We start from the raw sequence: 100058 nt of genomic DNA, 5'->3' as shown, positions 1-100058 counted from the left end.
TGCAGGTGACCCAAGCCACCGATGGGGTGCGGATCGAACGCGGACGCGTCTATATCATCCCACCGGGACACGGGCTCTCGGTCGAGAACCGCGTGTTGCATCTGACCGATTTCGAGCAGCCCCGCGGGTTGCGCCGTCCGATCGACGATTTCTTTGAAAGCCTCGCACGCGATCAGGGGCGCTATGCGGCCTGTGTCATCCTGTCCGGCACGGGGGCCGATGGCAGCGCCGGTTTGCGCGCCATCAAGGAATTCGGCGGGCTGTGCGTTGCGCAGGACCCCGAAACCGCGCGCTATGATGGCATGCCGATGTCGGCCAAGGCGACGGGGCTTGTCGATTTCATCCGCGCGCCGGGCCGGATCATCGAGACCATAAGCCAGTTCTATTCCCACAGTTCGCTGCAACTGGACGATGTCCAGCTGGGCCAGTCCATCGAAGCGATGGTGCCCGATATCTGTGCTGTCGTCCGCAAAACATCGGGGCATGATTTCGCGCTCTACAAGATCTCGACACTGACCCGCCGGATCGAGCGCCGCATCCGTGTTCTGGGGCTGAGCGATGCGCTTGACTACCTGCGCCGCCTGCGGGTGGACGCGAACGAATGCGACAAGCTGTTCCGCGAGCTGCTGATCAACGTCACCCGCTTCTTCCGCGACCCCGAGCAGTTCGAAGCCCTGCGCCAGCGGGTGATCGAGCCTCTGGTTCAGGAAAGCACACGCGACGAGATCCGCGTCTGGATCCCCGGCTGTTCCAGCGGCGAAGAGGCCTATTCGATGGCCATGCTGTTCCATGATGCGCAGCAGCGTGTCGGCCATCATCAGCAATTACAGATCTTTGCCACCGATATCGACGAACAGATGCTGCGTATCGCGCGTCAGGGCACCTATCCGCAGGCCGCGCTGGCCGACATCCCCGAACCGTTCCGCGACCTTTATACCGTCGGGCGTGACGGGAAATTCCAGATTGTCTCGCATCTGCGCGACCGTGTGCGGTTTTCCCTGCATAGCGTTGTGCGCGATCCGCCATTCTCGAATATCGACCTGCTCTCCTGCCGCAATCTGCTGATCTATTTCGGCGACAAGTTGCAGGCAGAGGTGATGCCGATCTTCCATTTCGCGCTGCGTCCGGGGGGCACATTGTTTCTGGGTCCGTCAGAAACGGTGGGCCAGTATGACAAGCATTTCATCCCCACGGCGGCCTCCGCGCGGATTTTCACCCGCGACGACAGCCGTTCGTCCTATCCGCTGCTGATCAAGGGACAGGCCGATCAACAGCAGACCAGCCGGATCCACCTGGGCGAGAAGGATGACAGCCCCAATATGCCGCGCACCAGCACCACAGAGGCCGAAGCGCGGCTGCTGAACGCCTATGCCAACCCTGCAATGGTGGTGGACCGTTCGGGCAAGATCCTGAAGACCAGCGGCAAGCTGAGCAAATATCTCGATATCGATCTGCTTGATACCCATGTGCGCCATGCGCAGTCGGTGGCCCGCCCCGGCCTGAAGGAAGCCATTTCGGCCGCGATCCGCCATGTGGCCGAGACCGGGCGCAAATCGGTCAATCGCGACCTGTCCGCGCATTCCGAATTCGGCGTCCAGAAACTGGAGCTGCTGGCCGAGCCCCTGCCGGACCGGTCGATCCTGCTGGTGTTCCGCGATGCGGCGCGGTTCACACCGATCGAGGATCACGATTTCGACGAGGTCGAACCTTCGGACAGCCATGTGCAAAGTCTTGAGGAAGAGCTTCGCGCAACCCGCGCCCGCCTGCACACCACCGTCGAGGAGCTCGAGACCGCCAATGAAGAGCTGAAAAGCTCGAATGAAGAAATGATGTCGATGAACGAGGAGCTGCAATCGACAAACGAGGAGCTCTCGACCGTCAATGACGAGTTGAAGAACAAGATCGAAGAGCTGTCCGTGGCCAATGCCGATTTGCAGAACTTCTTCGCCTCCACCGCCCTGCCCCTGATCGTGGTGGACCAGCGCCTGCATATCCGCAATTACACGGAATCTATCCTGACGCTCTATCCGTTCCGCCACGGCGATCGCGGACGTCCGCTGACCGATGTGACAAGCTATCTCAACGAAAACACCGAGATTTTCGAGGCGACACGGCAGGTGATTGCCCGTCAGCAGGTCCAGCAACTGACCATCACCCAGCGCGAAAGCGACAAGACATGGTCTTTGGTGATCAACCCCTACCGTATCCGCAGCGGCGAGATTGACGGCGCAACGCTGGTTTTCACCGATATCTCGCAGGCCCTGACGCTGGAACAGGAACTGGCCCGCGAGGGCGAGCGGCTGAAGCTGGCCCTTGAGGTCGCGGGGCTGGGTGTCTGGGAATATGACCGCCGCGCCAATACGCTGGATATGGACGCGCGTTGCCGGTCACTGTTCCGGCTTGACGAAAACGACGATCTGTCGAAGCCCCGCACCCTGCTGCGCCATGTTTTGCGCGACGACCGCGAGATCCTGCGCGACGGCCTGCGGCAGATGGCTGGCCCCGAAGGCAATATGGATATCGCGATCCGTCTGGACACCAAGGACCTCTCGCCACCCACGCTGAAAATCGTCGGGCGCCGCCTGTCGCATGACGCTCTGGGCCGCCGTGTCGGGGTGATCTTCGATGTGACCGATGCGCAAGAGGCGATGCAGATCCGCGAGACCATGCTGCGGGAAATGAACCACCGCGTAAAAAACATGTTCTCCATCATTTCGGGAATGACGCGCATCGCGGGGCGCAAGGCAGGCTCGGTCAAGGAATTCACCACCGAGCTGGAACAGCGCATCGCCGCCCTTGCACGGTCGCATTCGCTGACCCAGTCGGGAGATACCGGTCGCGGCCTGATGCTGCGCGAAGTGGTGAAAGTGGCGCTGGAGCCCTACGAGAAACAGGCCGAAATCCGGATTGACGGTCCGGAGGTCTATGTCCAGACGAAAGAAATCAACGCCCTGTCCCTGCTTTTCCACGAATTAGCAACCAATGCCGCGAAATATGGGGTTCTGGGACCAACGGAAGGCACACTTCAGGTAAGCTGGACGGTTGCGCCCAAAAACAAATTGATTCTTGAATGGAACGAACTCTATTCCAACCGCGTTATCCCTGGTGAATCGACGATTGGAAGCGGGTTCGGATCGACCCTGATCAAACTTTCCGCCGCGCAACTCCACGGCGATATCGAGGTCGAAACGAGCGAAGAGAAACGAACCACTAGGCTAAGCTATGGGCTGTCAGACTAACGAGCATGTACAAAAAACTGTCCTGATCTGCGAAGACGAGCCCATTGTCGCAATGGATCTCGAGATGATGGTCGGGGATATGGGCTATCGGGTAATAGGCCCCTGCGCCTCCCGCTCGGAGGCACGGACAATGATCATCAAGGAGCGCCCGGATGTGGCGATCCTTGACGTACAGTTGCGCGATGGCGAGGTGTTCCCTCTGGCCAAGCGCCTACAGGAATGCGGCACCAGTCTGGTCTTTCAATCCGGTCACAGCCGCGCCGAAGAAATCGAGACGCGCTTCCCCGGTGCCATTTTCTGTGAAAAACCTGTCTGGGGGCATCAGCTGGAAGAGGCGCTACGCCATTTTCTGGACGGCGAACAAGAGCCCGACCTCGCCGAGTAAGCCGGCCGCATAGCCGCCCGACCGGGTGCTCTTCATGAAACAAAGACCCCTTGCGGGTCTTTTTCATTTCGAGCGGGTCTTTTTCATTTGCAATGCCCCGTGCGGGCGCACTGTCGGGCCGCTGTGCCATACGGGATAGCTTCTGGAACACTGCAAACGGGCAAGGGGCGCAGTCCGGCGCCCCTTCCTGTGTCAGGTGTCGTGTCAGTCGAATTCGGACAGTCGGGGGCGCTTGCCGATTGTCACATGGTCGATATCCTCCGCCGCAAAGCCGCGGATCAGCGACGGGATCATCATGGAGACCAGAATGAAGATCGGCAGACCGACCACGGTGATAACCTGCTGCAGCGCGGTCAGACCGGCATCACCGGCCAGAACGATCAGCATAACGGCCACCAGCCCCTGCGCGACCCCCCAGAACACACGCTGCGGCACAGGCCCCGGCTCGGGGGTGCCGGTGCACAGCATGTCCACCACCAAAGAGGCCGAATCCGCCGAGGTGGCAAAAAAGATCGCCACGATCACCACGCCGAAGCCCTGTAAAAAACCGGCCCACGGGAAGTGCTCGAAAAAGGCGAACATCGCCAAGGGCACGCTTTGGGCGACAGCCGCACTGATCTGACCGGCCTGATCCCCCATTGCCGCACGGGCGGCAGGGCCGATACCGTCGAAATCCATCGCCTGCCAGCCAAAGATCGCAAACCAGATCAAGGTGAAAAGCGAAGGGGCGGCCAGCACACCGAAAACGAATTCGCGGATCGTGCGCCCACGCGAGATCCGCGCGACGAACAGTCCGATGAAGGGCGACCAGGTCACTGTCCATGCCCAATAGAAGACAGTCCAGCTTCCCTGCCAGCCCCAGCTCGGAGTTGCGGGATTCTCATCGGCCAGCATGTCGTTCCAGAAGGCCAGACGCGGCAGATTTTCGAAATACAGCCCGAAGGTTTCCACCACGCCACGCAGCAGGAACAGCGTCGAGCCGGTCACCAGCACAAACACCATCAGCGCCACGGCCATACCGATATTGAGGTTCGAGAGGAACTTCACCCCCTTATCGAGCCCTGCGGTGATCGAGCCAACGGCGACCCCTGTCAGGACAGTCAGAATGATCACCTTGAGCACCGTGTCATCGCGCAGCCCGAACAGGGCCGACAGCCCCGCCGCGATCTGGCTGGACCCCAGCCCTAGCGAGACCGCCACGCCAAAGAGCGTCCCGAGGATCGCAGCAATATCGATCGCCTTCCCCCAAGGGCCGTAAATCCGCTCTTTCAGAAGGGGATAGAACACGGAACTGACACGGATCGGCAGGTCGTAGCGATTGATGAAATAGGCGAAGGCCAGACCGGGAAGTGTGAAAATCGTCCAAGTGTGCAGGCCCAGATGGTAGATCGCAATCGACATCGCGTCCTGCGCGGCCTGCGTGCTATAGGGTTCGACCCCCGGCAACGGTGGTTTCGAGAAATGGCTGATCGGTTCGGCCACGCCCCAGAACATCAGCACGGTGCCGATTCCACCGGCAAACAGCATCGTGAACCAGCTCAGATTGGAATATTCGGGACGGGAATCGCGCGGCCCCAGCCGGATATGACCATGACGCGACATTGCCGCCCAGATCAGAAATCCCAGCCAGACATTGACGCCGAGGATGAAAAACCAGCCAAGATTGACGGTGATCCATTCGCGTCCGGCAGCGAAGGCATCGCCAATCGGACCCGGCGCGATCACCAGCAGGATGACAAAGGCAACCATGAAGAGTGCCGAGATGAAAAAGATATAAGGATCGGTTCGCAAACCGAGTTTGCGCACAAGTGAATGCACGTCGTTCTCCCTGTTTCGGGCTCGGGGGACGTGCCACCCAAGCATTGCGTTTCTTGAACGTCGTCGTTCGTGATCGGGAGAAATCCCGATCAGGGCGGGTCATTACCTAGAGCAATTTTCGCAAAAACCCAACCAAGGACCGGTTGCAGGCCCGATTCACGTGAAAAAGGCCGCACCTGTAGAGATGCGGCCTTTTTGCATTATGCGTATTTCGTTCCGATCAGACCGGCGGTTTGCCGCGGATCGCGCGGGCCACCATAGCCACCACGAACAGGATCAGGAAGATCACGAACAGGATCTGCGCGATCCCTGCGGATGCACCGGCAATGCCCCCGAAACCAAGAGCGGCGGCGATCAGTGCGATAATAAGAAATGTAAGAGCCCAGCCAAGCATAGGAACCTCCATCGGTTGTTTCTGGCAATCATCTTGCGTTCTGGCAGGTCAACGTTGCATTTTGCTCGGAGGTTCCGCGAAAAGATTGCAAAATCCAATGGGAACCCGAACGCCCCGAGCGGCGTTTGCGCGCGCCCGCTCCAGCTGCCAGATTTCGGCCCGTTCCCGCTTTTCTCGACTTTTCCCAACCGCGCGAGGCCCGACAAAAAGACGCAGCCCCCGTCGCGCCTTGGGAACCTTCCCCGAGATCGGGCGTTTAGCTGCCAGATGCGGGTCAGCCGACTTCGCCTCGCCCCCAAGACGACCAAAGAGTAAGTTATGAACGAACATCACCCCGAACATACGACCAGCCCCGACACCGGCCTGACCGATACGGCGCTGCGTGCCTTTGAAAAGGGCCGTCAACTCGGGCGGGATGAGATGGCCTTTGCCCGTGCCGAGATCGCGCAGGCGGGGGCCAATCTACGTGTTGCGGCAGTATGTCTGGGTATCGCCCTTGCAACGGCTATCGCCCTGCTTGCGGCCCTTTCGCAAACGCTGGTCTATGCGCTTCAGGCTGCGGGGCTTGCCCCCGTCTGGGCGGCCCTGATCACCACCGTTCTATTGATGCTTCTTGGGGGACTTCTGGCGCTGCGGGCCTTTGTGCTGCTGCGCCGTGCTGCGGCGACCCCGCAAACAATCATCACCAAAATCTCTGCCGATCTGCAGAATCTCAAGGAGAGCCTGAAATGAGCGAGAAAGCCACCATCAAGGAAATCGAAAACCGCCTGAACAAAGACAAGGCCGATCTGGCCGGTACGCTGGCCGATTTGACGGGCCGCGTTGCACCGGGTCTTCTGGCCGAGCATGTGTCTGACTTCATTCGTGAAAACGCGACCCCCTATGCCAAACGCGCCGAAGCGACCATCCGCGAGAATCCGGTGGCCTTTGCCTTGGCGGGCGCAGGTCTGGCATGGTTTCTTCTAGGCCGCAAAAACGGTGCGGAAACTGCGGAAACCGGCTCTGTTGCAGCGGCAGCCGAAAGCGCGGCCAATGACTGGTCGGAAGAGATCGACCGCCTGCGGGCCAGCGCCACGCTGCGTCTGCGCGAACTGGAAAGCGAAGCCGAGGACAATGCCCAATCGGGCCGCGATTTCGTAAAGGAACGCGCCGATATGATCTCGAAATTCTCGGGCGATGTGCGCACGAAACTGTCCAAGGATCTCGAAGACCTGTCTGCGGAGGCCCGCAAACATGTGATCGAAGCCCGCGAGCGCGCTTATGCCGCCAAGCTCAAGGCGCAGGAATACGGCACCCGCGCCGCAACCGAGACGCGCCAGTTCGTGTCCGACCATCCGGTGGTCATCGCGGTGCTGGGCCTTGCCGTGGGCGCTGCCGTTCTTGCCGCAATGCCCAAGGAAAAGCTGCGCAATACGGCAGCAGGCCCCTATATCGACCGCGCCAAGGAAGAGGCGATGTCGTTCTATCGCGAAGAGAAAAAACGCGCCGAAGAGCTTGCGGCCCGCGTGAAGAAAGAAGCGCTTGATGCCGCGCGCGACGTTGCGCGCAGCGCCGAGAAGGAAGGGTCGGACCTTGGAGACCGTCTTGCGGAAGAATTCTCCAAAGAGGCCAGCGCTTCGGTGAAAAACCTGCGCAGCCATCTTCAGGCCAATGGTGTGGCGCATTAAGCGACAGAGAAATGCATGCAGGAAAGCCGGAGGAAACTCCGGCTTTTTTGATTTTCTGAAATCCGAATAACCTGTTGTGAAATTTATGCCTTCCGCAGGAACAAAGGCGAAAATTCAGACGTTGGGCGCGAAACAGAGGATATCTTTCATGAGTCGCCTAGAGACCCTGTCACGTATTGCCGTCATCTTTTTAGGGGCGGTCGGCGTTGTCTTCGCGCTCGTACAGGTGGAAAGCATCTTTGCCCCGATGATCCTTGCACTGGTCGCGGGCATCGTTCTTTCACCCGTTTCCGACACATGGGAGAAAATGGGGTTCTCGCCCGTCTGGGGGGCGCTGACTTCGCTAATCTTCTCATTGCTGATCGTGGCGATGATTGTCCTGATTTTCCAGCCTCTGGTCTATCAGATCGTGGATCAGGCCCCGAAGGTCTGGCAGGATATGCGCTCGACCATCGACAGCTATAAAAGCGCCATCTCCAATCTCAACTCCATGAGCGACCGCATTCAGGAAGCGGTCAGCGATTCTGCGGCCAAGACCGGAGAAGATGGTGGCGGGGTGCAAATGCCGACGCTCTCGGATGCGCTGATGCTAGCCCCTTCGATGTTCGCACAGTTTCTGGTGTTTATCGGCACGCTCTTCTTTTTTCTGCTGACCCGCAGCGAAGTCTACGCTTGGGTCGCGCGCCATCTGTCGGAACCGGCGGACCGCGCAACAACGGCCAAACGTCTGCGCGCGGCAGAACGCAAGGTGTCGCGTTACTTCCTGACCATTACCCTGATCAATGCGGGGCTGGGACTGGCAACAGGGCTTGTTCTGACTGCGCTTGGCATGCCCGGTGCGATGCTCTGGGGGCTTGTCGCGTTTCTTATCAACTTCGTGCTCTATATCGGTCCGGCCTGTCTGATCGTGGCCTTGGTCTTTGCAGGCGTCGCGGCCTTCGACGGCTTCTATTCACTTCTGCCCGCAATCCTTTACGCTAGCCTGAACGCGATGGAGGGCCAGTTTGTGACGCCTGCACTCGTTGGCAAACATATGCGCCTGAATCCGCTGCTGGTCTTTCTCTCGCTGATCTTCGGGATCTGGCTCTGGGGACCGGTAGGCGGGATTGTGGCGATTCCGCTTCTGCTATGGGGGCTGGTGCTGGCCGATGGCCTGCCTGAAAGTCAGGCGGAACGGCTTATGGCCACCAAGATCACCGAATAACACCGCGCAAGGCCCCTTGGTTTGGCGCAGCTTCCGCGCTAAACCCTGATCTCCGGTCGAAGCCCACCCGGATGCGTCAAAACAGGGAAGCCCTCATGAAAACCATCGTCATCTGTTCCGGCGGCCTCGATTCCGTCACTCTGGCCGATAAGATCGCCGCCGAACACAGCCTTGTCGGGCTGGTGTCCTTTGACTACGGCCAGCGTCACCGCAAGGAACTGGATTTCGCCGCCCGCGCGGCCCAGCGTCTTGGCGTCAAACATGACATCATCGATATGCGCGGCATTGGCGCTGCGCTGACCGGATCGGCGCTGACCGATGATGTGGATGTGCCCGATGGCCATTATGCCGAAGAGACGATGCGCATCACCGTCGTCCCGAACCGTAACGCGATCATGCTGACCATCGCTTTCGGGATTGCGGCGGCCCGTGGCGCCGATGCGGTGGCCACGGCGGTGCATGGCGGCGACCATTTCATCTATCCCGACTGCCGCCCCGCCTTTACCGAGGCCTTCGAGGCGATGCAGAAACAGGCGCTCGATGGTTATGCCGATGTGTCTCTTTATACGCCCTTCGTCCGCGTGCCGAAATCGGCGATTGTCGAGGAAGGCGCACGGCTGGGCACGGATTTCGCCCAGACCTGGTCGTGCTATAAGGGCGGGGAAAACCACTGCGGGCGCTGCGGCACCTGCGTCGAGCGGCGCGAGGCCTTCGATCTGGCGGGCGTGACTGATCCTACCGTCTATGACGATCCGGATTTCTGGAAAGCTGCGGTGGAAAAAGCGCGCTGATTACTTCGCCTTCGGGCGGAAGGCTTTGATCTTGGCGGGGTCTGTCTCGATATACCCTGCCCCGATCAGATCAAGGCAATAGGGCACAGCGGCGAAAACGCGGTTGAGGCAGGTCGCAATGGCCGAGGGCTTGCCCGGCAGCGTGATGATCAGCGATTTCCCTGCAATGCCCGCAGTCTGGCGCGACAGAATGGCCGTGGGCACCTCTTCCAGCGAGGCACGGCGCATTTCCTCGCCAAACCCCAACAGCTCTTTCTCCATCACATCGGCCACGCCCTCGGGCGTCTGGTCGCGGGGCGCAGGGCCGGTGCCGCCGGTGACAAGGATCAGATCGGCCTCTTGGCCCACCAATTCGCGCAGCTTTTCGGCCACGCTTTCGCGCCCGTCGGGGATGATATGGCGCGAGATGCTTAGCGGCGAGGTCACCACGCCGCCAAGCCAGTCTTCGCAGCCCGGACCGCCCTTGTCTTCATATTCCCCCGCAAAGGCGCGGTCGGAAACGGTGACGATGGCGGCATGGGGCTGCGATTTGCTCATTTTGCCACGCGTGCGTTGCGGGTCGCGATCAGCTTCAGACGCAGAGCGTTCAGGTTGATGAAGCCCGCCGCGTCCTTCTGGTCATAGGCGCCTGCATCTTCCTCGAAGGTCACGTGCTTCTCGGAATAGAGCGAATACTCCGACCAGCGCGCCACGGTGCGGGCCGCGCCCTTGAACAGCATCAGCTTCACGGTGCCGGTGACATATTCCTGCGTCTTGTCGATCAGCGCCTGCAGCGCCTCACGCTCGGGCGAGAACCAGAAGCCGTTATAGATCAGCTCGGCATAGCGCGGCATGATCGAATCCTTCAGGTGGCCCGCGCCAGAATCCAGCGTGATCTGCTCGATGCCGCGGTGCGCTTCCAGCAGGATGGTGCCGCCGGGGGTCTCGTAGACGCCGCGCGATTTCATACCGACAAAGCGGTTTTCCACGAAGTCCAGACGACCGATGCCGTGTTTCTTGCCCAGCTCGTTGAGCTTGGTCAGGATCGAAGCCGGGCTCATCGCCTCGCCATTGATCGAGACGGCATCGCCCTTCTCGAACCCGATCTCGATATATTCCGGCTCGTTCGGCGCGTCGAGAACCGGATCATCGGTGCGCTGGTAGACGTAATCGGGCGCCATATCGCCCGGATTTTCCAGAACCTTGCCCTCGGAAGAGGTGTGCAGCAGGTTCGCATCCACCGAGAAGGGGGCCTCGCCACGCTTGTCTTTGGCAATCGGGATCTGGTTCTTCTCGGCGAAGTCCAGAAGTGCGGTCCGCGAATGCAGGTCCCATTCACGCCAAGGCGCGATCACCTTGATCGAGGGATCAAGCGCATAGGCGGCCAGCTCGAAACGGACCTGATCGTTGCCCTTGCCCGTCGCGCCATGCGCCACGGCATCGGCGCCGGTTGCCTTGGCGATTTCCACCAGACGCTTGGAGATCAGCGGACGCGCGATCGAGGTACCCAGCAGGTAGAGACCTTCGTAAACGGCATTGGCGCGGAACATCGGGAAGACGAAATCACGCACGAATTCTTCGCGCACGTCTTCGATGAAGATGTTTTCCGGCTTGATGCCCAGCATCTCGGCCTTCTTGCGTGCGGGGTCCAGCTCTTCGCCCTGCCCCAGATCGGCGGTGAAGGTGACGACCTCACAGCCATATTCGGTTTGCAGCCATTTGAGGATGATCGAGGTATCGAGGCCGCCGGAATAGGCGAGCACGACTTTCTTGGGCGCGGACATTGACATCTCCCGAGGAACAGATTTTGACGTGGGGATAGAGCGTTTTTTTCTGTGCTACAAGGGGCCGATGGCTTTTAGCGCGTTTCATTCTGTGATCCGGATCCGGCCTACCCAATATCCAATCGACTAAAGCGCCCCTGAAATTTTATCTGCCAAGAAGCTCGTTCATGTATATATCGATCCTGAAATTGTCGCTGCACTTCCTTGCAAACCTCTATCGCAACTACAGATCCATCCTCAAATGGCCGGCTATTCTTTGTCTGATAGCCGTGATCAGTGAGACGATCTTCTACCTCCCGCACGGCTCTGAACCAGCCAGCCTGACCGCCCAGTATATGGCGGGCTTTTATACGATTGTCCTTTTACTTCTGGCCTATACTCATGTTTCGCTTGCACTGCCAAAACTGGCTCTGGAAGGGGTGGTCATGTCACAACCACGCCGAAAGGATGTGCTGGCACAATGTGGGAGGGTCATCACCCTTACCCTGACCTCTGCTGCTTTCGTAGCTGTCACTGTACTCCTCGGCATGGGCACGATTCGAACGCCAATTGGCTTTCCACTGACCTTTTGCCTCATTCTGGCTGTAAGTGGCGTGATCTTTGCCCTTTTCATTCCACTAGCTGGCAGAGCAATCGGCAAAACCGATCACTCCCTCTTGGCGGGCATACAGATCATGAAGCGCACACCCTTTCTGATGATCGGCCTTGCTCTAACCCTTGCACTTGCCAATAATTTTCTGGCTATCCCGATGAGTCTATTGGCGCTCCTGACAGTGGCGCTTCCGGATGAGATTGCATTGGTTCTCCATATTTTGCTTTACAACCTTACCATCGGTTGCTCGACCATTCTCTTCCTTGCAGTGACGACGGCCGCCTATCAACAGCTCTGCCTGCGCAATCGCGTTATTTGACTTGCGCCTTTTTCAACCATGCGTATTCCATGAGCCATGACAGATTTTGCCCTGAACGCCCAAGCCTCCGCCCGCGCGCTGCGCGACCTTTTCGAGCCGACGCCCCTGCTGCGGAACGACTTCCTGTCCGAGCGCTACGGGGCGGATATCTGGCTCAAGCGTGAAGATCTGACGCCCGTGCGCAGCTACAAGCTGCGCGGAGCCTTCACCGCGATGCGCAAACTGCGCTTGGCCGACCCGAGCGCGGATCATTTCGTTTGCGCCAGCGCGGGCAACCATGCGCAGGGTCTGGCCTATGCCTGCCGGCACTTCGGGGTCAGGGGCACGATTTTCATGCCGGTGACAACGCCGCAGCAGAAGATCGATAAAACCCGCAGCTTTGGCGGCGATAACGTCGAGATCGTGCTGACGGGGGATTATTTCGACGACACTCTGGCGGCCAGCCAAGCTTTCTGTGCAGAGGCAGGCGCGCATTTCTTGGCGCCTTTCGACAATAGCGATGTGATCGAAGGTCAGGCGACCGTGGCCGTGGAACTGCTGGACCAGCTTGGGCGCGCGCCAGATTTCGTCACCATTCCGGTGGGCGGCGGCGGGCTGTCAGCCGGTGTCACGCGCTATCTCGGGGCCGCCAGCCCCAAAACGCAATTCCGCTATGTCGAACCTATGGGCGGGCGGAGCCTCCATGCCGCCTTGGAAGCCGGTGAACTGGTCACCCTGCCCCATGTCGACAGTTTCGTAGACGGCGCGGCTGTGGCGCGGATTGGCCAGGCCCCTTTCGAAGCCCTGCGCGACGTCCCCGCAGATCATGTGTTCGGCGCGCCTGAAAACCGGATCTGCCGAACCATGCTGGAGCTTCTAAATGTCGAAGGCATCGTGTTGGAACCTGCGGGGGCGATGTCGATCGACATGCTACAGGACATGCGCGACGAAATTGCCGGCAAGACTGTGGTCTGTATCGTTTCCGGAGGGAATTTCGACTTTGAACGTCTGCCCGATGTCAAGGAACGGGCGCAGCGCTATTCGGGACTGAAGAAATATTTCATTCTGCGTATGCCGCAACGTCCGGGCGCGCTCAAAGATTTTCTGCAGATGCTTGGTCCGCAGGACGATATCGCCCGCTTCGAATATCTGAAGAAATCGGCCCGCAATTTCGGTTCGGTGCTGATTGGCATCGAAACGCGCGATCCGACGAGCTTCGGCAAATTGACCCAGCAGCTTGATCAGGCCGGCTTTACATATCGCGACATTACAGAAGATGCCATTTTGGCCGAGTTTCTGATCTGACGCGAACACCCCCCACCGATCCGCTGATTGGTGGGGGGCTGACGATATCAGGCCGCGCTGAGGAACTCGCCCACGCGGGCCATGAAATCTTTTTTGGACGCCGCATAGATATCGAGAATCGCGGAGACATCCACTTCGGACGACCGGCCTGCCGCAGAAAGCCGTTCGCCCTCTTGGCACATCACGCCAAAAGCACGGAAGCCGAGATTCCACGCAGAGCCTTTGAGGAAGTGCAAATCTTCTTCCAGCTTTTCGGGACGGGTCCCCAAACGCATGACCACACCCTCGACTTCGTCCATAAAGAGCTCGACGACTTCACCGAAGCCATCTGCCCCAATTTCGGATTGCAACTCGGCAACCCGATCCCAATCGATCATCTGAACCTCCACCAAAGGGCAACACCACCAGCGACAAGGCTAGGCAAGAAAACTTGCCAAAAACTTAAGCGCGGAAACTTACTGGGATTTACGCCAAATTAAGAGTGGCTGCGCCAAAGATGGCCATCAGTAGTGTCACGAGGAGCGGAATCGGCTTGCAGGATCCTCTGTATAAGCTTTCGCCGGCCACCCAAACGCCGGACGAGAATGCGCGCCGCAGCGTGCTTGTTGTCGATGACAGCAAAATGCAGCGTCGTATTCTATCGGCGCAGCTTTCACGGTCCGGCTATGATGTCACCGAAGCCGCCTCTGCCGAAGAGGCGCTTGAGATTTGCCAGCAGTTCGAGCCGGATATCGTCATCTCCGACTGGATGATGACCGGCATGTCCGGTGTGGAATTCTGCCGTAAATTCCGTGAAATGCCACGGGCAGGTTATGGCTATTTCATTCTGCTGACATCCAAATCGGAAAAAGCCGAAGTGGCACTGGGCCTGCAAAGCGGGGCCGATGATTTTCTGGCCAAGCCGGTCAACGGCAACGAGTTGCGCGCGCGCCTGCAGGCCGGTGACCGGATCTTGCGTATGGAGCGCGAACTGACGCGAAAGAACCAGCTTCTGAGTTCGACGCTGGATGAGCTGAAAACCGTACATGAAGGTATTCGGCGCGATCTGTCCGAGGCACGGCAGCTCCAGCAAAGCCTTGTCAAAGAAAGATACCGGAGCTTCGGCAGCTCGGAGGTAACGCTCATGCTCCGGCCCTGCGGTCAGGTGGGCGGTGATCTTGTGGGCTTTTTCCCGATCAATGCGCGGCGTGTCGGGCTTTATGGCATCGACGTCTCTGGCCACGGTATTACATCGGCCCTGATGACCGCGCGGCTTGCGGGGTATCTTTCGGGCTCTTCGCCCGATCAGAACATCGCCTTGGTCCTCTCGGATTTCGGGATCTACGAAGGCATGGACCCGGGCGAGCTGGCGACCTATCTCAACAAACTCGTTCTGGATGAAATGCAGACCGAGAGCTATTTCACGATGGTCTATGCCGATGTGGATCTGGTCTCGGGCGAGGTTCTGATGGTGCAGGGCGGGCATCCACATCCCGTCAAGCAACGCATTGATGGCACGATAGAGCTTCTGGGACAGGGCGGCCTGCCTGTGGGGCTGATCGAGGAAGCCCAATATGAGACGTTCTCGACCGTGCTCGAACCCGGCGAAAGGTTGATTCTGATGTCGGATGGCATCACGGAAGCAACCGCGCATGACGGCCAGTTGCTTATGGAGAACGGGCTCGACAGCATGCTGAAGACGCTCTCCAATCTCAACGGCAACGGCTTCCTTGATGCGCTTTACTGGGAGGTCGAGAATTACGCCGATGGCAATCTGACAGATGATGTCTCTGCCGTTTTCTTCGAATTCAACGGCGCGAAGCGGAACGCGGACTGACCCTTCGCGCGGAGGCTTACGGTTCGCGCAGGGCCTCGCGGGATTTGTAGAGCGGCTTGAGCAGATACTGCAGAATGGTCTTCTCGCCGGTATGCAACTCCACCGTCGCCTGCATGCCGGGACGGATTTCCAGATTGCGCTGGCGCTCTGTCAGATCAGACAGATCCACACTCAACGTAACCTCGTAATGTGGCTGCGCATTTGGGTCTTTCTCGTCTTTGAACGTATCGGCAGAGACCACAACCACCTTACCGGTCAGGCTGCCATAGATCGTGTAATCATAGGCCGAAAGCTTGATCGTGGCATCCTGCCCCGCACGAACATTCGCAATATCTTTCGGTGCGATCTGGGCGTCGATATACAACTCTTCGCCTTCGGGAATGATCTGCATGATCTGCTGGCCCGGCTGGACGACACCGCCGATCGTGGTGACCGATAGCTGATTGATGATCCCGCGCATCGGGGCCACCAAAGTGGTGCGGCCCAGTTGATCTTCCGAAAGTTTGAGTTGCTGACGCAGGGTGCCCAGCTTGTTCAGCGTATCCGAATAATCGGAGGCCCGATCCAGCTCGGTTTTGGTAATGATTTCATTGAGCTGGTTCTGCGCATCCTCGAAGGCCTTGCGCGATTTGGTTACCTCGATCAGTGGCGCAACCTGCTTTTCATACATGCGTTCAACAAGGTCACGCTCTGCCTTTGCCTGTGCAACCACGGCTTTCGCCCCCGACACACGGGCGTGATAATCTTCCAGCCGCGCCTCAAGCAGCCCCGATTCCGAGGCGATGATATCGGGCACAAGGCGGATCTGCTCTCTGGTCGGGTTGAAAATCAGCGTATCTTTCATCTCGGCTTCAAGCCGCATCTGGCGGATTTCAAGCCCCGCGATCTGGTCCCGCAAATCATCGGTCTGGGTCTGGTATTGCGTGGCATACAGCTTCGCCAGCACCTGCCCCGCCTCGACATGATCCCCCTCGGCCACATCCAGCTCTGCCAGAATTCCACCCTCGAGGTTCTGGATGATCTGCGGGCGCGACGACGACACGATCTCCCCCGGACCGCGCACAATCTGGTCAACCCAAGCCATTGAAGCCCAAAGCAGAAAGATCGCAAGTGCGATCCCGACCAGCCAGACAGTCATGCTCATCCGTTTGGTGCGGGTAAGGATCACACTGGGGTCGATCGTGGCCATGTCAGGTTCCGGTTTTTGCTTTGGTGAGGTGGGCCAGAACCGCATCACGCGGGCCGTCCACTGCCAGTTTTCCATTCTGCAGGATCAGGGTGCGCGAGGTCAAAGACAGGATCGGCACGCGGTGCGTCGCGATGATCGCAGTGCGACCTTCCAGCCACGATTGCAAGCGGCTGACCAATGTGGCCTCCAGCGTCGTGTCCAAGGCCGAGGTCGGCTCGTCAAGAATGACCACCGACGGATCCTGCAACCAGAGCCGCGCCCAGCCAATGGATTGGCGCTGCCCGACAGACAGCCCCTCGCCACCATCGCGCAGGGTCAGGTCCAGCCCCTTCGGATGGCTACGCACAAACGGCCCAAGCCCTGCAAAATCCAGCGCCTCATAGAGGCGGGCATCATCGCGTTCCAGCTGGGTCAGGTTCAGGTTTTCCCGCAAGGACCCCGCAAACAACCGGACATCCTGACTGAGATAGCCCAGAGAGCGGCGCAGATCGCGCGGATGGAGCTGGCCGATATCGATCCCGTCCAGCAAAATCCGCCCCGCTTGCGGATCATAAAGCCCCGCCATCAGCTTCAGGAGCGTCGACTTGCCGGACCCGTTAGTGCCCAGCACGGCAACCTTCTGCCCCGGAGGGATCTTCAGGTTGGGAATATCCAGCGTCAGGGAGCTGTCCTGATCATATTGGAAATTCACATGGCGCATCTCGTATTCGCCCCGCACCTGCTCGGTGCGCAGATAGGAACGATCATCGGCCTGAGCCTGATCGGATTCGATGATCGCATCCAGCCCGTCCAGCGCATGTTTGACATTCGACCAGCGTGACAGCGTGCCTGCAAGCTGGGTCAGGGGCGACAGTGTGCGCGAGGTCAGGATCCCGATGGCAATGATCGACCCGACCGTAAAATCGCCCGAAAACACCTTATAGGTCCCGATCACCACGGCGGTGATATAGGTGCCCTGCTGGACCATCTGCGCCCAATAGGTCAGGGCCGCAGCCAGCTTGCGCTGTTCGGAGGATTTGATCGCAGACAGGGTGATCAGCTCTTCCCAGATCCGTTTGAACCGGTCCGCCCCGCGTGACGTGGCCACGGTTTCATGCTCGTAGATCGCTTCGTGCAGCAGACGGGACGCGCGCACCGAGGCGCCTTGGGTTGCTTCGGTCAGGCGGATCATCTTGCGCTGGAACAACAGCCCCGGCAGCACCATCAGGACCGCCCCCGCCAGAAGAACCCAGATCAGCGAGCCGCCGATAGAGGCCACCAGAAACAGGAAAACGAACACGAAAGGCACGTCCGCCAGCGTGCCGATGGTCGAGGCAGTGAAAAACTCGCGGACCGAGGAAAACTCGCGCATGGCCGAGAAAAGCTGGCTGGGCGAGCGTTTACCCGGCGCGACCTTCATGCCCAGCAGCCGTTCCATCAGCAATTGCTGGACCGATAGCTCGATCTTGCGACCTGCCATATCCATCAAGCCCGAGCGCGCGACCTTCAACGCCATCTCGAGACCAAGCGCCAGAAACGCGCCCAGAGCCAGAACCCAAAGCGTGGCCGTCGACTGGTGCGGGATCACACGGTCATAGACCTGCAGGCTGAACAGCGCCACGGCCACCGCCAGAAGGTTCGCGAAAAGCGACCCGACCGCCACCTCGACAAAAGCACGGCGCTGTTTATGGAACGCCCCCCAGAACCAGTGCTCGCGCTCGGACGAAATCTTGTGGCGGTCCTCAAGCTGTTTGAGCGAGGTCCGCGCACGGATCACGGTGCCGGTAAAGAAGCTGACAAATTCGCCCACCGGCACTTCGGCGCGCTGGTCCTTACAGGTTTTGTCATAGACGAACAGCGTCTGGCCATCCTGCCCGATGACCAGAACCATCTGGCCATTGCTCATCTGCGCCAGTGCGGGCCATTGATCGGGCGTGATCGAGGGGATCTTCTCGACCGAAGACACAAGCCCCGCCACCCGCAGAACAGCCGCAATATGCTCGGGCTTGATCTCGGCGGCCTCCTTGGCATCGCCGGTCAGCGCCGCCGTCGCCTCGCCCACCGCGCGTAGCATCTGTTCGAGAATGTCGATGGCCGGAATATCGGCCCCGAGAAGTCCGGCATAAAGCGCGGCCAGCTCGGCACGGGCGCGGGCACGATCCGAGGTGCTCTGACCGGCGGGCGGCTTCGCAACCGGAAGTTTAGGGTCGCCAGCGGCAGGGCGCAGCTCACCATTCGCCCCACTGATATGGGACGCATTGATGTCGAATGCTATGATGCGCTCTGCCAAAACTCTCTACCCTGCTAAATGACGCTCCCGTCGACAAGGAGCCCGTACCGGCGTGCGATTTCTAGCCTTATCAGGGCGATATCGTACTTTTGTCCAGCCAAGTCCTGCCGCATCTCGGCATAATTTTCAAATTGGTTAACAAGCTCCATCAGGCTGCGCCCGCCCAGACGGTACTGCTCGGTGTAAAGCGCAAGGCTCTTTTCCATTTCGGCAACCACATTGGCATCCCGCCCCTGCTTCGCCTCTGCAGCCGTCAGCTTGGATTTCAGCGTCACCACATCCTGATAGGCTTCCTGCCGTGCCTGTTCGACCTGCTGCTGCGCCGATTGGCGCGCCGCATCCAGCGCCTTGAGCTGATCGCCCGTGCCGAAACCGAACCCGCTGCTGGTGCCAAGATTGACCCCCGCATCCGGTTTACCGCTCCCGACAGAGGCGCTGGCCGACAACCCCGGCAACAGCCCCGCACGGCTGATCTTTGCTTCGGCGACGGTCAGGCCACGGTTGCCTTCGGCTTCTTTGACGCTCAGCGCATCGGGCAACGGATCGGGAATATTCAGCGCATCGATTCCCCGCGCAGGCACCGCAGCGCCGCCCGTCATGGACTCAAGCTGCGCAATCTCGGAGCGGGCGGTGTCGCGCAATGCGGCCTCGGTGGCCTGCATATCGATCAGCTTCTGGGTCAGCACCCGCTGCTCGGACATATCCGACAGGCCGCCTTCCACGCGCTGGCGCATGATATTGTCATATTCTGACAGCTTATTGCTGGCCTGCGTGGCCGCAGCGCCCTCGGCTTCGGCCTGACGGGCCTTGATATAATGGGCAAGTGCCGAATAGACCTTGTCGTTGTAATCCGAAGACAGGTTCACCGCTGCCAGTTCGACATCGGCTGCGGCATATTCGCGCTCGGCCCGTTTGGCGCCATTGTCAAACAGCACCTGATCCAGAACGATCGACGTCGCCAGATCCCCCAGCGAGGTCAGGCTGACGCCCGGTTTCAGGGTGGGCAGCCAGTTTTTCGACTTGGCCTGAGCGGTCAGTTTCTTGACGACAAGTTCGGACTGGGCGGCACTTTTCTGGTAGCCCAGAACCGCTTTGGCGACCTGATCATAGGCCCCACCCGCAGGCAGGACAGAACGTCGGGACGCCAGATCGCCGATAATCGCAGAGCTTTGCGCCGTCACACCGGGCGGCTGTTCGGCAAAGCCGTTCTCGGAGGGCGCATAGGCCGACCGGCCAGAGGGAAACGGCGTCCCTCCGCCCAGACAACCAGAAAGAGAGGTCATCACGACACTCAGAAGTGCCGCCCGGACGAGAACCGTCCGGGAATTGCACATATCAGCCATCTACCCGCCTTAGATTACAGAGGTCGTGATGCTGTCATCGACATAAAGCTTCGCATCGCCGTCATCGAGCGTGTAAAGCGTGTAACCATCCATATCGCTTGTGTCGGATTTGGTCATTCCCGAGACACTGACGGTATCATCGGAGTCCCCCTCGATGATCAGCGTGTTTTCCGCACCGGTCAGGGACTGGATCTGGTCGCCGCTGATGGTCAGGTTCACATCCGCCAGATCAAGGTCGATCTTGGAGAAATCGAACTGGTCCAGACCGGCGCGCGACAGATCAAGATTGACCTCGGTTTCGCTGGAAACGGTCAGGGTCGAACTTTCATTGCCTGCCGCATCAACATCCGTCACCGCGAAATAGGTGCTCATGGCCTGCGACGAGAAGGAATAGATGTCCTCGCCCGAACCGTCATTCGCGGCGGTTGCGGTATGCGTCAGCTCGGTCACCGTCCCATCGCCGGAGATTGCCGACACGGTGTAGCTATCAGCCTCGCCATCGGAGTCGGTATAAAGGGCACGCACGGTGCTCGACCCGTTGGTGGACCAGGTGACATCGGGCGCTTCGGGCGCTTCGAGGTCATAGCTGAAGATGCCGGAGGTCGCGGTATCGCCTTCAAGCGTGTTGCCATGTGCATCGACCGCGGTGATCGAATAGGTCGCCGTGCCGGTGCCTGCGGGCAGATCATCGGTGCCGAATGTGGTCGTCCACGTCCCGTCGGCCCCGACCGTCACCGTCTGGGTCGCACCGGTTTCGGTGATCGTCACGGTGATGGTCGACCCTGCCTCGACAGTGCCCGAAATCGCGAACCCGCTGGCCGCTTCGGCGCTGTTCACGGTGTTATCGGCCGTCACCGAGTTGACCGAGAAGTTCTCGACAACCGTATCGAAGACGACATCCAGCGTGGTCGAACCGCTATTGCCATATGCATCCACGGCGGTCACGGTCAGGGTTTCGGTTGCCGCGGCACCCTCGGGCAGGCTATCCGCCGGAACCGTCGCGCTCCAGGTTCCGGTCGCCGAGTTCACGGTTGCCGAAATCTGGCTGCCATCCGCCAGCATCACCGTCACCGATTGCGCCCCGACTTCGACCGTGCCGCTCAGCACAAGACCGCCAGCCCGCTCGGTGGCGTTGACCACGTTATCGGCCAGATCATCATTGGGCGTGCTGGTCGAAACGGTCAGCGTATCCAGAACGGTGTCCACCTTGATCGTCTGGCTTGCGCTGGCCGTATTGCCATAGGCATCGGTTGCGCTCACGCTGATCGTCGCGGCAGAGCTATCGGCAGGCACTTCGGAGGCGCTGAAATTCGCGCTCCAGGAGCCATCGGCACCGGCAACGACCGTGCGCGTGCCCGAGCCGAAGCTGACAGTGACCGTGGCCAGTGCCTCTGCGGTCCCCGTCAGGATCACGCCGGAGGTTTCCGAGCCGCTGATCACGTTATCGCCCATCTGCGTGCTGTCGATGCCCACCGACACCGAGCTATCCACCGTTACGGATTTCGTAGCGGTGGAGACGTTGCCCGCATCATCGATTGCGGTCACGGTCGCCACATAGCTGCCGCTCGACAGCGACGAATCCGTGACAACCGCGCTCCAGTTTCCGCTGGCATCGACCGTTGCATCATAGATCTTGCCGTTGATCGACACGCTGACCGACGTCGCGTCCAGATCGGTCGTCCCCGAAAGGGTGAAGCCCGAAGAGGCTTCTGCCGCGCTGACCACATTGTCAGCGGTCACATTGGCCGAAGAGAAGGATACATTGAGTTCGGTATCGACGACCAGAACATCGTTAAGAACGGTGACGTTCCCGTTCACATCGGTCGCGGTCACCACCATATCCGTCGAGTATTCGCCCGCCGGAAGCTGGTCTTGCGTGAACGTCACGCTCCAGTTGCCATCGGTGTCAACCGTGGTGCTTTGTTCCTGACCGTTGATCGTGACCGTAATCGAGGCCCCGGCCTCGCCCGTCCCGCCAATCGAGATACCGTCCGCATATTCGGCCAGATTCTCAATATCGGAGGTCGATTCCGCACCATAGGTCACTTCGACCGCAGGCGGCGTCATGTCGATCAGGAAATCCGGACCATCAAGGGTGTATTCCGTTCCGCCAGGCGACGTTACCACAACGGTCGAGGTCATATCCCCATCCGACGGGAAGGTATCATCCTCGAAGGTCACGGCCCAGTCGCCATTCTCGTCCACCGTGGTCTCGATCGTCTGGTCCCCCAGCGTCACAACAACGGTCGATCCGGGCTCGCCGGTACCGCTGACCTCGGCCTTGGGATCATCGGTATTGGTGGTCAGCGTGTAATCGGCATCGGGGTCATTGACCGTCGGAATGATGGCATCATCATCACCATCGTCGCTACCACCGGTGTTTTTGTCTTTATCGTCACCTTCATCGTCGCCACCGCCGCTTGCCAGCGCAACCGCGCCCGCAGCCGCCGCACCGCCTGCCAACAACGGACCAAGTCCGAGCAGCGGAGCAAAGCCGGCCATACCGGCGGTATCTTCCTCGACCGGAGCAAGAATGTCGTCGCCATCCAGGAAGGCCAGCTCGTCATTGGGGCTCCACTTGCCGATGATTTCCGGCTCGGAGTAATTGGCAAACAGCACGCCGTCGCCGCTATCTTCCAGATTGACCTGCGTGATCTCGCCATCGGCAGAGATATACAGCGTGTTGGCAGGGGCCTCGAAAAAGCCTGCCAGATCCACAACGCGACCGTCGGTCAGAACGACGTGCAAATCGCCGCCAGCGCGTTCATATTTCAAAATATTCGTTTTGCGCAGATTCAACGAAACCGCGTCGCCGCTCCCGACCTGGATAAAATCGCCAGCACCATCGCCTGCAACCGTTCCACGAGAAACGCCGCCCGTAACATCACGGACGGCAAAGTCCACTGACTTTGCCATGAGTCTTGCTCCGCCTCAAAAAAGATGTGCAGCTCTTTTGACTGCATTTGTTTTTGCTCTCCCAAGCGGTAGCGGATTTTCGCTGACAAGCCTAGTTAAATGTCTCTTAACGTCAATTAATGGCCATACTTATGACGCGAGGGCCACGCATGTGACAAAAATACGCCACATTTTACCTGCTCATTTTCTTGGCATCCGCAGCCCGAAAACCTGCGAAATAAATTGCCGGTCACTTTTAGATGATAGCGTTTCTATAGCCTTATCAATATCTTGCCATACTGCCCTATGCCCTTTTTCTGTAGGGGCACCATAGCAGACCGTCGGTCGCGCAACATGGATCAGGCAGATTTTCTCAGCCCACATATTATAATCTGGCATATAGACGAAACGCCGATAGGCACCGATCCTGCGGATGCCGGAAATACCCCAGCCGGTCTCTTCGCGCACCTCCCGATGCAGCGCCGCAAGCGCCCCCTCGCCGGGATCGATTCCACCGCCCGGAAGCTGAAATTCCGGCACGGGCTTCTCCTGATGGGTAAGCAGCACCTGATCCCCCCGCAGCAAAAGTGCATAGGCACCGGGACGGCGCCTGTAGTGCTGCCCTCGACGCAGCGGCTCTCCGAAACGTGGAATCATGGCAAAGCCCTTTTATATGACACGACAAAATCGCGGGAAATTCCGCGAGGTCTTGGGTTCGCGGCTTGTCGCGCCCATATAGGCAAGGTAATCCCGCTGCCAAGCCAAAGGCAAACCCCCTTCGAGGACCTATATGAGTACGCTATCCCAAATCGCCTGGGACGATACAGTTCTGCCCTTCCAGCTCGACCGTTCGGACATCCGTGGCCGCGTCGCACGGCTGGACGGTGTTCTGGAAGAAGTCCTGAAACAGCATGACTACCCCACCGTGGTCGAGGCACTGGTGGCCGAGGTCGCCTTGCTGACCGCGATGATCGGCCAGACCATCAAACTGCGCTGGAAGCTGTCGCTGCAGGTACGCGGCGACGGCCCGATCCGCATCATCGCCACCGACTACTATGCACCTGCCGCCGAGGGCGAACCTGCCCGCATCCGCGCTTGGGCCAGCTTTGACAAAGAGCGTCTTGACGAGGCGGGCGACGGTTTCCCCCAGATTGGCAAAGGCTATTTTGCCGTTCTGATGGATCAGGGCGAGGGCACGACCCCCTATCAGGGCATCACGCCTCTGGCGGGCGGGTCGCTGACCGCCTGTGCGCAGGCCTATTTCGCGCAGTCCGAGCAGTTGCCGACCCGCTTCCAGCTGGCCTATGGCCGCGCCACCCTGCCCGGTCAGTCCGAAGCATGGCGCGCCGGTGGTGTGATGCTGCAACATATGCCGCCCGCCTCGCCGCTGCGCGCCCCCGAAGAGGGTGGTGCCGATAGCGAAGGGCTGCTGACCGCCGAGGACATCCTTGACGGCGAAGAAGGCGAGAACTGGAACCGCGCCAACATCCTCTTGGACACGGTCGAAGAGATCGAGCTGATCGGCCCGCGCATCCATGCGACCGACCTTCTGGTGCGATTGTTTCACGAGGAACAACCGCGCGTCTTCGATCCGCAGCGTGTGGAATTCGGCTGCACCTGTTCGGCGGATAAGGTGCGCAACAGCCTGTCGATCTATTCGGCCAAGGACATCACGCATATGACCACCGAAGACGGCATCGTCACCGCCGATTGCCAGTTCTGCGGCGCGCATTACGAATTCGATCCGCAGACGCTGGGGTTTGAAGCCACGAAAAACCCCGATGGCACCCCGGTCGAGGCCAAGGATGAGTGATCTTTCGTCCCGGTTACAGGCCGCTCTGGCCCGACCGGGGCGACCCTCTTCGGATTACGATCTGAACGAGGGGATCTCCCTGCCTGCGGGGCGCGTACTGCGCCCTGCGGCTGTGCTGGTGGCGTTCGAAGACACGCCCTTCGGGCCGCAGCTCTATCTGACAAAACGCGCCTCCCATCTGAAGCACCACCCGGGCCAGATTGCCTTTCCGGGCGGTAAGGTGGATGCGGGCGACCGCGATCCTGTGGCCGCCGCCCTACGCGAAGCCCGCGAGGAAATCGGCCTGCCTTCGGAAAATGTGCAGATCCTTGGCCACCTTGACCCGCATGAAACCGTCACCAGCTTCTCGATGGTTCCGGTTCTGGCCCGGATCACGACCCCGTTCCGCCCCGCCCTCGAACCGGGCGAGGTGGATGAGGTGTTTACCGTGCCTCTGCACCATATCGCCAATCCTGCGAATTTCCGCCTTGAGGGGCGGCGCTGGCGTGGCACGTGGCGGCACTATTACGCCGCCCCCTATGGCCCCTACTATATCTGGGGCGCTACGGCGCGGATCCTGCGCTCTTTGGCAGACAGGCTGACCCCGTCATGAAACTGACGGATGACTGGCTGACAGCCCCTGCCACACAGGCCGTAATGCAGATGCTTGAAACAGCCGGCCATCAGGCGTTCTTTGTCGGTGGCTGTGTGCGCAATGCCGCCTTGGGTGCACCGGTCAGCGATCTGGATATTGCCACCGATGCGCCGCCACAAAGCGTGATCACACTCGCCAATGCCGCTGGTCTGAAACCCATTCCCACGGGCATAGAACACGGCACGGTGACAGTGGTCTCGGACCATATCCCGCATGAAATCACCACCTTCCGCCGCGACGAGGAGACCGATGGCCGCCACGCTCTGGTTGCCTTTTCCACGGATATTGCCGAGGATGCGGCGCGGCGCGATTTCACGATGAACGCCCTTTACGCACGCTCGGATGGCGAGGTCCTCGACCCGCTGGGCAGCGGTCTGGCGGATCTGCAGGCGCGTCATCTGCGGTTTGTCGGACATGCGGAAGACCGGATTCGCGAGGACTATCTGCGTATCCTGCGCTTCTTCCGTTTCACCGCATGGTATGGTGCGCCTGAAAACGGTCCGGATGCCGAAGGTCTGGCCGCCTGTGCCGCCTTGGCCGAGGGCATTGACGGCCTCGCCCGCGAGCGTATCGGCGCGGAAATGCGCAAGCTTCTGGCCGCGCCCGATCCTGCGCCCGTCATTGCCTCGATGGCGCAAACCGGCATCCTGTCCCGCCTCCTGCCCGGTGCGGATGCCAAAGCCCTGCCCGTGCTGATCCATCTGGAAAACGGGCGCGGCCCCGATCCGCTGCGACGTCTGGCCTGCCTGACATCGCAGCCCGCCACCGCCGCATTGCGCCTGTCACGGGCCGAGGCAAAACGTCTGGCCCGTCTGCGCGAGGCCGCGCAAGACATCGGCAGTCCCACCGAAATGGGGTATCGTCTGGGGGTCGAGGACGGGTGTGATGCATGGCTTGTCCGCGCAGCACTTCTGGAAATGCCGATGACACCCGACTGGCCCGCGCAGATTGCCTTTGGTGCCGCACAGACATTTCCGGTCACCGCCCGCGATCTTTTGCCCGCCTTACAGGGCAAGGAGTTGGGCGATAAGCTGGCCGAGCTGGAAATGCGCTGGATCGGCAGCGGCTTCACGCTGGATCGTGCGCATCTGCTAGGCTGAGCCTGCGCACCGCCCCCCTTGGCCGGACGCACGGCACGGTCTAGCTTGACCTGCAAAAGGAGCATGCTGATGATAAACCCCTTCCGCAAGGCCAGATCCGCCCCACCAACCACACTCGGGCGCTTTCTCTTCTGGTGCCTGAGGGGCGCATGGGGGCTGATCACGGTATCGGCCCTGCTGTCCGCCGCAGCAGGCGCGATGGAAGTGGTCTCGGCATGGCTTCTGGGGCGCGTGATCGACAGTCTGATCTCGACGACGCAGGGCGATATCTGGTCCGACCACGCGCTGATCCTTGGCGGTTTCGTGCTCTTCTACCTGGTGATCCGCCCTGTGGTCTTTGGTCTGTCAACAGCCGCCAACCACCTATTGTTACAGCCGAATATCTTCCCTCAGGTCTTGTCACGCCTGCACCGCCACACGATGGGCCAGTCGGTGACCTTCTTCGATAACGATTTCGCCGGTCGCATCGCCCAAAAGCAGATGCAGACCGCCCGCGCGGTGACCGATGTCGCACAAGGCAGCATAGAGACCGGCATGTTCGCCCTCTCGTCGATCCTCGGCTCGGCAGCCATGCTGGCCGCAATCGACGGTTGGGCGGCGCTGGCGCTGTTGCTATGGATGATCGCGATGGTTCTGGTGATCCGCACCTTCCTGCCGCATGTGCGCGGGCGGTCGAAGGCGCGCGCCTCCGCACGGGCCATGGTGTCGGGGCAGGTGGTGGATACGATCACCAATATCAAGACGGTGAAGCTTTTTGCCAATACCGAACACGAGGACCGCGAGGCCTTGGGCGCGATGGAAAGCTTCCGCGAACGCGCGATCGCCTTCGGACGGGTCTCCACCGGCTACCGGACCGCCCAGATGGCGCTCTCCGGCCTGCTGCCGGTGGTTTTGGTCGGCGGTACGGTTCTGCTCTGGCGTCAGGGCGCGGCCAGTGCGGGGGATGTGGCCGCCGCAGGGGCCATCGCCATGCGGATCGCGCAGATGTCGGGGTGGGTGTCGATGTCGCTGATGCAGATCTATGGCTCGATCGGTGAGGCGGAAGACGGGATGAACACGCTGGCCGCGACCCACGGCCTGACCGACCACCCCGATGCACAGGACATGGGGCGCGCACAGGGCGCAGTATGTTTTGACCATGTCAGTTTCAGTTACGGGCGCAGCGAGGGTGGATTGCAGGATATTTCTCTCGCTATTCCCGCAGGCCAGCGCGTCGGTATCGTGGGAGCGTCAGGCGCAGGGAAATCCACCCTCGTTGCCCTGCTTCTTCGGTTGTATGATACCGAAAAAGGGGCCGTTCGGTTGGATAATACCGATATCCGCACGATCACGCAGGAAAGCCTGCGCCGTCAGATCGCTATGGTCACGCAGGAAACAGCCATGTTCAACCGCTCCGCCCGCGAGAATATCCTCTATGGTCGCCCCGATGCCACCGAACAGGAGATCATCGACGCCGCCCGCGCGGCCGAAGCGCATGATTTCATTCTCGATCTCGAAGACCATAAGGGCAATAAAGGATATGATGCGATGCTGGGCGAACGCGGGGTGAAACTCTCGGGCGGCCAACGCCAGCGTATCGCCCTCGCCCGCGCCTTCCTGAAAAACGCGCCTATTCTAGTGCTGGACGAGGCCACTTCGGCACTGGATTCCGAGGTCGAGGCGCAGGTGCAGGACGCGCTGACCAATGTGATGGCCGACAAGACCGTACTGGCCATCGCCCACCGCCTGTCCACCATCGCCGAGATGGACAGGATCGTGGTCATGGAGAAAGGCCATATTGCGGAAGACGGCACGCATGATGAACTGCTGGCGCAGAACGGCCTCTATGCCCGCTACTGGAACCGGCAGTCGGGCGGCTTTATCGGTGCCGAGGACAACGCGGAAGATGTGGAGGCGGCGCAATAGGCTTTGCCTTGCGGCCAAGGGCTGCTAAAGCCTGCCCTCAAGCAAAGCCAGCCGGATAGCCATCATGACCGATCACATCTATAGCGTCGACCGCCTCTCCATTCAGGCCGATGGCGTCATCCGCAGCGAAGAGGGCACGATCCACGCGCCGCTCACCCTCCCACAGGAAGACATCACCGGCGAGGTCGTTGCTGGCCGGATCGCGCAACCGAAGATCGTCAACCCTTCCGCCAGCCGAGTCCGGCCTCCTTGCCCGCATTATCGCGCCTGCGGGGGCTGCAGCCTGCAACATGCCTCGGATGCATTCGTGGCCGACTGGAAAGCCAGCGTGATCGAAACGGCACTGGCCGCGCGTGATATCGACGCCAAGGTCGAACAGGTCTTCACCTCTCCCGCCAATTCTCGCCGCCGCGCCACGCTTTCGGGGCGCCGCACGAAAAAGGGCGCGCAGGTGGGCTTTCATGGCCGCGCCTCCGGCACGATCACCGAAATCACCGGCTGCACCCTGCTGCGCCCCGAGCTGCTGGCCCATCTGCCCACGGCCGAAGCCCTGACCATCGCCGGAGCCAGCCGCAAGGGCGAGCTGTCGATGACGCTGACCCTCTCGGAGGCTGGCGTCGAGATCGCCTGCACCGGCGGCAAGGAGATTTCGGCAGATCTCTTCACCACGCTCTCCGAGATCGCCCATAAGAACGGGCTGGCGCGGATCTCATGGAATGGCGAGATGGTCGCCGCGATCCGTCCCGCATGGCAGGCGATGGGACGGGCACAGGTTGCCCCGCCCGCAGGCGCTTTCCTGCAGGCCACGAAAGAGGGCGAAACGGCGCTGACCGATTTCGTTCTGCAAAACCTCGGCAAGGCCGCAAAAGTGGTCGACCTGTTCTCGGGGTCGGGCACTTTCACCCTGCCTCTGGCCCAATATGCCGATGTCCATGCGGTCGAGGCCGAAGCCCCCATGCTGGAGGCTCTCGACCAAGGCTGGCGCAAGGCGCAGGGCCTGCATCGTGTGACCCATGAAGCCCGCGATCTCTTCCGCCGCCCGCTGCTTCCCGACGAGCTCGACCGTTTTGACGTAATCGTGATCGACCCGCCGCGCGCCGGCGCGGAGTCCCAGATTGCCGAAATCTGCCGCTCGGATGCCACACGTGTCTTGCATGTGTCCTGCAACCCGATCACTTTCTCTCGCGATGCCAAGACCTTGCTGGAAGCAGGATTTGTCCTGGAGAAACTTATCGCTGTCGACCAGTTCCGTTGGTCTGCCCATATTGAAATCGCTGCGCTGTTTACCCGTTGTTAACCACGTCTAAAGCAGACTCGATCTAAAGGCAGAAAACGGCTAGAAGGCCTATCGAGCAGACCTATCAAACAGGCAAAAAATGCAACGCAGAACGCTTCTTTCGGGCCTTGGCGCAATGGCCCTTCTGTCGGCATGTGGCGACAGTTCGAAGTTCAAGAATTACGAAGGCGCGCCGGTGACACAGATTCAGGTCTTCAAGAAAGACCGCAAGATGTATCTGTTCTCGGGCGACCAGATCGTCAAGACCTATGACATTGCTCTGGGCGGCCAACCGGTTGGTCCCAAGCAGTTCGAAGGTGACGGCAAAACCCCCGAAGGGGTCTATTACATCGACTGGCGCAATCCCAATTCCGCCTATCACCTGTCTCTGCGCGTGTCCTATCCGAACCCGCAGCAGATCTCCTTCGCTGAAAGTCAGGGCCGCAAACCGGGCGGAGATATCTTCATTCACGGGCAGGCAGGGGCCAATAAGGGCCGCGGCAAGGACTGGACCGCAGGCTGTATTGCCGTGAATGATAAACAGATCGAGGAAATCTATTCGATGGTGCTGACCGGAACCCCGATCTTTATCTACCCCTAAGCGGCCCCGCGTCGCGACAGGCATCAAAAAAGGCCCTCTTGCGGGGCCTTTTTCTATGTCGGACAAGCCATGTTACAAGGCATAGCGGGTGTAGGGCGGGCGCATCAGCGCCCGGTCAGCATGGTCCACCAGATCTTGCCCGACGGCTCCTGATACCAGGCAAAGCCCATCTCGGTGGCCGCCGGATTGAGGATCACATCGCGGGTCTCCGGATCGCTCATCCAAGCCGAAAGGGTTTCGGTCTCGGTTTCATAGGTCTCCGAGATATTCTCGCCCACGACTTCGCCATAGAAGCCCGCGCGTTTTGCACGATCCAGGGGCGAGGACCCGTCCGAGCCCCAATGCCACGGCCGGTTCTGCTTGGCCATGTCCTTGCTATGCACCGTGGCAGCGATCGCCAGCTGTGTGTTCAGCTGCATCGGGCCGGTACCACGGGCGGCGCGCAGGCTGTTGACCGCCTCGAGCGCGCGGCTCGGGATCACCTCGGCATCCTTTTTGGTGATCCGATAGACTTTCGGCATCGGCTTCCCATCGGGAGCCAGCTGCACATCGTTTGAAGTGGTCGCGCAGGCCCCGAGAGCCATCAGCAACGCAAGGATAGGAAGTGCTTTCATACCGTTCACCGTCGAATTCTCTGGCCGCCAGCGATACACGCAGCCGCGCTTTGCTTCAAACCCACAGTTCCGTGAGGACATCAAATGCCTGCGGGTTGCGACACTGACGCCATGTTTTCGCCGCCGGACCGCTCAGAGGCGGTGGATCCAGCCCTGCAAATTCTCCTCGATGACCTCGCTCAGCAGCGCGATATGGGCATCACCGTCATTGAGACAGGGGATATAGGTAAAGCTTTCGCCACCCGCATGTTCGAAAGCCTCGCAGATCTCGCCCTTGATCTCTTCGAGGGTCTCGATGCAATCGGCCGAAAACGCGGGCGAAATGACAGCGATACGCTTTTTGCCCGCGCGGGCCAGTTCGGCCACATGTTCGACAGTATAGGGGCGCAACCATTCCTCGGTGCCAAAAACCGACTGGAAGGTGGTGTGGATGCGGTCTTTGTCCCAGCCCAGCCGCTCGCGCAGAAGGCGCGTCGTCTTCTGGCACTGACAGTGATAGGGGTCGCCTTCCATCAGATACCGCTTGGGCATGCCATGATAGGAGCAGACCAGCACATCGGGCTGTGCCCCGTCTGGATAGGCGTTCAGCACCGATTGGGCCAGAGCCTCTATATAGTTCGGGCGGTCGAAATATTCCGGAACGACGCGCGCGGCAGGCTGCCGTTTCTGGGTCATCAGCGCCTTGAAAAACGCATCATTGGCCGTGGCCGAGGTCGCCCCCGCGTAATGCGGATACAGCGGGAAGAACAGGATCTTCTCGCAGCCGTTCTTCACCATCCGGTCCACCACGGATCGGGTCGAGGGATTGCCGTAGCGCATACAGAAATCCACCTCGACGCGGTCGCCATAAAGCGCCGCCATCGATTGCTTCAGCTTGGCCACCTGCTGTTTGGTGATCGTCATTAACGGGCTTTCATTGGCCTCGTTATTCCAGATCGTCTTGTAATTCGCCCCCGAGGTGAAGGGGCGCTTGGACAGGATAATCAGCTGCAAAAGCGGTTGCCATTTCCAGTTCGGAATATCGATAACGCGCTTGTCCGAGAGAAATTCGCCCAGATACCGGCGCATCGACCAGTAATCCGTTCCATCCGGAGTGCCCAGATTGGCCACAAGGACACCGATCTTGGCCGTAGGCACCGCAGGGTGGTCGGCAGGCGCATGGCTCAAGCGCGGATTGGCTGGCTTCGGCATGGAAAGATCCTATCGCGGTTTCGGAACATTTCCGGAGATAACGCGTTCGGGAACTGTGTCAAAGCCCAAAGTTCTCATGACCCGCGGCTACGCGGTCCGCCAGCTTTGACATGCGCCGCATTTTGGAATTAGTCTCAGGTATGGACATGATGGAATATCGCACCAAAGTGCCACCGCTCGATTGCTCTGACACAGCTCTTTTTCTCGATTTCGATGGAACATTGGTCGATATAGCCCCCACACCGGATGCCGTGGTACTTCCGGCGGATCTGGGGCTTTTGCTGTGCCGTCTGGAAGAGGCGACGGGAGGGGCGCTTGCAATCGTATCGGGCCGTTCTCTCAACGAGCTAGAAGGCTTCCTGCGAGGCTTCGACGGCGTCATGGTCGGCTCGCACGGGTCGGAAGCGCGCGGCATGACGCCCCCGCTGGAGGCCCTGCCCGAAGGGCTGGAGGCCGCCCAGACAGAAATGCGTGATTATGCCGCGTCGCGCGGGCTGCTTTACGAGCACAAATCGATGGGGGCCGCGATCCATTTCCGCAACCGTCCCGATGCAGGGCCGGAAGTGCGGGCCTTCATCGACCGGCTGGCGATCACCAATCCGCGTTTCGAGGTCCAGCCCGCGAAAATGGCCTATGAGCTGCGTCCGGCAGGGTTTTCCAAAGATGGCGCGCTTCAGCTTCTGTCGGACCTTCCCGCCTTTCTTGGCCGTCGACCGGTTTATATCGGCGATGACACCACCGACGAACCCGCGCTGGACTGGGCCGAGACCCACGGCGGCTTCGGCATCAAGGTCGGTGAGGGTGCAAGCTGTGCAAGCCAGCGCCTGCCCGACCCTGCCGCCGTTCTGGAATGGCTACGGGCGGGAGGGGCGCGCTAGGATGGGACGGCTGATCTGTATCTCGAACCGCATCCCTTCCGGTCCCAATCCCTCGGGCGGTCTGGTTGTTGCACTGCATGACACGATCAAGGAAACAGGGGGGATCTGGATCGGCACATCGGGGGAGATCGTGGACACCCCCGATAACACCTTGCATGAAATCACCGACGGTCCCTTCCGCCGCATGGCCTTCGACCTGACCGAGGCCGAACAGGAGAACTATTATTTCGGCTTTTCCAATCAGGTGCTCTGGCCGCTGTTTCACGGACGGACAGACCTGCTGGAGATCCATGCCGAATATCTCGACAGCTATAAGGAAGTGAACCGCCGATTTGCCAAGATGCTGATCGAGGTGATCGAACCCGAGGATCGGATCTGGGTGCATGATTATCACCTGATCCCGCTGGCGCTGTATCTGCGCCAGTTGGGGGCGAAGAACCGGATGGGCTTTTTCCTGCATACGCCCTTTCCCAATCCGATCACGCTGCATGCCCTGCCAAATGCCGAAGATGTCTGCGAATGGCTGGCCAATTACGAGGTGGTCGGCATGCAATCCGAACGCGATGCCCGCGCCGCCATTGCCTGCCTGACCGAGATCGCGGGCGCGCAGGAGCTTGCGGGCGGCTTCGTACAGCTTGGCGAGCGGCAATGCCGTGTTGCCGCCTTCCCGATTGCCATCGATGCGCAGGAATTCCGCCATCTGGCCGAAGAGCAGATCGACCGCTTGCCCGCAGGGGTAATCAAGCCGGACCGGCAGCTGATCATCGGGGTCGACCGGCTTGATTATACCAAGGGCGTGCCGCAACGGTTCAAGGCTTTTGGCGAGTTCCTGTCGCGCCATGAGGAATGGCACCGCCATGTCTCGCTGATCCAGATCAGCCCGCCCACCCGCGAAGGGGTGGAGGCCTATGACAATATCCGTGAAGAGACCGAGCATCTCTCGGGGCAGGTCAACGGCCAGTTCGCGGATATCCAGTGGGCGCCGATCCGGTTCATCAACCGTCCTGTTCCACGGGAAACACTGGCGGGGCTGTATCGGGCGGCACAGATCGCGCTGGTCACGCCGCTGATGGACGGGATGAACCTTGTGGCCAAGGAATTCGTGGCAGCCCAGAACCCCGAGGATCCGGGCGTTCTGATCCTGTCGCAATTTGCCGGTGCGGCCGAACAGATGGACGATGCGCTGATCGTCAATCCGCATGATATCGAGCAGATGGCCACCGCCATCATGACCGCACTGGCCATGCCGCTGCAGGATCGCCGGCGCCGCCACGAAGCCCTGATGGATGTGCTTCTGACCAAAGATGTCAGCTGGTGGTCGAAAGGGTTTCTGACCGCGCTGGGTTAGACGGGTTTCTCGCCGGTCGGCAGTTCGAACGTCCCGAGCGCATCGGCCAGCCGCCTGCGGGCCGATCCCGGACGTAGCGGCTGCTGCTGGCTTTCATGCGGCGTCCACCCCGTCAGCCAGATCGTCTCGAAGGTCGCATGGATACGCCCTTCCGCATCGGCATAATGCGCAAGATAGATGTCCAGCGCCCGCATCAGGACCGCGCGGCGGGTGAAGTGCCGCCTGCGACCGGCCAATGCATTGGTTTCACCCATCGCGCGCAGGTCTGCAAACAGCCGCATCGGATTGGTATAGGCCACGTCGCGGGTGACACTATCGGCCACCGGTAGGGCCAGCCCGACACGCTGCAGGAGCGCCCCCAGATCGCGCACCTCTCCCATCGGAACGACACGCGGACTGAGGCCACCTGTCACCGCGGCTTCGGCTTCGGCCAGTGCCGCGCGCAATTCATGCAGGGTCTGGCCACCGAACAGGATGCCGATGAACAGCCCGTCAGGTTTGAGCGCCCGCATCGCCTGTACGATCTGCCCCACCGGATCATTGGCCCAATGCAGCGCAAAGGCGTGCACCACCAGATCATGCGCCCCCTCTTCAAGGTCAAGCACCTCGGCATCGGGCACGATCTTGGCATCAGGCAGCACAGGGGTCCAGATTTCGGGGAAAGCCGCAATCAGGGCGGGCGATGTAAAGGTTCTATTAACCTCGATCAGCCTTTCCTGAAGATCGGCCACCGCCTCTTCTTGCAAAAACGCATCAAGCCCGCGCGCCCGCGCACGCAGGCGTTGGCGGTCAAGGGCGGGGCGGTCGGTCAGAAGCGGAGGTGTCGTCATGATAAGGCCGAAGAGTAATTCCGAAGCGCCCCGAAGACCAGAGGCGATTGCAGGGCTGCGCCGTCAGGCACGGGCGGCTCTGCGTCTGATCTACCCGCCGCTATGCATCGCCTGTCAGGCACCGGTCTCAGAGGAAGGCGTGCTGTGCCCTGACTGCTGGCCCCGAACGGGGTTCATTCGCGGGCTGTCCTGCGAGACCTGCGGCGCCCCTCTCCCCGGCCAGTCGGACCGCATCGAACAATGCGACGCCTGCCTGCGCACTCCGCCCCCTTGGGACAAAGCGCGCGCCGCCCTGCGCTATGACGGGACCGCCCGCGCCATGATCCTGGGCTTCAAACATGGCGACCGCACCGAACTTGCCCGCCCCTTCGGGCGCTGGATGGCCGAGGCGGGGCGGGATATTCTGGACGAGACCTGTCTTCTGGTGCCCGTTCCACTGCATCGCTTCCGGCTGATCAGGCGCAAATACAATCAGGCCGCGCTTCTGGCGCAGGCTCTCGCCCGCGAGACAGGCGGCGAACTCTGTGTCGATCTGCTCCGGCGCATCAGGATGACCCCGCCGCAAGAGGGACTGGACCGCAAACAGCGCGCCGAGAATGTGGCGGGCGTCTTTGCCCTGCATCCGAAACGGGCAGATCGGGCGAAAGGCCGCAAGATCGTTCTGATTGATGACGTGATGACCTCGGGTGCCACATTACGCGCCGCCTATGATGCGGTACGACCTTTAGATGCACCCAAGATATATGTCCTGTGCCTTGCCCGCGTTGCAAAAGATCCCTAGATCGCGGTAAATCGCCCTGACCCGAAAGGAACCGATATGAAACGCGTCGAGATTTACACCACCCGGACCTGCCCCTATTGCATCGCCGCCAAGCGGCTTCTGGACAAGAAAGGCGTGGCTTATGAAGAAACCGATGTCGGTGCCGATCCCGACCTGCGTCTGGCGATGACCAATCGCGCGGGTGGCAAACGGTCCGTGCCGCAGATTTTCATCGGCGATATCCATGTGGGTGGCTGCGACGACCTGCATGCGCTGGATGCCAAGGGTCAGCTTGACCCGATGCTGGCCGGTTAAGGGCGCAGGCCAGTGAGCGAGCAATTCGACCCTCTTGCGGCAGCCCTGTTTTCCGAGGTTTTCATGGCCGACCAGCTGGCGCGCAACGTCGTCAGCCGTGTGCTGCCCAAGGGCATGGAGCTGTCGCATTTCTCGGTGCTCAACCATCTGGCCTATCTGTCGGAAGAGCGCACACCGGCCCAGCTTGCGGCGACCTTCCATGTGACGCGCGGCGCGATGACCAATACCCTGTCCAAACTCGTCTGGGCGGGGCATGTGCATATCCGTCCCGACTGGGATGATGCGCGGCGCAAATTCGTGTCGATCAGCCCCGCAGGGAAATCCGCCCGCGACGCCGCCTTCGCGGCGCTGATGCCGGTGATCACCGATATCGTGCGCGACATCGGGCCGGAAAAAGTGCGTCAGGCGCTGCCCGTCATGCGCGAATTGCGCGCCAAGCTGGAAGCTGTCGGGCAGAACGGCAAATAACACCATCAATCGAGTCAAAAAGACCCCGCCGGCAGTCGGCGGGGCAAGGTAGCGCCCTGTGGCAGTAAACATGGGCGCTGGCGGTCATGGCCCCGAGGCCGGAAGGCCAAGGGGTCTTACTCCGTAGCTTGCCGTGGATCAGTTGATCCGGCCACCCATCTCATCACGGATCTGCTGGCGCAGCGCGTCGATCGGCACCAGTTTGCCATCGCGCTTGTAATGCCAATAGGTCCAGCCATTGCACGAAGGCGCGCCTTCAAGCTGTGCGCCCACCTGATGGATCGAGCCTTTGATATCCTTGCCGATCAGCGTGCCATCGGCACGGACCTTGGCAGTGTAGCGGTTGCCCTGGCTCACCAGTTCCTCGCCCGGACGCAACATGCCGCGCTCGACCAGCTGGCCGAAGGGCACACGGGGTTCGGCGCGTTTCGAGGTGGTGACTTCCAGCACCTCGGCATCCAGCTTGCGGGTACGGGCCAGACGTTTGGTCGCGGCCTCGCGGTAGGCTTCCTCGCGCTCGATCCCGATATAGTTGCGGCCCAGCATCTTGGCGACAGCGCCCGTGGTGCCGGTGCCGAAGAACGGGTCAAGGATCACATCCCCCGGATTGGTCGTGGCGATGATCACACGGTGCAGAAGGGCTTCGGGCTTCTGGGTCGGATGGGCTTTATTGCCCATATCGTCCTTCAGACGCTCGCCGCCGGTGCAGATCGGGATCACCCAATCCGAGCGCATCTGCACGCCTTCATTCAGCGCCTTGAGCGCCTCGTAATTGAAGGTCGGCTTGGCATTTTCGGATTTCGAGGCCCAGATCAGGGTCTCATGCGCATTGGTGAAGCGCTTGCCGCGGAAATTGGGCATCGGGTTCGATTTGCGCCAGACCACATCATTCATGATCCAGAAGCCCTGGTTCTGCAGCTCTGCGCCCATGCGGAACACGTTGTGATACGACCCGATCACCCAGATCGCCCCGTTGGGCTTGAGGATACGGCGCGCGGCGGCCAGCCAGTCGCGGGTGAACGCGTCATAGGCGGCGAAACTGTCGAACTGGTCCCATGCGTCATCGACGGCATCGACCTTGGAATTGTCGGGGCGGTGAAGCTCGCCCTTGAGCTGAAGATTGTAAGGCGGGTCTGCAAAAATCAGATCTACGCTGTTTTCCGGAAGGGCGTTCATCTGTGCGATGCAGTCGCCTGCCAAGATCTGATTGAGCGGGAGATCGGCCTGCGCCGCCCGCGATTTCGCTTTTGTCATACTTGCCTCATGCCTTTCCTGTCCCGTGGAAGACAGGTTACCGCCGAATTGCATCGGTCTGATTTGACTGATTTTACTGCTCTATACGTGCCGACATTTTTGCCGATCTTGTGTGGATAAACATGGCGGAACCGGCCCGAAGCGTCAATTTCTTTAATTGCACCAGAGGGCTATATTTTGACTTGGCACAAGATATTGTGGACGGGCTTGAAGCTTTTCCGATGTACTGGGGTCACACCAAATTCCTGAAGGGCGGCAAGATGTTGCGCCGTAGGGTAACCTGCGTTCTGCTCCCAGCCATACTGTGGATACTGTTGCGCCAGCGACACCATCAGCGCATCGCGTTCCTCTTTGGCAAGGATCGAGGCCGCCGCAATCGACACCGAGCGCCCGTCACCTTTGACGATCGGTTCCGCGCTGATCCGGAGATCCTTCGGCACGCGATTCCCGTCAACAAGCGCGTGGTCGGCCTGTTGCGACAGCCCCTCCACGGCGCGCACCATCGCAAGATGCGAGGCGTGGTAGATATTGAGCGCGTCGATTTCCTCGACGCTGGCATGGGCCACACACCATATAGCATGTGCCTTGATCGCCTCGACCAACCCGGCGCGGCGTTTGGCGCTGAGTTTTTTGGAATCATTGAGCCCCTCGGGGATATGGGCGGGGTCCAGAATGACCGCCGCCGCCGTTACGGGGCCACAAAGCGGCCCGCGTCCGACCTCGTCGACACCGGCCACAGAGACAAAGCCGCGGGCATGCGCCGCGGCCTCGAAGGAATAATCGGGGGAAGTTTTTGTGTTCATATGCTGTTTTTGCACATCCCACCGGTCCCCGACAATCTGCAATGCCCGACGATCTGTCACGCCCGACAAGCCGCAGCGGAGGCCGTGCCTAGTGGCGGCGCATGCGGACTCCGCGATCCGCAAGGCAGTTCTGGCCGTAAACGGTCTGCGTGCGCCCGCCCCTATGGATGTCGATCAGGCAGCTCTGGGGCAGTCGGCGGTCTGCCGTGCGTTCCGCGCAGCGTCTATCGACAACCTCGGCCAGACCGCGATTGGTGCGCACCTTCATGGCACAAGATTGCGCATAGCTTGGCGCGCGATCATACCGCCTGTCATGACGGCCTTCATTCCAACGGGAATCGCCGCGGTCATCCCAGCTATAGGCGGGCGGTCTGGGCTGGCTGTCTCGTTTGCTGCTCTTGTCATTCATATTGTCGATCAGCACAGCGGCTGCGCCGATCCCGATCAGGACACCGAGCGCTTTCTTCTGGTCGGAATCCATCGCGGCGGCGGGGGAAACGGCGGCAAGGCTCAGCGCAAGGGCCGTCGTTGCGGCAATAACGCGGGTCGAGAGGGACATGGTCTAACTCCTGATAGAACAGGCTCCGGCACAGTTGCGAAGCGGATAGCCCCTGATGCGCCGTCTCCCGCCAGACAGGCAATATCGCCGCGCTGTCATTGGATATCATCGGCAGAACCATGCGGATCAACAGCGTGTCATCGGATAACATCCGCCTAAAAAGCCTTTGCTATTGAATGGCAAAGCGCTCTTGCGCAAAATCCGGCCTATGAAACCTGTTGCCATCATCCTCGCACTTATATGTGCCCTTGCAGCCCCTGCGCATGCGGACTGTTATGCCGATTACAAGGCCAAGCAGGACGATCCCTTGCGGCTGCATTACGGGGTTGCGAAACTCCCCGACACTGCCTGCAGCCGTGATGCGGCGCGGGCTGCGCTGGCACCGCGGCTGAAACGCGGCGGCTGGACGCTACTCAATATCGTTTCCGTATTCGGGGACGACGGGCTGGAAAAAAGGAAGCAAAGTGCGGGAAGCTATTTCCTCCGTTACTGAGGGGCTACGGACAGGGCAGCGGGCGCTGATCTGGGGCGTGGTGGCCATCACCACCATTCTGGGGCTGGCGGCGGCTTTGCTGTTTCTGGCGCTGCCGGATGCGGATGCCTTCAACACGCGGGTCGAGCAGATCTTTGTCGCCAATGACGCGCTGACCCAGCCAACCCAGCTGCGCCTTCTGGAGGTGCTGGCGCAATCGGGCACGGCCTTTTCCGAGGTGCTGCAAAGCTACCGGATGATCATCTTCATCCTGCTGGTCTTTGCCACGGCGCTTCTGGTGGTGGCGCTGGTCTTCCTGATCATGATCATCGCGCAGAACAAACGTATGGCCGAGATCAGCCGTCAGGGCATCGAGGTGCAATCCCTGCGCATCCTGCGGGCGGAAAATATGGTGATGCTGAATGACATGGGCTTTACCCTGACCCCTGCCGCGATTGAGACTCTGGCCGTTCTGGCCGAGGCGCGGCTGGATGATGACATTCTGTCCGGCATCCAGATCGAGGCGATGATCAGCGGCAAACCAGAGGCCGATTGCGAGGAAGCCGCCGGAGCCACCCGTATCAAGCGCCTGCGCGACAGTCTGGGCAACCAGCTTGTGGCCGAGCTGCTGGTGCGCAACATCGCCCGCAAGGGCTATACGCTGGCGGTGGAACCGTCGCGCCTGAAGGTGGACTGAAGCCTTCCGTCATAAAGGCTTCGCTTGCGGGCGGGGTATATCGGCCCTATATGGCCAAACGAATGCCCCGATATCCGGAGATGCCCTATGCAAACGCCATTCTATCTGCTTGATCGCGCAAAGCTGGTCCAGAATATGGAAAAGGTCGCGCGCCTGCGGGAGCTATCGGGCGCCAAGGCGCTTTTGGCGCTGAAGTGCTTTGCCACTTGGTCGGTGTTTGACACGATGCGCGACTATATGGATGGCACGACCTCTTCCTCGCTTTACGAGCTGCATCTGGGGCATGAGAAATTCGGCAAGGAAACCCATGCCTATTCCGTGGCTTGGGCCGATCACGAGATCGACGAGGCGATTTCCTATGCCGATAAGATCATCTTCAACTCGCTCAGCCAGCTCGACCGTTTTGCCGCCAAGGCGCAGGACAAAGGCATCCAGTCCGGTCTGCGGCTGAACCCGCGCTTCTCGACCTCGGGGTTCGATCTGGCGGACCCCGCGCGGCAATTCTCGCGCTTGGGGGAATGGGATCTGGAGCGGCTTGAAAGCGCGCTTGACCGGATTTCCGGCGTGATGATCCATTACAATTGCGAAAACGGCGATTTCGACCTGTTCGACAGCCAGCTAACGCGGATCGAGACCGAATTCGGGTCTTTCCTGAAAAAGCTCGATTGGGTCAGCCTTGGCGGCGGTATCCATTTCACCGGCGAGGGCTACCCGCTTGAAAAACTGGCCGCGCGTCTGAAGGCGTTTTCCCAAAGCCTCGGCGTGCAGGTCTATCTGGAACCGGGCGAGGCCTCGATCACCAAGACCGCCAGCCTTGAGGTCACCGTGCTGGATATCGTCGATAACGGCAAGAAGGTCGCGATTGTCGATAGCTCGATCGAGGCGCATATGCTGGACCTGCTGATCTATCGCGAAACGGCGAAACTGCCGCAGAATGGCGCGCATGAATATCAGATTGCGGGCAAAACCTGCCTTGCGGGTGATATCTTTGGCGATGCCCGTTTTGACGCGCCGCTGGAAATTGGCGACCGTATCAGCATTGCCGATGCGGCAGGCTATACGATGGTCAAGAAAAACTGGTTCAACGGTGTGGCCATGCCCGCCATTGCCATCCGCGAGAAGGACGGCACCATCACGCCGGTCCGCGAATTCACCTACGAAGACTACCGGTCTTCGTTGTCCTGAGGGTTAAAAGCCCCCTTCCCCTGTCCAAGAGAAAAAGGAGACAGCCGAAGTGAAAAAGAACGTGCTCATCATCGGTGCCGGTGGCGTGGCGCAGGTCGTGGCGCATAAATGCGCGCAAAACAACGATGTGTTCGGGGCGCTGCATATCGCGTCGCGCACGAAGTCGAAATGCGATGCCATCGTTGCCAGTGTTCACGAGAAGAAGGCGATGAAAGTCGACGGCACGTTCGACACGCATGAAGTCAATGCGCGCGACACGGCGGCCGTGACTGATCTGATCCGCAAGGTGGATGCGCAGATCGTCATCAATGTAGGCTCTGCCTTCGTGAATATGTATGTGCTGGACGCCTGCATCGAGACCGGCGCCGCCTATATCGACACCGCGATCCATGAAGAGCCCGAGAAGATCTGCGAGACCCCGCCGTGGTATGCCAATTACGAGTGGAAGCGCCGCGATACCTGCACCGAGAAGGGCATCACCGCCATTCTGGGCGCGGGCTTCGATCCGGGCGTGGTGAATGCCTATGCGCGTTTCGCCATCGACCAGATGGACGAAGTGAAGTCGATCGATATCGTCGATATCAACGCGGGCTCGCATGGCCGCTATTTCGCGACGAACTTCGACCCCGAGATCAACTTCCGCGAATTCACCGGCACCGTCTATTACTGGGAAGACCAGAAATGGAAGGAAACCTCGATGTTTGCCTCGGGCAAGACATGGGATCTTCCGGTGGTGGGCCCCTCCAAGGCCTATCAGTCGGGCCATGACGAGGTGCATTCGCTGGCAACCAACTATCCGCAGGCCGATGTGCGTTTCTGGATGGGCTTCGGTGACCATTATATCAACGTTTTCACGGTGCTGAAATCGCTGGGCCTCTTGTCCGAGCAGCCGGTGAAAACCGCCGAAGGTCAGGAAGTGGTGCCGCTGAAGGTCGTGAAGGCCGTGCTGCCCGATCCGTCTTCGCTGGCACCCGATTATACCGGCAAGACCTGTATCGGTGATCTGGTGAAGGGCACGAAAGACGGCAAGGATGTCGAGCTGTTCGTCTATAACGTGGCCGATCACAAAGAAGCCTATGAGGAAGTCGGCTCGCAGGGCATCTCCTATACGGCAGGTGTGCCGCCGGTGGCGGCTGCCATGCTGGTTGCCTCGGGCGAATGGGATGCCAAGACGATGAAGAACGTCGAAGAGCTGGATCCCAAGCCCTTCTTCACCATCCTCGACAAGATCGGTCTGCCGACCCGCGTGCAGATTGGCGGCATTGGTGGCGAAGACAAGGCATGGAATGCCTGAGTCTGCAGTCATGAGATGATATAGAAAACCCGCCGCAACTTTGGCGGGTTTTTCTTTGCGCGAAGATCGAAAAAAACACTCTGGAAATATATGTTTTCCTGTCCGGTGCGCGCGTGAAAAGACGGCTGGCAAGAAAGGATTCACGAGTTTCGTTTACAACCTCTTCTGGTGATATCAGGAGTGTTGTCATGAAGTTTGTCTCGAATCTGCGGATTTCCACGCGGATTTATTCGATTATCGTATTTTCCGTTCTGACCAGCCTGGCCATTGCGGTCACCATGTTCAGCTTTATGGTCAGAAATACATATGAGATGCGCGAGGCCCATCTTCGCGATGTTGTCGATAGCAATGTCAGCCAGCTTGTCGCCCTGCAAGAAGACGTTGCCAAGGGCCGACGCACGCTTGATGGGGCCAAAGCGGAAGGCGCACGGATTCTGAACGCCGCCCGCTACGATGACGGCAATTATCTTTTTGCTTTTACGAATGATATGAAACTTGTCGCGCATGGCCGTGATCCCCAGCGCGCCGGTCAGGACCAGAGCCAGTTCACCGATCCAAACGGTATTTATGTCTATCGCGATCTGCGCGATCTTGCCACAGCAGGCGGCGGGCTGTTGCATTACAGTTCGAAACGCACCGGAGATGATGGCGCAGACGAACAGATTCCGAAAATCAGCTATGCCCGCGCCTTCGAACCCTGGGGCTGGGTCATCGCTACCGGCTCCTATATCGAAGATATTCAGGCCCAGATCGCCCAGATCCGCAATATTGCCGCAGCCATCTTCATTGCCGGTTTCATCCTTGTCGGGCTGGTCTGCTGGCTGATCGCCCGTTCTGTAACCGCTCCGATCCGCGATCTGAAGCTGCGTATGGGGCGTCTGTCGGATGGTGATGTGGACAGTGCCGTTCCTTTCACGGGGCAAAAAGACGAAATCGGGGAAATGGCGCGGGCGGTCGAGACCTTCCAGATGTCGATCCGTCGTGGCGCAGAAATGGAACAGGAAGCCAGCCGCCATAAGGCGGAGCAGGAGGCCCTGAAGGCCCAAGCCGAGGAAGAGCGTCGCCATCGCGAAACAGAGGCCCTTGCCGCCGAACGCCGCGAGATGGAGCGCAGCGCCGCCGATCAGGCCGAGCGTGACCTTATGCGCGCCCAAAGCGATGCCGAACGGGAAGCCAATGCCGACAAACAGCGTAAGGTGGTTTCCGAGCTGGCCATTGCTCTGAACGCTCTGGCAGAGGGCGATCTGACCCGCCGGCTGGAAACAGCATTTCCGGCAGAGTATGAAACGCTGCGCAATGACTTCAATCGTACGGTCACCAAGCTGGAAAGTCTCATCGGGACAATCAGCCAGACTGCCGAGGTGATCGAACAGCAGGGGCTTGATATTACGGCCTCGTCCGAAGATGTCGCCCGCAAGACAGAAACCACCGCGGCGACTCTGGAAGAAACAGCCGCAGCCCTGCAAGAACTGACCTCTTCCGTCCAGCAAGCCGCTCAAGGCGCGACAGAGGCCGACAAGGTCGTGCAGGAAGCCCGTGGCGAGGCCGAACGTAGCGGAGATGTTGTTTCGCAAGCCGTGGATGCGATGCAGCAAATTCAGGACAGCTCTGGCCGGATCTCGCGGATCATCGATGTGATTGACGATATCGCCTTCCAGACCAATCTTCTGGCGCTCAATGCCGGGGTAGAAGCTGCCCGCGCAGGGGAGGCCGGTCGCGGTTTTGCTGTGGTGGCTTCGGAAGTGCGCGCATTGGCGCAACGGTCATCGGAAGCCGCTCGGGAAATCAACACTTTGATTTCGGAAAGCGGGGACCACGTGTCCAAGGGCGCAACAATGGTCAACGAAGCAGGCAGCGCCTTGCAACGGATCGCCGCATCGGTATCGCGCATTTCGCACCATGTTTCGGATATCGCCCGTTCGGCCACCGAACAATCTGCCGGTGTGTCCGAGATCAACAATTCGGTCGCGCATCTGGATGCCAATAGCCAGCAAAATACGGCACTTTTCCAGGACACGCTGATGGCCAGCAAACAACTGACACTTGCCGCAAGTGATCTGCGAAGCTCCACCGCGCAATTCAAACTCTGTCAGCCCGTGTCCAAAACGTCGGAAAACCGGTCGGGATCGTGGAGCGCCGCGTCAACGCCAAAGCCTGTCACGTCTAACGCAAAACCGGCAGCCCCTATGAAGACCGCCGTCAAACCGGCACCACAGCCTGTTATCAAGAAACAGGCCAATGGTCCTGATATCAACGATGACTGGGAAGACTTCTGAGGTTTCGCCCCATTGAAAGCCGCTCTGCAAGGGCGGCTTTTCAGGCGGCTTGAAAATCGCTCCGGCTATATGTAATGATATAGTATTACATACAGCCGGAGCAGACATGGTGGGAAATCTGGGCTCGACGCGCCTGAAGCGCCCTTTGAAAACCAATACGATGCAAAATTACGATGCGCTGCCTGCGCCGCTCAGGCGGTGGGTCGCACAAGCCGCCCTGCCTTGGTCTGCCCGCTCGTGCCACAAGATCTGGTCACGCGCACAAGCGCGCGGAGAAGGCCTATCCCAGATTATTACCCGTCTGGACCGCGCAGAAAAACGGGCACTTGAACGCGATCGTGCGGCCCGCTTCACATGACGCGTCGAATTTCCTCCAGCCAAAGTTGAGATTTCCTGCGCCGGATGTTATTTTGACCTCATGCCCAGCGTCGGGGCTTGGACGGCGTGCAACTCTCGGAGGACTATGTCCTGTCTCATCCTGAACTCGCAGCGGTCAATTCCGGTGCAATGGTGGTGCCTATGACTGCTGATATCGTGGCAAGTACCAATTTGAAAAGCGACCAAATTCTAGAACGCGTCCTCAGCTCGCTTGATGACGACAAGGCCGAAGAAATCGTTACGATCAATCTGGCCGGTCGGTCGTCGATCTCGGATCATATGGTGATTTGCTCTGGCCGCTCCAGCCGTCAGGTGGCCGCCATTGCCGAGAAACTTGCAGAGCGGCTGAAAGACGAATTCGGTATCATCTGCAAAATCGAGGGCAAAGAAGCCGGCGATTGGGTTCTGGTCGACGCGAATGATGTCATCGTGCATGTGTTCCGTCCGGAAGTGCGCGAATTCTACCAACTGGAAAAAATGTGGGTGCCGACGGGCGACCCCATCTGATCCGGATAGCCGCAAGATGAAAGTAACCGTTCTGGCGGTAGGCAGGCTGCGCAAAAGCCCAGAGTTGACGCTGATCACCGACTATCTCGACCGTTTCAACAAAGCGGGCCGTAGCCTTGGGCTGGGGTCCGCTTCGGTCGTTGAAGTCGAAGACAAACGCAATCTGGGAATGGCGGAAGAGGCCAAGCTGCTTGAACGCGCGATCCCCGAAGGGGCCGCGATCGTTACGCTTGACGAACGCGGGCAGGTTATTTCCTCGCCCGATTTCGCGGAAAAACTGGGTGGCTGGCGCGATCAGGCGCGGGATGTGTGCTTTATCATCGGCGGCGCGGACGGTATCGACCCTTCCCTGCGCCAGCGCGCAGATTTCTCGATCAGCTTCGGGAAAATGGTCTGGCCGCATATGTTGGTGCGCGTCATGCTGGCCGAACAGATCTATCGCGCCGGACAAATTCTGGCCGGTACCCCCTATCACCGCGTCTAACAGGGCAGATGATGCAAGCCTCTGAGTTCCAGATGTTTTCGGATGAGGCCCTGTCACCGCGCGGGATCGCTCTGCTGGGCTATCAACGCACGCGCCATATTTCGAGATCGGCCCAGAAAGCATGGAGTAACGGCAACCCTACCCCGCTGATGCAGGACGCAGAAACGCATCGTCGCGCCATATTCGACTCCGTCCTTGGTGAATTGCATGCCGATCACCAGCATCTGGCCGCAGCCCTTGCCAAAGCCCAGATAGAGCCGAAATCGGTGATCGATATCGGATGCGGTCAGGCTTTGGGGGACCTTTTCCTGCTGGTCGATCACGATCCGTCCTTCCTGCTGATCGATATCGAGGAGACACCGGAACAATACCATTTCTGGGCGGAGACAGGGGCGGGATATGCCTCGCTGGCCGAAGCGGCAGAGCTTTTGCGTCAAAACGGCGCCAAGCGGGTGCGCCGGATCAACCCGCGCAAGACGCCGGAGCAGATTGACGGGCTGCATGCCGATCTGGTCATCTCCACATTATCCTGCGGGTTTCACTACCCGATCCCGACCTATCTGCCGATCTTCCAAAAAACGTTGCGTATGGGCGGGGCCGTGGTTCTTGATCTGCGCCGCTCTTACGCCGATGAACCGGATGAGGCGTTGGAAACCCTGTTCAATGCCGCATTTTTAACTGAAATCCCTTGTTCCGAGCCAAAGGCGGCCCGAATTCTGTTCACCGCCGCTTGATCGCCGAATTTCGGAGAACCTGTCCGAGAAACTTGCCGCATGGCTGAGGAACGCTTATGCAGAACCTGCTGATTTGAAAGAGGCCGCCATGACCCATCCTAAGCCCGTTGTTCTTTGTATTCTTGACGGTTGGGGCGAACGCGCCGAGACGGTCGGCAACGCCCCTGCCCTTGCCAAAACCCCCAATATCGACCGGATCTGGGCCGAATGCCCGAAATCTACGCTGATCACCTTCGGCCCCGATGTCGGGCTGCCGACGGGACAGATGGGCAATTCGGAAGTGGGCCACACCAATATCGGTGCGGGCCGCGTGGTGGCGATGGATCTGGGCCAGATCGATCTGGCCATCGAGGACGGGTCGTTTTTCAAGAACGAGGCGCTGCTGGCCTTTACCGAGAAGATGAAGCAATCCGGCGGAACCGCCCATCTGTTCGGGGTGGTATCGGATGGCGGCGTGCATGGTCATATCGAACATGTTCTGGCGGGATGCCGCGCGCTGGCCGAGGCCGGTGTTCCGGTTGTGCTGCATGCAATCACTGACGGGCGCGATGTGGCCCCCGACAGTGCGGCGCGCTTTATCGACGAACTGATGGACCGTCTGCCGGAAGGGGCGCGTGTGGGCACCGTGATCGGGCGTTATTGGGCAATGGACCGCGACAACCGTTGGGAACGTGTCGGGCGTGCCTATGACGCGATCACCAAAGCCGCAGGGGATGTGTCGCATGCCGAAACGCCTCAGGCAGCCGTCAAGCAAAGCTATGACGCGGGCAAGATGGATGAATTTATCGCGCCCACCGTCATCGGCGATTACAAGGGCACGCAATCGGGCGACGGTTTCTTCTGCCTCAACTTCCGCGCTGACCGTGCGCGCGAAATCCTCAAGGCCCTGGCTGACCCCGATTTTGCCGAAGACGGTATCGACACATCTGCCCGCCCCGAATGGGCGGCTCTGCTGGGCATGGTCGAATATTCCGACAGCCATAACGCCTATATGACAACCGCCTACCCCAAAAAGAAAATCGTCAATACGCTGGGCGAATGGGTCTCGAAACAGGGCAAGAGCCAGTTCCACCTTGCCGAAACCGAGAAATACCCGCATGTGACCTTCTTCCTGAATGGTGGCAAGGAAGAGCCGTGGGAGGGCGAGGACCGTTTCATGCCGAAATCGCCGAAAGTGGCGACCTATGATCTGCAGCCCGAAATGTCCGCCCCCGAAGTGACCGATAAATTCGTCGAAGCGATCGAGGCAGGCTACGACCTGATTGTGGTGAATTATGCCAATGGCGATATGGTAGGCCATACCGGATCGCTGGAAGCCGCGATGGCCGCCTGCGAGGAGATCGACCGCGATATCGGCCGCGTGCGCGAGGCGCTGGAAAAGGCGGGAGGCGCGATGGTCATCACCGCCGATCACGGCAACTGTGAAACCATGATCGACCCCGAAACCGGTGGTCCGCATACCGCGCATACCACCAATCTGGTGCCTGTCGCACTGGTGGGCGGGCCGGCTGGTGCCAAGTTGCATACGGGCCGTCTTGCCGATCTGGCCCCGACGCTTCTGGGGCTGATGGGCCTGCCCGTGCCGGAAGAAATGACGGGCCAGAGCCTGATCGATCTCTGATGCGGTTCGGCTTTCGGTTTCTTGGTTCGGCCCTGTTTTATGGCCTGATGTCCGGTGCGGTCTTTGCCGCAGGTAATCCGGCAATGGATAATGCTTTGCAAGCCGCGCAAAATCTGCGCGGTGCCATTGCCGCCATGGATGATGCGAAGACCAAATCCGAACGGATCGAAAGCCTGACTGCCACGATCAACGCCTACGAGCACGGGCTGAGTGCGCTGCGCGACGGATTGCGGCGCCTTGCCATTCGCGAAGCGGAAATCAAACAGAGCTTCGATGGCAAATGTGATGAAATCGGCAGGCTACTGGGGGTGATGTCGTCCATGCAGCAATCCGACGGCCCGATGCTGCTGATGCATCCTGCGGGTCCGGTCGGCACGGCCCGCTCCGGCATGATCCTCGGATCGGTGACCCCTGCCCTGCAAGCGCAAGCCAAAGAGCTTTCGGTCAAGCTCGACGAGATCAAACAGATGCGCGACATCCAGCAAGGCGCAATCGACGTTCTGGCCAAGGGCATGGAATCTGTCCAGCGCGCGCGCACCCAGCTTGCCGAAGCCATTGCCAAGCGCGAGGCGCTGCCCGGACGTTATCTGGAAACGCCACAGGATCTTCAGCAGCTCGTGCAAAGCGCCGATACGCTGGAAGCCTTTGCCAGCGGCATTCTGGATCTGGACAGCGATATCGGCGCGCCGGTCAATGACTTCCAGTCTGCCAAGGGAAAACTGCCCCTGCCGGTGATCGGCAGTGTGTTACGCAAGTATAACGAGGCCGATGCCGCCGGTATTCGCCGCCCCGGCTGGGTGATCGCCACTGCCCCTTCGGCCTTGGTAACCGCCCCCTGGCCTGCAACTATTCGTTATCTCGGCCCGCTTCTGGACTACGGAAATGTGATGGTGATCGAACCATCGGACGGATATCTTTTGGTTCTGGCAGGGCTGGGAACCGTGTATGGAGAAACGGGTGACGTTGTGCCGCAAGGCGGTGCATTGGGCATGATGGGTGGCAAAGAACCAAGCGCCCGTGAATTCGGTGTCGAATTTGTCGACAGCGCCGTCAAAGGTAGTAGCGCCGACCGAACGGAAACGCTTTATATGGAATTACGCAAGGGCGACGAGCCGATCAATCCTGCTGATTGGTTTGCTCACGGCTCGAAATAATAGGACGGGATTGAGGTTAGGATGAGAAAACTGGTCATGGCGGCTCTGGGCGGAACGGTCGCAGGGATCGTGATGTCGACGCAGATCGCCGCGCCCCTGATGGCGCAGGAAGCGGATGACAATGCCGCGGTCTACGAGCAGCTCGACCTGTTCGGCGACATCTTCGAGCGTATCCGCAAGGATTATGTCGAGGAAACCGACCCCAAGAAGCTGATTGAAGCCGCTGTGAACGGGATGCTCAGCTCGCTCGATCCGCATTCGAGCTATATGCCGCCCGACGATTATCAGGATATGCAGGTCCAGACCCGCGGCAGCTTTGGCGGTCTTGGTATCGAGGTGACGCAGGAAGACGGCTTTGTCAAAGTCGTGTCCCCTATGGATGGGACCCCTGCCGCCGAAGCGGGCCTGAAAACCGGCGATTTCATCACCCATGTGAATGGGGAGAGCCTTCTGGGGCTGACCCTTGATCAGGCGGTTGATCTGATGCGCGGTCCCGTGGGATCCGAAATCACCGTCACCATTGCGCGCAAGGGCGAACAAGACCCCTTCGACGTGACCATGACCCGCGATACGATCAAGATGACCGCTGTGAAAGGCCGTCTGGAAGGATCGACCGTGGTGCTGCGGATTTCGACCTTTAACGACCAGACCTTCCCCAATCTCAAGCAGCAGCTTGAAGAGAAGGTGAAGGAAGCTGGCGGGATGGATAAGGTCTCGGGCTTCGTGCTGGATCTGCGCAACAACCCCGGTGGTCTTCTGACGCAAGCCATTGCAGTGTCGGATGCCTTTATCGACAAGGGCGAGATCGTGTCGACCCGCGGCCGCAACCCCGAAGACAGCGAGCGTTTCAACGCCACGCCGGGCGATCTGGCACAGGGCAAGCCGATTGTGGTCCTGATCAATGGCGGCTCTGCCTCGGCATCCGAAATTGTGACCGGTGCCCTGCAAGACCATCGCCGTGCGATTGTGGTGGGCGAGAAGAGCTTTGGCAAAGGCTCGGTTCAGACCGTTATGCCGATCAAAAATGAAGGCGCGATGCGTCTGACCACCGCGCGCTATTACACGCCCTCGGGCCGGTCGATCCAGTCTTTGGGGATTGCGCCCGATATCGTTGTGGCCCAACCCGCCCCGCAAGCCAATGCGGAAGAGGATGATACGGCCAGCAGCGCAAGCCATATGCGCTCCGAGGCCGATCTGCGTGGCGTTCTCAGCAATGACTCGATGACCGAGGAAGAGAAAAAGCAGGCCGAGGAAGAGATGAAGCGTGCAGCCGATGCGGCAGAACTGCGCAAGCAGGACTACCAGCTGGCCTATGCGATCGACATCCTCAAGGGCCTGAGTGCTATCGCACCGGAGGTTGCCGAGAAGGCGGCCCAAGATGCGACAGAAGCGCCCGCCCCCGCGCCGCAAAAAGCAGAGACGAAAAAGTAACAGGACGGGGCCCTTCGGGGCCCCTTTTCTTTGAAGGACAACGGATATGCAGGATTTCAGCAAGCTCCCCTACCGGCCCTGCGTCGGTATCGTGCTGATCAATCACGACGGCCTGATCTGGGCCGGAAAGCGCATCGATGCCAAGGTCGACGCATGGCAGATGCCGCAAGGCGGTATCGACGAGGGTGAAAAGCCCAAAGAAGCCGGTCTGCGCGAGCTATGGGAGGAAACCGGCCTGACTGCGGATATGGTCGAAAAGCTTGGCAAGACCGAAGACTGGGTGACCTATGATCTTCCCGACGAGCTTTTGGGCAAGGTCTGGGGCGGAAAATATCGTGGCCAGAAACAGAAATGGTTCGCCTTCCGCTTTCTGGCCGAGGATAGCGCGGTCAATATTGCCACCGAACATCCCGAATTCTCGGAATGGGCATGGAAATCCGCCGACGAGCTGATCACCTCGATCGTGCCGTTCAAGCGCAAGGTCTATGAAACCGTTCTGGCCGAATTCAAAGATCTTGTGAAATAGCTCAAGCAGGCTGCGCGAGAGAGGCCGACACCCTATCGCGCAGCGCCTCGGCCTCGGCCAGCAGCATCAGGCTGCGTTGGGCCTGTGCAGGATCAGGCTGCGGATAATCCGAACGGAAATGCCCGCCACGGCTTTCGCGGCGCTGATGGGCGGCACAGGCAATCAGTGTCGCGGTGGCCAGCATATTCTGGAAAACGATATTTTCCTCATTTCTCGACATTTCAGAAATAACAGAAATCGTTTTTTCCAGCCCCGCCTTATCCCGAATGACACCGACCCCATCCGTCATCGCCTGACGCAGCTTGGCGATAGTATCCGCGCAAGGCTGACGACCACCGGCGGCAAAATCCAATGTGACTTCGGGCGCATCACAAAGCGCGATTTCCTTGCCGATGTCATCCGCACAGATCCGGCCATAGACAAGCGCCTCCAGAAGCCCGTTCGATGCCAGCCGGTTGGCCCCGTGTAACCCGGTCGAAGACGCTTCACCACAGGCCCAGAGGCCCTTCAGGCTACTCCGGCCCAGCCTGTCGACCCAGATACCGCCCATATGGTAATGCGCCGCCGGAGCCACCGGAATGGGGGTCAAGGCCGGATCGATCCCCGCAGCCAGACAAGCCCGTGCGACAGACGGGAAACGCTCGTGTATCTCGGCACCGAGCACAGCGCGGGTATCCAGAACCGGCTGCCGGCCAGCCTGATATTCGCGGTAAACGGCACGGGCCACGATGTCGCGCGGGGCAAGCTCTGCATCAGGATGCTCGTCCAGCATGAAGCGCTGCCCCATGTTATTCAGCAAAACTGCGCCCTCGCCCCGCAAGGCTTCGGTCGCCAGAGGCGCAGGATCCAATCCGACAGCAATCGCCGTGGGATGGAACTGCACGAATTCGGCATCGGCAATCACAGCCCCTGCCCGCGCCGCCATGCCGATCACCTGCCCCCGTATCCGCGCCGGATTGGTCGTAACGGCAAACAACCCGCCCGAACCACCGCCGGCCATCAGGATTGCAGGCGCATGAAGCAGAACGCTTTCCGAGGGCTGGTCCGCGCGCGTCAGAAAGACGCCGGTCACATGATCGCCGCTCTGGTGCAGATCAACGGCCATAACGCCTTCAAGGACCTGTATCGAAGGCGTGGCGCGCACGGTGGCAATCAGGCTTTGCATGATCTCGCGCCCGGCCTGATCGCCCTTGACCCGCACCACCCGCGCGGCGGAATGCGCCGCCTCGCGGGACATGACATAGCCGCCACTGGCATCACGGTCGAAAGGCGTTCCGATTTCGGTCAGGCGCAGAATATGTCGGGCCGCCTCCGAGGTGACCATCTGCGCGATTTCAGGCACCACAGTGCCCGCCCCCGCAATTTCGGTGTCACGCGCATGGGCTTCGAAACTGTCGGTTGCCGCCATAGCTGCCGCAACCCCACCCTGCGCCCAAACCGAAGATGCCCCCTCGCCCAGCTTTTCAGGCGAAATGACAAGAACCGGACGGGGCGCCAGCCGCATTGCCGCGTAAAGTGCCCCAAGCCCCGCGCCAATGATCACAACGCGACTGGTGGCAAGCTCGGTCACTTGGCGACCGCCTTCGAAAGCTCGATCATCCGCTCAACAGCGACGCGCGCCTTACCGGCCACCTCGGGATCGACTTCGACCGCTTCGGAGCCGGTATGCAGCGCCCAAAGGATCTTTTCGAGCGTGATCTTCTTCATATAGGGGCACATATTGCACGGACCGGTAAATTCGATCTCGGGCAAAGCGTCTGATATATTAGATGCCATAGAGCATTCCGTCACCAGCATCGCCTTGGCAGGTTTATTGGTGGTGACATAGTCGATAATCCCGCTGGTCGAACCGGAATAATCGCAGGCATCCACCACATCGGGTGGGCATTCGGGATGCGCAATGATCATGGTGCCCGGATTCATCGCACGGAAATCATTGATATCTTCCGGCGTATATTGCTCGTGCACGATACAGGAGCCCTCCCACCAGACGATCTTTTTCTGCGGCACCATATTGGCAACGTTCTGCGCCAGATACTGGTCCGGCGTCATGATGATCGTCTCTTCGGGCAAGGCCGCCACAATCTGGGCCGCGTTCGAGGAGGTGCAGCATATATCGGATGCCGCTTTCACCTCGGCGGTGGTATTCACATAAGACACAACCGGCGCGCCCGGATATCTGGCGCGCATCTGGGCAATCCCTTCGGCAGTAATGCTTTCGGCCAGCGAACAGCCTGCCTCGACATCAGGGATCAGCACCGTTTTCGCCGGATTGAGGATTTTCGACGTCTCGGCCATGAAATGCACACCGCATTGCACGATAATATCCGCCTCGACCTTGGTCGCTTCGATGGCAAGTTGCAGGCTATCCCCCACAACATCTGCCACGCCATGATAGATTTCCGGCGTCATATAGTTATGTGCCAGAATAACCGCGTTTTTTTCGGCCTTCAGCTTATTGATAGCCGCAATATAAGGGGCGTAACGGACAAAGTCCGGAAACGGAATAACCCGATCCATCTTCGCATGGATATCGGCCATAGAACTGGCCAGTTCGACCGAAGGTGTCAGGTCATAGACTTCGGCGAGCGTCGCGCGCATGGCGGTAAAATCAAGCATGGTTTCCTCCCAGCCCCTTCACTTGAGCCGCCCTTTACGCGATTTCCCCCAACAATAGAATGGAAAAATGGATTTCAGACTATGTTTTACCAATTAGTCAGCGTTTCCAGATTGCGTTTTCTCCCAGCTTCTCGACATAAGCGGCATGGGCCGCCGCCTCGATTTCGGTCACGCGGGAGGGCAGGGACTGAGGACGTGGTGCAGGGCGCCAGATCTCGGAAGGGCCAGCATTTTGGGCATGCTGATCAAGATTAAGACCAAAGCCCGGCTGACGCCCGCCAATAAGTTCCAGATAGACTTCGGCCAGAATTTCACTGTCCAGAAGGGCCCCGTGCAGCGTCCGCGAGGAGTTATCGATAGAAAACCGCCGACATAGCGCATCAAGCGTGGCCGGAGACCCGGGAAACATCCGCCGCGCCATTGTCAGCGTATCGACCGCGCGGTCATCAGCGATCAATGGCTTTTTCACCCAGCCAAGTTCGGCATTGAGAAACCGCATATCGAATTTGGCGTTATGGATCACCAGCTTGGAATCCGGTCCGATAAAATCCAGAAAATCCTGTGCGATTTCAATGAATTTCGGCTTATCAGCCAGAAACTCATTCCCCAAACCATGCACCTGGAACGCCTCTGTCGGCATGTCCCGCTCGGGGTTGATATACTGGTGGTAGTGATTGCCGGTCGGCATATGGTTGAACAGCTCGACCGCACCGATTTCAACGATACGGTGGCCCTCGTTCGGTTCAAATCCGGTGGTCTCGGTATCGAGAACAATCTCACGCATGAGGCTTCTCCATGATCTGGTCAATCAGACGTCGCACATCCCGAGCCGCAGTTTCAACATCAAGCGTTTCGATGACATAATCCGCGCGCGCACGTTTTTCCGCATCCGGCATCTGCTTGGACAGAATAAGCTCGAACTCCGCTTCGCTCATTGTTCCACGTGAAAGCACGCGCTGTTTCTGGATCTCGGCAGGGGCACTGACCACCAGAACGGCATCACAGACTTTATCGGCGCCGGTTTCAAACAAAAGCGGAATATCCAGAACAATCAGCGGCTCCTGCAGATGGGATGCCACGAACTCCGTCCGAGATTGCGCGGTCAACGGATGCACGATCGCCTCCAGCTGGACCATCGCCTCGGGTGTGTCTTTCAACAGCGCCTTCAATGCCTTGCGGTCAACCTTCCCATCCTTGACGGCATTCGGAAACTGCGCCGCGATCGGGGCAACAGCAGCGCCGCCCAGATCATAAAGCTGACGCACGACCGCATCCGCATCCCAAACCGGAATGGACGCAGCCGCAAAAAGAGCTGCCGTGGTCGATTTCCCCATTCCGATAGAGCCGGTCAGGCCCAATATGAAAGGACGGGTCATTGACCCAGAACCTCGATGCGCAGGGCCTCGGTTACCTCGGGACTTTGACCGAACCAGCGCTCAAACCCCGGACGTCCCTGATGCAACAGCATGCCCAGCCCGTCCACAATCCGGCATCCCTGCGCCTGTGCCCTTTGAAGGAAAGCCGTAAGCAGCGGAATATAGACGATATCTGTTGCCAATGCGGTTTCCGGTAACAGATCCAGCGAGATGTCGAATGGCGGTTGGCCCTCCATTCCCAAAGACGTGGTATTGACCGCTGTTGCCACCCCGTCAAAAATGGCTGCGGCCTCCTCCCAGTCATACACCCTGACCTTCGGACCGAAGCTTTCGGCCAGCGCCTCGGCACGGGCCTTGGTGCGGTTGCACAGCCGGATTTCAGGCACACCAGCTTCCAACAGGGAAACAATAATGGCCCGCGCAGCCCCACCAGCCCCTAGAACAGCGGCAGGACCCGCCGATGGTTCCCAATCGGGAGCGCTTTGCCGTAAATTCGCGATAAAACCATAACCATCCGTATTATCGGCAAAAATACTGCCATCTTCCGCCAGAACCAGCGTATTGGCAGACCCGATCAGCTTGGCACGGTCGCTGACCTCATCTGCCAGCGCCAGAGCCGCCTCCTTATGGGGAATGGTAATATTCACCCCCACAAATCCGGCCTTATGCAAGCCGCGCAAAACCGCTTCTAGATCCGCAGGCGCGACATCCATCGGCACATAATAACCTGACAAGCCATAGCTGCGCAGCCAGAACCCGTGCAATGCCGGAGAACGCGAATGCGACACGGGATGACCGATCACACCGGCCAGCGGAATTTTCTTATGGCTCATGTTGTCAGCTCCCCACGCGCACGCAACCAGTTCAGAAACTCCATTAACGGCAGTCCCAATACGTGGAAATAATCGCCTTCCACCTTGGAAAACAAGCGCACACCCTCTTCTTCAAGCTTGTAGCATCCGACAGCCTGCCGGATAGATTCCCAGTTACGCGTGACATAATCCTCGATAAACCCTTCCGAGAGATCATGCATCGTCAGGCGCACAACGCCGACATGCCGCCAGAGCGGTTCATTGTCACGTATGATCACAGCCGCCGACAAAAGCTTATGCGTCTTGCCCGAAAGAGCGCGTAACTGTTCAATCGCCGCTTCCTGGGTGTCCGGCTTGGAAAAGATCCGCCCCTCCAGATCAAGCACCTGATCCGCCCCCAGAACCATGACGCCAGCGACGCTGCGCGAGAGCTTCTTGGCTTTCATCTCGGCCAGAAAATCAGCGACATCACGCGGCGATGCACCTTCTGCCTGCATCGAGGCACGGATCATCTCTTCATCGATACGGGCGGGTTTTGCCACGATTTCCAGCCCCGCATTGCGCAGCAATTGGGCCCGAATTTCGGACTGGGACGCCAGCAGGATGGGGACAGTCATGTGGATAAGCCTCTCGGTAACCGTATGTATAAAACAGGGGATAACCCCGACAGGCGATTTCCTCCACAGTTATCGGCAGGTTTCACGCAGCTTCGAAGATATTTTTCCACCTGTGAGAAGAGTCTTCCTCAGTCTGTGAGCGACTCATATAGGTTAACTTTTCCCACCAGTTTATCCACAAGCCGAATCGGACTTTGCAAACTTTGCAAACATTTGAAAACATGATTTTTTCTTGTTAAATCGTGCAGGTTATCGACTCTGTGGGCAAATAGTTTATCCACTGTGGATAAATCGGGGAATAACGGTGAATCCACAGTATCCACAGGGCCTATAATCATCTTCTATTCTTTCTTAATTATATTTTTATTTTTAGAGAGAGATTGGCGCCTAACACCGGAGACCAAGCCATGCTGACAGCCGTGCAAGATTTTCTCGCGATCTATTATCCGTGGATCAAAGCCTTCCACGTGATGTCGGTGCTGGCGTGGATGGCAGGGCTGTTCTATTTGCCGCGGCTCTTCGTGTATCACGTGGAAGGGCTCAAGAAGCAGGGGATCACAGCGGGTTCGGAAATGGATCTTCTGTTCCAGCATCAGGAGCGTCTGCTTTTGAAAGCGATCATGAACCCTGCGATGATCTCGGCATGGAGCTTCGGTCTGTGTCTGGTTCTGATCCCTGGCGTTGTTGACTGGACGATGGCGTGGTCGTGGGTCAAAGCGGCTTCGGTGATCGGGATGACGTGGTTTCATCACTGGCTTGGATTGCGCCGGAAAGATTTTGTGAATGGCCGCAATACCCGTAGCGGCAAAACCTACCGGATGATGAACGAGCTCCCCACGCTTTTCATGGTTCTGATTGTCATCGCCGTGATCGTGAAATTCTAGGCAATCGTTGACTCGCGGGCGATTTTGATCTAGCGCAGGACAAAACCCCGACCGTCCTGGCCGGGAGTCGTTCCAATTACATCGAGATTTCGTTTCGGCTGGCCCGAAAGCGAGGGGAATTCATGACCGAAGAGCGTCCGCATCCCGAAGACGAGCGTCTGAATCTGGCTGACCTGAAGGCGAAAAGCCCCAAGGCATTGCTGGCTATGGCCGAAGAGTGGGAAATCGAGAACGCCTCGACCATGCGCAAGGGCGAAATGATGTTCGCACTGCTGAAAGCGCATGCCGAAGAAGACATCACCATTGGCGGGGACGGGGTTCTGGAAGTGTTGCAGGACGGTTTCGGCTTCCTGCGCTCGACCGAGGCCAACTATCTGCCGGGTCCGGACGATATCTATGTCTCGCCCGACATGATCCGCCAGCATGCGTTGCGCACTGGCGACACCGTTGAGGGCATCATCCGCTCTCCGGGCGAAAACGAACGCTATTTCGTGCTGACCAAAGTCGAGAAAATTAACTTTGAAGAGCCCGAAAAGGCGCGTCACAAGGTTGCTTTTGATAACCTGACGCCGCTTTATCCCGACGAGCGCCTGAAAATGGAGATCGAGGACCCGACGATCAAGGATCGCTCGGCACGGATCATCGATCTGGTTGCTCCGATCGGGAAGGGGCAGCGGTCGCTGATCGTGGCACCGCCGCGGACCGGTAAAACGGTTCTGCTGCAGAATATCGCCACCTCGATCGAGAAAAATCACCCCGAGTGCTATCTGATCGTGCTTCTGATCGACGAACGTCCGGAAGAGGTGACCGATATGCAGCGTTCGGTGAAGGGGGAGGTTGTTTCCTCGACCTTCGACGAACCGGCAACGCGCCACGTGGCCGTGTCCGAGATGGTGATGGAAAAAGCCAAGCGTCTGGTTGAACACAAGCGCGATGTGGTGATCCTGCTTGACTCGATCACCCGTCTGGGGCGCGCGTTCAACACCGTGGTGCCGAGCTCGGGCAAGGTTCTGACCGGTGGTGTGGATGCCAACGCGCTTCAACGCCCGAAACGCTTCTTCGGGGCGGCACGGAACATCGAAGAGGGCGGGTCGCTGACGATCATCGCGACCGCGCTGATCGATACCGGTTCGCGCATGGATGAGGTCATCTTTGAGGAATTCAAAGGGACGGGGAACTCGGAGATCGTGCTGGACCGCAAGGTGGCCGACAAGCGCGTCTTCCCGGCGATGGATATCCTTAAATCCGGTACGCGGAAAGAGGATCTGCTGGTTGAACAGAAGGATCTGCAGAAGACCTATCTGTTGCGCCGCATCCTCAACCCGATGGGCACGACCGATGCGATCGAGTTCCTGATCTCGAAGCTCAAACAGACCAAAACGAATTCGGAATTCTTCGACTCCATGAACGGTTAATCCGTTCCCGAGAGGGATATGATGGATACGATCTTTGCACTGGCCACTGCCCGCGGAAAAGCGGGGGTGGCCGTTATTCGTATTTCCGGGCCGAAAGCCTGGGAAGCTGCCTCGCGTCTTTGCGGGACGTTGCCGCCTGCGCGACAGACCGCGCTGCGTGTGTTGCGGCTGGACGGTGAGGCGCTGGACGAGGCAGTGGTGCTGCCCTTTGCCAAGGGGCATAGTTTTACCGGCGAAGAGGTCGTAGAGTTCCATATCCACGGAGCCGTGGCGACAGTGAGTGCGGTTTTGCGGGCCTTGGGCACGAATCCCGACCTGCGAATGGCGGAAGCGGGCGAATTCACCCGCCGCGCGATGGAGAATGAGCGCTTGGATCTTTCTCAGGTCGAAGGTCTGGCTGATCTCATCGAGGCGGAAACAGAATCCCAAAGAAAACAGGCTCTTAAGGTTCTGTCTGGCTCTGTCGGGAAGGTTGTGGACGGCTGGCGAGAGCGGTTGGTCAGAGCTGCAGCGCTGTTGGAAGTGACCATCGACTTTGCTGATGAAGATGTACCGGTCGATGTGACGCCTGAAGTTCTTGCGGAAATTGATGCCGTTCAAAGCAGTTTGAGCGAGGAAATCCGGCGTTTTGGCGCGGCCGAGCGTATTCGCGATGGTTTCGAGGTGGCGATTGTTGGCCGTCCTAATGCTGGAAAATCAACACTTCTCAATGCGTTAGCGGGAAGAGAGGCCGCAATTACTTCCGAGATTGCCGGCACGACAAGGGATGTGATCGAAGTTCGTATGGATCTGGCGGGATTGGCGGTTACATTACTGGATACCGCTGGATTGCGCGAAACCACAGATGTTGTCGAAGCGATTGGAGTAGATCGCGCGATCAGTCGAGCCAAAGACGCCGATCTGCGGGTTTTCTTGCTGGATGGGGAAGAGTTACCTCTCTTAGAGCCACATGCGGGAGATCTGATCGCTTATGGAAAAGCCGATATTGTAAGCGGGGAAGGGCTTCGCGTGTCAGGAAAAACCGGCGCGGGAATAGACCAGCTTGTTGCCGAGATTACCCGGCGCCTTCTTGCGCAAGCCGAGGGGGCAGGGATCATGACGCGGGAACGACATCGTGATGCACTCATTAACGCAAACCGGGCTTTGGATTCGGCGCGAAATGAGGTAATGAGCAGTTTCGACCGTCCTGAACTTTCTGCGGTTTATCTGCGGGAGGCCGCTCGGTCTTTGGAATCTCTGTTGGGCAGGGTGGATGTCGAGAATCTCTTGGATGAGATATTCTTGAGTTTTTGCATCGGGAAATAGGAGTGTTTCACGTGAAACATTTTGACGTTATTGTTGTCGGCGGCGGACATGCCGGAACCGAAGCAGCCCATGCAGCCGCTCGCATGGGAGCAAAGACTGCGTTGGTCACACTTCGCCGTGAGGCGATAGGCGTTATGTCGTGCAATCCGGCGATAGGGGGGCTTGGTAAGGGGCACCTTGTTCGCGAGATTGACGCGATGGACGGTGTTATGGGTGTTGCAGCCGATAGGGCAGGGATCCAGTTCCGTCTTCTTAATCGGCGCAAAGGGCCCGCGGTTCAGGGACCAAGAGCCCAAGCGGACCGAAAGCTTTATCGTCAGGCGATGGCTGATCTTACAGCTCAACAGGCCAATCTTGAGGTCGTTGAAGGCGAAGCCGTTGATCTTGTGATTAAAAATGGACACATTGCCGGTGTGATACTTGCAGATGGCGCAGAAATAGAATGTCAGTCGGTCGTCTTGACAACTGGCACGTTTTTGCACGGTGTTATCCACATCGGTGATAAAAGTTATCCTGGTGGACGCATGGGAGATCGCCCGTCTGTTCCACTTGCCGATAGGCTGAAAGCCCTGAACCTTCCTCTTGGGCGCCTTAAAACAGGGACGCCACCAAGGTTGAACGGTAAGACCATTGATTGGTCAATTCTTGAAAGTCAGCCCGGTGATGATGATCCGGCCATGTTCAGCTTTCTGAATAAGAAGCCGCTGGTGCGGCAGATCTCTTGCGGGATCACGCATACCAACGAAGTGACGCATCAGATTATTCGCGAAAATCTGTCCCGTTCGGCAATGTATGGGGGACATATTGAAGGGGTAGGGCCGCGGTATTGCCCTTCAATCGAAGATAAGATTGTTCGATTTGCGGATAAGACATCGCATCAGGTCTTTCTGGAGCCAGAGGGACTTGATGATGATACCGTATATCCTAACGGTATTTCGACGTCTCTTCCCGAATACGTTCAACATGAATATGTGCGTTCGATGCGAGGGCTTGAGAATGTCGAAATTCTCCAACCCGGATATGCGATCGAATATGATTACGTCGATCCGCGCAGCTTAAATTCCTCTTTGGAAATGCGCGCGCAGCCCGGATTGTATCTGGCGGGGCAAATTAATGGCACCACTGGATACGAAGAGGCTGCTGCGCAAGGCCTGGTTGCCGGTCTGAATGCCGCGGCTGCTGCGCTAGGGCGGGAGCAGGTCCAGTTTTCGCGCACGCAGAGCTATATCGGTGTGATGGTTGATGATCTTATCACCCGCGGAGTAACGGAACCTTACCGCATGTTTACATCGCGAGCGGAGTTCCGGCTTTCCCTTCGGGCAGATAACGCCGATCAACGTTTGACCCCGCTCGCATTGGAAATCGGCTGCGTATCCGATGTTCGGACCGCCGCATATCTGGCAAAACAAGAGGCGATGGACGCAGGGCGCGCGCTTATGGAAGCCTGTGTTCTGACGCCGAAAGAGGCGATCTCTCATGGGTTCAAGGTTAATCAAGATGGACAGCGTCGGTCTGCATTTTCCTTCCTGTCTTTCCCCGACATAACTTTTGACGATATGGCGCGGGTGTTCCCTGAACTTCAGGATATCGGTCCCGAAATTTCCGATCAGTTAGCGAAAGACGCGCTTTACGCAAATTATCTTATCCGTCAGGAGCGAGATATTGCAGCAATGCAGCGCGATGAAGCTTGGAAAATTCCTGAGGATTTTGACTATTCGGGTCTGTCTGGTCTTTCGAACGAACTCCGGCTCAAACTCGGCAAGGCACAACCTAGCACTCTTGGGCAGGCGGGGCGTGTCGATGGTGTGACACCAGCTGCCTTGGCGTTGATTCTGGCGAAACTGCGCCAGTCGCGGAAACAGAAGTCAGCGTGAGGCGCAGCTATGGAGCCCAATTTCCCCATTGATGTTTCACGTGAAACAATCGAGCGTTTCGAAATTTATGAAGCGCTGGTCAAAAAGTGGAATCCTGCGATCAACCTTGTAGCGAAATCGACGATATTGCAGTTTCAGAAACGGCATCTGGCAGATTCTGTTCAAATTTATGACCCGTCTCTGTCATGGAAGCGCTGGGTCGATTTGGGATCTGGCGGCGGTCTACCGGGGATAGTTGTGGCCATTTTGGCGGCCCAACATAATCCGGCAGCTCAGGTGCATCTTGTTGAGAGCGATCAGCGCAAATGTGCGTTTCTTATGACTTGCATTCGCGAGTTGTCGATTTCGGCGCAGGTTCACAGCCAGAGAATTCTGGATATCCCTTCGTTACAAGCCGATGTTATTTCAGCACGGGCCTTGGCTGCCCTTGATATGCTTCTTGAGTTCTCAACCTACCACCAGCGTGAAAATGCTGTTTTCCTTTTCCCGAAAGGGGCGAATTGGAAAAGTGAAGTGCTCGAGGCGCAAAAGTCATGGACCTTCAAATATGAAGCTTTTAGAAGCAACACAGATCCAGATGCAACAATACTAAAAATCTCAGGAGCAGAGCGTGTCTGACCGTTCCTTGATAAAGGCGCCGCGTATTATTGCGGTGACCAACCAGAAGGGTGGCGTAGGAAAAACCACTACGGCGATCAACCTTGCCAGCGCACTGATCGAGCAGGGCTGCCGTGTTCTTGTGGTTGATCTTGATCCGCAGGGAAACGCATCGACCGGGCTTGGGTTGGAACTCGAAGATCGTGATTACAGCACCTATGATCTGCTGACGGGGGAGGCAGACGTTGGTGATATTGTTGTCAAAACGCAATGGGACGGCCTGTGGCTCAGCCCTGCAACAACCGATCTGGCCTCTGCCGATATGGAACTCCATGATGCCGACCAGCGCAGCTTCCTGCTTCAGAAGGCACTACGTTCCGAAGACATCAATGATCTTGAACTGGACTATATCCTGATTGATTGCCCGCCGTCCTTAAGTCTTCTGACGGTTAATGCGATGGTGGCAGCAGATTCCGTACTTGTGCCGCTTCAGGCCGAATTTTTCGCACTTGAGGGTCTATCGCAGCTAATGCTGAGCGTTCGAGAGGTGCGGCAGGGCGCAAATCCGAATTTGCGCATCGAGGGGGTCGTTCTCACCATGTATGATGTCCGTAACAACCTCTCGCAGCTGGTCGAAGCCGATGCACGGGCGACTTTGGGCGAAATCGTCTTCAAAACGATGATTCCGCGCAATGTCCGGATTTCTGAAGCGCCGTCTTATGCGCAATCCGTTTTGCATTATGATAGCGGGTCACGCGGGGCGAAAGCCTATCGTGCCCTTGCAAAAGAATTATTGGAGCGCCACGAAGGCGCAAATCGCAGGGGGGCACATGAGCAAGAAGCCTGAACGCCGGGGGTTGGGGCGCGGATTGAGTGCCCTGATGGCTGATGTAAATATTGAACCGAACCAGGATAATACGGTGCCGCGTCGTCCCGAAAGTTTCATTCCGATCGAAAAGATCGAACCCAATCCCGAACAGCCGCGCCGTCATTTCGACGAGCAGGCGCTTCAGGAGCTGGCGGATTCTATTCGTGAGAAGGGTGTCATTCAGCCGCTCATCGTCAGGGCGCATCCTTCTAAAAGCGATATGTACGAGATCGTTGCGGGGGAACGCCGCTGGCGGGCGTCGCAACTGGCGCAGTTGCACGAGCTTCCAGTCATTATTCGGGATTTCAACGACACCGAAGTTCTTGAAGTCGCCATTATCGAGAACATTCAGCGTGCAGACCTCAATCCTCTGGAAGAGGCGCTGAGCTATCGCCAGTTGATGGATCGTTTCGGTCATACGCAGGAAAAGGTGGCCGAGGCTCTTTCGAAAAGCCGCAGCCATATTGCGAACCTTTTGCGCCTTCTCAATCTGCCCGACGAAGTTCAGGAATATTTGCGCGATGGGCGTCTGACAGCCGGTCATGCGCGCGCAATGATTACCGCCGACGATCCGATCGGTTTGGCGAAAGAAGCGGTGTCAAAAGGTCTTTCGGTTCGCGAAGTCGAGCGTAAGGCCAAGTCTCCGACAGCCGAGAAAAAGCCGAAAAACCGCCCTGTGATTGAAAAGGATGCGGATACTCGTGCGTTGGAAGCCGATCTTTCCGCGACAATCGGCATGAAGGTCGAGATCAATCATAGAGGCGAAGAGGGCGGGACGGTTGTTCTCAGCTATAAAGATCTCGAGCAGCTTGATGCAATCTGTCAGATGCTGACAAAACTTTAATCCGGCATCAGTTCACGGATAACTGCATTGAGAACCGCGCGACCTTCACGGGTGGCGCGGATTTTCGTTTGATCCGTCTCTAACATGCCGATATCGACAAGATAGGCGATGCGATCCTGTGGCAGTTGCGCGCCGCTTAGTGCTTCGTAGCGTGTCACATCCAGACCCTCCTGAAGCCGCATGCCGAACAGCAGGAATTCCACCACTTCCTCACTGCGCGGCAGAGCCTCGCGGGAAAGCTCGCCAGACCCCGTTTTGCGGACCTGATCTATCCATGCAGCGGGTTGTTTGAGGGTGTCCGTCGCATGGCGGATCCCATCATGGGTCAAACGACCATGTGCGCCTGGACCGATACCGGCATAATCACCATAGCGCCAGTAAATCAGGTTATGCCGGCTTTCAGAGCCTTCTTTCGCATGGTTAGACACTTCATAGGCCGGAAAACCGGCCGATTCCGCTACATCTTGTGTCAGCAGATACATATCCGCAGCACTGTCATCATCGGGCAATCCCTTCAGAAGTCCACGCTCTGCCCGTGCGCCGAAAACAGTGCCTTCCTCAACTGTCAGTTGATAAAGCGAAAGGTGGTCAATCGCCATCGAAAGCGCCTCCGAGAGCTCTTTGCGCCAGTCGGACAGGGTCTGGTCCTGTCGTGCATAGATCAGATCGAAGCTCACGCGATCAAAGACGGAACGCGCAATATCAAAGGCTTTGCGGCCTTCCGCAACCGAATGCATCCGCCCCAGTTTACGCAGATCGGCATCGTTCATGGCCTGCATGCCCATCGACACACGGTTAACGCCCGCTTCGGAATAGGCTCTGAAGCGACCCGCTTCGATGCTCGTGGGGTTCGCCTCCAGCGTGATCTCGAGATCATTCGACATGCGCCAGCTTTTGCGCACGCGAGTCAGAATGGCGTCAACCACATCCGGATCCATCAGCGACGGCGTGCCGCCACCGAAAAACACCGTGTTCAGCACACGGCCCCCGGTTTCGCCTGCGAGACGGTCGATTTCCGATAGATAGGCCTCGGCCCAGACTTTCTGGTCGATAGAGGCCGTGACATGGGAATTGAAATCGCAATAGGGACATTTTGCGGCGCAGAATGGCCAATGGATGTAAAGTCCGAACCCTCCGGCGCGCCAATCTTCAATAGCAGTCGTCATGGGCGCACTCCGGTGGTGGGTGCCACGTGTTTCACGTGGCACAACAGGTCAGGCAGGCTCGAAAGCCTCGGTCAGTTTCTTGAAGGCGGCCGCGCGATGCGACAACTGGTTTTTGCGCTCGTGGCTCATCTCGGCGAAGGTATGGCTCGAGCCTTGCGGCTGGAACATCGGGTCATAGCCATGCCCCTGTTCGCCGCGCATAGGCCAGACAAGATGACCCTCGCAAATGCCTTCGAAGACCTCGTCATGCCCGTCCGGCCATGCCAGAACGAGGGTCGAGCAGAACCGGGCCGTGCGTGGCCGGTCAGCGCCGGATTTTTCGCACTCGGCCCATGTTTTTTCCATCGCCATCTTGAAATCGCGGCCATTGGGGGTCTCTGCCCAATCGGCGGTATAGACACCGGGCGCCCCGCCCAGACAATCCACCTCGATGCCGCTATCGTCCGACAGCGCGGGCAGGCCGGTGGCTTTGGCGGCGGCATGGGCCTTGATCCGTGCATTGCCGACAAAGGTGGTTTCCGTCTCGTCCGGCACGGGAAGATCCAGTTCGGCGGCACCTACGCATTCGATGCCATAGGGTTTCAGAAGTTCCGATATTTCTTCCAGCTTGCCGGCGTTATGGGTCGCGACAAGCAGTTTTTTCTCTGTGAATTTTCTCATCCAATAGCGTCCTTCTGTGCGGCAACCAGTTCTGCAATCCCGCTTTCGGCAAGATCCATCAGCTGGTTCATCTGATCGCGGGTATAGGTAGAGCCTTCTGCCGACATTTGTACCTCGATCAGCTTACCCTTGCCGGTCATGATGAAATTGCCGTCCACACCGGCCTCGCTATCCTCGGCATAATCGAGGTCACAGACATTCTGGCCCGCATAGATCCCGCAGGAGACAGCCGCCACATGGTCGATCAGCGGATCGGAGGTGATGATCCCCTTGGCCAGCAGTTTGTTGGTGGCAAGACGCAGCGCCACCCAGCCACCGGTGATCGAGGCGCAGCGCGTGCCGCCATCGGCCTGAATGACATCGCAGTCAATCACGATCTGCCGCTCGCCAAGGGCGCTCCGGTCAAGCCCTGCACGCAAGGCCCGACCGATCAGGCGCTGGATCTCGACGGTGCGGCCACCCTGTTTGCCAGCGGCGGCCTCGCGGCGGGTGCGCGAATGGGTGGCGCGGGGCAGCATGCCGTATTCCGCCGTTACCCAGCCAAGACCGGTATTTTTCAGGAACGACGGCGCGCGGTCTTCGATGGTTGCGGTGCACAGCACGTGGGTGTCGCCCACCTTGATCAGGCAGGACCCTTCGGCATGTTTGGTAACACCGGTCTCGATAGTGACCTTGCGCATTTCGTTGAGGTTCCGTCCTGAGGGCCGCATATCCGCTCCTTTGGTGTAAATCGTCCTGCCCCATTTGCGCGCCTTCCTCGTATGATGCAAGGGCTCAGGACAGATTGACGATCGCTCTCGCAACCCGTTTACTGCGGCTCAGGAGTTTTGAGACCATGACAGAGCAAAAACAGACCCTGACAGAGCTGAATGACCGCTCGCGCGAGGTATTCCGCCGCGTGGTCGAGGGCTATCTGGAAACCGGCGATCCGGTCGGCTCGCGTAGCCTGACCCGCATGATGAGCGAAAAGCTTTCGGCGGCAACCATCCGCAATGTGATGAACGATCTCGAATTCCTCGGTCTGCTGGACAGCCCGCATATTTCGGCAGGGCGGGTGCCGACGCAGATGGGGCTGCGGATGTTTGTCGACGGTTTCATGGAGGTTGGCACATTGGGGGCCGAGGACCGCGCGGCGCTGGATGCCAGCGTTGGTGGCAATGATCCCGATCTGGGCAATCTGATGGACCGCGTCGGCTCGGCCCTGTCGGGAATGACGCATGGGGCGAGCCTTGTTCTGTCGCCCAAGCAGGAAGCGCCGATCAAACACATCGAATTTGTGGGCCTTGCGCCCGACCGTGCGCTGGTGGTGCTGGTTTTTGCCAATGGTCAGGTCGAAAACCGTGTCTTCACACCGCCGCCCGGCCAGACGCCATCCTCGCTACGGGAAGCGGCGAATTTCATCAACTCGCTGGCCGAGGGGCGCACCCTGACCGAGCTGCGCCACGTGATGGCCGATGAAATCAGAAACCGCCGTGCCGAGCTGGACACGCTGGCGGCTGATCTGGTCGAGCAGGGGCTGGCCGAATGGGAGGACAAGGGCACCTCTTACGAACGCCTGATCGTGCGCGGACAGTCGAATCTTCTGGAGCAGATCTCCGATCTCGACCGTATCCGCACCTTGTTTGATGATCTGGAACGCAAGCGTGACATCGCGGAATTTCTCGATCTGGCGCAGGACGGGGACGGTGTGCGCATTTTTATTGGCTCCGAGAACAAGCTTTTTTCACTTTCGGGTTCCTCTCTGGTGGTAAGTCCCTATATGAACGCTGATCGGAAGATAATCGGTGCGATTGGCGTCATCGGCCCGACACGGCTGAATTACGGGCGGATCGTGCCGATCGTGGACTATACAGCGCAACTGGTCGGGCGGATGCTGTCGGGCCGGGGCAAAGGATGAAACGCATGAGCGACAAAAAAGACGAAATGAGCGAAGATCAGGTTCATCTCGACGAGACGTTCGAAGACATCATGAACGAAGGCGAGGGCGAGCTTGAAGCCCTGCGTGCCGAACGCGACGAGCTGCGCGACCGCTGGATGCGCGCATTGGCCGATGCCGAGAATTCGCGCAAGCGTGCCGATAAAGAGCGCCGCGATGCCGAAAATTACGGTGGGTCGCGTCTGGCCCGCGACATGCTGCCGGTTTTCGACAATATGCAGCGCGCGCTGAACGCTATCTCGGACGAGCTGCGCGAAAAAGCCGAGGCACTGATCGAGGGCGTCGAACTGACCCAGCGCGAGTTGCTGAACGTCTTCGAAAAGCACGGTATCAACCAGATCGCGCCGCAGGTGGGTGACAAATTCGACCCGACCCATCACGAAGCGATGTTCGAAGCCCCCGTGCCGAACACCGTGGCAGGCGACATCATTCAGGTGATGGATGTGGGCTTTATGATCCACGACCGTCTGCTGCGTCCGGCCAAGGTCGGTGTCAGCTCGACGCCGAAGTGATGTTTCACGTGACGCATTGAAAAGGGGGCCGCTTGGCCCCCTTTGTCATTTCAGCATCTCGCGCAGCTCATAAAGCGCCTGTAGCGCCTCGCGCGGGGACAGGTCATCGGGATTGATCCCGCTCAGGCGTTCTTCCAGCGGGCTGGGGCCTTGCGGCACTGGCGCAGGCGGCGGCGCAGAGGCGAAAAGCGGCAGATCATCAATCAGCATCTGTTTCTTGGCACCGCTGTCACGGTCGCCTTTCTCCAGCATATCCAGCACCGATTTCGCGCGTGAGACTACGCTGTCGGGCAGACCCGCCAAGCGCGCGACCTGCACCCCGTAGGACCGGTCAGCAGCACCCTTCTTCACCTCATGCAGGAAGATCACATCGCCCGCATGTTCCTTCACGCTGACGGTCGCATTTTCCACCCCGTCCAATTTGGCCGAAAGCGCGGTCATCTCGTGGTAATGGGTCGCAAAAAGGGCACGGCAGCGGTTGGTGGCATGTAGATGCTCCATCACCGCCCAAGCGATTGACAGCCCGTCATAGGTGGCCGTGCCGCGCCCGATCTCGTCGAGGATCACCAGCGCGCGGTCATCGGCCTGATTGAGGATCGCTGCGGTTTCGACCATCTCGACCATGAAGGTCGAGCGCCCCCGCGCCAGATCATCGGCGGCCCCCACACGAGAAAACAGCTGGCTCACCAGCCCGATATGCGCCCGTTCCGCAGGCACAAAGCTGCCCGCCTGCGCCAGCAGCGCGATGATCGCATTCTGTCGCAGGAAGGTCGATTTACCCGCCATATTCGGGCCGGTCAGCAGCCAGATCGCAGGCGTGCTATCCTTGGTCAGCCCGCAATCATTGGCGATAAACGGCGTGCCCGAGCGCTTGAGCGCATGTTCCACCACCGGATGCCGCCCTGCGGTGATTTCAAACGCGCGGGAGCTGTCGATCTCGGGGCGGACCCAGTCACCCGAGCGCGCCAGATCGGCAAAAGCACAGCCCAGATCGATCTCGGCCAGCGCCCGCGACGCCTCGCCGATCGGCCCTGCCTGATCCATAATCGCCGCTTTCAGCCTGTCATAGAGCCGCTTTTCGATCTCCAGCGCCCGCGCACCGGCATTATGGATGCGCGTTTCCAGTTCCGACAGCTCTACGGTGGTGAAACGTACCTGATTGGCGGTGGTCTGACGATGGATGAATTTCTCGGACAGAGGCGGGGAAAGCATCTTCTCGGCATGGGTCGAGGTGCATTCGATGAAATAGCCCAGCACGTTGTTATGCTTGATCTTCAGGCTCGAAATGCCGGTTTCCTCGACAAATCCGGCCTGCATGCCCGCAATCACGCCGCGCCCCTCGTCGCGCAGGCGGCGGGTTTCGTCGAGTTCCTCATCATAGCCCTGCGCGATAAACCCGCCATCACGCGCCAGCAGCGGCGGCTCGGCGATCAGGGCGGCATCGAGCAGCGCCACCAATTCATCATGGCCCTGTAGCGCCTGCGCCGCATCCTGCAACAAACGCGGCGCCTCAGAGCCTGTGATCACATCATAAAGCCCGCCCGCCTGACCTAAGCCATTGCGGATCGCGGCCATATCGCGCGGGCCGCCGCGGTCCAGCGCCAGCCGCGACAGGGCGCGGTCCATATCGGGGCAGCGCTTCAGATCAGACCGCAGGTCTTCGGTAAAACGGGTCTGTTCCACGAGAAACGCCACCGTATCATGCCGCGCATGGATCTGCGCCAGATCGCGCGAGGGGGCCGCCACGCGACGTTCCAGCAGACGCGCCCCACCCGCCGTCACAGTGCGGTCGATGACATGCAGCAAAGACCCTTCACGCCCGCCCGACAGAGCCTGCGTCAGTTCCAGATTGCGTCGCGTCGAGGCGTCGATCTGCACGATGGTGCCTGCCTCTTCGCGCTGGGGGCGGCGCAGAAGCGGCAGTTTGCCGCGTTGGGTCAGGTCGAGGTAGTCGACAATCGCGCCCATGGCCGAAAGCTCGGCACGGGTGAAGCTGCCAAAGGCCTCAAGCGAGCCCACCTGATAGAGATCGCGCAGCTTCTGCTCGCCCGAGGCACTGTCAAACACCGCCCGCGCCAAGGGGGTCACTGCGGCCTTCACATCCTCGATCACCTCGCGGAAGGGCTCTTCGCCGGCATCCGACACCAGCACCTCACGCGGGGTCAGGCGGGCCAGTTCCGGCCCCAGACGCGCGGGTGCACAGGCCATCACACGGAATTCGCCGGTGGAAATATCAACCCAAGCCAGCGCGCCCTCGTCCCGCAGGGCGGAATAGGCCGCAAGGAAATTGTGGCGCCGCGCTTCCAGAAGGCTTTCCTCGGTCAGGGTGCCGGGGGTGACCAGCCGCACGACATCGCGTTTGACGACCGATTTATAGCCGCGCTTCTTGGCCTCGGCGGGATCTTCCAACTGCTCGGCAATCGCCACGCGAAATCCCTTACGGATCAGCGTCAGCAGATAGCCTTCGGCGGCATGGACAGGCACGCCGCACATCGGGATCTCTTCGCCCTCATGGCTGCCGCGCTTGGTCAGCGCGATATCGAGCGCCGCAGCCGCCTCGACCGCATCCTGAAAGAACATCTCGTAGAAATCGCCCATGCGGTAGAACAGCAAAGCCCCCGGATTGGCGTCTTTGATCCCCAGATATTGTTCCATCATCGGTGTGACGGTCGGCTTTGCCATCGGTTGCCCCCTGTTTGCTCGTGGCGGACCCTACAAAAGGCGAAGCCGGCCCGCAATCTATTGAGACGCAGGCCCCAAGCGGCTAAGAAGATTGTGACTTGCAAGAAGGATATCGGCCCACATGTCCGGAAAGAACAAAATCACCCGTGAAGAAGCTCTGAGCTATCACTTGGAGCCCACGCCGGGGAAATTCGAAATTACCCCGACCACCCCCATGACCACCCAGCGTGACCTGTCGCTGGCCTATAGCCCGGGGGTGGCGGTTCCGGTGGAAGCCATCGCCGAGAACCCCGAGACCGCTTATGACTACACGGTCAAAGGCAATATGGTTGCCGTTATCTCGAATGGGTCGGCTATTCTGGGGCTGGGTAATCTTGGCGCGCTGGCGTCCAAGCCCGTGATGGAAGGCAAGGCGGTTCTGTTCAAGAAATTCGCCGATGTGAATGCCGTCGATATCGAACTGGATACGATGGAGGCCGACGAGATCATCAAGGCCGTCAAGTTGATGGAGCCGACTTTCGGCGGCATCAACCTTGAAGACATCAAAGCGCCCGAATGTTTCATCATCGAACAGGCGCTGAAGGAACAGATGGATATTCCGGTGTTCCATGATGACCAGCACGGCACGGCGGTGATCTGTGCGGCAGGCCTTCTGAACGCGCTCGAGATTTCGGGCAAGAAGATCGAGGACTGCAAGATCGTGCTCAATGGCGCCGGTGCTGCAGGTATCGCCTGCCTTGAACTCATCAAGACGATGGGCGCGCGTAACGAGAACTGCATCATGTGCGACACCAAGGGCGTGATCTATAAAGGTCGCACCGAGGGCATGAACCAGTGGAAATCGGCTCATGCGATCGAGACCACGGCGCGGACGCTGGAAGATGCGATGGAAGGGGCGGATGTGTTCCTTGGTGTCTCGGCCAAGGGCGCTGTGACGCAGGATATGGTGAAATCGATGGCCGATAATCCGGTCATCTTCGCGATGGCCAACCCCGACCCCGAGATCACCCCCGAAGAGGCCCATGAGGTCCGCGAGGATGCGATCGTGGCGACGGGCCGTTCGGATTATCCGAACCAGGTCAATAACGTGCTGGGCTTCCCCTATCTGTTCCGCGGGGCGCTCGATATCCATGCCCGCGCGATCAATGACGAGATGAAGATCGCCTGTGCCGAGGCGCTGGCGAAACTCGCCCGCGAGGACGTGCCGGATGAGGTGGCAATGGCCTATGGCCGCAAGCTGTCTTTCGGGCGCGACTATATCATCCCCACGCCCTTCGACCCGCGTCTGATCCATGTGATCCCGCCTGCGGTGGCCAAAGCCGGTATGGAGACGGGTGTCGCCCGCCGTCCGATCATTGATATGGAGGCCTATGTCCATAGCCTGAGGGCCCGTATGGACCCGACCGCGACGATCCTGCAGTCGATCCATGCCCGTGCGCGCAAGGCGCAGGCCCGTATGATCTTTGCCGAGGGCGATGATCTGCGCGTGCTGCGCGCGGCTGTGCAATACCAGCGCTCGGGCACCGGCACCTCTATTGTGGTGGGCCGCGAGAACGAGGTGCGCGAAAATCTGGAAAGTGCAGGTCTTGGCGATGCCTTCCGCGAGCTGACCGTGGTGAATGCCGCCAATACCAAGCACCTCGATGCCTATCGCGACTTCCTCTACAAGCGCCTGCAGCGTCAGGGGGTGGACCGTGAGGATGCCTATAAGATGGCCGCCCGCGACCGTCATGTTTTTGCGGCGCTGATGCTGGTGCATGGTCATGGCGATGCGCTGGTGACCGGTGTGACCCGCAAATCGGCCCATGTGCTGGAACGCATCAACAAGGTGGTTGATGCCACCTCGGAAAGCGGGGCCGTCGGCATTACTGCCGTGCTGAACAAGGGCAAGATCGTGCTACTGGGCGATACGCTGGTGCATGAATGGCCCGACGAGAACGATCTGGCCGATATCGCGACCGCCGGAGCGGGGGTTGCCCGTTCGCTGGGGCTTGATCCGCGCGTGGCCTTCTGTTCCTTCTCGACCTTCGGCTATCCGGTGTCGGAACGCTCGCAGAAGATGCATGTCGCGCCGCAGGTGCTCGACGCGCGTGGCGCCGATTTCGAATATGACGGCGAGATGGCTGTGGATGTGGCGCTCAATGCGTCGGTGATGAAGAAATACGACTTCTGCCGCCTGTCGGGGCCGGCCAATATTCTGGTCATGCCCGCGCGTCACTCGGCCTCGATCTCGATCAAGCTGTTGCAAGAGATGGGCGGGGCCACCGTGATCGGCCCGATCCTGACCGGCGTGGAACATCCGATTCAGGTGTGTTCGACCACCGCGACTGTGTCCGACATCGTCAATATGGCGGCGCTGGCGGCCTGTAGCGCGAAATAAGCGCCACAAAACTGTAAAACAAAACAGGTCCGGCAAGGGGGAAACCCTTTGCCGGACCTTGTTCTTTCCGACTGCAAAAGAGTAGCCTTCCAAGGGGCTGGCATCTTTCGGGGGCTTTATGAAAATCTTCAATCTTGGCTCGATCAATGCGGATTTTTTCTACCGCTTGCCGCATCTGCCACAACCGGGCGAGACATTGGCATCCGTTGGATATGACCGCGGTCTGGGGGGGAAAGGGGCCAACCAATCGGTTGCCTGTGCCCGTGCGGGGGCGCAGATCCGCCATATCGGGGCCATCGGGGCGGAAGGGCGCTGGATGGTCGAACGGATGGAGGAGGCCGGTGTCGATTGCTCGCAGGTGGTCATCGTGCGTGAGGCTTCGGGCCATGCGATCATCTATGTCGATCAGGCGGGCGAGAATTCGATCGTGCTTCATCCCGGAGCCAACCGTACCATTCCCGAAACCGCGCTGGACGAGGCATTGGATCAGGCCGAGGACGGCGATCTGATGATCTTGCAGAACGAGACGGGCCTGCAGGTCGAGGCGGCGCAACTGGCTGCCGAGCGGGGGCTGTTCGTGATATATTCCGCCGCCCCCTTTGACGAGGCGGCTGTGCGTGCCGTGCTGCCCTATGTCTCGCTGCTGATCGTGAACGAGGGCGAGGCGCGTGCCCTTTGCGCCAGTTTCGGGCTCAGCTTACAGGAGTTGCCCGTGAAGCAGATCGTGGTGACCAAGGGCGCGCAGGGGGCTACGTGGCACAATCTGGAAACCGGCGGGCTGATTGTGATGCCGGCCTTTCCCGTGACACCGGTCGATACGACGGGGGCAGGCGATACATTCGCGGGCTATCTGGCAGCGGCGCTGGCCGAAGGATGCACGCGGGAACGGGCGATGCGTCTGGCTTCGGCGGCCTCTGCGCTCAAGGTCACACGGGCGGGAACAGCCGATGCCATTCCGACCCGTGCCGATGTCGAGGATTTTCTGGACAATCAGCCCAAGCTGTAACCGGTGCCGCGCACCGTGCGCACGGGATCATTGCCGCCATGGGCCATCAACGCCTTGCGCAACCGGCCCACATGCACGTCGATGGTGCGGGTATCGACATAGATGTCGCGGCCCCAGACGCGGTCAAGAAGCTGGTCGCGGGTCCACACACGGCCCGGCTTTTCCATTAAGGTTGATAGCAGGCGGAATTCGGTCGGACCCAGTTTCAGTGGCTGGCCATCGCGGAAGACACGGTGCTCGGCGCTATCAAGGATGATATCCTCGAAATTCAGCCGCTCGCCCATCGTGGCGGGGCGGGTGCGACGCAACTGGGTGCGCAGCCGCGCCATCAGTTCAACCACCGAATAGGGTTTGACGACATAGTCATCGGCCCCCGTCTCCAGCCCGCGCACGCGGTCGGTTTCTTCCGAGCGCGCGGAGAGCATGATGATCGGGATGTGCCGTGTGTCGCCCGAGGCTTTCACGCGGCGGCAGATCTCGATGCCCGAGACATTGGGCAGCATCCAGTCCAGCACCATCAGGTCGGGCTTCTCTTCCTTGACCATCAACAGCGCCTCTTCGCCATTGACCGCCATCACAACGCGAAACCCTTCGGCTTCGAGGTTATACTGAAGAACTTCACGCTGGGCCGATTCGTCCTCGACCACCAGAACACAGGGCTGTTGTGCCGGGGACATGTTACTTCTCCGTCGTATCCATCGGAATCACGCTCGATTGCTTCGGGCGTTCTTCATCGGGGGTCTCGCCGGTGACGAGATAGATCACCTGCTCGGCGATCGAGGTCGCATGGTCGCCCATCCGTTCGATATTCTTCGCGATGAAATGCAGATGCATGCAGCCGGTGATATTGCGCGGATCTTCCATCATATAGGTCAGGAATTCGCGGAACAGCGCGTTATACATCTGGTCCACCTCCACATCACGGTCGCGCACATCGCGGGCCAGTTGCGGGTCGCGCTGGATATAGGCATCCAGCACATCCTTGAGCATGCCCTCGACCGCCTGCGCCATACGGCGGATTGCCTTCGACGACCCGTCAACGGCCGGCACATCCATCAGGATCTGGGTCCGCTTGGCGATATTCTTGGCGTAGTCACCCGCACGTTCAAGGCTGGCCGCGATCTTGATCACCGACAGCGTCAGACGCAGATCGCGCGACACAGGCGCCCGCAGCGCGATGATGCGGGCCGCTTCCTCGTTGATCTGCTCTTCAAGCGCGTCGATGGCCTTATCCTGCGCGCGCACGCGTTGGGCCAGCTCTTCATCGCGGCTTTCAAGGGCTTCGGCAGCATCAAGGATCTGCTGTTCAACCATGCCGCCCATCTTCACGACAAGCGCCTGAACGGCCTCCAGGTCACGGTCGAAAGCGGAAGAAATATGTTCTTGGCTCATTTATTATCCTTCTCTTCCTGTCGTCCCTTAGCCGATCCGGCCAGTGATATAGGCCTCGGTGCGCGGGTCTTTGGGGTTGGTGAAAATATCGCCCGTTTCGCCATATTCCACGAGGTTCCCGAGGTGGAAGAAGGCAGTGCGCTGCGACACGCGGGCCGCCTGCTGCATTGAGTGCGTCACGATCACCACCGAGAACTGCGTGCGGAGTTCATCGATCAGCTCTTCGACCTGACCGGTGGCAATCGGGTCCAGCGCCGAGCAGGGCTCGTCCATCAGCAGAACCTCGGGCGAGGTCGCCACGGCGCGCGCAATGCACAGACGCTGCTGTTGGCCACCCGAAAGGCCGGTGCCTGGGGCCTGAAGGCGGTCCTTCACCTCGTTCCAGATGGCGGCACCGCGCAGGGCGCGTTCCACGATCTCGTCCAGATCGGCCTTGTTCTTGGCCAGACCGTGGATACGCGGGCCATAGGCCACATTGTCATAGATCGACTTGGGGAAGGGGTTGGGCTTCTGGAACACCATCCCCACCTTGGCACGCAGCTGCACGGGGTCCACGCGCTTGTCGTAGATATCCTCGCCGTCCAGCAGGATCTCGCCCTTGACCTTGCAGATGTCGATCGTGTCATTCATCCGGTTCAACGTGCGCAGGAAGGTCGATTTCCCGCAGCCCGACGGCCCGATAAAGGCGGTGACGGTCTTGTCGAGGATATCGACATCGACATCCTTGATGGCGTGAGTGTCACCGTAATAGACCTGCACCTTACGGGCTTGGATTTTCATATCCTTGGCGTCCACTTTTCTCTCCGTCAGTCTCATGTCGTTCATGATGGTGGGTCCCTTACCAGCGGCGCTCGAATTTGCGGCGCAGGATGATTGCAATGATGTTCATCGTCAGCAGGAACACCAGGAGGATAATGATGCCCCCCCATGCCCGTTCATAATAGGCGGGGTCGGCGCGTTTTGCCCATTCATAGATCTGTGCGGGCATCGCGGAGTTGGGCGACAGGAAGCCCGCGATGATGCCATCCGGCGGGTTGGAGGCGATATAGCCGATCATCCCGATCAGCAGGAGCGGCGCGGTCTCGCCCAGAGCCTGCGCAAGGCCGATGATCGTGCCGGTCAGAATGCCGGGCATGGCCAGCGGCAGCACGTGGTGGAAGACCGATTGCATCTTCGAGGCACCAATCCCCAGCGCCGCGTCACGGATCGAGGGCGGTACGGCCTTCAGCGAGGCGCGGGTCGAGATGATGATCGTCGGCAGGGTCATCAGCGTCAGCACAAGACCACCGACCAGCGGCGCCGATTGCGGCAGATGCATGAACTGGATGAAGACCGCAAGGCCAAGGATACCGAAGACGATCGAAGGAACCGCAGCGAGGTTCGAGATATTCACCTCGATCAGGTCGGTCCATTTGTTCTGCGGCGCGAATTCTTCCAGATAGATCGAGGCAGCCACCCCGATGGGCAGCGACAGGAACAGCACCACCAGCATCATGAACAGCGAGCCGATCATCGAGGTGCCGATACCGGCCTGCTCGGCGCGGCTTTCCGAGGCATCCGAGCCGGTGATGAAGTCCCAGTTGAACTGTTTCTTCACGATACCGGCCTCGACCAGCGCATCGGTCAGGTCGAGCTGCGCCACGGTGATGTTTTTATCCAGAGCGATCTCGTCGCGGTGCACGCGGCCTTTCAGGTAGCCATCCACGCGCGACGAGGCGAGCACCTTGAAGGTCAGCGTCTGGCCGATCAGCGAGGGGTCATTGATCACGTCCTGACGCACCACATTGGCGGCAGAAGCCGAGATCAGGTTCTTCATATCCTTGGCTTTGGTCAGCGCGGTATCGATGCCTGCTTTCTGGACCGTATCCAGAAGCGCGTTCTCGATCAGCGGGCCATAGCCGAAGGTCGAGACCTTGGCGATATCGGCAGGGTCGCGGTTGCCCTTCTTGTCCAGTTTCGCGGGGTCCAGATAGACCGGCACATTGATGAATGTCTGCTGGAAGGCCGAGACGCCATTGGTCAGGATGGTGAACAGAAGGACCACCAGAAAGACCAGACCCAGACCGATGGCCCCGATCCCCATCGCACGGAAGCGTTTTTCCTGCGCGTTGCGTTTGCGGGTGCGGGCGTCGGGGTGGTGGATCGAGCGGCGCTCGGGGGTGTTTGCAGCGGCGTCGGTCATTCGTATTGCTCCCGATACTTGCGCACGATGTAGAGCGCGACAATGTTCAGCGCGAGGGTCATGACGAAAAGCGTCATGCCCAGAGAGAAGGCCACCAGAGCCTCGGGCGAGGCGAAATCGGCGTCGCCGGTCAGCTGGCTGACGATCTTGGCGGTGACAGTGGTCATCGCTTCGAAGGGGTTGAGGCTGAGGCGGGCGGCGGCACCGGCCCCCAGCACCACGATCATCGTCTCGCCGATAGCGCGCGAGGCGGCCAGCAGGATCGCCCCGATGATGCCCGGAAGGGCGGCGGGGAAGACCACCTGTTTGATGGTTTCGGATTTGGTGGCACCAAGCCCGTAAGAGCCGTCGCGCAGCGATTGCGGCACGGCATTGATGATGTCATCGGACAGCGAGGAGACGAAGGGGATCAGCATGATGCCCATCACCAGACCCGCGGTCATCACCGAGCTTGCCGCCCCCATCCAGTCCAGCCCGTCGCGGCCAAAGACCGTCTGTAGGGCAGGGCCCACGGTCAGCAGCGCGAAGAGGCCGTAAACGATGGTCGGGATACCGGCGAGCACTTCCAGCAACGGCTTGGCAATCGCGCGCACCGGCTTGGACGCATATTCCGACAGGTAGATCGCGGCGAAAAGGCCGATCGGCACGGCCACGGCCAGCGCGATGAAGCTGATGTAAAGCGTGCCCCAGAGAAGCGGCAGGATGCCCAGTTGCGAGCCACCCCCGAAGGAGGGCGTCCAGTTGGTGCCGAAGAAGAAATCCGTCGCCGGATAGAGGCGGAAGAAATGCACCGTGTTGAAGATCAGCGACAGTACGATCCCGATGGTAGTCAGAATGGCGATGGACGCCGCCAAAATCAGCAGCGTCTTGATGCCGCGCTCCACGATATTGCGGGCGCGCAGGTCTTTATGGGTGGCTTTCAGCGTCAGCAGGAAGAACCCGATGGCCACGCCCAGCACCACGACCATGCGGATCATATTGCCGGTGGCGGTGAGGCTACGATAGTGCTGTGCGGCCTTCAGTGTGGGGGCATCGACCTGCGAGCCAAGCGCCACACCCAGACCTGCCATCTTCGCGCGCAGAGTGCCGCCTGCTTGCAGATGGGCGGCTTCCGAGGCGGTCATGGCCCCTTTGGCAACCGCGATATCCAGCCCCTCGGCCAGACGTGTCACATCCGACATCATCAGGCTGATATTGCCATGTTCCTCAACCGTGGCCGCGGGGATGGCCGCGGTGACCTGCATATTGACCACGAAGGGCTGCGCGATCAGCCAGACGGCCAGCACCAGAAGGGCAGGCACAAGCGTCATCATTGCGACGTTGCTGCCATAATAACTCGGGAGCGAATGGAGAATGCGGCTGTCGCCCCCCGCAGAGGACAGGGCACGGGAAAGGCCCAGCACGAAGCCAAGGGCCGCGAGCACCAGCACGATAACCAAAAGCCAGATAGCAGGCATGTCAGCTCCGATCGATTGAGTATGCCAAGGTGAAAGGCGGAGAAACAAAGAAGAGGGCGGCACAGGATCTGCCGCCCCCCGAATAAGCCGGGTAGGGCAGATTACATGCCCGATCCCATGGTTTTCTCGTCAGCAACGTCCTGTTGGGTTGTTGCCAGTTCCGGATCGGAGACCAGACCGTATTGTGCCAGCGGGCCATCGGGGCCTGCGATCTCGTCGGAGACGAAGAATTCCGCGTATTCTTTCAGTCCGGGGATCACGCCGATATGCGCCTTCTTGATGTAGAAGTAGAGCGGACGCGACACCGGATAGTCACCCGAGGCGATGGTTTCGGTCGAGGGTTCGACGCCGCCCATCGTGGCCACTTTCAGCTTGTCGGTGTTGTTCTCGTAGAAGGCCAGACCGAAGACGCCGACGCCATCGGGGTTCGAGGCGATGCGGGCGAGGGTTTCGGTGTAATCCCCGTCGATATCGACCGATTTGCCATCGGTGCGCACCGACATACAGGCCTTTTCGGCGTCTTTCTCGTCCATGCCACCCGAGACCATGGCGTCCAGCGCGCCGGAATCCTTGCAGCCCTGAACGAGGACTTTCTCTTCGAACACTTCACGGGTGCCGTGTTTGGTGCCCGGGATATAGGCCGCGATCTCGACATCCGGCAGATCGGCGTTGAAATCCGACCATTTGGCATAGCTGTTATCGACCAGCTTGCCGTCTTTCAGGACTTTGGCGCCAAGCGCGTTATAGAGGTCTGCCGGTTGGAAGGCGGTAAATTCGGGGCCGGTTTTCTGGCTGGCGAAGACGATCCCGTCATAGCCGATGCGGACCTGAATGATGTCATTGACGCCATTGGCGTGGCAGGTCTCGATCTCTTTGTCCTTGATGGCGCGCGAGGCGTTCGCGATGTCGATGGTGTTTTCACCGACCCCTTCGCAGAAGCGCTTCAGACCCGAGGAAGAGCCACCCGATTCAACGACCGGAGTGGGGAAATCGAAGTTTTCGCCGAAAGCTTCCGCCACGATCGAGGCGTAAGGCAGAACGGTGGACGAGCCTGCGACTTGGATATTGTCACGCGCAAAGGCACCTGCCGTTGAGGCAACGGTGATGGCAAGGGCGGATGCCGTCAGCTTAACAGTGTTCATGGTTCTCTCCCAGAAGATCTTAAACGGGCCCCTATGGGCTCGCTGCTTGTGCTAGAGGGCGGCTGTGACGCTTATGCGAACGTTGTGTAACGCTTATATGACAAACGGCCGTTCTCGGGAAAAACTCCAGGAAAAAGTTAATTTGCGATATAGCGCGTGATGGCGCGTGCAATCAGCGCGGGTATCGCCGCATGCTCGCCAATCGGTGCCAGAAGCGGGCCGGTAAAGCCTGCCAGACGCAGCGCATGGGGAATGTCACCTTCGACATGACCGGCGCGCAATGCGAAGAAAGGCAGGCACAGGCCCTGACGGCTTGTTCTGGCGACGGTCTCGATAAAGGGGGCTTCTTCGATCAGCCCCACGCGCACCCGCCAGAACGGTCCCGCGGCCTGTAGTTTCTGCGCCATCGCATAGGCGCTGTCTTTCGAGCGACGGGCAATCTTGGAGCCGTGCGCACAAAGGATCAGATCCGTTTCGGCAGGCTCCAGACCGGCATCCTTGGCGGCCTGCAGGCTGTCTTGCAGAATCAGCGCCTCCAACGCCGGATCAATACCGAACGGGTCCATATGCGCAGCGCTTCGGCCCATCTTTTCCAGCCGGCGTGGAATTTCGCGTTTGGTAAACCAGCCTTCCGCCATGAAAAACGGATAGATCACCGGATTTTCGCAATCCCCCAGCGCGCTTTCCAGCGCCCCCTGTTTGGCCAGCGTGGCGGCTTTGACAGGGATATCGGGGCAAAACGACTGCACCTTGGCCGCAAGAGCGTCCAGTGCGGCTTGCTTTGGCTCCGGATCCGAGGGGGAGCCGTGGGCGACGATGATGACGGTGTTCATGAGGTGATGATAGCAGGCCTTCGGGGTCCGGCAATCTTTCTCGAGAATGGCCGGATTGGCAAGCGCAACCGTATGTGTTCCATTAACACACTGTAAATACTCTATTTTTAAGCGATTATCTTTTGCTTTGCGGCAAAACTTGGCTTATACCCATAGATACCGGCCAGGAAGGCCAGAACCAAATAGAGTTTCACGTGTGGTGCGTAGGGGTGCACGTGGGGTGGTGAGGGTTCTGGTAGGGGTGCCGGAACCCTCATTTTTATGTCCGGCTCTGGTCGATGGCTCAGTTCGGGTCGGTTTCGGCCATCGCGCAGACGATGCGCCATTCCTCTTCCGTTACCGGCTGTACCGAAAGCCGCATCGATGTCACGAGGGCCATCTCTGCCAGCCGTGGCTCCGCTTTCACATCGGCCAGCGTCACGGGCAGCTTGACCGGACGCACCGCGCGGATATGCACGCAATCCCAGCGCGGATCATCGGTGGTGCTGTCTGGGGCGCTTTCGGCGCAGACCTCGCAGATCCCCACCACTTCCTTGCCGATATTGGAATGGTAGAACAGCCCGCGATCGCCGATCTTCATCTCGCGCATATTGTTGCGCGCCAGATAGTTACGCACGCCGTCCCATTCCTCGCCCGCCTCTCCTTTGGCAACGAGCTGGTCCCAGGAAAACTTGTTGGGCTCGGATTTGAACAGCCAGTAACGCATCAGATGACCTTCTTCCATTCCATGACAGAGACGCTTTCGAAGAGACCCGCCTTGGCATAGGGATCATTTGCGGCCCAATCCTGTGCGGCGGCAAGGCTGTCGGTTTCAAGCACGACCAAAGACCCGCACATCGCGCCATTCTCGAGGAAGGGGCCTGCCTGTGCCACGATACCCGTTTCCTTGAGATAGGCCAGATGCGCCTCGCGCGTGTCCAGACGGGTTTGCAGGTGGTCGGGCTTGTCGCGGCAGATTACGGCGTAGAACATTCATTCCTCCTTCAAAGGGCGCGAAAGCAGCGCCAGAGTGGCTTGCGCCACGGTCATTCGGTTGTCGCAAAGTGCGGCGATCATCACTGCGATCGGCATCTCGATTCCGCCATGTTCGGCCATACGCGCAACCGCATGGGCAGTGGCCACACCCTCTACGGTCACAGTCTGGTCTATGGTCTCGCCTGCGCCAAGCGCGAAGCCGTGGCGGAAATTGCGTGACTGGCTGGAGGTGCAGGTGAGCACCAGATCGCCAAAGCCCGCCAGCCCCGACAGTGTTTCGGGGCGTGCACCACGGGCCACGGCCAGCCGGTTCATTTCCGCGAAACCGCGGGTCATCAGGGCAGCGCGGGCGGAATCCCCCATGCCTGCGCCCATCACGACGCCCGCGCCGATGGCGATCACGTTCTTCAGGGCACCGCCCAGTTCGGCCCCGATGGTATCGGCGCTGCGATACAGGCGCAGGCTGGGAGTGGAGAGTTCGGCCTGAAGCGCCTCGGCCCCATCCGCGCAGGCCAGCGTCAGCGCGGTCGGCAAGCCACGCCCGATATCGGCGGCAAAGCTCGGGCCGGTCAGGATGGCGGCGCGCGCCTGCGGTACCAGGGCGGCCATCAGCGCCGTCGGTCCCTTGCCGGTTTCAAGATCGATTCCCTTGGAGCAACTGACAAGCGTCTTGCCTTTCAGAAGCTGGGCATGTTCGGCCAGAAAGGCAGCGGTCCGTTGCATGGGAAGCGCCAGAAGGATGGTCTGCGCCCGACAGGCGGCATCCAGATCTGCGGTGATGGTGATGGCATCGGGCAGGCTGGCCCCCGGCAGGCGTTTGGCATTCTCGCGGGTCTCACGCATCGCGCGGACCTGCTCGCCATCACGCGACCATAGCGTGACGGGACCGTTTTGCGACAGGCTGATCGCCAGTGCGGTGCCGAAAGCCCCTGATCCCAGAACCGAAATCACGCCTTTGCCCCTTTCTTACCCGACCCCAGCAAGGGGGCCGCTTTGCGGTCCAGCGGCCAGCGCGGGCGCGCGACCAGATCCATGCCATCGCGATGCCCCAGCCGGAAACGTTCCAGGCCTGCCCATGCAATCATTGCGGCGTTATCGGTGCAAAGCCGCAGGGGGGGAGCCACAAATGTTGCGCCAAATTCGGTTGCCACGCTTTCGAGCCCCGCGCGGATGGCACGGTTTGCGGCCACCCCGCCGGCCACGGCAAAACCGGGGGCGCTGGGCGCGAGGTCCATATATTCGGTCAGGGCACGCCGCGATTTCTTGACCAGAACATCGGTCACGGCGGCTTGGAAGCTGGCGCAGATATCGCGGCGAATGGCGCGCGGCAGGCCGCCATGCTGGGCCACGACCTCGTCACGGGTGCGCAAAAGCGCGGTCTTGAGCCCCGAAAAAGACATATCGCATCCCGGACGGTCCAGAAGCGGGCGCGGAAAGGCATAGGCTTTGGGATTGCCGCCCTCGGCCTCGGTCTCGACATTGGGGCCACCGGGTTGAGGCAGGGCCAGAAGTTTGGCGGTTTTGTCAAAGGCTTCGCCCGGTGCATCGTCAATCGTGCCGCCCAGGCGGGTGAATTCCTCGGAGCCGTGGGCGATCAGGAACTGGCAATGCCCGCCCGAGACCAGCAGCATCAGATAGGGAAAGGCCATGCCATCGGTCAGGCGCGGGGTCAGCGCATGGCCCGCCAGATGGTTGACCCCGACCAGGGGCAGTCCCGTTCCGGCGGCAATTCCTTTGGCGCACATCACGCCCGACATCACGCCGCCAATCAGGCCGGGGCCTGCCGTGACCGCGATCCCATCCAGATCCGTCAGCCCGAGCTGCGCCTGCTCCAGCGCTTGTTCGACACAAAGATCGAGCTTTTCGGCATGGGCGCGGGCCGCAATTTCGGGGACAACGCCGCCAAAGGCTGCATGCAACTCGGTCTGGCCCGAAACGATACTGGCCAGAATCTGTGTGCCGTCATCGCCGTGACGCACGATGGCAGCGGCCGTGTCATCGCAGCTGGATTCGATACCAAGAAAAGTCAGGGTCCGGGCCATGGTGCCTCGATTGCGTATGGGTCAGGCTGCAGGTAACACTGCTTGGGGCATGAGACAATCCCGCGCTCACGGCCCTTTGCCCCGAACAGGATGCCGATGGACCCGTTTCCGACCCTTTTGCTGACCCGTCCCGCCGAAGCGAATGCGCGGTTTCTGGCCGCGTTGCGGGCTGCGGGCGTGACCCTGTCCGCGCTGTGTTCGCCCCTGATCGAAATCGAGCCGCTTCCCCCCGCAAACTGTCCTGAGGGCGATCTGGTCTTTACCTCGCAGCAGGCGGTTGCGCCTTTTGCGGCGGCTTTTCCCCGGATGCAGGGACGGCGGGCATGGTGCGTGGGGGCACGCACGGCCGAGGTGGCGCGGCAGGCCGGATATGCGGTGCGCGTCGGTGCGGGGCAGGCCAAGGCGCTTGAACAACAGATTCTGGCCGAAGGCGGTGCGGGGCCGTTTGTCCATGTCTGTGGCGATCATCTGGCCCATGATCTGGTGGGCGGGCTTCTGGCGGCGGGGCGGCAGGCCTTTGCGCTTCAGGTCTATCGACAGGTGCCGCAGCGTCCGACAAGGCAGGCGCTTGCACTTCTTTCGGGAGAAACCCCTGTTTTGGTGCCGGTTTTTTCACCGCGTACGGCACAGATCTTTACGAAATATTTGCCGGAAAACCATGCCCCCCTATACCTTGGCGCAATCAGCACTACTGTAGCTCGGCAGCTTGCAGCTGTGGCAAACGCCCATATCGAGGTTTCACGGGAAACAAGTTCGGCTGCGATGGTCGAGCTTCTCAAGCGTTTGGCATGTCGGAGCGTTGCGACTTGAAGAGAGGTTGATCCGGGGGCTAGAGTGGCCACGGTTCAATACAGCGGATTGCTTAGGAGGAATTGCCGTGGCTGCACCCGAGGATAAGAAATCGGAAAAACCTGATGCAGCGAAGGATGAAAGCGTTACGCCTGAATCCGTCCCGGCCGTTCCGGAGCCTCTCTCAGACACCCTGACCGCGCAAAAGCCTGCCGATACCGCACCGGAGGCGGAAGAGGTGGAGACGGATGATCCGCTGGAAGGCCGCAACGAGGGGCTGGCGGAAGAAACGGCCTTTGGCAGCGATGATATCGTTGCCGCAGAGCAGGTCGAGGCCGAACAGAAAGAGGATGCGCCGGAGGCCGGAGATACCGCCCCCGTGGAGGCGGCGCCTCTTGTAGAGCCCGAGACGCCAGAGCCTGCGGTCAAACCTGCGGTCGCGCCGGTTGCTTCGCATACGGTTGTCGAAAAGCGGGGTGGTTTCGGGGCGCTACTGGCAGGCGGCGTTGTGGCGGCGGTCATCGGGGCTGCTGCCGCGATCTGGGCATTGCCGCAGCTTCCGCAAGATCTTCAGGCAAGGATTTTCCCGCCGCAACCGGCCTTTGACAGCTCTGCGCTGGAAGGATCCGTAGCCGATCTGTCGTCGCAGGTCAGCGCGTTGCAGCAAAGCGTTTCGGTGCTACAGGACAATATGGCGGCAATGGGCCAGTCTCAGGGGCAATCTGGGGGGGGCGATATCTCCGGCCTGCAAGAGCAGATCACTGCGCTGCAGTCCAAACTTGAAGGGGTGACCGGACCCAATGCGGCGGCCGCCGAAGAGGCAGAGCGCCGTGCCCGTGCCCGCGCGGCCATTGCGCAAATCCGCGCCGCGCTCCTCAATGGCACCCCGATTGCCGAACCCGTGGCACAGGCGCGCGATGCAAAGCTTGATGTGCCGGAGGCGCTAGGTATCGAACCCCAAAGCACCAAGGCACTACAGGAGGCCTTCCCCGCGCCTGCACGGAGCGCACTGGATGCGGCCCGTCGCGCGGATGCCGGAGATAATCTGGGCGCCCGCATAGAGACGTTCCTGCTGACGCAGACAGGGGCGCGTTCCGTGGCCCCGCAAGAGGGCAGCGGGCCGGATGCCGTGCTGTCGCGTGCGCAGGCCGCTGTCGATGCGGGGGACTTCAAAACCGCCATTACCGAAATTTCTGCCCTTCCGCAGGTGTCGCAGGACATTCTGTCGGGGTGGGTTGCTCAGGCACAGAAACGTGTCGCCGCTGAGGAGGCAGTCGCTTCGCTTGCCTCGCAGGTCCAATAAGGAGGGACGGCCATGCTTTGGTCTTTCATCAAAATCGCTGTCTTTCTGATTGCGGTCACCGGTGTCACTTATGGCGCGATGACGCTGGCCAGTTCGGCGGATGGGGTGCAGGTCGTTCTGGCAGGGGTGGAATATAACCTCGGTCCGGTTCAGGCGATTATCGCCGCGCTCGTGCTGATCCTTGCCGTGTTCATTTTCCTGAAACTGGTGGGCTTTGTGGTCGCGCTTTTGCGGTTTCTCGTGGGTGACGAGACCGCGCTGACCCGCTATTTTGACCGTTCGCGCGAGCGTCGCGGTTACAAGGCGCTGGCCGATGGCATGATTTCTGTTGCATCGGGCGAGGGGCGTCTGGCCTATTCCCAGGCCAAGAAGGCGCAACGCCTGCTGGGCCGCCCCGAGCTGACCAATCTTCTGGTCGCGCAGGCGGCGGAAACCAAAGGGGATACCAAGAAAGCGACAGAAGCCTACAAGCTTTTGCTATCGGACCAGCGCACCCGTTTTATCGGTGTGCGGGGGTTGATGCGCCAGAAGCTGGCCGAGGGCGATACCGATACCGCGCTGGCGCTTGCGCAGAAAGCCTATGCCCTCAAACCGTCGCATGAGGAAACGCAGGATACGCTGCTCAAGCTCTCGACCGAGAAGGGCGAGTGGAGCGATGCGCGCAAGGTGATCAGCTATAAGCGGCATAGCGGTCTGCTGCCGAAAGATGTGGCCAAGCGCCGTGACGCGGTGCTGGCGCTGCAAGAGGCCAAAGGCATTCTCGACGAGGGGGCCAGCATCGAGGCCCGCGAAGCCGCGATTGCGGCCAATAAGTCCTCGCCCGATCTGATTCCGGCGGCGGCCTTGGCGGCCCGTTCCTATATCGAGAAGGGCAAGCCGAAGAATGCAGAGCGGGTGATCCGCAAGGCATGGGAGGCCCAGCCGCATCCGGATCTGGCATCTGCCTATGCGGCGATCCTGCCCGACGAGACCCCGCAGGCGCGCCTGAAGCGCTTCCAGAAGCTTTTGGTGCTGCGCCCCGATCACGAAGAGACCCGTCTTTTGCGGGCCGAGCTGAATATCGCGGCGGAAAACTTCCCCGAGGCGCGTCGGGCGCTGGGCAATCTGGCCGACACCCATCCCACCTCGCGCGTGCTGGCCATTATGGCGGCGGTAGAGCGTGGCGAAGGGTCGGATGACGCGGTCGTTCGTGGCTGGCTGGCCAAGGCGCTGACCGCGCCGCGTGGCCCGCAATGGTGCTGTGACGCTTGCCAGAATATCCAAAGCGAGTGGACACCGGTCTGCGATAATTGCGGTGGGTTCGATACGCTTAGCTGGCGCGAGCCGCCGAAATCGGACCAGCCCCTGCCGCATGGGGCAGAGATGCTACCGTTGATCGTGGGGGCTCCGGCCGTGATGACCGAAAGCGAGGCAGGGCGGAATGCCGAAGAGGCGGGGATCGAGGTTGAAGAGGCCGAGATCGTGACCGGGGCGACCGAAGAGCCTCCTGCGGACGAAATCAGCACGGGGTCGGACCCCTCGATGTCTGCCGGAACCGGAGAAGATCAAAAGAAATCCGCTTTGGGATAAAATAGGGGCTACACATCCCCGGCGCGGCATGCTAATTGCCGCGCCACACCGTACAGGTGTAGCTTGGCTGGCAGAGCACATCATTCGTATCAAACGGGTCCGCCCGTGAATGAAGGAAGTGCAAAGCCAGTTACTTGCAGGCGGCCTAAGTCACAAATAGGGCCGTGTAAAAGAAGGATGCCGCTGTAGCTCAGCTGGTAGAGCACGTCATTCGTAATGATGGGGTCGGGGGTTCGAGTCCCTTCAGCGGCACCATCCTTCTTTGTGTAGTTGGACCATAAGAGTGCAGATTTGGAGCATAAAGCGACCAAACTGCAGTCAATATGGGAAATCCAACACACTTAGGTGTCTTGGTCGACACACTATTCCAAAATAAGAATGCGGGTTGGCCGGTAGTTCACGGAAATGCCTCGTCGAACGATCCGCGAATTAATGCGCAAGCCTGTGCACAGGCACCTCAAGCGGGCGCCTCTTATGGGCCGAATTTATCCCTCGCGAAAGACATCCAAGCCGATAGTTCGCCGTAAATGTTCGACTCACGTCTCGAACGAGATATGATCAGACAATAAGGGCGGATGCTGTTGAAAAACTCCAATGACGGCCAATTTCGGCACTATATATTGTCTTTTGGCGCATCAGGTGGCGCATTTAGTATGCGATTTTGGCGCCGCCTGACTTTTTCAACAGTATGGGCGGATTGCCGACTTTCGCTGCGTCAGTCACCAAGGCCAGCTCAGCGCAATATATCGGACATCCCAGTCCCAACGGGCAATTTTCGCCTAGCTAGGATGAACCACGTTGACCCCCAAGCCTTGCTGACCTAGGTACTCACCCGCATCGCCGACCATAAGATCACTCGTTTCGACGGGCTGCCAGAGCGCCTTCACCGGCCCCGTCACCCTAAAAGCTTTCGGCTTCCCTCACCAAGTCAGCGATCACCCCGCGAACGCTTAGCGCCGAGGTGACCGCCCTAGCGCCCGCACCCATGTGGCCGTACCGCTACGAATAGAACTTCGGCTTGGAAATGGGAGGCCAATTGACTGCGTTGAAAGACCGAAGCGCTTCTTCTCCGAATGATGGTTCAACAGCTTTTGCCCAGCAAATCAGGCCGAACACATGGTGATAGATTCGAGAGACTGAGGTTTTCCGTGCCGATGCGTGGCCGGCGGGGCCAAAATCTGGATGGGTTAGGTAGTGCAGGTGTTGCCTGATCTTGTCTTTGTATTCGCGCGGCAGGCGTGGCTGTTTCCCATCGACGAGGATTCCAAGCACCACCTTTCGTGTGCCGGGGCCGCGCACTTTCGTTTTGCGCAAGTTCGGCCTGAACCCCTCGTCATTCAGGGCCTTCAAAATCAGTCTCTTCACACGATTTACCGATTGGCTAGGGCGGGCATCTTTGCACGAGAAAACAATGTCGTCTGCGTATCTGGAGAAATTCATTGCATTGTCATCCGCAAGCTTGGCCAGCTTGGCGTCAAGCTCCTTCATGACCAGATTGGAAAGCATCGGACTGGTCGGCGCTCCCTGTGGCAGGATTCCGACGTAGGGCGAGTAGTAGTGCGTGATTGTTGCTTCTAGGTACTTTACGTCAGCCGTATCCGGCTCGAGTCGCTCACACGGCATCGTACAAAGGCGCGCCAGTTCAAACGACATCAGGCGAGCATACCCGAGAGATCGGAACGCTCTGTAGACTTGGTGTTCGGAGATCGCGTGAAAGAAATCCTGTATATCGACCTTGATCAGCCACTTGGCTTCCGTGTGCGCCCGAGCGGCAAATACGGGGTTTGACCCAGGGTGGTAGGCGTAACTGGCTTGGTGCGGCGCGCCGAACCGCAAAATGTTCTCCGATATCCACTTCTGACATCTTAATAATCGGCCTTCCGGGATGCTAACCATCCGGACGTTTTTCCGCCCCGGCACCTTTTTTCTCAGGTAAATGTGGCGATACCTACCCGCCTCTCTGGCCACAGTTTTGCGAAGGAAACCGTATGAAACATCGGATTCAATACTGAGATGTTTCAGGGTCAGAAGCGGAAATAACTGCGAATTTATCGACGCGATACGCTGCATGGCAGCTGCCGCATTGTTTAAGACCGCAGGGGCGATCTCAAGCTCATGACCTGCGGCCTTGTATTGTTGAGGGCTCGTTTGGCGCATCTACTTCGGCCCACCTAAGGTGGGGGGTATGGCAAGGACTGCCGGAGACACCGACAGGCTTTTCTTGCCATACCGCGCAGCGCGAAGAACCTGCTCCGCTTTACGAGCGCCGGAAATCCAACACCCTGGGTCGTAACCGACCCAGCACTGGCTGCGCAGTGCATTCCTAGACGGCCTCACGGCGCCCTCAACTGGCTTGGAAAGTACAGGTGACTCTCCGGAAACGCAAATTCTTCATCAATCAAATCATACCTCCTGATCCCACATATTTCTCTTCGACCCATGCGTGTCAGGGTTTGTTTCGGGGTCACCCAACCAGCGGTCTGAGACAGCGCGATCACTTCCTCAACGCGTTCAATGGGGATTTGTGTGAGCGCCGAGACCTTTGTTGGCGTTTTGGCCCCACTGCGGATCGCATCCAGTACAAGCATCGCATGTGTCCACAGTTCCCCTTCCGAATCCTTCAAAACGTTCCTAGCTGCGCGAACGCCAAGCACGCGTTCTGAGTTCCTGGCCAACATTTCGCTGCTATCGGCAATCCTATCGATCTCTGAGGAAGCAGTGCTTCTGCCAGGAAAGAGCGGTTTCCAGCCGCCAGAATGGCTGTGAAGTATGTCTGGCGCATTATTTGGAATACCATGTGAAAACGCTATTAAAGACCCTGTATCATTGAAGCCAAAAGGGTATCGGGAGCGCTTTCCTGGATACGTCTTGCACAGCAGCTTTATCGCACCCAACTCGTTACCCGAAAACGCCTCATTGATCACGGGGCAGGCGATGTGAAACGAGACCTTTGGACGAAGCGAATGACGCCGAACATTGCACAGCCCCCATTCGGTTCCTGAGTAACAAACCACATGAAAATCAAGCAGCCCGTATGATCGCCAACTTTGGATCGAGGCAACCAATGCGAGCGCGTCGAGCATTTCGCCGACCCTACGGCCAGACCCCACAAAATCAGTTACGATCACTATCTTTCGGACTCTGTTTTCCCGAAGGGCATCAGGGCCAGGATGTGAAATTGCATGGTTTTCCGGCACCTTGCAATATTTTGAGATCAGGGTTGCAACAATCCCTTCGCTGCCAACATCCTGCTTTTTGGGGTCCGCCGACACGGGTGGAATGCCGTCACCTGTGGCCCGTCCTTTGTCGGTTTTCGGGAAAAATGGCATTACATCGTAGTTACACTTTTCAATTTCTCTCTCTGCGTAGAGGGCAAGGCAGGGCTGTGCACTCTGGCACTCTCGTTCTATTCGATCCAGCTGTTTCGTGATCGCGGCGATAAACTCGCTGGCTCCGACGAGCATAATTCTGTCCAGAAGCAACGACGCAGTATCTCGATCCTGTGGGGGGAAATTACCCAACCAAGTCTGAGCAAATGATGTTTTGGACAATTCTGCCATCGGCACCTTCAAATCTGTAGTTCAACTTTGAGCTCTCTTCGGGGCGCCTTTGACATGGTAGACGTGCGAAAGTCACTGGGTCCAGACAAATGTTCGAATTGCTCACAAGCGCAACACTACCTCCCGCCGCATGTTCCCTTTCTGCCCCCCCCACACCTCGCGCAACGATATGTGTGTACGAGCAATGGATTGGGTCTCAGTGCGCACCGGCTGGTCCAGCCCGTTGAGGTATAGCTTCATGCTGCCTCAGCCGCGTCGTGGCCTCGTAGGTCAGTGGCTCGTCCAGGGTGCGAGAGGCAAGCACGTAGGATCGGTCGACCGCGCCATGCTGGTCGTAGTTTTCGACCGCGTCGCGCACACGGTAAATTCGCGCCCTGTGCAAACACTTAGTGCGGCGAAAACGCGCGATTGTCCAATTTGATGGACGGATGCAGTTGGCCTGGCCGCGGTCATCTGGCATGCGAAGCATAGATGCCCGGTATGGGTCGTTCTTTGCGGAATTAGATGCGCTCAGGGAGCACCCCGAGCTCAGCCATGATCGTGGTCAACTCGTCTCTGCGATGCGCAGGGCACGGATGCTTGCGGGAGCCCTGGTCAAGCCTATTAGGAGCGGATCCACGCGTCAGACCGAACTCTGCCTTTATGTCGGCGATCCAGCAAGTCTTGGGAGTAAAGCCAAAGCGAGCTTTCGTCTCTTCTTGGATTTGCTGATAGGTGGCCATTCGGATGCTCTTTGATTCGAGGTTAGCTTGGTGCCGCAGTGGAGGCTAGCACACTTGGAATGCTGCACCATGAATGAACGGCGGCAACGTCGGGCCGCGCCGCAGCAGTTCCTCTGCCCACTAAAGTCGGCTCTGGGCCGGAAATTTTCACGGCATGATCAGAGGCAACATTTCGCGGACTTTCACAACGAGGTCGTGATCTGGAAATTTCTCGATAGCTATATACCAAACCCTCGTGGCTTCGATGAGATCGCCAGCGTTCCAATAGGCGCCGCCCAAGTTGAACAAGGCTAGGTCATAATCCGGATCGAGCTCGATCGCCGTTTTGTAGGCCCCAATCGCTTCATCCAGCCGGCCGCAATTGACGTTTGCGACGCCAAGCTGAAACCAGCTCATTGCGTCGGGTTGCAGGTGCTCGGCCTGTTCAACGAGGATCGGGCGACTTTCTTCATACCTGCCTAGAAAATTGAGCGCCGTTCCAAGGCAATAGCCATAGTGCCCCCCCTCCAGCTCATAGGCCTTGCGGTAGCAGCGCTCGGCCTCTTCCCAGTTTCCTTCGTCCTGGGCCCAATGACCCAGCCGATCCCAGGGTAAAGCGGCATCCTCGGCATTCACGTGCGCAATGTGCTGTTCGAACACTGATCGAAACTTGGTGTACGTGCCGATATCATCACCTTGCTGACGTAGATACAAACTCGTCAAAAGCCATTCGGCTCGCCCGCGCTCAAATTCAGGGTGCTCCGATATACATCGGTTCCAGAAGGATTGAGCCAAGCGCGCATTCTGAATCGTGGCACGTCCAAAAGCTGCAATCTGGCGCGCGCACCAAGGCCATATCCAAGGCGCAGCATCTGCCTCGCTCAGCAACCTGTTGATCTCACGAAAGGCCGCCCGGCCATCGCCAAGGCTGAACAAGACGTTCGTGCGCCAGCCAGAAATAGTAGAGGCTCGGCCGATTTGCCGTTTAGTGAAGACGACCTGGTCGAAACATTCGAGCGCCTCTTCGTATCGGCCATTGCGATGATGATAGTGCGCGAGGGCGCTGTGAGCTTCAGGCAGGTTAGGATTCCGTCGCAACGCTTCGCGATAATGTTCTGCTGCAACGTCTTCTTGCCCGAGCCGCTCGAAGCTTGTGCCGAGGTTCTTAAAACACTGCGCGGCCAAATTCGGATCCTCAGCGAACTCTCGATTGTTAAGCGCAGCCATATAAAGATTCTTGGCTTCATCCTCGCGCCCCAACGCCGATAATCCGTTGCCGATGGTGTAATATAGGCTACCCATCTGATAGCGGCCCGTTTCTTGCTTAGTCCGGAAGTGCGCCACGGCCGCCTCGATCCGCTCCGTATTGGGGGGGTGACAACCCATACCAAGGTTGATCTCCGCCATGTAGCAGAAGCCCATAGCATCATGGTCATCGTCAAGCACGGCAGAGAACTGTTCGAAGGCCGCACTTAGAACTGTATCCGCACCGCTATCATAGAGTTGCTCTGCCAACTTGCTCGCAAGATCAGGGTTTTCTGGCACGTGTAGCTCGGGCTGGGCGGCACGAAGCAGGCCGGGGATTGCCTCGATGGGGGCCGTAGTTTGCGCGATCCTGCGGTCTCGGGAGTTTCGCGAGCCTGAACGTGCAAGCTTTGCAAGGCGCGCGAGTACTTCCACAGTAAGCTTATCAGTGAATGTAATCGTAAGGGTCTGCTGTTAGGCCCAGTTCTTGCCACTATGCTCGTAGCGGCGCAGTACCGCCTCGACGAAGCTTACACGAAGTGACTTCGTCGGCGCATGATAAGCCACATAGAAGCTATAGGGCTGCGCGATCAGATAATTGAGATTGGTCCGATCGACCGAGATGCTGAGCGAGTCGTCGTCATTGAGGGCACGGTCCGTTCCCTTAAGCTGAACATGTAGGCGGGCATTTGTAGGATGACCATCAGCGACAACTTCTATTAAGCAATCGGTACCGTAGTCTTTTCGGTCACCTCCTTGGAAAACAAAGTCGCGGCTCTCCGCGATCAGCGCCTGAAACGCCGCTTCTGTTTCACTTTCCAAGGCATGGTTGCGATCGCGTTTGGGTAGATCATCAAATGAACTCACATCATTCCCCCTCTGCGTGCCTACGCAGGTACATGTATGGACACAGCTTCACGGTCGACTGCATGGAAAATTACTAAAATAGGCATTTGGGCCTCTATTGGTTGTGCCTCCCAGAATTTGGCTCAGACGCGCACTGCGATTTTTTGCCAATCGAGCAATGCTGCATGTTGCCACGAAGGGCCGGTTCGGGGAAGTGCGGTGCAACCATGGTCAGATTTGAGAATGTCCGGAATGGGCCGAAATACAAAAAACCGGCCGCGAGGATCTCGAAAAAGGTCTGCCGCATTGCCGCAAGTCCTCTTCGAACCGTTGCTGTCATTGGCTGTTCACATGGTTCAAACGAGCAATCGGAGCGGCACAAATACGTGACAGGTCCAAACTGCGTCAACGTCATGACCATTCCTAGTATTGGACCGATGATTGCGACGGCGATGGTTGCCGCGATTGGTACGGGAGAGGCATTCGGGCGTGGACGGGATTTCGCCGCATCGGTCGGCCTGGTTCCCAGACAATACAGCACGGGTCGCCGAACGGTGCTCGGCCGCATTTCCAAACGTGGCTGTCGATACCTGAGGATGCTCTTCGTTCAGGCCGCCAAGGTCATTCTGATGCGGGCCAATCGATGGCCTGACTTCAGCTTTGGCGATTGGCTGACCCGCGCATCGGAGAGGATGAACAGAAACAAACTGGCCGTGGCGCTCGCCAACAAACTGGCCCGCATGGCCTGGAGTATACTCAGACACAGAACCGCGTTTGACGCACCGAGAGACGAGGTCACTGCCGGTATTTGAGCCGGGGCGACGCTCGCAAACGAATACGTCAAATGCACTTTGCATGCGATCTGTGCTGATAAGATATATGCCTTCCAACACCGCTAAAAATGCAAGGGTAGAGGCAAAACCATTCCGGTACGCGGAAAGTCGGCTCAATGCGGTCATTAGTGGCACCAATAGACCTAGCAGCGCGATGAAGAATATAAAACTGAATGGCGGCGCGCTTAGCCACCTAGGTGAGTGCCGGAAATTCCGCCGTAGAACAGGCCTCCTGCGGCGGAGTGTTCCGTTCGCTTGGTCTATGCTGCCGTTTCCAGTGAGAAGCCGATACGGTCACCATGCCCAAGTCCGTAGCCAAACTGGATCATCATTTCCGTCATCGGTTCGAGATAGCGGGCGTTGGTTAGGTCACCCGCTGCAATCGCCTTGAGGTTCATGCCCCGCACCAGCGTCGTAACGCATTCAACCGCCGCACTATCGTTGCCGGCGACGAATACCGGGAGCCTGCAAAGCGTTCCTTCCGCATGATCTGCCAGAACCGAGGCGAAGATCGTGTTGAACGCCTTCACAACGGCAGAGGTTGGCAACAGCCGAGCAAGTTCTTCCGCGCCAGAAGTGCTATGCCCCGTAGTCAGGCTCATGAAGTCCTCGGAGAGCGGATTGGTGATGTCGATGACCGTCTTGCCGCTGAGCGTCTGTTTGATCGCGGGTTGTGCCAAAATGGCAAGCGCCTGTTCGTATTTGAGAGCTAGGATGACGACCTCCGCGCGCGATATTGCTGCTACGGGATCGTCCGCGCGGCCCACGCTGTCCACCAGGTGTCCTGCGTTGCGGAGGAGGGTAGCCAGCGGCGTGCCCATGTTGCCTTTTCCTAGAATTGCGATCTGCATGTTTCATCTCCTTTGCTCGGATACTGTTTTCCGGATGCACTGGACTTAGCACGGCGGAGAATGTCATAATCGCCGTATAATGACATATGATATGCCCAAACAGACAATTCGAAATCTTATCGATCCAGACAGCGCTACGGCTGCGGTATTCGTGCTTTCCGACCGCCACCAGAGCCTTTCAGGGCCTTGGCACAGTCATCAGAGATTGCAGCTTCTGCATGTCAGCGAGGGTGTGCTGGCGGTCGAGACGGAGGCGGCTCGTTTCGTCATTCCTCCGCAGCGGGCTGTCTGGATTCCGCCAGGCAGACGGCATCGCATATCTTCGCGTGCGCCATTCTGGCTCACTACCTGCTACATTGATCCCGACAGAATCGACCTCTTCCGACAAAACGAGATCGGCGTGACGATCGACCGGTTGTCCGATGCCCTGTTGATCGCCGTGGCCGCCTTTGGTTCGCAAGGCCCCGGCTCGCCTGAGGAGGCGCGCATGCTTCAGGTTCTTCTGGATTGTTTGGCGCGGCTTCCGGCCTTCGACGTCGTGTTACCGCTTCCTGTCAGCGACCGATTGCGTCGCGTGACGCGGCCTCTACTGACCGACCCAGGACGAAGCGGAACCCTCGCCGATTTTGCTCAACAAGCCTGCGTCACCGAAAGAACAGCGGCGCGGCTATTCAAGGCCGAGACCGGTCTGAATTTTGGTGCTTGGCGCTTGCAGCTTCGTCTGCAAGCCGCATTGGGGTATCTGTCGGAGGGGCGCTCCGTAACAGAAACAGCCTTTGCCGTCGGCTACCGGGACGTTTCATCGTTCATAACTGCTTTCAAGGACCACTTTGGCCAGACGCCATCACAGATGCTACTGGGTAGAACCTAAGGCATATCTAAGGGCGTAGCCCTGCCACGCGGGATCCGTTCCGAAAAACCATGCGGCGTGGTCGTAAGCTGCATCGTCCCAAGCAACGGCTGCGTCAATTGCGGCTTGCGCGAGGGCTTTGTCATCGAGTGACGACTCCCACTTTTCAGGCGGCTCCCCATAGAGCTGTTGCGTAAAATGACCTGCCAAGACGAGACGACCTTCACGTTACAGCCTGGCGAAAGCGCCGAATGGAAGCTGGTGATGGAGGCCGGAGCCTTCGCGCGCAGAGAGTTCTCCATGCCCCGCTTTGCATCCTCGACCCAGCCCTCGATCTCGGAAGGCGTCAGGTCGAAGGACCGGCTCGCCTCCGACACCGTCGTCTTGCCTTGAATGATCTCGATGACGAGCGCTGTCTTTCGCTTCGCCGTCCACCGTTTGATGCTGTCTTCCAGCGTCTTACTCATGGCTACGTTCTCCCTTGTAGCATGAGCAGGATTTCAGTGGGTCATTACACTCAAACAGTTCAGGCGCGATGACCTGTCATGGGATTTTTCCTCCACCGTCGATTAGAGTCCGCCCCAACCTGAGGACGGACAATGAAGCGAACGAGATTCACGGACGAACAGATCATCGGTATCCTGGCCGAGCATGTGGGACCTGGCCAACGAGCGCCGACGGTTCGGGGCAAGAAGCTTCACCGAGGTATTCAAAGCAATCGGAGCAATCTGCGATCTCTACGATCCGGCAGAATGCTGGAACTACTTCAAGGCTGCCGGATATGTCTCGGGTTAAAATCGAAAAGCCTTAATGGGTCCGACATTAAGGTAATGGGTTTCGCGGCGGTCAGATTGCCGACTGCAAGATTGAGCAAGTATCTCCGAACCTCGAGGCCTCCTCTGGCCAGTATAAATTGCCCGCCCTCACTCTGGCCGAGTTGCGAATTCCAGAAGCGTCTTGTCCAGCTTTTTGTTGTTAAATCGTCTTGGAATAAGCGATGCGTGACGAAGCCACCAGCGTAACCAATCGAGAGGGAGGACCTTATCCCGATAGAGTTGACCAAGCCATGTCTCATCAAAGTGCAAACGTTCGAGGTCCGGGCGCTCTGTTGGGGGCGCTTTGCAGAAGTTTTTTACGAGACCACCCAAGTAATACCCCTGCGCGGGTCCCAAGGGGCACGGATATGCCCCTAGACGGAACTTCTTTTTCTTCTCTGGTTTGTCCAATCGGTAAAGCTCGACGACCAGCACATGATCTCCACCGCCGCGATCGGTAAGGATTGGCGTTGTATCTTCGGTGCTAAGCTTGATCTCGTCCTTTAGAAGGTACCGCCCCTTGCCCATGCGCGCCACATAGATGTGGCGTCCCCGCTTTGTGTAGGCCAGCCGCATTTCGCGATCAAAGCGCACTGGAAGGGCAATAGGTGCGAATATAGAGATTAGTAGGCCACCGAAGACAAAGAGCATCATCAAAAAAGTAGGGATGAGGCTGCTTCGGAAGCGCACCCAGAAAGGTTTCCACTTTTCAAAGTCTTGGACGTATTCTTCGATGGTGGGAACAGGTTCCCCAAGCGTTTCTCTCACGGATTTCGAACGTTCGTAGTTTATCTTTAACGCGTCTTCCAAAAAATAGACGAATTCAATATCATCCTTGAAATCACTTAGTAGATTGGTTCCAGTTGAATACTGATCGTAGCCAACGACTCCGAACATAAATAATGAAAAAGCTGTCAGAATGAAGCGAAGCCTTTGACGGAAGAGATCGGGAACCTCAAGCACCGTCGGTGAGACCAATTTCGCACTACGAGCCAAACGGTTCCAAAGTCTGCGATCCGTATTGACTTCCAATTCTTCACATAT

The 100058-nt window shown here is 59.1% G+C and carries 93 protein-coding genes, 1 tRNA gene and 2 pseudogenes (2 of these 96 cut by a window edge); 50 read left to right on the top strand and 46 right to left on the bottom strand.

Annotated features, from left to right (window positions below):
* Positions 1–3239 carry the 3' portion of a chemotaxis protein CheB gene (locus RPE78_RS06355; protein ID WP_406721538.1) on the top strand. The gene continues 187 nt to the left of window position 1, outside the view, so only the last 3239 of its 3426 coding nucleotides appear in the window; the start codon falls outside the window, past its left edge; the stop codon is at positions 3237–3239.
* Positions 3223–3624, top strand: coding sequence for a response regulator (locus RPE78_RS06350; protein WP_339108665.1), 402 nt, complete (start codon positions 3223–3225; stop codon positions 3622–3624). Before RPE78_RS06355 ends, RPE78_RS06350 begins: the two co-directional genes overlap by 17 nt.
* A gap of 204 nt (positions 3625–3828) precedes the next feature.
* Here RPE78_RS06350 and RPE78_RS06345 read toward each other — a convergent pair whose 3' ends face one another.
* Both RPE78_RS06345 and RPE78_RS06340 read right to left on the bottom strand, forming a co-directional pair.
* On the bottom strand, positions 3829–5442 hold the full coding sequence (locus RPE78_RS06345) for a BCCT family transporter (RefSeq protein ID WP_339108664.1): 1614 nt from the start codon (positions 5440–5442) through the stop codon (positions 3829–3831).
* Between the two features lie 220 nt (positions 5443–5662).
* On the bottom strand, positions 5663–5836 hold the full coding sequence (locus RPE78_RS06340) for a DUF1328 domain-containing protein (protein ID WP_339108663.1): 174 nt from the start codon (positions 5834–5836) through the stop codon (positions 5663–5665).
* Positions 5837–6154: 318 nt separating this feature from the next.
* On the opposite strand from RPE78_RS06340, the gene RPE78_RS06335 reads away from it, so the two are divergent.
* The 4 genes from RPE78_RS06335 (at position 6155) to queC (ending at position 9498) form a co-directional block, all read left to right on the top strand.
* Entirely contained in the window at positions 6155–6568 is a 414-nt protein-coding gene (locus tag RPE78_RS06335) for a phage holin family protein (protein ID WP_339108662.1), read from the top strand.
* Positions 6565–7503: a hypothetical protein gene (locus tag RPE78_RS06330; protein WP_406721537.1), complete on the top strand. Its 939-nt coding sequence runs from the start codon at positions 6565–6567 to the stop codon at positions 7501–7503. Before RPE78_RS06335 ends, RPE78_RS06330 begins: the two co-directional genes overlap by 4 nt.
* A gap of 148 nt (positions 7504–7651) precedes the next feature.
* The gene (locus RPE78_RS06325) at positions 7652–8707 is read left to right on the top strand and encodes an AI-2E family transporter (RefSeq protein ID WP_339108660.1); all 1056 of its coding nucleotides are present in this window, start codon (positions 7652–7654) and stop codon (positions 8705–8707) included.
* Between the two features lie 95 nt (positions 8708–8802).
* Positions 8803–9498, top strand: coding sequence for a 7-cyano-7-deazaguanine synthase QueC (gene queC, locus RPE78_RS06320; protein WP_339108659.1), 696 nt, complete (start codon positions 8803–8805; stop codon positions 9496–9498).
* Here the strand turns inward: queC and mog are convergent, their stop codons facing one another.
* Both mog and RPE78_RS06310 read right to left on the bottom strand, forming a co-directional pair.
* On the bottom strand, positions 9499–10035 hold the full coding sequence (mog, locus tag RPE78_RS06315; protein WP_406721536.1) for a molybdopterin adenylyltransferase: 537 nt from the start codon (positions 10033–10035) through the stop codon (positions 9499–9501).
* Positions 10032–11261, bottom strand: a complete 1230-nt coding sequence (locus RPE78_RS06310; protein WP_406721535.1) for an argininosuccinate synthase — start codon at positions 11259–11261, stop codon at positions 10032–10034. The genes mog and RPE78_RS06310 overlap by 4 nt, the downstream gene beginning before the upstream one ends.
* A gap of 167 nt (positions 11262–11428) precedes the next feature.
* On the opposite strand from RPE78_RS06310, the gene RPE78_RS06305 reads away from it, so the two are divergent.
* Positions 11429–12172, top strand: a complete 744-nt coding sequence (locus RPE78_RS06305) for a hypothetical protein (protein ID WP_406721534.1) — start codon at positions 11429–11431, stop codon at positions 12170–12172.
* Positions 12173–12208: 36 nt separating this feature from the next.
* Complete coding sequence (gene ilvA / locus RPE78_RS06300) at positions 12209–13456, top strand: threonine ammonia-lyase IlvA (protein ID WP_406721533.1); 1248 nt, start codon at positions 12209–12211, stop codon at positions 13454–13456.
* Positions 13457–13503: 47 nt separating this feature from the next.
* Here ilvA and RPE78_RS06295 read toward each other — a convergent pair whose 3' ends face one another.
* Entirely contained in the window at positions 13504–13833 is a 330-nt protein-coding gene (locus RPE78_RS06295; protein ID WP_339108654.1) for an Hpt domain-containing protein, read from the bottom strand.
* Between the two features lie 155 nt (positions 13834–13988).
* Here RPE78_RS06295 and RPE78_RS06290 point away from each other — a divergent pair, with 155 nt between their 5' ends.
* On the top strand, positions 13989–15272 hold the full coding sequence (locus RPE78_RS06290; RefSeq protein WP_339108653.1) for a SpoIIE family protein phosphatase: 1284 nt from the start codon (positions 13989–13991) through the stop codon (positions 15270–15272).
* 16 nt (positions 15273–15288) lie between these two features.
* Here the strand turns inward: RPE78_RS06290 and RPE78_RS06285 are convergent, their stop codons facing one another.
* The 5 genes from RPE78_RS06285 to RPE78_RS06265 all read right to left on the bottom strand — a co-directional run bounded on the left by RPE78_RS06285 (position 15289) and on the right by RPE78_RS06265 (position 23625).
* Complete coding sequence (locus RPE78_RS06285; protein WP_339108652.1) at positions 15289–16461, bottom strand: HlyD family type I secretion periplasmic adaptor subunit; 1173 nt, start codon at positions 16459–16461, stop codon at positions 15289–15291.
* Between the two features lies 1 nt (position 16462).
* The gene (locus tag RPE78_RS06280; protein ID WP_406721624.1) at positions 16463–18667 is read right to left on the bottom strand and encodes an ATP-binding cassette domain-containing protein; all 2205 of its coding nucleotides are present in this window, start codon (positions 18665–18667) and stop codon (positions 16463–16465) included.
* A gap of 77 nt (positions 18668–18744) precedes the next feature.
* Positions 18745–20013 carry a TolC family protein gene (locus tag RPE78_RS06275; protein ID WP_339108650.1) on the bottom strand — a complete coding sequence of 423 codons (1269 nt, stop codon included), beginning with the start codon at positions 20011–20013 and terminating at the stop codon, positions 18745–18747.
* A gap of 69 nt (positions 20014–20082) precedes the next feature.
* Complete coding sequence (locus RPE78_RS06270; protein ID WP_406721532.1) at positions 20083–22989, bottom strand: Ig-like domain-containing protein; 2907 nt, start codon at positions 22987–22989, stop codon at positions 20083–20085.
* Between the two features lie 180 nt (positions 22990–23169).
* Positions 23170–23625 carry an NUDIX domain-containing protein gene (locus RPE78_RS06265; RefSeq protein WP_406721531.1) on the bottom strand — a complete coding sequence of 152 codons (456 nt, stop codon included), beginning with the start codon at positions 23623–23625 and terminating at the stop codon, positions 23170–23172.
* A gap of 133 nt (positions 23626–23758) precedes the next feature.
* On the opposite strand from RPE78_RS06265, the gene RPE78_RS06260 reads away from it, so the two are divergent.
* From RPE78_RS06260 to RPE78_RS06235, 6 genes are all read left to right on the top strand, one after another.
* Entirely contained in the window at positions 23759–24781 is a 1023-nt protein-coding gene (locus tag RPE78_RS06260) for an Hsp33 family molecular chaperone HslO (protein ID WP_406721530.1), read from the top strand.
* Complete coding sequence (locus RPE78_RS06255; RefSeq protein WP_406721529.1) at positions 24774–25373, top strand: NUDIX hydrolase; 600 nt, start codon at positions 24774–24776, stop codon at positions 25371–25373. Before RPE78_RS06260 ends, RPE78_RS06255 begins: the two co-directional genes overlap by 8 nt.
* Positions 25370–26515: a CCA tRNA nucleotidyltransferase gene (locus RPE78_RS06250; protein WP_406721528.1), complete on the top strand. Its 1146-nt coding sequence runs from the start codon at positions 25370–25372 to the stop codon at positions 26513–26515. The genes RPE78_RS06255 and RPE78_RS06250 overlap by 4 nt, the downstream gene beginning before the upstream one ends.
* A gap of 69 nt (positions 26516–26584) precedes the next feature.
* Complete coding sequence (locus tag RPE78_RS06245; RefSeq protein WP_406721527.1) at positions 26585–28420, top strand: ABC transporter ATP-binding protein; 1836 nt, start codon at positions 26585–26587, stop codon at positions 28418–28420.
* A gap of 64 nt (positions 28421–28484) precedes the next feature.
* On the top strand, positions 28485–29717 hold the full coding sequence (locus tag RPE78_RS06240; protein WP_406721526.1) for a class I SAM-dependent RNA methyltransferase: 1233 nt from the start codon (positions 28485–28487) through the stop codon (positions 29715–29717).
* 79 nt (positions 29718–29796) lie between these two features.
* Complete coding sequence (locus RPE78_RS06235; RefSeq protein WP_339108642.1) at positions 29797–30297, top strand: L,D-transpeptidase family protein; 501 nt, start codon at positions 29797–29799, stop codon at positions 30295–30297.
* Between the two features lie 104 nt (positions 30298–30401).
* On the opposite strand, the gene RPE78_RS06230 is transcribed toward RPE78_RS06235, so the two are convergent.
* Positions 30402–30911: a CAP domain-containing protein gene (locus tag RPE78_RS06230; protein ID WP_339108641.1), complete on the bottom strand. Its 510-nt coding sequence runs from the start codon at positions 30909–30911 to the stop codon at positions 30402–30404.
* A 132-nt stretch (positions 30912–31043) separates the two neighbouring features.
* The gene (hemH, locus tag RPE78_RS06225; protein WP_339108640.1) at positions 31044–32102 is read right to left on the bottom strand and encodes a ferrochelatase; all 1059 of its coding nucleotides are present in this window, start codon (positions 32100–32102) and stop codon (positions 31044–31046) included.
* A gap of 146 nt (positions 32103–32248) precedes the next feature.
* Between hemH and otsB the strand changes: the two genes are divergently transcribed.
* Positions 32249–32980 carry a trehalose-phosphatase gene (gene otsB, locus RPE78_RS06220; RefSeq protein WP_406721525.1) on the top strand — a complete coding sequence of 244 codons (732 nt, stop codon included), beginning with the start codon at positions 32249–32251 and terminating at the stop codon, positions 32978–32980.
* Positions 32913–34328, top strand: a complete 1416-nt coding sequence (locus tag RPE78_RS06215) for a trehalose-6-phosphate synthase (RefSeq protein ID WP_406721524.1) — start codon at positions 32913–32915, stop codon at positions 34326–34328. The genes otsB and RPE78_RS06215 overlap by 68 nt, the downstream gene beginning before the upstream one ends.
* Here RPE78_RS06215 and RPE78_RS06210 read toward each other — a convergent pair.
* Positions 34325–35158: a methyltransferase domain-containing protein gene (locus RPE78_RS06210; RefSeq protein WP_339108637.1), complete on the bottom strand. Its 834-nt coding sequence runs from the start codon at positions 35156–35158 to the stop codon at positions 34325–34327. The genes RPE78_RS06215 and RPE78_RS06210 overlap by 4 nt on opposite strands.
* Here RPE78_RS06210 and RPE78_RS06205 point away from each other — a divergent pair.
* From RPE78_RS06205 to RPE78_RS06195, 3 genes are read left to right on the top strand one after another with little or no spacing between them, the layout of a single operon-like run.
* Entirely contained in the window at positions 35157–35939 is a 783-nt protein-coding gene (locus tag RPE78_RS06205; protein ID WP_339108636.1) for a ComF family protein, read from the top strand. The genes RPE78_RS06210 and RPE78_RS06205 overlap by 2 nt on opposite strands.
* A gap of 36 nt (positions 35940–35975) precedes the next feature.
* Entirely contained in the window at positions 35976–36233 is a 258-nt protein-coding gene (gene grxC, locus RPE78_RS06200) for a glutaredoxin 3 (protein WP_339108635.1), read from the top strand.
* A 12-nt stretch (positions 36234–36245) separates the two neighbouring features.
* Complete coding sequence (locus RPE78_RS06195; RefSeq protein WP_339108634.1) at positions 36246–36701, top strand: MarR family winged helix-turn-helix transcriptional regulator; 456 nt, start codon at positions 36246–36248, stop codon at positions 36699–36701.
* Between the two features lie 138 nt (positions 36702–36839).
* Here the strand turns inward: RPE78_RS06195 and RPE78_RS06190 are convergent, their stop codons facing one another.
* The 3 genes from RPE78_RS06190 to RPE78_RS06180 form a co-directional block, all read right to left on the bottom strand.
* Positions 36840–37955, bottom strand: coding sequence for a site-specific DNA-methyltransferase (locus tag RPE78_RS06190; RefSeq protein WP_339108633.1), 1116 nt, complete (start codon positions 37953–37955; stop codon positions 36840–36842).
* A gap of 170 nt (positions 37956–38125) precedes the next feature.
* Positions 38126–38758 (bottom strand): ribonuclease HII, encoded by a 633-nt coding sequence (locus tag RPE78_RS06185; RefSeq protein WP_406721523.1) that lies wholly within the window; start codon positions 38756–38758, stop codon positions 38126–38128.
* Between the two features lie 88 nt (positions 38759–38846).
* A complete protein-coding gene (locus RPE78_RS06180) occupies positions 38847–39317 on the bottom strand; it encodes a hypothetical protein (protein ID WP_406721522.1) in 471 nt (156 codons plus the stop codon).
* A gap of 208 nt (positions 39318–39525) precedes the next feature.
* Between RPE78_RS06180 and RPE78_RS06175 the strand changes: the two genes are divergently transcribed.
* From RPE78_RS06175 to RPE78_RS06115, 13 genes are all read left to right on the top strand, one after another.
* Positions 39526–39810 (top strand): hypothetical protein, encoded by a 285-nt coding sequence (locus RPE78_RS06175; protein WP_339108630.1) that lies wholly within the window; start codon positions 39526–39528, stop codon positions 39808–39810.
* Positions 39782–40486: a hypothetical protein gene (locus tag RPE78_RS06170; protein ID WP_406721521.1), complete on the top strand. Its 705-nt coding sequence runs from the start codon at positions 39782–39784 to the stop codon at positions 40484–40486. The genes RPE78_RS06175 and RPE78_RS06170 overlap by 29 nt, the downstream gene beginning before the upstream one ends.
* A gap of 87 nt (positions 40487–40573) precedes the next feature.
* Complete coding sequence (gene nspC / locus RPE78_RS06165; RefSeq protein ID WP_406721520.1) at positions 40574–41671, top strand: carboxynorspermidine decarboxylase; 1098 nt, start codon at positions 40574–40576, stop codon at positions 41669–41671.
* Between the two features lie 49 nt (positions 41672–41720).
* On the top strand, positions 41721–42965 hold the full coding sequence (locus RPE78_RS06160; protein WP_339108627.1) for a saccharopine dehydrogenase family protein: 1245 nt from the start codon (positions 41721–41723) through the stop codon (positions 42963–42965).
* 188 nt (positions 42966–43153) lie between these two features.
* A complete protein-coding gene (locus RPE78_RS06155) occupies positions 43154–45241 on the top strand; it encodes a methyl-accepting chemotaxis protein (RefSeq protein WP_406721519.1) in 2088 nt (695 codons plus the stop codon).
* Between the two features lie 106 nt (positions 45242–45347).
* Complete coding sequence (locus RPE78_RS06150) at positions 45348–45599, top strand: DUF6525 family protein (RefSeq protein ID WP_339108625.1); 252 nt, start codon at positions 45348–45350, stop codon at positions 45597–45599.
* A 161-nt stretch (positions 45600–45760) separates the two neighbouring features.
* The gene (rsfS, locus tag RPE78_RS06145) at positions 45761–46126 is read left to right on the top strand and encodes a ribosome silencing factor (RefSeq protein WP_406721518.1); all 366 of its coding nucleotides are present in this window, start codon (positions 45761–45763) and stop codon (positions 46124–46126) included.
* Positions 46127–46142: 16 nt separating this feature from the next.
* Complete coding sequence (gene rlmH / locus RPE78_RS06140) at positions 46143–46610, top strand: 23S rRNA (pseudouridine(1915)-N(3))-methyltransferase RlmH (RefSeq protein ID WP_339108623.1); 468 nt, start codon at positions 46143–46145, stop codon at positions 46608–46610.
* 8 nt (positions 46611–46618) lie between these two features.
* The gene (locus RPE78_RS06135) at positions 46619–47344 is read left to right on the top strand and encodes a hypothetical protein (RefSeq protein WP_406721517.1); all 726 of its coding nucleotides are present in this window, start codon (positions 46619–46621) and stop codon (positions 47342–47344) included.
* Positions 47345–47432: 88 nt separating this feature from the next.
* On the top strand, positions 47433–48965 hold the full coding sequence (gpmI, locus tag RPE78_RS06130; protein ID WP_406721516.1) for a 2,3-bisphosphoglycerate-independent phosphoglycerate mutase: 1533 nt from the start codon (positions 47433–47435) through the stop codon (positions 48963–48965).
* On the top strand, positions 48965–50119 hold the full coding sequence (locus tag RPE78_RS06125) for a murein hydrolase activator EnvC family protein (RefSeq protein ID WP_406721515.1): 1155 nt from the start codon (positions 48965–48967) through the stop codon (positions 50117–50119). The genes gpmI and RPE78_RS06125 overlap by 1 nt, the downstream gene beginning before the upstream one ends.
* A gap of 21 nt (positions 50120–50140) precedes the next feature.
* Positions 50141–51550 (top strand): S41 family peptidase, encoded by a 1410-nt coding sequence (locus tag RPE78_RS06120; RefSeq protein ID WP_339108619.1) that lies wholly within the window; start codon positions 50141–50143, stop codon positions 51548–51550.
* Positions 51551–51596: 46 nt separating this feature from the next.
* Complete coding sequence (locus RPE78_RS06115; RefSeq protein ID WP_339108618.1) at positions 51597–52076, top strand: RNA pyrophosphohydrolase; 480 nt, start codon at positions 51597–51599, stop codon at positions 52074–52076.
* 1 nt (position 52077) lies between these two features.
* On the opposite strand, the gene RPE78_RS06110 is transcribed toward RPE78_RS06115, so the two are convergent.
* The 6 genes from RPE78_RS06110 to RPE78_RS06085 all read right to left on the bottom strand — a co-directional run bounded on the left by RPE78_RS06110 (position 52078) and on the right by RPE78_RS06085 (position 57500).
* Entirely contained in the window at positions 52078–53580 is a 1503-nt protein-coding gene (locus RPE78_RS06110) for an L-aspartate oxidase (protein ID WP_406721623.1), read from the bottom strand.
* Between the two features lie 62 nt (positions 53581–53642).
* Complete coding sequence (gene nadA / locus RPE78_RS06105) at positions 53643–54695, bottom strand: quinolinate synthase NadA (RefSeq protein ID WP_339108616.1); 1053 nt, start codon at positions 54693–54695, stop codon at positions 53643–53645.
* Positions 54696–54792: 97 nt separating this feature from the next.
* The gene (dnaQ, locus tag RPE78_RS06100; RefSeq protein WP_406721514.1) at positions 54793–55479 is read right to left on the bottom strand and encodes a DNA polymerase III subunit epsilon; all 687 of its coding nucleotides are present in this window, start codon (positions 55477–55479) and stop codon (positions 54793–54795) included.
* Positions 55472–56071, bottom strand: a complete 600-nt coding sequence (coaE, locus tag RPE78_RS06095; protein WP_339108614.1) for a dephospho-CoA kinase — start codon at positions 56069–56071, stop codon at positions 55472–55474. The genes dnaQ and coaE overlap by 8 nt, the downstream gene beginning before the upstream one ends.
* Positions 56068–56904: a shikimate dehydrogenase gene (locus RPE78_RS06090; RefSeq protein ID WP_406721513.1), complete on the bottom strand. Its 837-nt coding sequence runs from the start codon at positions 56902–56904 to the stop codon at positions 56068–56070. Before RPE78_RS06090 ends, coaE begins: the two co-directional genes overlap by 4 nt.
* Positions 56901–57500, bottom strand: a complete 600-nt coding sequence (locus RPE78_RS06085) for a Maf family nucleotide pyrophosphatase (RefSeq protein WP_406721512.1) — start codon at positions 57498–57500, stop codon at positions 56901–56903. Before RPE78_RS06085 ends, RPE78_RS06090 begins: the two co-directional genes overlap by 4 nt.
* Before the next feature lie 407 nt (positions 57501–57907).
* On the opposite strand from RPE78_RS06085, the gene RPE78_RS06080 reads away from it, so the two are divergent.
* The 7 genes from RPE78_RS06080 (at position 57908) to RPE78_RS06050 (ending at position 65287) form a co-directional block, all read left to right on the top strand.
* On the top strand, positions 57908–58384 hold the full coding sequence (locus RPE78_RS06080) for a CopD family protein (RefSeq protein WP_406721511.1): 477 nt from the start codon (positions 57908–57910) through the stop codon (positions 58382–58384).
* Positions 58385–58506: 122 nt separating this feature from the next.
* Positions 58507–59799 carry a transcription termination factor Rho gene (gene rho, locus RPE78_RS06075; RefSeq protein ID WP_339108610.1) on the top strand — a complete coding sequence of 431 codons (1293 nt, stop codon included), beginning with the start codon at positions 58507–58509 and terminating at the stop codon, positions 59797–59799.
* Positions 59800–59820: 21 nt separating this feature from the next.
* Positions 59821–61104, top strand: coding sequence for a tRNA uridine-5-carboxymethylaminomethyl(34) synthesis GTPase MnmE (gene mnmE / locus RPE78_RS06070; protein ID WP_406721622.1), 1284 nt, complete (start codon positions 59821–59823; stop codon positions 61102–61104).
* Between the two features lie 11 nt (positions 61105–61115).
* Positions 61116–62978: a tRNA uridine-5-carboxymethylaminomethyl(34) synthesis enzyme MnmG gene (gene mnmG / locus RPE78_RS06065; RefSeq protein ID WP_406721510.1), complete on the top strand. Its 1863-nt coding sequence runs from the start codon at positions 61116–61118 to the stop codon at positions 62976–62978.
* 9 nt (positions 62979–62987) lie between these two features.
* On the top strand, positions 62988–63596 hold the full coding sequence (rsmG, locus tag RPE78_RS06060) for a 16S rRNA (guanine(527)-N(7))-methyltransferase RsmG (protein ID WP_406721509.1): 609 nt from the start codon (positions 62988–62990) through the stop codon (positions 63594–63596).
* Positions 63589–64422 carry an AAA family ATPase gene (locus tag RPE78_RS06055; protein WP_339108607.1) on the top strand — a complete coding sequence of 278 codons (834 nt, stop codon included), beginning with the start codon at positions 63589–63591 and terminating at the stop codon, positions 64420–64422. Before rsmG ends, RPE78_RS06055 begins: the two co-directional genes overlap by 8 nt.
* Entirely contained in the window at positions 64406–65287 is an 882-nt protein-coding gene (locus RPE78_RS06050) for a ParB/RepB/Spo0J family partition protein (protein WP_406721508.1), read from the top strand. The genes RPE78_RS06055 and RPE78_RS06050 overlap by 17 nt, the downstream gene beginning before the upstream one ends.
* On the opposite strand, the gene hemW is transcribed toward RPE78_RS06050, so the two are convergent.
* The 3 genes from hemW to rph are packed head-to-tail and all read right to left on the bottom strand — an operon-like array spanning position 65284 to position 67823.
* A complete protein-coding gene (gene hemW, locus RPE78_RS06045; RefSeq protein ID WP_406721507.1) occupies positions 65284–66453 on the bottom strand; it encodes a radical SAM family heme chaperone HemW in 1170 nt (389 codons plus the stop codon). The two genes, RPE78_RS06050 and hemW, sit on opposite strands and share 4 nt — an antisense overlap.
* A gap of 48 nt (positions 66454–66501) precedes the next feature.
* A complete protein-coding gene (gene rdgB / locus RPE78_RS06040; protein WP_339108604.1) occupies positions 66502–67113 on the bottom strand; it encodes an RdgB/HAM1 family non-canonical purine NTP pyrophosphatase in 612 nt (203 codons plus the stop codon).
* Entirely contained in the window at positions 67110–67823 is a 714-nt protein-coding gene (rph, locus tag RPE78_RS06035) for a ribonuclease PH (RefSeq protein ID WP_339108603.1), read from the bottom strand. Before rph ends, rdgB begins: the two co-directional genes overlap by 4 nt.
* A 125-nt stretch (positions 67824–67948) precedes the next feature.
* Between rph and hrcA the strand changes: the two genes are divergently transcribed.
* Both hrcA and RPE78_RS06025 read left to right on the top strand, forming a co-directional pair.
* Positions 67949–69010, top strand: a complete 1062-nt coding sequence (gene hrcA, locus RPE78_RS06030; RefSeq protein ID WP_339108602.1) for a heat-inducible transcriptional repressor HrcA — start codon at positions 67949–67951, stop codon at positions 69008–69010.
* Between the two features lie 5 nt (positions 69011–69015).
* On the top strand, positions 69016–69561 hold the full coding sequence (locus RPE78_RS06025) for a nucleotide exchange factor GrpE (RefSeq protein WP_339108601.1): 546 nt from the start codon (positions 69016–69018) through the stop codon (positions 69559–69561).
* 45 nt (positions 69562–69606) lie between these two features.
* On the opposite strand, the gene mutS is transcribed toward RPE78_RS06025, so the two are convergent.
* Complete coding sequence (mutS, locus tag RPE78_RS06020; RefSeq protein ID WP_406721506.1) at positions 69607–72243, bottom strand: DNA mismatch repair protein MutS; 2637 nt, start codon at positions 72241–72243, stop codon at positions 69607–69609.
* 121 nt (positions 72244–72364) lie between these two features.
* Here mutS and RPE78_RS06015 point away from each other — a divergent pair, with 121 nt between their 5' ends.
* Positions 72365–74623, top strand: coding sequence for an NADP-dependent malic enzyme (locus RPE78_RS06015; RefSeq protein ID WP_339108599.1), 2259 nt, complete (start codon positions 72365–72367; stop codon positions 74621–74623).
* A gap of 118 nt (positions 74624–74741) precedes the next feature.
* Complete coding sequence (locus RPE78_RS06010) at positions 74742–75629, top strand: ribokinase (protein ID WP_339108598.1); 888 nt, start codon at positions 74742–74744, stop codon at positions 75627–75629.
* Here RPE78_RS06010 and phoB read toward each other — a convergent pair.
* From phoB to tsaD, 11 genes are all read right to left on the bottom strand, one after another.
* Positions 75614–76306, bottom strand: coding sequence for a phosphate regulon transcriptional regulator PhoB (gene phoB, locus RPE78_RS06005; RefSeq protein WP_339108597.1), 693 nt, complete (start codon positions 76304–76306; stop codon positions 75614–75616). The two genes, RPE78_RS06010 and phoB, sit on opposite strands and share 16 nt — an antisense overlap.
* A gap of 1 nt (position 76307) precedes the next feature.
* Positions 76308–77021 carry a phosphate signaling complex protein PhoU gene (gene phoU / locus RPE78_RS06000; protein WP_339108596.1) on the bottom strand — a complete coding sequence of 238 codons (714 nt, stop codon included), beginning with the start codon at positions 77019–77021 and terminating at the stop codon, positions 76308–76310.
* A gap of 27 nt (positions 77022–77048) precedes the next feature.
* A complete protein-coding gene (gene pstB, locus RPE78_RS05995) occupies positions 77049–77846 on the bottom strand; it encodes a phosphate ABC transporter ATP-binding protein PstB (RefSeq protein ID WP_339108595.1) in 798 nt (265 codons plus the stop codon).
* A 13-nt stretch (positions 77847–77859) separates the two neighbouring features.
* A complete protein-coding gene (pstA, locus tag RPE78_RS05990) occupies positions 77860–79203 on the bottom strand; it encodes a phosphate ABC transporter permease PstA (protein WP_406721505.1) in 1344 nt (447 codons plus the stop codon).
* Positions 79200–80660: a phosphate ABC transporter permease subunit PstC gene (gene pstC, locus RPE78_RS05985; RefSeq protein WP_339108593.1), complete on the bottom strand. Its 1461-nt coding sequence runs from the start codon at positions 80658–80660 to the stop codon at positions 79200–79202. Before pstC ends, pstA begins: the two co-directional genes overlap by 4 nt.
* 101 nt (positions 80661–80761) lie before the next feature.
* A complete protein-coding gene (locus tag RPE78_RS05980; RefSeq protein ID WP_339108592.1) occupies positions 80762–81802 on the bottom strand; it encodes a substrate-binding domain-containing protein in 1041 nt (346 codons plus the stop codon).
* 137 nt (positions 81803–81939) lie between these two features.
* Positions 81940–82635 (bottom strand): CbiX/SirB N-terminal domain-containing protein, encoded by a 696-nt coding sequence (locus tag RPE78_RS05975; RefSeq protein WP_406721503.1) that lies wholly within the window; start codon positions 82633–82635, stop codon positions 81940–81942.
* 283 nt (positions 82636–82918) lie between these two features.
* The gene (locus RPE78_RS05970) at positions 82919–83341 is read right to left on the bottom strand and encodes an EVE domain-containing protein (protein WP_339108590.1); all 423 of its coding nucleotides are present in this window, start codon (positions 83339–83341) and stop codon (positions 82919–82921) included.
* The gene (locus RPE78_RS05965) at positions 83341–83607 is read right to left on the bottom strand and encodes a YciI family protein (RefSeq protein ID WP_339108589.1); all 267 of its coding nucleotides are present in this window, start codon (positions 83605–83607) and stop codon (positions 83341–83343) included. Before RPE78_RS05965 ends, RPE78_RS05970 begins: the two co-directional genes overlap by 1 nt.
* Entirely contained in the window at positions 83608–84561 is a 954-nt protein-coding gene (locus RPE78_RS05960; protein ID WP_339108588.1) for an NAD(P)H-dependent glycerol-3-phosphate dehydrogenase, read from the bottom strand.
* On the bottom strand, positions 84558–85652 hold the full coding sequence (gene tsaD, locus RPE78_RS05955) for a tRNA (adenosine(37)-N6)-threonylcarbamoyltransferase complex transferase subunit TsaD (RefSeq protein ID WP_406721502.1): 1095 nt from the start codon (positions 85650–85652) through the stop codon (positions 84558–84560). Before tsaD ends, RPE78_RS05960 begins: the two co-directional genes overlap by 4 nt.
* Positions 85653–85748: 96 nt before the next feature.
* On the opposite strand from tsaD, the gene RPE78_RS05950 reads away from it, so the two are divergent.
* From RPE78_RS05950 to RPE78_RS05935, 4 genes are all read left to right on the top strand, one after another.
* The gene (locus tag RPE78_RS05950) at positions 85749–86462 is read left to right on the top strand and encodes a uroporphyrinogen-III synthase (RefSeq protein ID WP_406721501.1); all 714 of its coding nucleotides are present in this window, start codon (positions 85749–85751) and stop codon (positions 86460–86462) included.
* 67 nt (positions 86463–86529) lie between these two features.
* Positions 86530–87744 (top strand): hypothetical protein, encoded by a 1215-nt coding sequence (locus RPE78_RS05945; RefSeq protein WP_406721500.1) that lies wholly within the window; start codon positions 86530–86532, stop codon positions 87742–87744.
* 12 nt (positions 87745–87756) lie between these two features.
* Positions 87757–89313: a heme biosynthesis protein HemY gene (locus RPE78_RS05940; RefSeq protein WP_406721499.1), complete on the top strand. Its 1557-nt coding sequence runs from the start codon at positions 87757–87759 to the stop codon at positions 89311–89313.
* A gap of 179 nt (positions 89314–89492) precedes the next feature.
* A tRNA-Thr gene (locus tag RPE78_RS05935) sits at positions 89493–89568 on the top strand.
* 744 nt (positions 89569–90312) lie between these two features.
* On the opposite strand, the gene RPE78_RS05930 is transcribed toward RPE78_RS05935, so the two are convergent.
* From RPE78_RS05930 to RPE78_RS05910, 5 genes are all read right to left on the bottom strand, one after another.
* Positions 90313–91470, bottom strand: coding sequence for a reverse transcriptase family protein (locus tag RPE78_RS05930; protein WP_406721498.1), 1158 nt, complete (start codon positions 91468–91470; stop codon positions 90313–90315).
* Positions 91471–91646: 176 nt separating this feature from the next.
* Positions 91647–92873 (bottom strand): hypothetical protein, encoded by a 1227-nt coding sequence (locus tag RPE78_RS05925; RefSeq protein WP_406721497.1) that lies wholly within the window; start codon positions 92871–92873, stop codon positions 91647–91649.
* A 500-nt stretch (positions 92874–93373) separates the two neighbouring features.
* Positions 93374–93595 (bottom strand): hypothetical protein, encoded by a 222-nt coding sequence (locus RPE78_RS05920; RefSeq protein WP_406721495.1) that lies wholly within the window; start codon positions 93593–93595, stop codon positions 93374–93376.
* 147 nt (positions 93596–93742) lie between these two features.
* Entirely contained in the window at positions 93743–95254 is a 1512-nt protein-coding gene (locus RPE78_RS05915; protein ID WP_406721494.1) for a tetratricopeptide repeat protein, read from the bottom strand.
* Between the two features lie 39 nt (positions 95255–95293).
* Positions 95294–95686: a DUF4365 domain-containing protein gene (locus RPE78_RS05910; RefSeq protein WP_406721493.1), complete on the bottom strand. Its 393-nt coding sequence runs from the start codon at positions 95684–95686 to the stop codon at positions 95294–95296.
* A gap of 377 nt (positions 95687–96063) precedes the next feature.
* On the opposite strand from RPE78_RS05910, the pseudogene RPE78_RS05905 reads away from it, so the two are divergent.
* Positions 96064–96477, top strand: a pseudogene (locus RPE78_RS05905) (transposase); the annotation flags it as partial.
* A 281-nt stretch (positions 96478–96758) separates the two neighbouring features.
* Here the strand turns inward: RPE78_RS05905 and RPE78_RS05900 are convergent.
* Positions 96759–97349 carry an NADPH-dependent F420 reductase gene (locus tag RPE78_RS05900; RefSeq protein ID WP_406721492.1) on the bottom strand — a complete coding sequence of 197 codons (591 nt, stop codon included), beginning with the start codon at positions 97347–97349 and terminating at the stop codon, positions 96759–96761.
* Positions 97350–97440: 91 nt separating this feature from the next.
* On the opposite strand from RPE78_RS05900, the gene RPE78_RS05895 reads away from it, so the two are divergent.
* Positions 97441–98220: an AraC family transcriptional regulator gene (locus RPE78_RS05895; RefSeq protein WP_406721491.1), complete on the top strand. Its 780-nt coding sequence runs from the start codon at positions 97441–97443 to the stop codon at positions 98218–98220.
* Here the strand turns inward: RPE78_RS05895 and RPE78_RS05890 are convergent.
* The 3 genes and pseudogenes from RPE78_RS05890 to RPE78_RS05880 all read right to left on the bottom strand — a co-directional run.
* Positions 98203–98409 carry a DUF2268 domain-containing putative Zn-dependent protease gene (locus RPE78_RS05890; RefSeq protein ID WP_406721621.1) on the bottom strand — a complete coding sequence of 69 codons (207 nt, stop codon included), beginning with the start codon at positions 98407–98409 and terminating at the stop codon, positions 98203–98205. The genes RPE78_RS05895 and RPE78_RS05890 overlap by 18 nt on opposite strands.
* Positions 98410–98540: 131 nt before the next feature.
* Positions 98541–98666 (bottom strand): annotated as a pseudogene (locus RPE78_RS05885) (DUF1153 domain-containing protein); the annotation flags it as partial.
* Between the two features lie 456 nt (positions 98667–99122).
* Positions 99123–100058: the 3' portion of a hypothetical protein gene (locus RPE78_RS05880; protein WP_406721490.1), read on the bottom strand. The gene runs 15 nt beyond the window's last position; only the last 936 of its 951 coding nucleotides appear in the window; its start codon lies beyond the right edge, outside the window — the gene reads right to left on this strand; it ends in the stop codon at positions 99123–99125.

This window comes from Thioclava litoralis, from assembly GCF_045278885.1.
In the GTDB taxonomy this organism is placed as follows: Bacteria; Pseudomonadota; Alphaproteobacteria; order Rhodobacterales; family Rhodobacteraceae; genus Thioclava; species Thioclava litoralis.
The sequence above is the reverse complement of the archived record's forward strand: the minus strand, read 5'-3'. Positions and strand labels throughout refer to the sequence as shown.

Coding starts and splice junctions, on each gene's coding strand:
- rho (WP_339108610.1), top strand. CDS start 58,507: ATGACCGAAGAGCGTCCGCATCCCGAAGACGAGCGTCTGAATCTGGCT.
- grxC (WP_339108635.1), top strand. CDS start 35,976: ATGAAACGCGTCGAGATTTACACCACCCGGACCTGCCCCTATTGCATC.
- RPE78_RS06010 (WP_339108598.1), top strand. CDS start 74,742: ATGAAAATCTTCAATCTTGGCTCGATCAATGCGGATTTTTTCTACCGC.
- mutS (WP_406721506.1), bottom strand. CDS start 72,243: ATGGCAAAGCCGACCGTCACACCGATGATGGAACAATATCTGGGGATC.
- RPE78_RS06205 (WP_339108636.1), top strand. CDS start 35,157: ATGATAAGGCCGAAGAGTAATTCCGAAGCGCCCCGAAGACCAGAGGCG.
- RPE78_RS06260 (WP_406721530.1), top strand. CDS start 23,759: ATGAGTACGCTATCCCAAATCGCCTGGGACGATACAGTTCTGCCCTTC.
- mnmE (WP_406721622.1), top strand. CDS start 59,821: ATGGATACGATCTTTGCACTGGCCACTGCCCGCGGAAAAGCGGGGGTG.
- otsB (WP_406721525.1), top strand. CDS start 32,249: ATGATGGAATATCGCACCAAAGTGCCACCGCTCGATTGCTCTGACACA.
- RPE78_RS06255 (WP_406721529.1), top strand. CDS start 24,774: ATGAGTGATCTTTCGTCCCGGTTACAGGCCGCTCTGGCCCGACCGGGG.
- RPE78_RS05895 (WP_406721491.1), top strand. CDS start 97,441: ATGCCCAAACAGACAATTCGAAATCTTATCGATCCAGACAGCGCTACG.
- RPE78_RS06150 (WP_339108625.1), top strand. CDS start 45,348: ATGGTGGGAAATCTGGGCTCGACGCGCCTGAAGCGCCCTTTGAAAACC.
- RPE78_RS06245 (WP_406721527.1), top strand. CDS start 26,585: ATGATAAACCCCTTCCGCAAGGCCAGATCCGCCCCACCAACCACACTC.
- queC (WP_339108659.1), top strand. CDS start 8,803: ATGAAAACCATCGTCATCTGTTCCGGCGGCCTCGATTCCGTCACTCTG.
- coaE (WP_339108614.1), bottom strand. CDS start 56,071: ATGACCCGTCCTTTCATATTGGGCCTGACCGGCTCTATCGGAATGGGG.
- RPE78_RS06270 (WP_406721532.1), bottom strand. CDS start 22,989: ATGGCAAAGTCAGTGGACTTTGCCGTCCGTGATGTTACGGGCGGCGTT.
- nspC (WP_406721520.1), top strand. CDS start 40,574: ATGCAAACGCCATTCTATCTGCTTGATCGCGCAAAGCTGGTCCAGAAT.
- RPE78_RS06175 (WP_339108630.1), top strand. CDS start 39,526: ATGAAACCTGTTGCCATCATCCTCGCACTTATATGTGCCCTTGCAGCC.
- phoU (WP_339108596.1), bottom strand. CDS start 77,021: ATGAGCCAAGAACATATTTCTTCCGCTTTCGACCGTGACCTGGAGGCC.
- RPE78_RS06135 (WP_406721517.1), top strand. CDS start 46,619: ATGATGCAAGCCTCTGAGTTCCAGATGTTTTCGGATGAGGCCCTGTCA.
- RPE78_RS06015 (WP_339108599.1), top strand. CDS start 72,365: ATGTCCGGAAAGAACAAAATCACCCGTGAAGAAGCTCTGAGCTATCAC.
- hemW (WP_406721507.1), bottom strand. CDS start 66,453: ATGACGACTGCTATTGAAGATTGGCGCGCCGGAGGGTTCGGACTTTAC.
- RPE78_RS06250 (WP_406721528.1), top strand. CDS start 25,370: ATGAAACTGACGGATGACTGGCTGACAGCCCCTGCCACACAGGCCGTA.
- RPE78_RS05900 (WP_406721492.1), bottom strand. CDS start 97,349: ATGCAGATCGCAATTCTAGGAAAAGGCAACATGGGCACGCCGCTGGCT.
- RPE78_RS06235 (WP_339108642.1), top strand. CDS start 29,797: ATGCAACGCAGAACGCTTCTTTCGGGCCTTGGCGCAATGGCCCTTCTG.
- RPE78_RS06305 (WP_406721534.1), top strand. CDS start 11,429: ATGTATATATCGATCCTGAAATTGTCGCTGCACTTCCTTGCAAACCTC.
- nadA (WP_339108616.1), bottom strand. CDS start 54,695: ATGCTTGATTTTACCGCCATGCGCGCGACGCTCGCCGAAGTCTATGAC.
- RPE78_RS06155 (WP_406721519.1), top strand. CDS start 43,154: ATGAAGTTTGTCTCGAATCTGCGGATTTCCACGCGGATTTATTCGATT.
- RPE78_RS06090 (WP_406721513.1), bottom strand. CDS start 56,904: ATGAGCCATAAGAAAATTCCGCTGGCCGGTGTGATCGGTCATCCCGTG.
- RPE78_RS05925 (WP_406721497.1), bottom strand. CDS start 92,873: ATGGCAGAATTGTCCAAAACATCATTTGCTCAGACTTGGTTGGGTAAT.
- RPE78_RS06330 (WP_406721537.1), top strand. CDS start 6,565: ATGAGCGAGAAAGCCACCATCAAGGAAATCGAAAACCGCCTGAACAAA.
- rph (WP_339108603.1), bottom strand. CDS start 67,823: ATGCGGCCCTCAGGACGGAACCTCAACGAAATGCGCAAGGTCACTATC.
- pstB (WP_339108595.1), bottom strand. CDS start 77,846: ATGAACGACATGAGACTGACGGAGAGAAAAGTGGACGCCAAGGATATG.
- RPE78_RS06120 (WP_339108619.1), top strand. CDS start 50,141: ATGAGAAAACTGGTCATGGCGGCTCTGGGCGGAACGGTCGCAGGGATC.
- rdgB (WP_339108604.1), bottom strand. CDS start 67,113: ATGAGAAAATTCACAGAGAAAAAACTGCTTGTCGCGACCCATAACGCC.
- RPE78_RS06180 (WP_406721522.1), bottom strand. CDS start 39,317: ATGTCCCTCTCGACCCGCGTTATTGCCGCAACGACGGCCCTTGCGCTG.
- RPE78_RS06085 (WP_406721512.1), bottom strand. CDS start 57,500: ATGACTGTCCCCATCCTGCTGGCGTCCCAGTCCGAAATTCGGGCCCAA.
- RPE78_RS06115 (WP_339108618.1), top strand. CDS start 51,597: ATGCAGGATTTCAGCAAGCTCCCCTACCGGCCCTGCGTCGGTATCGTG.
- RPE78_RS05975 (WP_406721503.1), bottom strand. CDS start 82,635: ATGAACACCGTCATCATCGTCGCCCACGGCTCCCCCTCGGATCCGGAG.
- tsaD (WP_406721502.1), bottom strand. CDS start 85,652: ATGGCCCGGACCCTGACTTTTCTTGGTATCGAATCCAGCTGCGATGAC.
- RPE78_RS05920 (WP_406721495.1), bottom strand. CDS start 93,595: ATGGCCACCTATCAGCAAATCCAAGAAGAGACGAAAGCTCGCTTTGGC.
- RPE78_RS06325 (WP_339108660.1), top strand. CDS start 7,652: ATGAGTCGCCTAGAGACCCTGTCACGTATTGCCGTCATCTTTTTAGGG.
- hrcA (WP_339108602.1), top strand. CDS start 67,949: ATGACAGAGCAAAAACAGACCCTGACAGAGCTGAATGACCGCTCGCGC.
- RPE78_RS06285 (WP_339108652.1), bottom strand. CDS start 16,461: ATGGCCACGATCGACCCCAGTGTGATCCTTACCCGCACCAAACGGATG.
- rlmH (WP_339108623.1), top strand. CDS start 46,143: ATGAAAGTAACCGTTCTGGCGGTAGGCAGGCTGCGCAAAAGCCCAGAG.
- hemH (WP_339108640.1), bottom strand. CDS start 32,102: ATGCCGAAGCCAGCCAATCCGCGCTTGAGCCATGCGCCTGCCGACCAC.
- RPE78_RS06240 (WP_406721526.1), top strand. CDS start 28,485: ATGACCGATCACATCTATAGCGTCGACCGCCTCTCCATTCAGGCCGAT.
- RPE78_RS05970 (WP_339108590.1), bottom strand. CDS start 83,341: ATGCGTTACTGGCTGTTCAAATCCGAGCCCAACAAGTTTTCCTGGGAC.
- RPE78_RS06050 (WP_406721508.1), top strand. CDS start 64,406: ATGAGCAAGAAGCCTGAACGCCGGGGGTTGGGGCGCGGATTGAGTGCC.
- RPE78_RS06265 (WP_406721531.1), bottom strand. CDS start 23,625: ATGATTCCACGTTTCGGAGAGCCGCTGCGTCGAGGGCAGCACTACAGG.
- RPE78_RS06080 (WP_406721511.1), top strand. CDS start 57,908: ATGCTGACAGCCGTGCAAGATTTTCTCGCGATCTATTATCCGTGGATC.
- RPE78_RS06335 (WP_339108662.1), top strand. CDS start 6,155: ATGAACGAACATCACCCCGAACATACGACCAGCCCCGACACCGGCCTG.
- mog (WP_406721536.1), bottom strand. CDS start 10,035: ATGAGCAAATCGCAGCCCCATGCCGCCATCGTCACCGTTTCCGACCGC.
- RPE78_RS06125 (WP_406721515.1), top strand. CDS start 48,965: ATGCGGTTCGGCTTTCGGTTTCTTGGTTCGGCCCTGTTTTATGGCCTG.
- pstC (WP_339108593.1), bottom strand. CDS start 80,660: ATGCCTGCTATCTGGCTTTTGGTTATCGTGCTGGTGCTCGCGGCCCTT.
- rsmG (WP_406721509.1), top strand. CDS start 62,988: ATGGAGCCCAATTTCCCCATTGATGTTTCACGTGAAACAATCGAGCGT.
- RPE78_RS05930 (WP_406721498.1), bottom strand. CDS start 91,470: ATGCGCCAAACGAGCCCTCAACAATACAAGGCCGCAGGTCATGAGCTT.
- RPE78_RS05940 (WP_406721499.1), top strand. CDS start 87,757: ATGCTTTGGTCTTTCATCAAAATCGCTGTCTTTCTGATTGCGGTCACC.
- RPE78_RS06310 (WP_406721535.1), bottom strand. CDS start 11,261: ATGTCCGCGCCCAAGAAAGTCGTGCTCGCCTATTCCGGCGGCCTCGAT.
- RPE78_RS06110 (WP_406721623.1), bottom strand. CDS start 53,580: ATGCGGCTGGCGCCCCGTCCGGTTCTTGTCATTTCGCCTGAAAAGCTG.
- ilvA (WP_406721533.1), top strand. CDS start 12,209: ATGACAGATTTTGCCCTGAACGCCCAAGCCTCCGCCCGCGCGCTGCGC.
- RPE78_RS05965 (WP_339108589.1), bottom strand. CDS start 83,607: ATGTTCTACGCCGTAATCTGCCGCGACAAGCCCGACCACCTGCAAACC.
- RPE78_RS06185 (WP_406721523.1), bottom strand. CDS start 38,758: ATGAACACAAAAACTTCCCCCGATTATTCCTTCGAGGCCGCGGCGCAT.
- RPE78_RS05950 (WP_406721501.1), top strand. CDS start 85,749: ATGGACCCGTTTCCGACCCTTTTGCTGACCCGTCCCGCCGAAGCGAAT.
- RPE78_RS06230 (WP_339108641.1), bottom strand. CDS start 30,911: ATGAAAGCACTTCCTATCCTTGCGTTGCTGATGGCTCTCGGGGCCTGC.
- phoB (WP_339108597.1), bottom strand. CDS start 76,306: ATGTCCCCGGCACAACAGCCCTGTGTTCTGGTGGTCGAGGACGAATCG.
- pstA (WP_406721505.1), bottom strand. CDS start 79,203: ATGACCGACGCCGCTGCAAACACCCCCGAGCGCCGCTCGATCCACCAC.
- RPE78_RS06340 (WP_339108663.1), bottom strand. CDS start 5,836: ATGCTTGGCTGGGCTCTTACATTTCTTATTATCGCACTGATCGCCGCC.
- RPE78_RS06190 (WP_339108633.1), bottom strand. CDS start 37,955: ATGACAAAAGCGAAATCGCGGGCGGCGCAGGCCGATCTCCCGCTCAAT.
- RPE78_RS06025 (WP_339108601.1), top strand. CDS start 69,016: ATGAGCGACAAAAAAGACGAAATGAGCGAAGATCAGGTTCATCTCGAC.
- RPE78_RS06210 (WP_339108637.1), bottom strand. CDS start 35,158: ATGACGACACCTCCGCTTCTGACCGACCGCCCCGCCCTTGACCGCCAA.
- RPE78_RS05980 (WP_339108592.1), bottom strand. CDS start 81,802: ATGAACACTGTTAAGCTGACGGCATCCGCCCTTGCCATCACCGTTGCC.
- dnaQ (WP_406721514.1), bottom strand. CDS start 55,479: ATGCGTGAGATTGTTCTCGATACCGAGACCACCGGATTTGAACCGAAC.
- RPE78_RS06275 (WP_339108650.1), bottom strand. CDS start 20,013: ATGACCTCTCTTTCTGGTTGTCTGGGCGGAGGGACGCCGTTTCCCTCT.
- RPE78_RS06350 (WP_339108665.1), top strand. CDS start 3,223: ATGGGCTGTCAGACTAACGAGCATGTACAAAAAACTGTCCTGATCTGC.
- rsfS (WP_406721518.1), top strand. CDS start 45,761: ATGACTGCTGATATCGTGGCAAGTACCAATTTGAAAAGCGACCAAATT.
- RPE78_RS06295 (WP_339108654.1), bottom strand. CDS start 13,833: ATGATCGATTGGGATCGGGTTGCCGAGTTGCAATCCGAAATTGGGGCA.
- gpmI (WP_406721516.1), top strand. CDS start 47,433: ATGACCCATCCTAAGCCCGTTGTTCTTTGTATTCTTGACGGTTGGGGC.